Genomic DNA, 115,343 nt, shown 5'->3' on the forward strand with positions numbered 1-115,343 from the left:
CAGCGCCGATGGTACTGCGAAAGCGGGAGAGTAGGCCGCCGCCAGTTTTTATTTTATTTTTAAAAAACCTTTATCATAACGATAAAGGTTTTTTTGTTTTATACTCTATACAATACAGTACAATACAATAATGCACGCTCTTTCCGAATATCCTCAATGCGTGTACAGGAAAAGTAACTCAATAGCCTTTTACCCAATTACCTAAACTCATTAACTCAAAACAATATTATTCAAATACCGGAGATCTTTTTCTTTTTTATTTTGAAAATTATGTAACTTAGTCATATCAAATAAGATTACGAATCTAAAAATAAATAATATGAAAAAACATTTATTCCCTCTATTTTTACTGCTATTGGGTGCAAATGCTTATGCACAGCAGGATTTTTTTGCTATTACCGGAAAAGATACTCAAAGCATCACCTTCAATGATTTCCGAACAATTGATGCCGCTCAAGGAACTTCCGGAGAGAAAATTTTCACAGCTGAGTCGTCAGCAAAGGTGTTTTCGCAGACAAGAAAAGGTATGATAGCGGAAGATAAAAATTCCTACAATAATTCTCAAGCCATTACTCTGGCAGCACTTGCTTATGATTCTTCGAATAATAATCTGGTATACATGCCTATGTTTTCGTCTAATGTTTATATTTTAAACCAGCACACCAAGGAAATTACGCTGGTAGAAAATAATGTAGCTAGAGTTACATCATGCGATATTAATTCTCATATTACAAGAATGGCGACAGGGTATAACGGAAATGTGTATGCAGTCAACAATGCAGGAACTCAATTTCTGGAAATCAGCAAAAAAGGCGGACAATATGTAGTAAGTGATCTTGGAATTATTAAAGATGATTCTTCCAATGGTAAAAACTCGTTTACGGCTATGGAAACCGGTTTTGGAGGTGATATGATTGCAGATAGTGATAATAATTTCTATGTTTTCTCTGCTTCAGGAAATGTTTTTAAAGTTCTAACGAAGGATCTAAAGGCTAAATTTTTGGGAAAGATTTCCGGAATTCCGGATAACTATTCAGTAAATGGATCTGCTGTGAATGCGCAGGGGAAGGTTGTTATTGCAAGCGCAAAAGGAGGTGCTTTATATGAAGTAGATCTGGCCACTTTACAGGCTAAGCAGCTTCCGGGAGAACAGGGATTGCACATTTATGATCTTGCAAGTAAATATTTTGCCAATGACAAAGCCACTATTGCCAGTACCTTAGCTGATCTGGATATTTATCCGACAAAAGTAGATGAACATTATATCAATGTTCGCGTTAATAAAAATATAAAGGGAAATATTCAGCTGAACATTTTTGATATGTCCGGTAAGAATATAATGACCCAACATCTCAATGTGAAAGATAACTCCTCAGATCAAAGGATATATCTTAAAGGATTGTTGAGTGGCGCTTATATAGTAAATATCACTAATGACTTAGGAAAAGCAATATTCAGTAAGAAGATTCTTGTAACAAAATAATTACAATTACAATTCAGAATACAGAGGCCTTTTCAAACATTTTGAAAAGGTCTTTTAATGATTATTTGATATTCAATAAGTTTTATTTTTCGATATTAAACTGTACTTTTATAAAAAAAATATAGATGAAACTATACTTTAATGTAGGATATATTGTAAAGTCCGGAGAGAGCTTACAGCTGGTAATTGGCGAAGACGGGGCTGCAGTACATATCCATACTATGTTTTATGGTGAGAATGGTTTATGGAAATGTGAAGTTGACAACTTTTCAAAATCTATTTCTTACCAATACAGAGTTATAGATGAAAAAGGAAATGTATTAAGAGAAGAATTTGTTCCGCATCACCTTAGTTTTCCACATAATTATAAAGAGTTTGTCATTTTTGACGAATGGAATAACAAGAATTTTCCCGAGAACTACTTAAACAATAAGATCCTTTACAATAAGCTGCACGACTTTGTTCCTGAAAAAGTGACAGTTTTAAAAAGACATACCCATTTATTCAGGATAGAGGCACCTATTTATAATCCGGACTGGAGAGTAGTACTGTTTGGAAATACTGCATCTCTAGGAAGCTGGAATTATGAAAGGGTAATTCCTCTGCATCAGACAGATTTTGGAATGTGGGAAGTTTCTGTTGAAATTCCGGAAAATGAATTGATTCAGTTTAAATACTGTCTTTTTGATACAAAAGAAAACAGAGTCATTGATGTGGAAACAGGAGAAAACAGATTTACGGTAGCGAATCCGTTGCCGGATATTTTACAGATTGTTTCCAATCATTATTTCAGATTTAAAGGTTATCAGATGTATCATGATGCCGGAGTAGCGGTTCCTGTATTCTCATTGAGAAGTGAAGACGGTTTCGGAGTGGGAGAATTTTCGGACATTAAAAAACTGGCTGACTGGACGAAGGAAACCAACCTTGGAATTATCCAGATTCTTCCCATCAATGACACTACAGCCAATTATTCCTGGACAGATTCTTATCCTTATGCAGCCGTATCTGTTTATGCACTGCATCCACAATATATCTCTTTAGAACAACTTGATTATTCTTTACCGAAAGAATTAGTTGATGGATATCTGCTTGAAAAAGAGCATTTAAATACTCTCGATCTGATAGATTACGAAAAAATGATTGCGGGTAAGTGGAAGTATCTTTCTGCTGTTTTCAATGCCGAAAAGGATAAAATTTATAAAGATAAAAACTTCAAAAAATTCATCAAGGATAATGAATATTGGCTTGTTCCGTATTCAGCATTCTGTGTATTGAGGGATAAATATAAAACACCCAATTTCAACGAGTGGAAAACCCACAAAAAATATATTGCAGGAAAGATTTCACAGTTTTTTACAACAAAAAACAAGGATTATGACATCTCAATGCTGCATGCCTGGGTACAGTACCAGTTACATCTGCAATTGAAGGACGCCGTAGATTATACCCATAACCTGGGAATTTCGTTGAAGGGAGACCTTCCGATTGGGATCTACCGTTACTCTGTGGAAGCATGGACAGAACCCGAATTATTCGGAATGGACTTTCAGGCAGGAGCACCACCAGATCAGTTTACCGAACTGGGACAAAACTGGGAATTCCCTACTTACAATTGGGAAGCTATGAAAGCTGACGATTACAGATGGTGGAAAAACAGATTCAAAGCACTGGAACAGTATTTTGATGCCATGAGAATAGATCATATTCTGGGCTTCTTCAGAATATGGAGAATGCCGATTTCTGCTGTACAGGGAATTTTAGGATACTTTTATCCGGCCGTTCCCATTATTGAGGACGAATTTAAGGCATGGCAAATTCCGTTCAATTTTGACAGGTACTGCAAGCCTTTTATCAACAATCAGATTTTATGGGATTACTTTGGAGAAGATGCAGGAAAGGCTCTTGAATTGATGAACCGTAATGACAATGGAACTTATACTTTCAAGGAAGAATTTGATACTCAAAGAAAATTGGTTAATTTCTTTAAGAAAAAATCTTTCGGTCCGCTTGAGGAAAAATTAGTTGCCCTTTGTGCCAATGTTTTGTTCTTACCGGAAGAAAGAAATGGAAAAACGGTTTATCATCCAAGATTCAATGTGTACAATACAGATTCTTATAAGTATCTTCCGGAATCTCAACAGAAAAGTATCTATGAGCTCTATCACGATTATTTCTTCAGAAGACAGGATCGTCTGTGGTACGAAAAGGCGATGGAAAAACTTCCGGTTATTCTTAATGCCACCAAAATGCTGATCTGTGGAGAAGACCTGGGAATGGTTCCTGCATGTGTGCCGGTTGTAATGGATGAATTAGCCATTATTGCGCTGAAAGTACAGCGTATGCCTTCGGAGAATATTCCTTTCTATAATCCTAAAAATGCAAGCTATATGAATGTAGTGACTGCTTCTTCCCATGACAGCTCTACCTTGAGACAATGGTGGAAAGAAGATCCTGCGCTTACACAAAAATACTTCAATGAACAGTTAATACAGTATGGAAAAGCCCCTGCAGACCTTAATCCTCATCTTGCAGAGATTATCATGAAGCAGCATTTGTATAACGAATCCATGCTGGCTATCTTCCCTATCCAGGAATTTTTGGCAACAGATGCAAGCCTTACCAATCAGAAAATGGATAATGAAAGAATAAATAATCCGGCAGTATTTCCTCATTACTGGCGCTATAGAATGCACATTAATCTGGAAGAGCTGAAAATGCAGAAATCATTTAACGAAAAAATAGCTTTCTGGGTTAAAGATAGCGGTAGGATGTAAATTTAACAATTGATTATCAATACGTTGAAAATATTTTAAAAGAAGTTTGATCTTAGGATTTAACTTCTTTTTTTTATTTGTATCAAAAAGATAGAATTAAGATATTCTGCTATATATTAACCAAATAACGACTATAGAGATGAAAAAAATATTTTTGGGATTAGCTTTTGGGTTGGGCGTTTTGACGTCTGCTCAGCAGTATCCGAATAATGGTTGGGGTGATGACGGTTATTATCAGAATGGAGGAGGAGATTATTATAGTGATGAAGATGATAGAAACTATTTCCCTGATGATTATTATTACAATTATCCTCAGGATTATTATCCGAATGATTACTACCAAAGCTATTATAACGATTACAGAAACAGTATCATAAATATCGACTGGAACGGATTTTTCGTACAGAACAGATTAAACAGATGGCAGATAGACCAGATCCTGAGATTAAACAATCTGTATGCAAGTTTTACAGCATGGAACAATTTCTACCGATATAATCCGGATAGATGGTACTATGACAGGTTTTATGCAATACAAAGAATTTTAGGACCAAGAGTATTTGTTGTTTTCCAGAATAACTACTACAGAGGATCCAGTCCAATTGTATATTTCCAGAATTACAGAAGAACGTACTACGTACCAAGATATACTGTAATGCCAAGATATAGAAATATCAATATCAATGTGTACAGAGTAGACAGATCAAGGTTCCGTAGAATGGACAACCCTACTTTTGATATTGTAAGAAGAGATAACGGCGCCGGTGGAGGGTTCAGAAATACAAGAACTACAGAAAGACCGGGCAGCTTCCGTGATAATAATAGTGGTTTCAGAAACAGCAGCGGAATGAATAATGGAAGTACTGCAGGCAACGGCGGTTTCAGAAACAGCAATGGAGGCGGCTTCCGTAATAATTCTGATAATGGAGGAAACAGAGGGAACTCAGACAATAATGGAGGCTTTAGAAACAGTAATGGAGGCGGTTTCAGAGGAAATAGCGAAGTAAGAAGAGAAGCGCCCAGAAGAGAAGATAACGGCGGTTTCCGTAACAGTAACGGCGGCGGCTTCAGACAAAGATCCGAAAGTTCTGCTCCAAGACAGGAAAGCCGTGGTAATGGTGGAGGATTCAGAGGAAGTTTAGTTAAGAATTAATTTTCATATATTATATTTAAGTGGTGTGAAGGGTAGGTTTTTATAATCTGCCCTTTTTTTTGTTGTTTTTGTGATTTATTTTTATTAAAATTTAACATTATTTATGAATTTGTTAATTTAACTTGTGTTTTAATTCATAATCAAAAAGATATAAGAAAAAGAAACAATTAGAAAATAACAATTAATTAAATTTAAAAAAGATGAAAAAATTAGTTTTAGCAATAGCATTTATCGGAATAGGAAGTTTTGCAATGGCACAACAAACCAATACCACCCAACAGGACAGACAGGCAAGAGCCGTTGAGATGAAGCAGAAAATGCATCAGAAACAACAGGAGCGTTTAGATAAGATGCAAAAAGATCTTAATCTTAACCCGTCTCAGGTAGCGCAAATTAAAGCTCTTCAGGATAAAAGAAAAGAAGAAATGAAAGCTGAATTCGAAAAAAGCAAAGGAGACAGACAGGCTAAGATGCAGGAAATGCAGGCTAAAAGAGCACAAATGGATGCAGATATGAAAAAAATCCTAAGCCCTGAGCAATATGATAAATGGCAGGCTGACAGACAAGCAAAAGCAGACAGAATGAAAATGGGCATGAAAGAAAGAAGAATGATGAAAAAGCCTATGAATACAGGAAATGCTGATGTTAATTAAGCACCTTCAATTTTAGTTTTTTAATGTGTAAAGGATGGAAATTTTTCCATCCTTTTTGTATTAAATTTCTTTAAAACTTTTGATTTCGGGCATTTATTCCCTACTTTTGACTACAAATTTAATACTTATGATAAGCGAAAAAATTGCAAAATTAATTAACGAACAAATTGCCCACGAACAATATGCTGCTCAATATTATCTTTCAATGTCTGCATGGTTTTCCGGAAAAGATCTTGATGGAATTGCCAACTATTTCAGAGTACAGAGCAAAGAAGAATTAATGCATGCAGATAAAATGTTTGATTATCTGAATGATGTAGGAGGGGAAATTATCATCGGAGAAATTCCAAAACCTCCGCATGAGTTCGAAAATGCAACAGATATTTTTGAAAAAGCTTTGGCACATGAGAAAATCGTTACTAAAAGTATTTTCAATATTGTAAAGAATGCTAACGATGAGGGAGATTTTGCAACAACATCATTCCTGCAATGGTTTATCAACGAGCAGGTAGAAGAAGAAGCCAGCGCTTCTCAATATGTTACAAAAATTAAAATGGTATGTGATAATCCGTCTGCTTTGTATCTTTTTGATCAGGAATTATCTCAGAGAGTATTTACTCCGGATACCACCGCTTAACATTGAAATTTTTTCAAATATAAAACCGCTTTCCAGTATGGGAGGGCGGTTTTTATTTTACTCTAATATTACTTCATAAAGGTCCGTAATCAATGGAATTTAAATCTTTGCATAAGCTGTATATATGATTATTCCTGAAAATTAACGGGTTAAAGGGAGATTATTTCTTCCTCAGTATTTTTACCGTGAGGATGAAAACAAATGCACCTAATACAAAATTCAGAAGTAGGGATTTTACTATATTTCCGGTAGGCATATACCGCTGCCCATCTTCTGTAACCGGCGGATGCAAGCTATCAGCAATAGTATAAGTGATTACTGTAGATACTGACATGAAGATCAGGCTTACTACAAAGGAAATTAAATATATTTTCATGGTTTGTTTGCAATCAAAATGCAGAATAAAAATAATAAAACCATTTTTATTGGAAGGACTTTTATGAAAAACATTGTATTAACTTTCTGATAACCCTGTCTTTGGAGATCTATAAATAGATAATCTGAGTTTTGAGTACCCTTTTTCCAAGACGTTCGAGAATATTTTTATAACCCTGGATCTGTGCTTCATCCCTGGCTTTTTGCTCTCCGGTTTTGAAATCAACAATCATATAGCCATCATCTCCTTTTAAAATACGGTCTGGCCTGAATATATGACTTTCTCCGTTTTCAGAAATCATAATATCTTTCTCATTAATGACTTCCCATTTCTCATCAAAAAATTCCGAATACCTTCGGACAATTTCCTGCAGAGTCATCTGAATTTCATTTTTCTCTTCCAAAGTGATCTGACCTTCCAGAGCATATCCGTCCAATACCCTGATGATGTCCTTTTCAGTATTGATCTTTGATAAAAGCTCATGTACAAAAAGCCCAATTCTTACCTTTTCATTTCTTACCTGATAATTTTTTGAAGGGGTCGCAATTCTGATGGAGGTACTCTTTTCATTACTATTTTTCAGATTCTGAATATTCTGGGTTTTAAAGGATGAGCTTTTCTCTTTTGAGTACTTTTTCAGCATTTCAGGACTCACCTCATAAACGTCAAACTCATCAGCCTGCTCCGGATTTTTTGTTTGAAGAAACTCAAGAAGCTCAAGATTATTAGATGTCTTATTTGCTTTTTGAAGATAGAAAAACAGCTGTTCAACAGGTCTTGTTGTCGCTACATACTGCAGGCATAGCCTGTCAATCAGATTTTTATAAGAATTTTTAGTGTTGAAAAACAGAATTTCGTCATCATAGGCTTCAAGGTTCTTGCTAAACTGGTTGATGTTGACTGATTTTAAAGCTTCATTCTCGTTAGTCTCAAACCAATTGGTAAATTCACTGTCACGGTTCTTATTCATCATGGGAATGAAAACAATCGGGAATTCCAGCCCCTTGGATTTATGGATGGTCATGATCTGAACAGCATCAATATTTTCCGAGGCCTGAATGGTGTAAGAAGAAGCTTCTTCATCCCAGTATTTTAAAAACTCTTTTGTACTGGCGCCCGCATTCTGGGTAAAGTTGAAAAGCATTTCCAGGAAGTTCAGCAAAAAGTCTGTTTCTTTGTTTTCAACAGAAAATTCGTTGATATAATACTCAATAAAGTTATAAAGATTGAATCTTGGGAAGTTATCCTGCTGAAGCTGAAGGTAATATTTCTCTTTAATGAACTGTAGAATGTCTTCATGCCCTTCAATATCCAGAATTTCTTTCATGTGTAAAGTAAAATCCGGCATTTGAATTTTTCCCAATGTATTCAGATGGTACATCATCATGATCAGACAATGTTTATTCTTAGGATTGAGTTCCCAGCGCAGATATTCAATAACAGCCTTTAATGTATGGGATAGCTCCAATGTAAGACCCTTATCAGAAATTGTTTTAATATTGACTTCTTCGCCTTTGTAATGTACTTTTAACGCTCCGAGCTTTTGAGAATAACTGAAAATATCAAAATTTCCACGGCAGAGAATTGTAATGTCGGAAAACTTAAAACCATTATCCAGGCATTCCTGAATATCTTTCCGCATCTTTTCAGAGGTGTCCTGGTAAAATTCTTCATTTGTAAGGTTTTCTATAAGATTTACCTTTACACGTCCACTCATTTGGGATTTTGGATTCTGCTCTGCATCTGCTCCAAAAATATTCTTATGCTCTTCCAGCAGGCCTTCAGCATGATAACGGTACAGTTCATTGTTAAACTGTACAATATTTCTTGCGCTTCTCCAGTTGTCTTTTAAAACCAGAAGATCTGCTTCTTTCGGCGAAAATTCCTTTTTGTTGATAATATCCAGCATCAGTTTACTCTCGCCACCACGGAAGCGGTAAATACTCTGCTTAGGATCGCCTACCAGCGTAAACGAAGTATACTCCGTAGAAACACTATGATCTCTGAGCGGAACAAAATTCTGCCACTGAAGCTCTGAGGTATCCTGAAACTCATCGAAAAAATAGTGCTGAAACTGTGAACCTACCTTTTCATAGATAAAAGCGGAAGGCTCGTTCTTGAGGTTTTCATTAATCAGAATATTAAACTTAGAAAGAAGAACAAGATCATTTTCTTCCTCAATCTTTTGGAGCTCGTCCTGAATATCCTTATTTACCTTTAACGGAAGAAGAGCAGACAATACCTTTTCTTTCTTCTGAGTTTCTATAAACAGAAGAATAAGTTTCATTCTGTTGTCCAGAAGCTGGTCCAAAATCTCAAAGATCTCAGATTCTTTATGCTTTGATTTTGAAGAAGCTCCTTTTCTGTAATTGTTGACCACAGATTCTTCCTGAGTGGTAGGAAAGGGAAATCCGGCTCTTTTCTGCTGGTAAAAATCTATTACTTTGGTAAAGAAACCACCGATTCCGTTTTTACCCTGAGCAAAATCTTCAATATCTATATTTCTTGATTTGAATAATTCAATAGAATTGGCAGCCAGCTCAGCAGATTGCTTTTTGTTTAGAACAATCTCTTTACGCAGCGCATTTTTTATATTTTCATAATTGGCATCATCAAAACTTTTATTGCTTTTCAAATGCTCATAATGGATGTCTTTTACGAATTCTTTGGCAGAATCATAGAGGTTTTTATTGAGATTGATTCTTTCATTATTTTCCAGGCTGTAGTCTACGTAATCCATAAAAGAATTGGAGATGGTTTCATTCTCTCCAATCTGATCCAGCATTTTATCCACCGCTTCTATCAGGAACGGTTCGGCTTCAATTTCCAGATTGAAGTTTTTAGCTAACCCTAATTCATAAGAAAAACTTCTTACCAGCCTTGAATTGAAACGGTCAATAGTCCCGATATTCAATGTGGAATAGTTATGAAGAACATAATCCAGCAGTTTTTTAGATCGGTGATGAAGCTCATCAATAGTAATTTTTAAGCCCTGCTCCTCAAATGCTTTACGGATATTTCTCAGATCGGCATTTTCTGCATAGTCTTTCGAAGAAAAATTTCCCAGCCAGGATAAAATTCTTTCCTTCATCTCGTTCGCTGCCTTGTTGGTAAAAGTGAGGGCGAGAATATTCCTGATCGACTGCTGTTGATTAGGATAGCGGAGACAGATCATCAAAAGTCTCTGTACCAGGGCGTAAGTTTTCCCCGATCCGGCAGAAGCATTGATAACTGTATAAGAATTTTGCATTGTTGAAAGAGAATTGAGACTGCAAGTTAGCTAAAATTTAAAAGAAAATTTAACAATTTAATCAACCGATTTAACAGTTTTGGGGGCAAAAATTAAAAAGAAATATTAAAACACGTTAACTGTGGTTAAACTTATGGTATAAATTAAAAATAATTTTAGCTTTGCTCTATAAAAATAGCCTGTGAAACTTAAACTATTCTCTTTTTTATTCATTATTGTATGTATCCATATCCAAGCCCAGAGTTATATTTTCGGAAAGATTACTTCTGAAAATGGTACAGAAATGCAGGATGTCAATGTAATTAACATACGAACGGATGAAATTGTGGTTTCAAACAGGGATGGTCATTTTATGATTTCCGGAAGAAAGGGAGACGAGCTAAGGTTTGTAAAAGCAGGGTATGAGCGTCTGGCCCAAAAAGTTTCTGAGGCAGATACGCAGTCACCAATGAATGTAAGTCTGGTACGCCAAACCATTCTGATTCCCGAGGTAGAAGTGAAGCAGGGGCTTACCGGAAATCTGAAAATAGATTCCAAACTTTATAATAAACCTAAAAAGGTTGAAAAGCTGATCAAAGATATTGATCTGTATATTGCACAGAAATCAGATCCGAGAATATTAGCAGCAAGACCTGGAGAATTTGTACAGCCAAAAGGGCAGGGTTTTTCTATAGGCAAAGTAAAGGACAAATGGGACGATGTCGATCTGATGAAATATATAAGAGCAAGCCTTGGGGATGATTATTTCACCAATCTAAAAATAGAAAAACCACTGATAGAGCATTTTATCTATTATGTCTTTGCCGGTGGTTTTGAAAGAAAGAAAATTCTGAAATATGGGTTCTGCAGTGATGCGGACCTTAACAGATTTCAGGGTTTTGTTCTGAGAAGGATCTCTTCTTATCGTGCCCCGCAAACGCAGAAATAGATGAAAAAGTATATCAGCAAAAGTTTATTGATGATGCTTTTTTGTATCGCATCTGGAATAAAGGCACAGCAAAAAATATCAGGTAGAGTGGTCACGGGAAATGATCTGGATTTAGCTCCTGCGCTCATTGTCAATATTTCCAGTGGCAAAAGTATTTTAAGTGATATGTCCGGAAAATTTGAGATTGAAGCGAAAGAAAATGATGAGATCAGATTTGTTAAAGAGGGATATTACCGCAGTGATAAAAAAATAAACGGGGAAGATTTTAAGACTCCGCTGAATATCATTCTGAGGAGAATGGAAATTCAGATCCCTGAAGTAAAAATAAAGTACAAGCCTACAGGAAATCTTGCAAAAGATAATCAGCATTTTAATGAATCCAGAAAACTTCAGTCATTAAAGTCTGATATGGAATCATACATGAGGAGTCCTCTTAACGAGCCTTTACCTAATAATACCATATCAAAGACTTTTACCGGTCATGATTTTAATGCAGGACAGGTAAATGTGCTCGGTGTATTGGGTGCTGTATCTGGTTTGGTAAAAAAAGCCACAAAACCTAAAATTACCAAAGCCAATTATAATGAAACCCAGGATTTTTTTAAGAGAGTAAAAACTCAGATCAATCTGAGTTTCCTTACAAAATACGGAATGGACGAAGAACAGATTGATACTTTTCTTCTGTACGCCGAAAAAACGCGTGCCCTGGCAAAGAGGTTTAGAAAAGATTTTCAGATAAGTGAGATAGAATATGAACTCAAGGTAGCATTTGCAGAATATAGTAAAACAAACAGGCTGGAAGGCAACACAGAATAACGTAATAAAATTGAATTATTTTGCTAAAAATACAGAAAGATCATGGCAAGGAAAAATCATTCTTTTGCTTATGCTTCTGTGCGGTACCGCTATCTTTTCCCAGCAGACTGTGACCGGGAGAATTGTAGATGAAGCGGGGGAAGACCTGAGTAAGGTCATTGTCATCAATATGTCTACAGACAAAAAAGTATATTCTGATGCGCAGGGGATATTTTCCATTGAGGCCAGCTCCAATGATGAACTGAGATTTGTAAAAGAAGATTTCAAACGAATATCAAAAAGAGTTCTTACTAACGGAGCCAATTCACCCCTGTTTATTACACTTTATCAGATCCCGAAAGACGTGGGTGAAGTAAAGATCGTGAAAAAACTCACGGGAGATCTGGAAACAGATTCCAGGATTGTAGCCAAAGTAGATAAAGGAGAGCAGGTAAAGGCTGCAGTGGGCCTTCCGGAACCGGTAGGAAAAATGAGAGAAAAACCTGCAGAAGTGAAAAGTGTTCTTTTGCCCATACTCTTAGGAAACCTGAATGTTCAGGGAATGTATGATCTGATTAGCGGTAAAGCCAGAAGACAGAAAAGACAATATACCTATGATGACCTGCAGGAACATATTGCCTGGATTCGGGATAGGATAGATGATGAGTACTTTGTGAGAGCAGGAATTCCCGAAGACAGGGTATCAGAATTTATTCAGTTTTCGTTTTTAGCAAAGCCTCAGGTACGGACGTATGTAAAAGCAAGAAATCTTTCTGGTGTTATGCTGAGATTGGAAGAAACAGCTCCTCTTTTTATAGAACGGATGAAGCAGAATCAAAAATAGCCTTACATTTCTTTATAACTGTTAAAAAAATCTTAAAATATTGGAATAAAAGTTGATGTAGATGGTGATGTAACATCAATTCAATTCACAAATTTTATGAATAAAAACATTTTTGCAGTAGCTATTGCTGCGCTGGGTTTCGTGATCGGCCTTGGGTTTTTAGGAAATGCCATTAAAAACAGAAACAAATCTGAAAATACCATTTCTGTAACAGGGTTAGGTACCAAACAGTTTACTTCGGATCTGATCACCTGGTCCGGAAGTTTCTCTAAAAATAATGTTGATCTTAAGTCGGCTTATGATGAGCTGGCAACAGACAGAAAAGTCATCAACGACTATCTGCTGTCAAAAGGAATACAGCAGAAGGAGATTGTTTTTTCTTCTGTAGATATTCAGAAACAGTTCAGAAGCTATAATGATTCGAACGGAAATTATGTACAGGGAGAATTCTCAGGTTATAATCTCACCCAAAAAGTTTCGATTGAAAGCAAAGAGGTAGGAAAGATAGAAAACCTCTCCAGAAATATTACAGAGATTATCAATCGCGGAATTGAATTTACCTCTTCTTCACCTGCTTATTTTTATACTAAGCTGGCCACCGTAAAACAGGAAATGATTGCCAGTGCTACCAAAGATGCTAAAGAGCGTGCTGAAAAAATTGCAGAGAATTCAGGAAGCAGTTTGGGAAATTTAAAGAAAGCAACCATGGGAGTAATACAGATTACTGCGCCAAACTCCAATGAAGACTATTCGTATGGAGGAACCTTCAATACTTCTTCCAAAGAAAAAGAAGCCAGCATCACGATAAAGCTGGAATACGAGGTAAATTAATCTGCAGTATAAAAGAAAAATGCCGGAAACCAGTTTCCGGCATTTTATATATTAATGATAAATAATATCTTGAATTTCTTTTTTCACTTCTTCTATATTTTCAGGAGTATAATTGGCAAGCAGCCATAGATTCAGGGATTTTTTTCCTTCGCCATAACTTGGCTGTACGTGAGTAGTGTCTATAAGGGTAAAATTATTTCTCTGATAAAAAGAATAACGTCTTGATGCATCTTCACTCAATTCCGCAGGTTCAATCTCTAAGATAATATTCGGGTAACTTTCTGATAAGTGATGCATAATATGTGAACCCAGTTTTTTACTTCTGAACGCTTCAAAGACCTCAAAATGTTCTACAAAAACAAAAGAACTCAGCTCCCACAGAATAAGATAACCAATCGCTTCAGATTCATGAATGACAGACATGAACTTTACATGAGGATTTGAAAATAAACTTTCAAAATGTTCTTGATCTCTTTGCTCATCTACAGGAAAAGTAGTGGTGTAAGATGCATAGATTTCCTGAACTCTATCATCTCCAGCGGATGTAATTGGTAAAAATTCCATAGTTTATAAATCAAAGACGCTGGGTCTTCTGGTGATAAAAATATCTTTAATCCAAAGTGTGAATGCCAATCCCAAGTAGATCAGAAAGAAAAAACCAACAGTGGCAAAAGTAGAGTAGATAAAGAAAACTCTCAGTTTAGATACAGGAATTCCCAGCTTGGCGCCCATTCTTGTAAGTACTCCAAACCATTGTCTTTCCATTTTATGACGGATATTGCTTAGCATTTCCAGATTGTTATGTAAAAATTAAATCTAATACTGCAAGTTAAGGAATTTTTTTGATAGAGGTTTGTTTGAAGATGGATATTCATATATACTTATTGCTTTAAAAGTTTAAATCCAATACCACACGCCAGACAGTTTTTTATTTCACAATTGGTTTTGTGATGATAAATGAGACTTTGACTTTCCAATGCGCTCGTGATTTCTAACCCCAGCTTTCTCCACGCTGAAACAACGGTATTTTTCTCGGCGGAAATAGATCTGTACAGCTCAACAATTTCATCTGCAGTTTCTTCATGATGGTATCTGTGATAAGCGTATTGTAGTGGCAGTACAGTATTTAAAATAAGAAGATCTATGAAATCTCTGCTCAATATTTTTGGATGTACTTTGGAAATATTTCCGAAATTAAAATGAGAATCCCAATAGGCAGAAGCTTTTGTAGAACTGAAAACATCATAAAGCTGATCCGCCGTTTTGGCTTCCATGATCTTTGAAAATAAATTCTGGTGTTTGTATAGATCTGCCAATTGAGAAAGCCGGATTGTTGGAAAATTGGGAGGTCTTAATCTTAAAAATTTAGGACGGAATATGAGATCAGGAATCGAAAACTTTACTTTAATAAATTCAAATTCTCTTTTCCATATCTTCATAGGTTCATCCTTGGGAGTGTCCAGCCATCCTGACATTCCAAACAGTAAAGCTTCAAGCTGCAGAGGATTCTGGCGGATTTTATTAACAACGCTGAAATCTACACTTTCTGCAATCTGCCGGAAAATATGAGCGTTTACCTTCAACCCAAAAGAATAAGCAAAGCTGTGAAATAAAACGGCCTCAAAATTATTTTTATAACGAATTAAGCTTTGCTCCAGCTCCATGGATTTCTCCTCCAGTTTTTGAAAAATATTCGATTCATGAAAATTAACGGGTAATTTTTCCGGATCAAAAATATTTTCGCAGGCAATAAATCCTTCATGATGAACAAACTTTTTATATTTCAGAATGATATTTTCATCCAGATAATCCTTGAGTTCCAAAGTAGGAATGTTTTTTCCTGTAAGGTCATGAAGATCTGTGTTATGCAGAAAAACAGCATGTAAAATGATATTCTGGTAATTGGGATCTTGAGAATGATTATGGAAAATCCAGTCTGAAGAACGAATGTGCAGTTCAATATTTCCTGCGAGAAGTAATCCGTTAATTTTGATTTTAGCATCCAGAAAATCCGGGCCGGCATTGGTATTCCATTTCCCGAAATGGATAATCTCAACGGAATTCCCTTCAATATCCTTGAAGTTAAAATGTTTGAAAACTTTATAGTTCCAAAGATATTGAAGCAGTTTTTCCGTCATAAGCGTGACGATAAATATAACAGAAATATTATACTTTCGTCAGCTCCTTATTAAAATTTTCTATGGTTGTTCTATACATTTTCTCATAGATAGGAAGAATGTTTTTCAAATCAAATTTTATAGCCTGATCTTTCGCATTTTGCTTCATTTTGGCTAAAAGTTCATCATTGCTCAAGAGTTTGATGGTGTAGTTGCTCATTGCTTCCACATTTCCGATCTCAGCTAGGTATCCGGTTTCTCCCTGGATATTTACCTCAGGAATCCCTCCTGCATTGGAACTGATAACCGGAGTATAAGCTGCCATAGCTTCCAAAGCTGCCAGACCAAAACTTTCCTGCTCCGAAGGAAGAAGAAATACATCAGAAAGCTGCAAGATTTTATACAGATCATTCACCTTTCCTAGCAGACGGATTTTCGAAATAAGATCAGGATTTTCTTCCAAAAACTGATTTACCTTTTCCATATCAGGACCTTCACCAATGATGATCAGTTTGGATTTAACTTTTTTCTCTACATTCTTAAAGATCTGAAGAACTTCGTCTACCCGTTTTACGGGGCGAAGGTTAGAAACGTGGATCAGGATCTTTTCATCCGGGTTGGCAAACTGCGTTCTCTGGCACTCCGAACAGTCGTCAAATTCAGAATTATCAATAAAATTGGTAATCACCTGGATTTCTTTTTTAATATTGAAAAACTGAAGGGTATCTTTTTTCAGGCTTTCGGAAACAGAAGTAATGGCGTCCGATTGGTTAATGGAAAACTCTACAGCATGTTTATAACTTGGGTGCTGGCCTACCAGGGTGATATCAGTACCATGTAATGTAGTCACCAGAGGAATGTCATTATTGTCTTCCCGAAGCATCTGCTTTGCCGTAAAAGCTGCATATGCATAAGGAATGGCATAATGCGCATGCAGAAGATCCAGTTTATACAGATTTACAACCCTGTAGATCATCGAGCTCAATGCAATATCATAAGGCTGATACTGGAAAAGAGGGTAGGTCTGAACATTTACCCTGTGGAAGAAAATATTAGGATTGGTAATGTCTAATCTTGCCGGAAGTGCAGAACTGATGAAATGCACTTCATATCCTTTATTGGCGAGAGACATTCCTAATTCTGTTGCTACAATTCCGCTTCCTCCGTATGTTGGATAGCAAAGTATGCCTATTTTCATTAGATTATTGTTATTTTTGATGTTGTATTATTTGGTGTCGGCTGAGGTTAATGCATTGAGCTCTATCCCCATTCCCGGTTTCAGCTGATCATTAACCAGCACAGGAAGTTTGCCCCATATTTTTGTTTTTCCCTTTAGAGCATCCGCTGCTGCATTCATTGAATCATCATTGTTTTCGTAAGAAACAAGAACTGTGGAAACTTTTGAGAGGTCAATATCTTTCAATGCATAAGCACTTCCGAATACATCCAGAATGACATTTTGATTTTTGGTAAGATCAGAGAGTACTTTCTTAGATTCTGGTGAGATTTTATAAGGCTTGTAAGCTGTTGAGTTATCCTTGTGGAAACCGACAATTACTGTTGATCCGGCAGGAATGGTATTGATCTCTACGGCTTTTTTAATAATTACATTACCCAATCTATCTGCGAAAGTCTGATAAGGAGCTTCTTCAAGAGGAACGTAATAAACCTGCTTTCCTGTAAGGGGAAGTAATTTCTTTTCATCCTTTAATAAAGTCAATGCATTGGCATAAAGATTCTGTACCAAAGTAGTGTGTGAATTATTATTCAGGTCCGCATTGATATTTTCAGGATTTTTGGGAGTGTACTGAGTCAGGCCCAGGAAGTATTTGGTCAAAAGAATTTTTTTCACACTTTCTTCTACTCTGGACTGGGGAATTTCTCCTTTGTCAATAGCTTTCTGAATGAGTTTTTTACCTTCAGAAACACCTTGAGAGAAAAGCATAATATCATTCCCTGCTTTAAATGCCATAGCATCCAGTTCTCCCGGCTTATATTTATTAGCTACAGCGCCCATATTCAATGCATCGGTGATGATTAATCCTTTATAGCCCAGCTTATCTTTCAGTAATCCTGTGATGATGTTTTTAGAAACAGACGCGGGAATACCTTTTCCTGATTCTAAGCTTGGAACATATAAATGAGCCACCATTACACCACCGATTCCTTTATTTATCAGTGCTTTGAATGGTGCCAATTCTACGGTATTAAGTCTGTCCATCGGATGAGAAACCACCGGAAGGTCTAAGTGAGAGTCGGTGCTGGTATCTCCGTGTCCCGGAAAATGTTTGATGGCTGCTAAGATATTATTATCCTGAAGACCGTTGGAGTAGGATTGCGCAGAGCGGATGACATTGTCTACTTCAGATCCGAAGCTTCTGTTCCCAATGATAGGATTACTAGGGTTAGTATTGACATCCACTACAGGAGCGAAATCCCAGTTGATTCCCATTCTGTGGCAGTCATCAGCAATTTTTGCCGCCATCTGATATACCAGATTTTTATCCTGAATAGCTCCCAGCGTCATAGCCCAGGGAAATTTGTGTGCTGCTGCAATTCTCTGGTACAGTCCCCATTCTGCATCCATCCCGATCATTAAAGGAATTTTCGACTTTTGCTGAAATTCATTCACCAGAGTAATCTCTCTTCCTGCATCATCCTGCATCAGAATCAGACCGCCAATTTTATCCGCTGTAACAATATTTCTTATCTGGCTGATATACTCTTCCCCTTTATTGGTATAAAGCGCCACAATAAAAAGCTGTCCTAATTTTTCATCCTGAGAAAGACTTTTGTATGTCTTATCAACCCACTGCTGAGCCTTTTTAAGATCTTCCTCAGTAGCATTTTTAGGCTGATACTGGGCTTTCGCCTTAGGGCTTATTAATGCAGTTATAAAGAGTGAAGTATATAATAATTTCTTCATGACTTTTTGAATAAGAACAAAAATACGATTAAAAAAATGAGGAAAACAAAGTTTTTGAAATTTTTGGTATATGATTTGAATACGCATTATAAATAATAACTAAACTTTAATAAGAAATGAAAAAAATACTTCTCTTTTTATTCCTGGGTGCTGTAGGTTTTACTGCATACAGCTGTGATAATAGTGATGATGTTGTGGTACAAGGTCAGGATAATGATACGTATTCAACGGCATATGATATTATTCCGAAATTTAATAAACAAGATAGCTTTACATACCATTTTGATGATGCCTTTAAAAGTGCTTTATTAGAATCTGATGTAGTGCTTATTTATTTACAGACAGGTCTTACTACTAATGGAGCACCGATATGGAAATTACTTCCCTATACAGAATATCCAAATAACGGAGCTGATAAGGTAGAATATTCATATGACTTCAGTAAGTTTGATATTGGAATTGATGTAAGATCTACCAATGGAGTTAATTTAGATAACAATCCGGGGTATTACACAAACAAAAAATTCAGAGTTGTAATTGTTCCTGCAAAAACAGGTACTTCTAAAAATGCTGCTGCAGCAGCGGTTAATTATTCAGACTACAATAGCGTAATTAAATATTACAATATTGATGAGTCTAAGATTGCAACCAAATATTAAGAAATATCTTTTCAGTTTTTTATAATTAAAAAAGTCCCGGAAGAATATCTTCCGGGGCTTTTGATTGATATTAGTAAACCGATTTAAAAGAATACTAATTAATGTGTAGAATAGGGTACTAAAATCCGGTAATCCTGAATCTCAAATGAGTTTTTAGATAACTGTTTAAGTTCTAAAAATAAAAAAGCTCCAGAATTTCTGAAGCTTTTGTTTTATCTAGTTATCATTGTCATCCAATAGATGTCCAAAGAAGTCTTTTTTGGTTTGCAGATATCCTTTGCTTATTTCGTTAGCCGGAATCTGCAGCGGAATTCTTGAATTAAGGTGAATATTGCTGTCTACCACATATTTTACCTTTTCAGGATTGTTAGTCAGAAGATTAATATCTTGTACATCAAGCAGGTTAAGAATTTCTATGGCTACACCAAAGTTTCTGTCGTCTGCAGGAAGTCCCAGTTGAAGATTGGCCTGTACGGTATCCAAACCTTTTTCCTGCAGGGAATAAGCCTTGAGCTTGTTGATGATCCCGATGTTTCTTCCCTCCTGACGAAGGTAGATGATAATTCCACCGTTTTCATGGATATATTTCATAGCCGCATCTAACTGCTGGCCGCATTCGCATTTTTTTGAATGGAAAACTTCTCCGGTAATACATTCTGAATGGAAACGAACATTTACTGGTTGGGAGAAATCTGTATTTTCTGCAACAATGGCCATGTGAGGCATCCAGTCGTTTTCGTTTTCGGAGAAAGCTATCATTCGGAAAGTACCGTGTTCTGTAGGAACATTGGCTTCCGCCTGAATTTTAATCATTGATCGTTCAAATTGTTTTTAACTTCCTGGCAAAGTATCTTCAATAACAGAAATATTGGTTTTTAAACGAACCAGATATCTGTTGAGAACTTCATCTTCATCTCTGTCAAGATTCTGTCTTAGCTTTTGTATTTTTTTGTAAGATTTTTCAAAGCTTTTAAGGGCTCTGCTTTTTCCTGTAGAGTTATTGGCATCAATGGCATATAAATAATTCTGAAGGCTGTATTTCAGACTTGTAATCTCCTCATTGATTCCGTTGTTTTTAAACTTGGGAAAAGTAGAGACCATGTTAGAAATTTCAGAAGCGTTTATATTTTCTTTAATATTGATATTAAAATTCTTCTTTGAGCCTCTATCGGAATCAGAACCTTTGGTATCACTATAAAAATTATTTGACAACGGAGAAAGGTTAAGCTTTTCCGTTGCGCAGGAAGATGTTAATATGATAAGTACTCCAAGAAAAATTAGTCGTTTCATTTCTGCTGCCCTTTTTGATAAAGGATTGGGTTAAGACTTTCATCGTTATACATTTTCATTTGTTTGTATACTTTCATCTTAACGTTACCGTTCTCAATATCAGCAAGCAACTGATCTATAGAAGTAGACAGATCCTCTTTCTGAGTAAGCAGAACATCCAGTTTTGCCTGGCAGTTCTTTCTGTGCTCTTCAGAAGCAGATTCTCTATTCGCTTCTAACGACATATGATAAACCTTTAATGCAAGAATTGACAACCTGTCTACTGCCCAAGCGGGAGTTTCCGTATTTATTTTTGCGTCAGGTTTAGGAGTTATATTTTCAAACTTATTAAGGAACCAGCCGTCAATATATTCTACCAGATCAGTTCTTTTCTGATTGGAGGCGTCTATCGTTCTCTTCAACTGAAGAGCTTCAGCCGGATCAATATTTTCATCTCTAATAATATCTTCCAGATGCCATTGAACGGTATCAATCCAGTTCTTTGCATACAAAATCCGTTCCAAACTATCTTTTTCGAACGGGTTATTAATTAGAGTGTTAACGTCATCAGACACGTGATAGTCTTCAATAGCTTTATTGAAGACTACCCATGCAGTCTCAGTAAATTTCATTAATTCTAAGGAATTTTAGTTGCTGGAAGTATTGTTATTGTTAGAAGAAGATTTGTTTTCAGAACCTGGTTTGTCTTCCTCTTTTACCGCATCTTTAAATTCCTTGATTCCTGAACCAACTCCTCTCATTAATTCCGGAATTTTCTTTCCTCCAAAAAGTAATACTAAAAGTATTGCTACGATAAGGATATGTTGCCAAGATAAGGCAAGTATTGTTAGTGTATTCATCTCTTTAAATTTTTACAAAGGTACACTTTTTTTAATATGAAATCCAACCAAGTGGATCAACTGGTGTACTTCCGTTCCATACTTGAAAATCAAGGGTATAAACACCATCAAAATCCTGAGCAATTGTACCAATTGGGGTTCCTGATGAAACCTGCTGTCCTTTGGAAACATTTGCATTGGATAAGTTGGAATAGATGGTAAAATATCCTCCGTGTTTAATGATAACCGTTTTCGTACCGTCACTGCTTGCTACTACAGAAGAAACAGTTCCCGGGAACACGGATTTGGCACGTGTACCTGAAGGGACAGAAATTTTAATACCCGTATTGTCTTCAGATATATTTTTGAAAACCGGGTGCTGCTGTCTTCCGAAACGGTGAGTGATCTGTCCGGCTCTGTCTGCCGGGTAGCCCAGTCTTCCTCTGTTATCAGCAAAGCTGTTTCCGGTAGCTGTGGAAACTCCGTAGCTGGTCATTGCCTTAGTTTCAGCTGCTTTCTTCTCGTCTTCTTTTCTCTTGGCAAGGGCGGCTTCTGCGGCTCTTGCAGCGGTTAGTTTATCTGCAGCTTCTTTAGCTCTTGCATTGGCTTCGTCTGAAGCTTTTTTAGCGGCGACTCTTCTTGCCTCATCACGTGCATTGGCCTCTGCTTTGGCAGCATCTTCACTGCGTTTTCTTTCTTCTTCTGCTCTTCTGGCGGCCAGCTCTGCAGCTTTCTTCGCTTCAGCTTCGGCAAGTCTTCTTTCTCTTTCAAGGGCCTCTGCTCTTGCTTTGGCCTCTGCTTCAATTCTTGCTTTTTCTCTTTCAGCGGCTAGTTTTGCCAAACGGATTTTTTCTGCCTCTGCTTTTCTTCTGGCTTCTTCCTCTGCCTTGGCAATTCTTATTTCCTCTGCGATAATGGCTCTGATCTGTCCCTCCAATGCCTTAGACTGAACCTGTTTTTGTTTAAGTTCAGCAGTCAGTTTAGATTCGTTTTTCTTAAAATCAGCTACCAATTGTTCTTTTTGGGTTCTTTCAGCATTAATTGTCGCCAAATCCTTCTGTTGATTTAACAGAAGGTTTGTTTTCTCTTTTACGGAGTTTTGTTTTTGTGCGATTGTTTTCTTGATCAGGTTAGCAGCATCGGTAATTTCGGCTGCCTTTTTGTCCTGATAATCGGAATATTGTTTCAGGTATTGTACTCTGCGTATAGCTTCTCCCAGATTTTTGGCAGAAAGAATAAATGTTACTTTATTTTGTACTCCTTTATTTTTATAAGCATTTACCAAAACCTCAGCATAGTTTTTTCTTAAAACGGCCAGTTCTTTATTCTGACGGTTGATTTCCAGCTGACGTAAATAGATATCATCCTCAATGAATCTTTTTTCTTTCTGGGTGTTATTATAAACCTTTTCTCTTAAAACCAACTTTTGATTCACACTGGAGAGATAGGCTACGGAAAGTTTAGATTCACTTCTGGTTTTGGCTAAATCGGAATTTATTTGTGCAATTTGTTTTTTAAGTTCGGCATTCTGCTTCTGCAGCTGTTCTTTGGTCTGCTGTCCCTGGTGCAGTCCGAACATCAAAACACCTATTAAAAAGCTAAATTTTTTAATCATTTAATCTCAATTTTCTTATAACTGGATGGTACAGAATAAGGTGTTTCCATCCTCGAAAAGTCAAATTTCGTATTTTCCATTAGAATTTGACTAGATTTTGAGCCTTTTATAATTATTTTAACATTTTTTGGTAAACGAATTCCTTCATACTCATTCCAGTCACCATAAGAAACATCAAGCTCATCAGAAGATAAAATATCTTTCAGGTTGACGTTAAGTAAATCGTAATTGGTGTCATATTGAAGAGCAATTTTGTACTCTCTGTTTTTTTCATCCGTCGTAATTTTCTGATTGGTGTTGGAAACCATTCTGAAGCCCTGTGCATTTTGAGTCAGGGTAAATTGTCTGTCATTGATTTTTACAAAAGTTCTTCCCAACAGTATTTTTTCCAAAGACTTATAATCAATGAAATTGACATTGAGTAAATTATTAAGATAATCAAAATCAGAATCTATATAGGTCTTATTGATCTTATCCTGTCCTTTGATCCCTTCAGGAGTAGCGATACCTCTGGCAGCGTTGATGAAAAGTGCTCTCAGGTTCATCCAGACCTTTGTATTATTTTCAATATAAACAGTAGCATCCAGCGTAGGCACATAGCTTCCTGTTTCTACCCGTATTTTACTGTCTATTTTAATCTGGTCAAATTTGGGCGGAACCAGTACGTGCTCATAAAAGGTGAGCTTGTCTTTCACAGGTTCGTTCGCATCTTTCGGATTTCCGTTATCCTGATCTTTTACAGCAGTTATGCTGTCCCGTGTACGGTCTGTGTCATTTTGAGCTTTGGTACGGGTTTTACAGGATGATAATGCAAGAAGCAATAAAAGAAGCGGGATCCAATTTTTCATGTATTTATCTTTAAATTAAAAAAATACGGTGCAATATTAACGCCAAACCACACAAAAGATTTTGTGTGGCCTGATGATATTTTGTTTAAATGAAATAATTTCTATTTTTATTTAGAAAGAAAATCTAGAACGGAGTAATCTCCTAGGGAAATTTCTCTTGCAACTCCGAAATACTGTGCAGAATTACCGATCATAGAGTTGGAAAGGTTCCCATGATTGATCTTTGTATTTTCCTGAATCAAAGAGTTTTCGATATTGGAATTTACAACAGTGGTATTATTTCCCAATGAAACTCCGGGCCCTACTTTAGAATTGGAGATTTTCACATTTTCACCAATAAAGCATGGCTGAATAATGAGAGAGTTTTCAATGACCGCAGAAGCCGGATAATTCTTCATCTCTTCTCTTTCATATTCAAGAATTTTGCTGTTGGTTTCTACGGTAGCATTTTTGTTGCCGCAGTCCATCCAGTCATTTACTTTTCCAAGGGTGAATTTTGCTCCTTTAGCTCTAAGGTTTTCAAGGGCTGTTGTCAATTGATATTCGCCTCCGTTTTTAATATCATTATCCATAATGTAGTTGATCTCATCCATCAGCTTTTCTGCGCTGTTGAAGTAATAGATCCCGATAATGGCAAGATCAGAAACGAAAGTCTGCGGTTTTTCAACAAAATCTGTAATGAAACCGTAATTATCCAGCTTTACCACTCCGAAAGCAGACGGATCTTCTACGCTTTTTACCCAGATGACACCATCTGAATTCTTATCTAATTGGAAATCTGCACGGAAAAGAGTATCAGCAAATGCAATCACAACATCTCCCTGCATAGACTGCTCGGCACACTTGATGGCATGAGCGGTTCCAAGAGGATCATTCTGATAATAAATACTTCCTTTTGCTCCCAGCTTTTCAGCAATCTGAATAAGAGATTTTTCAATCTCAGGACCAAAATCTCCAATGATAAATGCTACTTCTTCAATGTTTTCTCCTGCCACTTTAGCAATATCTTCCACCAATCTCTGTACGATAGGTTTTCCTGCAATAGGAATAAGAGGTTTTGGAACTGTTAATGTATGAGGACGTAATCTGGAACCACGTCCAGCCATAGGAACAATAATTTTCATAAATTATATAAAAGATGTTTTTATTAGTTGTTTTTTATATTAAGGTTAAAGATAATAATTAAAACCTTTGTCAGGCTATGATTTATATCTTTTTACTATTTGTTTACATTAATGACAGGCTTGTTGTTAGCAAAATGAAGACCAAAGTTTAATTCTTTCTGATTCTCGATACAATCAAATCTTTTTCAGAATAAATTAAAATTCCTGTGAAGGCCAAAAATAGTAAATTACTCGTTATGATATTATAATCTAGATATTTTACTATAATGAAGCTAAAGACTCCCAGAAGAATCAGAAAAAAAGACATTTTCTTCATTCTGTAAGGAATAGGATAGTACTTCTGTCCCAGCAGATAAGAGACAATCATCATCATAATATACGCTCCGAAAGTAGCCCATGCAGACCCGATCATGCTGTGGTAATAATTTAAGGCTAAAAGATTAAATGCAATATTGATCCCTGCTCCAAGCCATGAAATAAAAGTTCCTACACCCGTTCTGTCTGTTACCTTATACCAGGTGGAAAAGTTGTAATAAATTCCGAAACAAAGATTGGCAATAACAATGATCGGGATGATATCAATGGCGATCCAATAAGACTTATTGGGGATAAAAACAGCTTTCAGCCAGGAAATATTGGCAATAATTCCCAGGGCTACAGCACAGGCAAAAAATGCAAAATATTCAGCAACTTTGGCGTAGGTTTTCTTGGCGTCTCCTTTATCCATTTGTTTAAAGAAGAAGGGCTCAATACCCATCCTGTAAGCCGTAACGAATAATGTCATCAGTACAGCGAGTTTATAGCAGCCGCCATAAGCCCCCGCCTGCTCGTCTGAAATATAATTTCTCTGAATGGATTTATCAAAGTTCTCATTCACCATAAAAGCAAGACCTGCCAGCATCAGCGGGAATGAATATTTGATCATACGTCCGAACAATGATGTTACGAACTGAAGTCTTACTTTCAATATAACAGGCAGCAGCAGTAAAAAACCCAGAGCGCTTCCTGCCAGGTTACTGAAAAACGGATAATCTACATTCTGATCAAGCCCCATGCTTCTTGATATATTTTCCGGAATCCAGAAGAATAATGCGGCTGTGAAAACTGCCTGAAAAATAGCCTGAACAACTCTTACCGCAGAATATTTAATGGGTTTATTATGAAAACGCAGCCACGCAAACGGGATTACCAATAAGTTGTCGAAAAAGGCAATTAAGGCAAACCATCTGATGTATTCCGGGTTATCATGATAACCCAGATAATCTGCAATAGGCTGATTGAGCAAATAGCACAAGGCAAGAAAAGCCGTAGAGGTTGAAAACAAAAACCAGAATGAAGTATTGAATGTTCTCTTTTCATTGCCATCTTCCGCTGAAAAGCGGAAATACGCCGTTTCAAAGCCAAAAGAAAGAATGATATTCACAAACGAAATCCACGCATAAAGCTGTGTGAAAATCGCAAAACCTTCATTGGGAATCTTATAGATCAAAAGTGGATTCAGAATGAATAAAATAATTCTGGGTGCTATGGCACCTGCTCCGTAGATGATTGTCTGTCCTAATAGTTTTTTGTACAAAGCCGAAATTTTTTTTGCAAATGTAAAACTTTAAGCATTCGTTTGACGATTTTGGAGTGAATTAAAACTTAAAATCTTAATTTTGTGGGGAAATAAATCGAAATGAAAGTTCTTATAAAAAACGTAAATATCGTTAACGAAGGAAAAGTCTTTGAAAGCGATATCCTTATAGAAAATGATTTAATCGCTACGATAGCCGCCGGTATTTCCGAAGATGCAGATCAGATCATTGATGGTTCGGGAAAGTATCTTCTTCCGGGAGTGATTGATGATCAGGTGCACTTCCGTGAGCCGGGACTTACCCATAAAGGAGATATTGAAAGTGAATCAAGAGCTGCGATTGCCGGAGGTATTACCAGTTTTATAGATCAGCCTAATACGGTTCCCAATGCTGTTACTCAGGAGCTGTTAGCAGATAAATATGAGATTGCTTCTCAAAAAGCGTATGCCAACTATGGTTTTATGATGGGAGGAACCAATGATAATCTGGAGGAGGTGTTAAAAACCAATCCCAGAAATGTTCCCGGAATCAAATTATTCTTAGGTTCATCTACAGGAAATATGCTGGTAGATAATCCTGAAACACTGGAAAATATTTTCAGCAATACTAAAATGCTGATTGCGGTTCACTGCGAAGATGAAGCTACGATCAGGGCGAATACTCAAAAGTATATGGATGAATACGGGGATGATATACCTGTAAAATTCCATCATTTGATACGAAGTGAAGAAGCATGTTGTAAATCGTCTTCCAAAGCTATTGAACTTGCGAAGAAAACGGGCGCTAGACTTCATGTTTTCCACCTTTCTACAGCAAAGGAAATGGAACTTTTCCGGAATGATATTCCTTTACAGGATAAAAAAATTACCGCTGAGGTATGTGTACATCACCTTACTTTTACGAATGAAGATTATGAAACAAGGGGAAGTCTTATCAAATGGAATCCTGCTGTAAAGACACAAAAAGATAAGGATGCACTTTGGGAAGCATTGCTGGACGACAGAATTGATGTGATTGCCACAGACCATGCGCCACATACTGCAGAAGAAAAAGATAATGTGTATACAAAATGCCCTTCGGGGGCACCATTAGTGCAGCATTCACTGGTGGTAATGCTTGAAAACTATAAAAACGATAAAATTTCCCTTGAGAAAATCGTTGAAAAGATGTGCCATAATCCGGCAATCCTTTTCAAAGTTGAAAAAAGAGGGTATGTGAGAGAAGGATATAAAGCAGATTTGGTTGTAGTAGATCTTAATGAAGACTGGACGGTTTCCAAAGATAATTTACTGTACAAATGCGGTTGGAGCCCACTGGAGGGAATGAACTTCCATTCTAAAGTTACGCATACGTTTGTGAACGGACATCTGGTGTATGACAACGGAAAAATTGCAGAAGAGAAATTCGGTGAGCGATTGCTTTTTGAAGCGAGGGATTAATAAATAGACAAATATAGTCTCACATTAGGAGATTGTTACAATAATTCAATAGGAGCGGGCTTTAGCCCGCTCTCTTTATATTCTATTTCATCTTCCAGTGGTTTCAGCCAAAACTTATTATTTTAACCCTTCGCCTTCTTACTTCTTCGCTTTACTTCCCATATAAAAAGTAAGTTTTCCACCATTCATCATCTCAGAATGTTTCAACGTAAAATTCTTAATCTCTTTTCCATTCAGAAGAACTTTCTGAACATATACGTTTTTCGGGCTTTGATTGATGGCTTCTATTTCGAAAGTTTTTCCGTTTTCCAGATTCAATACAGCGTTATCAACCGCAGGGCTTCCGATAGAATAATCTTCTGAACCGGGCGCTACAGGATAAAACCCTAATGAACTCAAAATATACCATGCGCTCATTTGTCCGGCATCATCATTTCCTCCCAGTCCGTCCGGTGCTGCTTTATACTGCATTTCCAAAATGCGTCGGATTTGAGCCTGTGCTTTCCACGGCTGCCCTGCCCAGTTATACAAATAAGCAACATGGTGGGCTGGTTCGTTACCATGAACATATCCGCCGATAATTCCTTCGCGGGTAATATCTTCAGTATCTGCAAAGAATTCATCAGGTAAATGCATGGTGAACAGCTCATCAAGTTTTGAAGCGAACTTCTTCTTGCCACCCATCAGCGTAATCAGCTCCTCCGGATTCTGCGGAACAAAGAAGCTGTAGTTCCATGAGTTTCCTTCAATGAAACCTTGTCCGTGTGTACTTAATACATCAAAATCTTTTTTGAAGCTTCCATCAGCCAGACGCGGACGCATAAATCCGATCGTTTTGTCAAAATTGTTTTTCCAGTTTTCAGATCTTTTGATAAACTGATTGTAGATTTCTGTTTTGTTCAGATGTTTTGCCAGCTGAGCAATAGCCCAGTCATCATAGGCATACTCCAAAGTATTGGAAACTGAAGTCCCGTTTTTCTCTGCCGGAATATATCCGAGATCAATGTACTGCCCAATGCCTTCGTAATTTCTCTTATTAGCAGTTTCTATGCAGGCTTTTAAGGCTTCTTCAGGATCACCGTCATAATTTCCTTTAATAATGGCATCAGCAACCACGCTTACACTGTGATAGCCACTCATGCACCAGTTGTCATTGGCGTAATGTGACCAGATTGGCAGCATTTTCATCGAAAACTGATTATAATGAGCCATCATAGATTTTACCATATCACCATTTCGCTTAGGCTGAATGATATTAAAGAAAGGATGCAATGTGCGGTAAGTGTCCCATAGAGAGAACGTTGTGTAATTGGTAAAGCCATCTGCCTTGTGAACATTCTGATCAAGACCTTTATATTCTCCATTAACATCCATATAAGTAGTAGGATTAATGAACGTATGGTACATGGCAGTGTAAAAATTCGTTTTTTCTGTATCTGAACCCTTGATGACAATTTTATTTAATTCTTTATTCCAATTGTTCTGAGCCTGAGCTTTAGCCTGATCAAAAGTAACGTTGCCCGTTTCTTTTTCCAGGTTATCCATAGCATTGGTCTGGCTGACAGGAGAAATGGCGAGCTTTACTTCAATACTTTCATTTTCATGAGTGTCAAAATCAAAAAACATTTTCAGATTCTTACCTGCGATTTCCGGGAAGTTCTGATTTTGGTCAAATTTTCTCCAAAATCCTTTGTAAACCTGCTTTTCATCATAGTTTTTCTGGCCGTAAGATTTAAAAGGTTTCGAAAATTTCATAGCGAAATAAACGGTTCTGGTTCTTGCCCAGCCGTTGGTCTGACGGTAGCCTGTAAGGGTATTTCCATTTTCTACGCGTACATAGGTCCAGACATTTTTTCCGTCATAGTTATAAATGCCGGCCATCAGATCCAGAATAATATGAGCCTGGTCAGACTTTGGAAAAGTATAGCGGTGAATTCCCACTCGCGGTGTTGCTGTAAGTTCTGCCAGAATATTGTAATCATCCAGCTTTACTTTATAATATCCGGCTTCAGCCGTTTCGTTCCGGTGTGAAAATCTGCTCCTGTAACCGCTTTCCGGATTGGAAGCCGTTCCCGGGTTCAACTGCAGTTTTCCTACGGTAGGCATCACCAGAAAATCTCCAAGGTCAGAATGCCCTGTTCCGCTGAAGTGGGTAGAGCTGAAGCCTACAATGGTTTTATCCTCATAACGGTAACCGGCGCAGTATTTATAAACCTCCCCGTTGTATTTTCCGTTCAGTTCATAAGAAACAGTATCCGTTTCAGGGCTCAGCTGAACCGCACCAAAAGGAACAGTGGCACCAGGATAAGTATGTCCCATCTTTTCGGTTCCGATGAGAGGATTGACATATTGTATTAATTTTTCGAATTTTTGAGCCTTAAACTGTGCGGCTACACATAAAAGAATTAGAAAAACAGTAGATCTGTGATGTTTCATTAATGATCATTTTCAAAGTTTAAAATTAATTAAAATCATCATTTGCGGTGGTATTTTGTAGAAATTTGAATAAGCTCTATTCTTTTTCTGAAAAACGGAAGCCTATTCCGTGCAGGTTCTCTATTAAAACATTCTGTTCTTCTGCTAATACTTTTCGTAAACGGGAGATAAATACATCAAGACTTCGTCCCATAAAATAGTCGTCATCGCCCCAGATGGCTTTCAGGATGTCCTGTCTTTTGACCACCAGGTTTTTGTGGCGGATGAAATATAAAAGAAGGTCAGATTCCCTTTGGGTGAGGGTAATGTTGTTCCCGGTTCCTGTCAGAGTATAGTTTTTAGGATCAAAATCATATTTGCCCACCTTATATTTTAGCGGAGCTGTATCTGTTTTCTTGGTGCGTTTCAGAAAAACTTCAATCTTCAGCATCAGTTCCTCAATACTGAACGGCTTTACGAGATAGTCATCTGCTCCTATTTTAAGTCCTTTGATCCGGTCTTCTTTTAAAGCCTTTGCAGAGATGAAAATAATCGGGATTTCAGAATTTTTACTGCGGATTTGCTGTGCTACATCAAATCCGTTCATGCCGGGCATCATAATATCCAGCAGACAAATATCGAAATACTGAGTGTTAAATGCTTCCAATGCTGATTCTCCGTCAGAATAACAGCTGATATCATAATAACTTTCCAGACTGTCTTCCACCAGAAAAGCGATTGTTTGGTCATCTTCGGCATATAAAATTTTAGATTTCTCCATACTTACACATAATTAGTTTGAAAACGGAAAGAAGAGTGTTGTAGTAATTCCTCTGTCTTCATTATTTTCCACAGAGATCTTCCAGTGATGCTGCTGAACTACTTTTTTTACATAAAATAGGCCCAGCCCAAAACCATTTACTTCTTCGCTTCTTTTGGTATGTACCCGGTAAAATTTTTCAAAAATATGAGGAATATTTTTAGCGGGAATGCCCATTCCGTTGTCTTTGAACTTTAAATATAAGCCTTTTGAATCTTTATGAGCAGAAATTTTGATCACAGGATTTGTTTCACAATATTTAATGGAGTTATCCAAAAGGTTGTAAATGATATTCGTAAAGTGAAATTCATCAGCCATCACGGAAGTGCTGTTTTCAATATCAATTTCAATGCTGAGGTCTTTATTCTTTTGCTCTATACTGTCTGTAATCTCCTGAATAAAAGGAAGAAGCAGAATTTTTTGAGGTTTTAATGACAATCCGGCGGCATCGTTCTTAGCAATATTCAATATTTTCTCAATATGACTGTTGAGCTTATGACTTTGATTAATAATAATGGAAGTATACGTCTGCAATTTAGAGTTTTCCTGTACCATTTCCTGCTTATTAAGCGCTTCCGAAGCTAAAAGAATTGAAGACAATGGCGTTTTAAACTCGTGGGTCATATTATTAATAAAATCACGCTGCAGCTCTGAAAATTTCTTCTGCTGGATGATGGTATAGATAGAATATACATATACCAGAAGAATGATAATGAGAGCAAATGTAAGGAGGTACCAAAATCTTAATGAACTGATCAGGTACGTTGTTTTATCCGGAAAACGGATGGAAAAGTAATAGATCAGATTTTTGTGCTTGGGAAAATTGATCACCTTATTGCCCGGGCTTTCCTGGTGGGAAGTCATATATTTTCCGTACACCATTTTATCACTGTGGCAGTTGTATAGCGCATATACGTAATCTGTATTGATCTGAAAGCGGGTAAATTCTGTTTTCAGGTAGTATTCAAGAACTACGGGATGAAATTCATTGTTGATATTCACCACATAATAGTCATTGGCAATATTCTGAACAGGGTTTTCCGTATAGGACGTTTTTCCTCCGGACAGCTTTTCGGCAACTTCCATTAAGGCAATATTAACCTTCTGGTTAAATTTTTTATCTTCAAGATTATAAGCCTGGCGGGTCCACATCAGTTGTGCTATTAAAATTCCGATAATAGCAACAAATCCCAGGGTTATGATAATATTGAGTCTTTTTATTTTCATTTCCTGAAACAATATTATCCAAAAATATCTATTTATCTTTTATCATTAACAACTTATTAACAAATGTTAGATACCGGTTAACAAGTGGTAATGATGTTCTGCTTTACATTTGTTATACCGAAATAAAATAATATTAAAATTTATACTCATGAAAAAACTAAAAATTACAGCTCTTTTGGCCGTTTTGGCATTTTCGCCTTTTTATGCGAATGTACTTTCTGCAGATGCCCCAGCTATTGTAAAAATGGTAGCGGATGCCATTAAATGGAAATCGGAATCTATAGATGTAGGAAATATTCCTCAGGGAAAACCAAAATTGATCAGATTTGAATTTACGAATACAAGTTCAAAACCAATCATTATTCAGAATGTAGCACCTTCATGTGGATGTACAACTGCAGACTATACAAAAACGCCTATCCAGCCAGGTAAAAAAGGGTTTGTAGAAGCGAGTTATAACGCAGCGGCTGTAGGTCCGTTTATGAAAACTGTAAACGTTACGACAAGTGACAGCAAAACTCCTAAAACACTTTCATTCAAAGGAGTGGTAGCTTCTTAATACATTGTTTTTTAAAATAAAAATAGCCTGGTAAAGTAATATCAGGCTATTTTCTTGCCCAATACCATCATGAATAATTATTTGCAGCATTATTTATCAGCCTATTTTAAAGGATTGCATTTCATTATTTATTATTTTTAAGAAAAAATATTTTATGAGTCTATATACACAACCTATGCTGCGCGAAGGTGCACTAAAAGATAAAGTAGCAATTGTAACAGGAGGCGGAAGCGGCCTTGGTAAAGCGATGACCAAATACTTTCTTGAACTGGGTGCCAAAGTGGTAATTACTTCCAGAAATCTGGAAAAATTACAGACAACAGCGAAGGAGCTGGAAGATGAAACAGGAGGTAAAGTACTTTGTGTGGCTTGTGATGTAAGAAACTGGGATGAGGTGGAAGCCATGAAAGAAGCAGCCCTGAAAGAATTCGGAAAAATTGATATTTTGCTCAATAATGCTGCCGGTAACTTTATTTCTCCTACAGAAAAACTGACTCATTCCGCGTTTGATTCTATTCTGGACATCGTTTTGAAAGGAACAAAAAACTGTACCCTTTCGGTAGGAAAACACTGGATAGATTCTAAAACACCGGGAACTGTTCTGAATATTGTAACAACCTACGCATGGACAGGTTCTGCTTTTGTAGTCCCATCAGCCTGTGCAAAAGCAGGGGTTCTGGCAATGACCAGATCACTGGCGGTAGAATGGGCAAAGTACGGAATCCGTTTCAATGCTATTGCTCCGGGACCATTCCCTACAAAAGGAGCCTGGGACAGACTTCTTCCGGGAGATCTTCAGGAGAAATTTGATATGAAGAAAAAAGTTCCGTTGAGAAGAGTAGGGGAACATCAGGAGCTTGCGAACCTTGCCGCTTATCTGGTTTCAGATTATTCAGCATATATGAATGGAGAAGTGGTAACTATTGATGGTGGAGAATGGCTTCAGGGAGCCGGAGAATTTAACATGCTTGAAGCAATTCCCAAAGAAATGTGGGATGCACTGGAAGCAATGATTAAAGCGAAAAAATCGAATTAAATTAAACTTATATTAAAAAAACTCCCGGATGTGTAACAAATCCGGGAGTTTTTTTACCTATGTAGTAAATATTATTTCAAATGAATTGTAAACTTCCAATCCTTGTTTCCACTGTTGCAGTACTGCTGTTTTCAGGTTCTGTATACGCACAGGAAACTCCAAAGTATGATTATGTAGAAGCTTTTAAACCGTTTTTCTATCCGCAGACAGGTACGGCAACCCGTTCTGCAAGCGGACAGCCGGGGCATGCTTATTGGCAGAATTCAGCAGATTATCATTTGAATGTCAGCCTGAATGAAGACAAAAAAGAGATTACAGGCACGGCACAAATTACCTACACCAATAACAGTCCTGATAAATTAGGCTTTCTCTGGCTGCAGCTGGATCAGAATCTTTTTGCTAAAGATTCCAGAGGAAATGCAGTAGTGCCGCTTTCCGGAAGCAGAAATGGAGCTCACGGTGAAGAATTTAATGGAGGGTATAGAATTAAATCCGTTAAACTGGATGGAAAAACAGAGGTAAAATATACCATCACCGATACAAGAATGCAGATTGACCTTCCAAAAGAACTCAAAGCGAATGGAGGGGTGGCCAAAATTGAAATTGAATATTCATTTATCTCTCCGGAATACGGCTCGGACAGAATGGGAATTCAGGATACTAAAAACGGGAAAATCTTTACCATGGCACAATGGTATCCGAGAATGTGCGTGTATGATGATGTCATGGGATGGAATACGCTTCCTTACCTTGGAGCTTCGGAGTTTTATCTGGAATATGGAAATATTACGGCCAATATCACTGTTCCGGCCAATCACTATGTGGTAGCATCCGGAGAACTTCTTAATGAAAAAGAAGTCTACAGTAAAGAAGAAATCAGCAGATGGAACCAGGCAAGAAACAGTGACAAGACAGTTATGATCCGTCCTGAATCTGAGATCGGTAAAAATAAAGCTTCCGGTACAAAAACATGGAAATTCAAAATTACGCAGGCAAGAGATTTTGCCTGGGCCTCATCAGCCGGGTTTATATTGGATGCCGCAAAAATTAATCTGCCAAGCGGAAAGAAATCCCTGGCTATTTCAGCTTATCCTGTAGAAAGTGCAGGGGAAAAAGCATGGGGAAGATCTACCGAATATACCAAGGCTGCTATAGAGCATTACTCAAAGAAATGGTATGAGTATACCTATCCGGCTGCCACCAATGTAGCAGGAAATGAAGGAGGAATGGAATATCCGGGGATCGTATTCTGCCACATGGATTCCAAAGGGGAAGACCTTTGGGGCGTTACAGACCATGAATTCGGACACAACTGGTTCCCTATGATCGTTGGATCTAATGAAAGGCTTTTCGCATGGATGGATGAAGGGTTTAATACATTCATCAACGGACTTTCAACCGAAGCTTTCAACAAAGGGGAGTATTACCGCAAGCCGAATCTGGCAAGATCAGGGACTTATCTCTTGACCGATAGTCTGGAGCCTGTAATGGTGGGACCGGACAATATGAAAGAAAGGAACATCGGAGCATTGGCTTACTATAAGCCGGGAACTGGTCTGGATGTTTTAAGAGAAGCTATTCTGGGGCCAGAGAAATTTGATAAAGCCTTCAGAACCTATATAGACCGTTGGGCATTCAAACACCCAACTCCCTGGGATTTCTTCCATACGATGGAAAACGTTTCCGGAGAAGAACTGAACTGGTTCTGGAGAGGATGGTTCTTTAACAAATGGAAAATTGATCAGGCAGTTAAAAACGTACAATATGTCAACGGAAACTTTAAAAACGGAGTTCAGATTACCGTGGAGAATATTGGACAGTTACCAATGCCTGCAACCGTTCAGCTGAAATTCAAAGATGGTACGGCACAAATCGTAAATATCCCTGTAGAAGTCTGGAAAAGAAATAAAGAATGGACATTCAAAGTAGATTCTAATAAGGAACTCGATGAGGTGAAACTGGATCCGGATTCTGTAGTGCCTGATGTGAATCTGGAAAACAACAGCAAAAAACCTGCATAGGAATATTCAATTTATTTAAATGTAACGCGAAGATTTACGATCTTAAGTTGATATAAATATACAGTACAAAGCCCGGGCTTACCATGGTAAGCCCGGGCTTTTATTTTATTGACGCAGCCAAATTTCAGGAATATTTTGTGTTTACCGGAGAAGAAACAGATAATTTAACAATATAATCATATCAATAAAGTATTTCTGTCACAGAGAAGTATTATTTTTGTCTCTTATTGATATAATAAAATATGAATTTCAGATTTTCAATGGTGTTTCTGATGCTTTTTGCATTGGGATTTTCACAGGACCTTACCGTAATGAGTTTTAATATCAGGCTGAATGTAGAGTCGGATAAAGACAATGCCTGGCCGAAAAGAAAGCAGGACGTTGCTGATTTGCTGACCTATTATCATCCGGATTACTTCGGTGTACAGGAAGCGCTGCCGGAACAGATGAAAGATATTAAAAGTAGTTTAAAGAATTATGAGTACATAGGAGTTGGAAGAGACGACGGCAAAGAAAAAGGTGAGTTTTCAGCTATTTTTTATGATAAGAACAAACTTGAAGTCGTAAAATCAGGAACATTCTGGCTGTCTGAAACTCCGGAGAAACCCTCAAAAGGATGGGATGCGGCGCTGAACAGAATCTGTACCTATGCCCTGTTTAAAGATAAAAAATCAAAAAAAGAATTCCTGGCGATGAATCTTCATTTTGATCATGTAGGCAATGTAGCAAGAGTAAAATCTTCTGAGCTGATCCTGAAAAAAATCAAAGAACTGAATCCAGGGAATCTTCCCGTAACATTAAGCGGAGACTTTAACCTGACGGATGATTCTGAACCGATTAAAATTCTTTCCCAGAATATGAAAGATACTTTCTACCATTCAGAAACCAAACATTACGGTCCCGCAGGAACTTTCACAGGTTTTAATGTAAATGAAGTTCCAAAAGAGAGAATTGATTATATTTTTACACAAGGCTTTAAGATAAAATCACACAGACACATTAATGACAGAAGAGAAAATCTTCTGTATCCGTCAGACCATTTCCCGGTGATTGTGAATCTTTCTCTGTAAAAAATCAGTGGATTGGAAAATCAACTTCAAATCCAATTCCTCTCAGGGATTGGATTTTTATTTGAGGATCACTGTTGAAATATTTACGAAGTCTGCTGATGAACACATCAAGACTTCTTCCCGTAAAGTAATCATTGGTTTCCCAAAGGTTATCCAGGATATTATCTCTTGTAATAATGCTGCGATTATGTTTCAGAAGATACAGTAGCAGCTCTTGCTCGCGTATGGTCAGCCGGTTGTTTCCGTTAGGATGTGACAACAGAAGTTTAGCCGTGTCCAGCGAAAACGCTCCTATTCTTATTTGGCTTTCTGCAGCTGAAGGAAGCGTTCTCCTGAGAATATTTTTAAGTCTTAAAACGAGTTCTTCCGGGTCACAGGGTTTCGCGATATAATCGTCTGCTCCTATTTTTAATCCGGTCAGCCGGTCTATTTTTTGATTTTTTGCTGTTAAAAATAATAACGGGAATTTACTTCTTTCTTTAAGGATCATTTTAGCCAGAGAGAACCCGTCTATGTGAGGCATCATCACATCCAGAATTCCTATCTGAAAAGGAAAATCGTCCTCAATTAAGGATACTACTTCTTCAGGATTCTGAAACCAGCTGACTTCAAAATCTTCCAATTCAAGATACTGCTTCAGAATCATTCCGAAATCAGGATCATCTTCTGCCAGAAGGATTTTAGTTTTCATAAGGAACTGATATTTTAAAAGTACTGCCTGCTTTAGGCTGACTGGAAACCTCTATTTTTCCGCTATAATTGGTGATAATTTTCTTCACGAAATAAAGTCCAAGCCCAAGCCCTTTGCTGTTGTGAATATTGTTATTCTGTATTCTGTAGAATTTTTCAAAAATGTTGTTCAGTTCTTCTGTTTCCATTCCGTGGCCGTTGTCAGAAACTTCAATTTCTAATTGCTGAGAAACGTTGTGGATATCTATTTTTACAACAGAGGACCCGTATTTCACACTGTTTTCACAAAGATTCTTAATTACCGTTTCCATCAGGTTTTTATCGAAAGGAAGGCTTTGTGAAGCTGAATTTTTGAGTTTAAAATCAGTATTCGGGTAAGTAACCGAGAGGTCCTGTATGAAAAAACTCCAGTCCGAATGCTGTATGGCAGTGATTGCATCCGGCATTTCATCCTGATGAAGTTGAAACATCAGACTTTCAAGCCGTGAAATCTGTCTGTCGATAAGCGGAAGCGTCTCGGAATTCCATTCTTTTTTTAATGCCCTGGAAGCGATTTTTAACGTAGCGATCGGAGTTTTGAACTCATGGGAAATATTATCCACAATGGTGTGGAGAACTTCTACCTGTTTTTGCTGCCGGATCAGGTTTCTGATGGTAAAAATGTAAAGCAGAAGAACGCCGGAAAGAAGAATTACACAACAAATGATCAGTAAGGTAAGTTCTTTGAAAACAATACTCTTTATATTTCTGATCTCAAAATCAGTCTGGGTTTTAACAAGGAAAGTGTCCTTTTTTTCGACTTGCCCCTTCTCGGTATCATCTCTTTTGGTGGTTGAGGTTTCCCAGCTTCCATTGCTGGCAATACGCGGATTTTTAATGATATCCGGTGTTTCAAAAATACTAATGGGTTCTGTAATTACTTTTGTACTGTCCGGAAGGTGTATAATGGAAAGATATCTGATTCTTGCCGAAATTTCATAGCCGTCCTTCTGGTAGCGGCTGTTAATATAATGGATCAGCCTTTCTCTGGCAGATTTCCTGTTTTCTATGAAATAACGGAGAAAATCCTTTTTACTGATCTCCTTATTATGATACTGTATAATGATTTTCTGGAGAGAATCATCATTTCTTTCTTTGACTTCCTGCAGGTCTTCCAGATTGTCTGTATAATTGGTAAGCCCGTCATTTACGGATCTGTAGATATCCCTCTCTTTTACCTGATAGGTTTTATACATAAAATATACCTGAATTCCCAGTAAAAGCAGGAATAGAGCGGCAAAAACCGAAATCAGAATTTTACTCTTGGCTATCATTAAAACAAAGATAAAGTTTTAACATTGTACTGAAATAGTATTTTTATCATTAACCTTTTATTAACCTGATGATTGATATGATTTTAGAAAATAAAAGGCTATATAAAAAGTTATTTATTCTTCTGGTTTTGTGATCCGGAGTGGTCATCAATGCCCATCCGCACCGTTTTATATTAGGAACGAATTCAGGTTTTCTTATGTAAAGAAAAAGGTATTAACCTATCATTAACCCACCGTTAACCGAAAATCTCTCTTTCAATACAGAATTTTGTACCCGGAGAGCAGGACAATAGTTTTGCCCCTAAGGATAAAAAATAGCCATGTATAAACTTCTTTTTTTACTGTGCTTTCCAGTTTTGTTTTTGGCCCAGAAACAAAAAACAGGAGGGACAGTGGTGAACAGCGAAAACGAAAAACTTTCATCAGTAAAGGTGGAAGTATATAATGCTCAAAATGAATTGATCAAAGAATTAAAAACGGATGATCACGGACAATTTGTACTGGAAGATATTCCACTGCAAAATATAAGGCTGGTGGTTAAAAATCTGGGATATTCTTTATTTGAGAAAAAACTGGATTTGAATGAAACGGAACCATTGAATATCGTTCTTAAAAAAGAATCTCAGGAGATCGATGAAGTGGTAATGACGAAACGAAAGCCATTGGTGAAAAGAAAGGTGGACCGTCTGGAATTTAATGTGGAAAACAGTACTATTTCTTCGCTCAATGCCTGGGAAATTTTAAAAAATACACCCGGTGTTATCATCAATAACAGCGTATTGAGTGTAAAAGGAAGTACAGGGATTCTGGTGACTATTAATGATAAAAAAGTTATGCTGACAGGGGATGAACTTAAAAATCTTCTGGAAAACACACAGGGAGATGAGGTAAAATCAGTAGAAGTGATTACCAATCCGCCTGCAAAATATGAAGCGTCTGGAAGTGCGGTCTTGAATATCGTTCTCAAAAAGAATAAAATTGAAGGCTACCGCGGTATTGTCTCATCCAAATACGTGCAGACACAATATGCGAAAGGTGTTTTCGGCCTTTCCCAATATTATAAGAAAAATAAGCTTTCCGTTATGGGAAGTTATTATAAAGGGCTCGGAACGTACTACCGGGAAGGAACAGACTATGTAAACTACCCGGAAAGTCAGACCCGGTGGGTCAGTACAATGAACAGGAAGGATAAAAACAATAACCAGAATACCCTGAATTTTAATGCGGAATATGAATTGGACAGCCTGACCAATATCAGCCTCAACTACTCAGGGTATTTTTCTCCAAAGTCCTTCGGAACCTACCATGTTCCTACGCTGATCTATAACCGGCAGGATATCGCAGAATCTGATTATACCACAATCAATGATCACCGTTCACGTTCCATCAACAATTCTGTGAGCTTTCAGATAGACCGTAAGTTCAATAAAAAAAGCAGCCTTTCCTGGATCAGTTATTTTACGGGGAATAATTCGGATAAATACCAGAATGTGATCACCTATCTGAACTTTGCAGGGCAGCCACCAAAAGAAGATAATTTTCTTACCCAGAATAAAGCGGATGTTCAGTTATATTCCACTCAGTTTGATTATCAGTGGAAAGGGGATAAACTGGAACTGGAATCCGGAACGAAATATAGTTTTGTAAAAACCGGCAGTAAACTGGATTTCTCAGATAATGAGAATGGAATTTTACAGTACCGGCCGGATAAAAGCAGCGTTTTTGATTATAAGGAACACAATTTTGCCCTGTATTCCTCTTTAGCCTACAATATCGGAAAATGGAATTTCAAAGGAGGTCTTCGTGCGGAAATGACAGACCTTGAAGGGGTGGTTTCCGAACCTTATGAACTCAATAAAAGCAGGTACTGGAAATTCTTCCCCACCTTCTATGCCCAATATACCACAGAAAATAAACAGGAGTTCGGTTTCTCTTACGGGAAAAGAATCAGCAGACCTTCTTATGCCTGGCTGAATCCTGCAAAATCTTACTACAACCTGTTTTCCTATTATCAGGGAGATCCAAAATTGAAAGCGACCATTATTCATAATCTTAATCTTACCTATTCCTGGAAAGACTGGAATCTGGATTGGTACTACAGGAAAGAAATATATCCGTCTATGGAAATCTCCTATCAGGAGCCAAGCACCAACAGCCTGATCTATTATTTTACCAATATTGAAAAAGGAGAAGCTTTTGGATTGAGCTTATACAAAAATTTTCAGGTGAAGTCCTGGTGGAATATTATCCTGTCTGAAAATCTTGAGCATAATGAAAACTATTTCAAAGGAATTGACGGAATGCTGTATAAGAATAAAGTCTGGAACTGGGTCTCAAACATCTCTACAAGCTTTACCCTTGACAAAAACAGTGATTGGAAAATGGAAATGGGACACCGTTACTATTCTCCGGGAATACAGGGAACTTTCAGAATTTCCTCTGCCTGGTCCGCATATTTTGTTATGAACAGAAAATTCCTGAATAAAAAACTGGAAGCCAGCCTTATTTTTACCGATATTTTCAGATCCACGGGGCAGAAAGTCAGTACAAAATATGCCAATCAGGATAATTATTTCCTTGATTATACCGATGCTCAGGGTATTTCATTTTCATTGAAATTCAACTTTGGAAATCAGGCTGTGAAAAATGCAAAAACCATTAAAAAAACTGCGGAACAGGATAGGCTGTAAGGTAATTAGGATAAAAAATCTGTTACAATAAAATATTATCACAAAGTAAATGATCTTTTGATGTCACATTTTCGTTAATTTTGATACCTATCTCTAAAAAGATCGCTATGAAGAAAATTTTTTCCGCAATGCTGATGGTCGTTTCTTTACTGCAATTATCTGCACAGGAACTGTATATGCCAAGGAATATCAAAAAAGCTTATGAAAAAGGTACGCGTGACATCTCCGGGGCGCCAGGTAAAAACTATTGGCAGAATAAAGGAGTGTATAATGTAGATGTGAAAGTAGATGCCAATACAAAAACGGTTTCCGGAAAAGAAACAATTGTCTATACCAATAACAGCCCGGATGCTCTTAGTGAGCTGGCTATAAGGTTTGTGAATAATCTTCATAAGCCGCAGTCGCCAAGATCAGGTTTTGTCTCCAGAGATTTTCTTTCATCCGGACTGAAGATTAAATCTTTCAGTGTAAACGGCGAAAAATATGATATCAACAGTGATGACTGGAGTACAGTTGAAAAAGTAAAATTAAACGCAGCTTTAAAACCAAAATCAAAAGCAGAAGTTAAAATAGAGTGGGAGTATCCCTTATCTGTGCAGAGCGGAAGAGAAGGGCAGATAGATCCTGAAACCTTCTATGTAGCTTATTCTTTTCCAAGAATTTCCGTGTACGATGATTATAACGGATGGGACATGCTTCAGCATTCAGACAGACAGGAATTCTACAATGATTTTAATGATTACAGTTTTGCCATCACAGCACCCAAAAATTACGTAGTCTGGGCTACCGGGGATTTCCTGAATCCGGAAGCTGTACTGCAGCCGGAATATTTAAAAAGATATAAAGCTTCCTTGAAGAGTGATAAAGTAATGCACATTGCTACAGAGCAGGAAATGAAATCAGGAAAAGTAACAAAGCAGAATAAATGGAATGTCTGGAAATTTAAAGCCAGCCATATCACAGATTTCTGTTTTGCCATGAGCAATCATTATGTGTGGGATGCCGCAAGCGTGCAGTTAAAAACAAAAAGAGCAAGCGTGCAGGCAGGATATAAAAACGGGGCAAAAGATTTTGAACATTATGTTGACTGGATGCGTTACAATCTGGAGTGGTTCTCAAAAAACTGGCCGGGTGTAGAATATCCGTATAATGTAATGACGGCCATTCAGGGATATGCGGATATGGAATATCCAATGATGATCAACGATACCAGTATTCCTGATGATCTTCAGGACGCAAGACTTACGGCAGATCATGAAATTGCCCACACTTATTTCCCTTTCTATATGGGAATTAATGAGACAAGATATGCGTTCATGGATGAAGGATGGGCCACTACGCTGGAATACCTGATAGGAATTGATGAAAACGGAGAAACTGCCGCGAAAGAATTTTATAAAAATTTCCGTGTAAAAAAATGGATCAATGACCCTTCTGCAGAACAGGATCAGCCGGTGATTACCATGAGTACACAGGTAAGCGGTGCCGGATACGGAAACAATTCTTATGTAAAGGCATCTTTATCTTATCTGGCTCTGAAAGATTATCTGGGAGATGAGCTGTTTAAAAAAGCATTGCATCATTATATGGACAACTGGAATGGAAAACATCCGGTTCCATGGGATTATTTCAATTCTATGAATACAGGTTCAGGAAAAAATCTTAACTGGTTTTTCCAGAACTGGTTTTATACCAACAATTATATTGATTTAAAAGTCGCAGGAGCTTCCCAGATGAATGATATGCTTACTGTAAATGTTGTCAATGTGGGCGGATTTGCTATTCCTTTCGATGCCGTTTTAGCCTATGAGGACGGAACTACAGAAAAGCTGCATTTCTCTCCCTCAGTCTGGGAAAAAGATCAGAAGATGGCAGATCTGGTGATTCCGATCAAGAAGAAAATAAAATCTGTACAGCTGGATGGGGATCTTTTTATGGATTATACTCCGGATGATAACCGTAAAAACTTATAAAACTAAAAAGCCTTCAGATTCTGAAGGCTTTTGTATTGTTAAAAATACGCGGTTAATCTTAAACCCAGTGTAATATAGCTGATCTTTTCCTTTGCAGTCATATTGTTAAGTTCCTGATCCAGCTCATCACTCTCCTTAATCTCGTCACTGAAATGATAACGGATGGTAGAATTGATTTGATTGTAATCCGTATAAAATGTGAGGCCTAATCCCGGATTGAATTTATAGGTCATAGAGGCTCCTGTATTCCACCGGAAAGCAGGTTTCGGCTTGTATCTGGCAATCTGAAGCTCGTGGTTTGGGGTGTCAATATCATTTCCTTTTACGAATACCTTTCCGCTGGCAGTTGCCGCATATCCTCCGGTTACCTTTAAAGTAAGCTGCCATTTATCTGATAATTCATGAGAAAAATAAGGTCCTATTCCTGCCGAGAGGAATCCGAGGGATTGTGTTTTGAGTTCATGATCCCCGAAATCCTGTCCGTCATCAAACGTTATTCTCTGAGATTTAATGGGAAAGCTGCTAAAGGATACATCTGCACCTACACCCCATTTTTTTGAAAAGAAGTAAGCACCTTCCAGTCCGCCTTCAAAGCCGATCTGTTTTTTATCATCCAGTTCAGATTCCTTCAGGAAATTGGTAGTTCCTAATGCGGTTCCCATTTTCAGCGCAAGAAAAGAAGGATAATCATTTCCCTGGATTCTGGATAATATGCTTAAATTATCTCCTTTATTCTTATAAATTTTATCAATAAAAAAGTACCCGAGCTCTGTAGAAATAATCCCAATCCCTGCTCCGGCAAGTATGTCCGGAACCCAGTGTCTGTTATTTAAGTTCCGTCCCAGTCCTGTTAGGGTGGCAGAGCCATATCCTGCAATACTGTAGGCTGGATTTACCATTCCGTATTCCTTATGCAAAAAGCTGGCATTGGTGAAAGCCATAGCAGCATGTCCAGACGGGAAAGAATTGTTTTTGGATCCATCCGGACGTTCTACCTTTGCCGTATATTTTATAGAATTGACTAAAATAGCCATGATGGCTAAACTTGTTCCGTAAGATAAAGTTGCTCTGCCGAGATTGTTTCTGCCTTTTACGCCAGCCAGCTTTAATCCGTAAACAGCGGCGGCGGGAGCATATTGAAGATAATCATCATACTTTACTTTGAAGTTGGGAAGGTACCGGTTTCTTACCTCACGGATATTCTCTTTTTCTCCCCATGTTGCAGCAGCGGCTGTAAAAAGAATAGCAGGAGCAATAGATTTTTTTACCCAGTGTTTTTTGAAAAAAGGAGTTTTAGAGTTGAATAGACAGCCGGAAGAATTGATAAGTGCAATATCTTCTTTGAGATTCCTGGCCGGGATCGTATCCTGTGTTTTAATCTGGATGGTATCCTGTGCTTTAATACAGTATAGGTGCAATAGTATTCCTGATGCTAGTGCTATTTTTTTCATCGTAGTAGTGGTGCGAAATTAAATCGTGTAAAAATATTAAAAAAATCTATCCCAAAAATTGAGATAGACTATTTTAATATTTTTATAATATTCTGAATGAGATTATTAATTATCTCAATCCCGATCTTGGTCCGGAGGCAGCCACTACAGCCTGCATTCTGGTTTTTTGATTGGCAGAGAACATCACCATAGATTTGTCATCTACATAATCCATGTAGTTCATGAACATCTGAGAACGGCTTACACCGCCACAAACTCTGTTCAGAGGATAGGTAGGATTTCCGTAGTTAGGGCCGGGAGAAACTGGAGTGTCATTAGAGTAATCTGTCTGGCATCCTGCATCAGAAGATCCCCAAAGGTGAGGAAGGTTCAGGTAGTGTCCTACTTCATGAGTCACTGTTCTTCCTAAATTGAATGGGGCAGAAGCACCTGTTTTTCCGATGTACTGATACCCGATGACAAGGCCGTCATACCATTGCCCGGCATTTTCAGGATAATAAGCATAGCCTAGTGTTCCTGCCTGTCCGTTTTCATCAAGGATGGAATTTACTACCCAGATATTCATGTTTTTATTAACATCAGTCGCATCAATACCTCCTGTGCTTGCTTTCTTCATCTCTTCCAGGTTAGACTTCCAGCCCGTTTTAGAGTTTTGCTTACGGTTGGTAGCTACCAGTTTGAAACGGATTTTTACATCCCCTGCGGCTACGGGTTGGAATGCTGAAGGAATTTTATTAATGTCAGAATTGGTTGCCCCATAGTCTGCATTCAGTACTGCAATTTGTTCTGCAATTCTTGCATCAGAAACATTTTGGGCGGAAGTGTTGTAGATAACGTTAAAAACAACAGGGATTTCTACGGTTCCGTCTGCCAGAACTTTTCCCACTTTCAGGTCATTAACAAAGTTTTGCGTGCGGGCTTCAATTTCTTCTGCTTTTAAACGGAGTGAAGGGTTTTTTTGTAACATTTGAGCTCTTAATTCTTCGGAAGGGCAGCTTCTTTTCAGGGCTCCTGCAATAGCAGGTTCCTGATCCTGAGGTATTTCATTTTGATTGGTCAGGCTGTCGGTATTACATGCCGACATAAGGCCCAGAACTAGGGCTCCAAATAGGAATTTTTTCATATCGTTATAATATAATTTGGTTGAGGATGTGAAATTATACTATTTGAAATTAATGTGCAAACAATTCGTAAAATATTTATTAAATTAATATGTTTTACTTTGTTTATGTGTTTTTAATTTAATGTTAGTGTATTTATATTGGATTTTAATTAAATTACTGTATTTTATTTTTATTTCACGATTAAGTGTGTTTTTTAATGTAAATTATTTTATTTTTTTAATCTTTTGTAGAATATTTTACTTTTAAGTCAAGGGTTGGCTTTTGTTTATGCTCAACATGGCAATATCCTGTTAATAAAAAAACCTACCTCAGATTGCGAGATAGGTTTTGAATATTCTAAAAAAATACTTTTAATAAACTCTTAATCCTGATCGTGCTCCAGAAGAAGCTACTACAGACTGCATTCTTGTTTTTTGTCCTGAAGAGAACATAAACATCGCTGCATCGTCTACGTAATCCATGTAGTTCATAAACATCACAGATCTTTGTACGCCGCTGCAGGTATTATAAAGAGGATAAGAAGGTTTGCCGTAGTTGGCTGTAGTTTGGGTAGGGGTGTCGCTTACCTGGTCATTTCCACAGTTAGCATCTCCCCAGATATGTCTCAGGTTCAGATAGTGGCCCACTTCGTGAGTGGCTGTTCTTCCGAGGTTAAATGGTGAAGAAGCACCTGTTTTTCCAAAATAAGGAGCTCCTATGACAACACCGTCATTCCATAATCCTGCGGATTCGGGAAAAGTAGCGTAGCCAAGAATTGTACGGCCCTGGCTGGTCATTTTGCCCACAATCCATATGTTTAAATAATTGGTAGGGTTAGTTGCATCAATGCCTCCTTTGGAAGCTTTCTTCATATCATCATTGGTAGACCAGCTTGTTTTAGTGGTAGATTTTCTTACGGTATTCACCAGTCTGAATTTTACTTTGGTATCACCGGAGCTTACTGATTGGAATTCGGCAGGTATTTTACTGACATCACTGTTTGTACCGGAATAGTCGGCATTCAGTACAGCTATCTGCTCAGCAATTCTTGCGTCAGAAACATTTTCCGCTGTGGTTTTGTACACAACATTCACAACAACAGGAATTTCCACAGTGCCATCTGCCAGAACTTTTCCAACTTTCAAATCATTGGCAAATTTCTCGGTATTGATTTCCAAAGCAGCAAATTTTTGTTGAAGTTCAGGGTTTTTCTTCAGTGCTTCCTGACGGATTTCTTCAGAGGCACATCCTCTTTGTACCAGTCCTGCAGAAATAGATTCATCAATGGTATTTTCACCCGGATTAGTACTGTTGTCCTGATTACATGCCGACAGTACAGTGAGCATACATGCTCCAAATAATAGTTTTTTCATATCAAAATCATTTTGGTTGAGAATGTGAAATTATATTTTTTGAAATTGATATGCAAGTGTTTTTCTTAATTATTTGATAAATTGTTAAGTTATTTCATCTTTAATTGAATTTAATTTAACGTTATTAAATAAGTGTTGTGTTTTAGTTAATTTTAAAATTGGGTATGATGTTTTTATTTATTCGCTATGTTTATATGAATTTTTTTAATTAAAACTTTTTTTTTTAGGAACACTTTTAATATTATGTTTTAATTTGCAAAACCATTTTTAATAGCAAACACAGCCAGTCCTACACGGGTTTTCAAATCCAGTTTTTCACAGAGCTGATCGCGGTAGCTTTCCACTGTTCTGGGGCTGCAGCACATTCTGTCTGCAATTTCTTTATAGCTCAGCTCAGTGACTGTATATTTAAGAAATTCTTTTTCTCTGTCTGAAATTCTTACTGTAATTTCAGATTCCGTTTCCTTGTTGAGATTAGAAAAAATAATTTTTGATGCCCAGTCCGGATAAAAGAAACCGTCGCTGTTCAGCCGGGTAAGTGCTGTTTCCAGATCTCTGGGATGAGTGTTTTTTAAAAGGTAGCCTTTGGCTCCGCTTTTTATCATTTTAATTACGCTGTTGTCATCCCCCTGCATACTGAGAGCCATAACTTTAACGCCGGGATGGTTTTTCGTAAGCCAGACCGCGGTTTCAAAACCATCCATAATAGGCATGCTTATATCTAAAAGAATGATATCGGGGATTGTATTTCCTTCTTCAAATTTTTGGATAAGATCTTTACCGTTTTCGCATACGTAGATCACTTCAAATTCGCTGAAATTACCGATAATGCTTTCCAGTGCCTTAGCAATTAATATATGATCATCAACAATTACAATAGATTTTTTCATGACTGTTTTTTTAAGATAATAGTAAGTAGGGTTCCCGCATTTTCATTGCTTTCCATATGGAATTTTGCGCCTATGATTTCCGCTCTGTTTTTCATATTGGTGAGGCCTATTCCGTTGGATTTGATCTTTGAAGTATCAAATCCTTTTCCGTCATCACGGATGGTAAGTTCCCAAAGAATATCTTCAGAAGTATTCAGGGTGATGAAAATATTTTTACATCCGGAGTGTTTTATGCTATTCTGAATAAATTCCTGAGTGATTCTCAGCAGTACATTTTTATGAACAAACCCCAGATCCAGCTGCTTGAAATTATGTTCAAAGGTTACATGGCACTTTTTAAAAGAGTTGGTATTGTCTACTTCCTCCTGTATTAAAGTTACAATTTCTTTTTGGTTGATATTGTCATCCGTCAGCGTCTTAGACAGGCTCCTAAGGTCCTGCAGAGACTGGTTGATGATCTGGGAAACCTGATCAATTCTTTCACTTGCTTCCGAGACTTTGTTTTCGTAAAGCATCTGTTGTACGTACAGGCTTACGAGGGTAAGTTTTTGGCCTATATTATCATGAAGTTCCCTCCCGATCTGCTGCATAGTAGCCTGCTGAATTTCCAATTGGGTAGATAACAGCTCTCTCTGATGAAGTTCATTTTTCCTTTCAATTTCATTCAGATGCTCTTTTTTGCGCTGTTTGTAACTTCTGATATAGATTAATACAGCAGTTACAAACATTACAAAAAGTATATTAAATAGAATAATTACAATTAAGAGCTCTGTTTTCCCCATATAAATGAACTTGCAAATAAAATATACATCACGACCCCTGACATTAGAAAATAACTAAAATAAATATTCCAAATTTCAGTATAGTCTAATAAGATGGAATAAAATGCCATAAAAGGGAGTGTTCCTATATAAGAAAGTGTTATTCCTAAATTAATATAAAACATTCTGTTTTTATTAAAGTGAAGAATATCTTGCGAATTAATTTGCTTGTAATATTCCATAACTACCAAAAGCATTAAGATGAGACATCCAAACGTGTAGTTAAAAGCAAATACAATCTTATTCCCAGAGAAATACAACTCATTAGGAATGAAGGAAAGAAAATATAAGATGGATAGCCCATAAAAAAGCTTAGGCTTTCCTAAAGATTTAGCAGCATACAACCAGTAAAAAAATATAAACTGGACAGGCATTAAGAAATAATTATAAAAATAAGCTTTAGAGAAATAAGCAAATTTTCCCCATCTGCCATATGCCTCACTAATAAAGATGAAAATTAAGAAAAATACAAAAAATTTCCAATACTCTCTTCTTATGCGATGGTAATACAAAATGCCAACAAAAGCGGCAAGTCCCTCAGCCCATAGCATACTTTTGCTTGCAAATTCTTGGAAATCTGTCATGTATTTATAAATTAATTGTTAATATAATTCACCTGCAGGATTCTTAGGAGGGGTGAGTTGCCCATTATTTTCTCCGAGGCCGGTGTCGTCACCAAAAGGACCTCCATTTCCATCAACATTGCCGGATGGAGTAAAATTGCGTGCATTTAATGCTAAATTTGAATTTTCTCCATTTGTTTTAAATGGATTAAAATCAAAATCAATAAGTTCTCCTGTTTCATTGGTTTTTTTAACGGTTGGAATCATTACTAGAGTATGTCTTCCGGCATATTCTACTGGAACAGGATGGGAGTCCATCACAGACCAGTTTTCCTGCTTGGGATAAGTTGCATAGTAAAATCTGATCCCCAGATCTTCCGCAGAAGTATCAGGATTTACTTTTGCTGCTTCTTCTTCAATCTTTGCAATGAAGTTTTTCAATTTTGGAAGGTCAAACCAAATGGAATGAGCATCCTGTATTCCTAAGGCAGTGTTGATTGCTGTTAGATGGTTTTGACGATAATTGTCAATCAGAGCCTGGATAAGATTGTTTGACATTATTCCAGGTTGTAGTGGATTGTTTGATTCAGTATTCATAGCTTAGTGTTTTACGGTAAAACTCAATTAATATGCAAATCTCGGAAAAAATATGCTAGAAAATGCATTCAATAATAGGGATTTGTACTGTTATTTTTACCGTGTTTTTACGGATTGTGTGTAAAGCATAATTTTTGAGGTTCATTCAGATCCGGATCCTATCCATAATAAAAAAGCGGAAAAAGTTTCTTTCTCCGCTTTTTTCTTTTTAAATACATGGATATTTTCTCCAATCCCTGCAAATGTAGCCTGTAGTACAGCACAGATTGGGAGGGCAGTTCATATTTTCATCACACATAATGACTGGAGCAATAAGTCCGCCATCAATTTTTTTTAAATCTTTTCTTTTGAGCTTTTTCATATTGATTTTGTTTACGTTACTGGTTCAGTAAAGATACTGTTATTTCACTTAATAATGAAAAAAACATAAAAAAATAAGTGCTGTAGATCCTTCTACAGCACTTATTCACAAAAATAATGTATATGAAAAAAACTATTTATTTTTCGGTAGGCCGGAAAACCAGTCCTGTTTCTACAAAGTAATCCAGCGTAATTCTGTCGCCGTCATTTACATTTCCTGCCAGAATTTCTTTAGACAGTTTGTTTAATACCTCCTGTTGGATTACCCTTTTCAACGGTCTTGCTCCGAAGGCAGGATCATATCCTTTATTCATCAGATAATCTACCGCATCCTGAGTGAAGGTCATAATGATGTTTCTTTTAGATAACATGTCATTGAACCCTCTCAATTGATACTGTACGATTTTTCCGATTTCTTTTTTTCTTAGAGGCTGGAAGAGTACAACTTCATCAATTCTGTTCAGGAACTCCGGACGAAGGGTCTGCTTTAACAGATCAAAAACTTCATCTTTGGTTTTATCCACAATTTCATCCTGATTTTCCTCCGTAAGATTTTCAAAATTCTCCTGAATCAGGTGAGAACCTAAATTCGAAGTCATAATGATGATTGAATTTTTAAAATTCACCACGCGGCCTTTATTATCGGTAAGACGTCCGTCATCCAGCACCTGAAGTAAGGTATTGAAAACATCTGGATGTGCTTTTTCTATCTCATCTAAAAGCACTACAGAATAAGGTCTTCTTCTTACAGCCTCAGTCAATTGTCCTCCCTCATCATATCCTACATATCCCGGAGGAGCACCTACCAGTCTGGAGACACTATGGCGTTCCTGATATTCACTCATATCAATTCTGGTCATATTGTTTTCATCATCAAATAAGAATTCAGCCAATGCTTTCGCCAGCTCGGTTTTACCCACTCCGGTTGTTCCCAGAAATAAAAATGAACCGATTGGCTTTTTATCATCACTTAATCCGGCTCTGTTTCTTCTGATAGCATCAGCAACTGCCTGAATTGCCTCATCCTGGCCAACTACTCTGTGATGCAGCTCAGATTCAAGGTTCAGCAATTTGTCTCTCTCGGACTGTAATAATTTGGTTACCGGAATACCGGTCCATTTGGCAATCACTTCAGAAATATTTTCTGCAGTAACCTCTTCTTTAATCAGCTCGTTCTGATGATTCTGCATTTCCAGCTCAACTTTGCTGAGCTCTTCTTCTTTTTCACGAAGTTTTCCGTATTGGATCTCCGCTACTTTTGCATAATCTCCGGCTCTGGAAGCTCTTTCTGCTTCAAGTTTCAGAGACTCTATGTCTTTTTTGATCTGGGTAAGATCTTCACTTTTCTGTTTTTCTTTCAGCCATTTGGCGTTGATTTCATTTCTCTGTTCAGAAATTTTAGCAATATCCTCCTTCAGATGATCAATTTTTGTCTGGTTGCCCTCCCTTGAAATAGCTGCCAGCTCAATTTCCAGCTGCATAAGCCTTCTGTCCAGAACATCCAGCTCTTCCGGTTTGGAATTGATCTCCATTCTGAGTTTTGCAGAAGCTTCATCAATAAGGTCAATCGCTTTATCCGGTAAAAAACGGTCTGAAATATATCTCTGAGACATTTCTACCGCAGCAATAATTGCCTCATCTTTGATTCTTACCTTATGGTGGGCTTCATATTTGTCTTTAATACCACGAAGGATAGAAATAGCAGATTCAGTATCCGGCTCTTCCACCATTACTTTCTGGAAACGTCTCTCCAACGCTTTGTCCTTCTCAAAATATTTTTGATATTCGTTAAGCGTAGTTGCTCCGATGGCTCTTAGCTCTCCTCTTGCTAAGGCAGGTTTTAAGATATTGGCAGCATCCATAGCTCCTTCGCCGCCTCCGGCTCCAACCAAAGTGTGGATCTCGTCAATGAAAAGAATAATCTGTCCGTCAGATTTGATCACTTCATTCACGACGGATTTTAAACGCTCTTCAAATTCACCTTTGTATTTGGCTCCGGCGATCAAAGCTCCCATATCCAATGAGAATAACGTTTTATCCATCAGGTTTTCAGGAACATCACCACTAATAATTCTGTGGGCAATTCCCTCAGCAATGGCTGTTTTACCAACACCCGGTTCCCCGATAAGGATTGGATTATTTTTAGTTCTTCTGGAAAGGATCTGTAAAACCCTTCTGATTTCCTCATCACGTCCGATTACGGGATCCAGTTTCCCTTCTGCTGCTAACTCGTTAAAGTTTTTAGCATATTTATTTAAAGACTGATAAGTTTCTTCCGAACTTGCAGAAGTGGCTTTGCTTCCTTTTCTTAATTCTTTGATAGCGCCTTCCAGCAGATTCTTCGTTACTCCCATATCTTTCAGCATTTTAGAAACTTCCGAGGTGGTTTCCAAAAGGGATAACCATAAATGCTCAATCGTTACATATTCATCACCCATTTTCTTGGCGATGTTGGGTGCATCCAGCAATACTTTATTAGCAGACTGTGAGAGATAAATGTTTCCTCCCTGTACTTTGGGAAGTTTCTCTAAATTTTCACGGTTTCGCTCTCTTACCAAATTAGCATCTGCTTCAGATTTTTTCAGCAGGAAAGGCGATATATTTTCATCCACCTGGAAAATTCCTTCAAGGAGATGTTGAGGTTCAATACTTTGGTTGCCCAGTTCCATAGCAACCTGCTGTGCTGCCTGGATGGCTTCCTGTGATTTTACGGTATATTGATTTAAGTTCATATTGTATATATTTTTGGTAATGGTTAGTTGACAGTTTAGTTGTAAAAAACATCAAGAAACTAAATTTCAAGGCTCAGTTTCTTAATGCCATCAATTATTTAATCATTTATTCGATGACTGTATCGCAAAAACTGTTCAATTATTAAATTTACAAAAAATACGGACAAATTTTCCGGATTTTGTATTTTTAACGGAAATTTAACTTGACAAATTTTCCGATTTCTTACTTATTTCTTTAAAATCCCTGAACAAAAAGTCATCACAGGAAAAATAGCGGCTCCGAAAGCTTACTGGGAAGAAGCAGATCGTTCTTTTTATCATTAAAAAACAGACAGTTTAACTCAGAATAATTACTTTTGCATTTTACCCAATGGAATTAAAGGAAAAACAGAGAAAAATATTAGACGTAGCAGTAGAACTTTTCAAGGAGAAAGGGTATATGGGGAGCTCTGTAAGAGACCTCGCTACGAAACTCAATATAAAGGCAGCATCGCTGTATGCACACATCCGCTCAAAGGAAGAAATTCTGGAATGGATTTGCTTTGGTATTGCCCAGGAGTTTTTTGATGAACTGCAGGAGGTAAAAAATACAGATATTGCCCCGAGAGAAAAACTGAACCTCTTATTGGATAAACACCTATCCGTTGTTCTTAAAAACCGTGATGTTACTCATATTTATTCTAATGAATGGAAGCACCTTGAAGAAAGGCTTCCTGAATTTGTAGAATTACGAAAAAACTACCAGCAGGAAGTTGAAGAACTGATTTCCGAGATCTACAAAGCTGAAAACTGGGAGCTGAAATCACCTTCATTTACCACAAGATTTATCCTTCATACTTTAAACAATTCCTATTTCTGGTTCAAAAGAAGCAGTGATTCTACCGATGCAATTACCAATGAAATAAGAGATAAAATTCTTTTCGGTCTGCTGGGAAACCAACATTGACAGGTCTTGGCAAAAAAAATCATTAATACATTTTACATTATACATTTTTACAAAAGAAAGCATTAAGCCTTCGCCTTGTTATTTAGAATCATTCAAAATATGACAAAAGTCATAAAAATTTTGTCAGCTAACAAAATCTTTTTAAATTTACACCTAACAAATGTTAGTTAGTTTTATGGATTTTTCAGTTGAATATCTGGAGCTGGGTCAGTTGAGACAGCTTCAATCCGACCGGTTGATCAGCCTGATCAGCTATTTGGGAGAGAAGTCGGAATTTTATAAAAAGAAATTTGATGAATTACAAATATCTCCCCAGGATATAAGGTCGATTGAAGATATCGCTAAACTTCCTATTACATACAAGCAGGATTTGAGAGATCATTATCCGTTCGGGTTATTTACTGTTCCGAAAAATGAGCTTCAGCGTATTCACTGCTCCAGTGGAACCACGGGAAAGCCTACCGTAGTGGGATATACCAAAGAAGACATTGATCTTTTCAGTGAAGTGGTGGCAAGATCTTTACAGGCAGCAGGTGCAAGACCAGGTATGCAGCTGCATAATGCTTATGGCTACGGAATTTTCACAGGAGGGTTAGGGCTTCATTATGGAGCAGAAATGCTGGGAATGAGTGTTCTTCCTATTTCGGGCGGAATGACGGCCAGACAGGTAGATCTGATTGTTGATTTTAAGCCGGAAGTAATTTGCTGTTCACCATCATATGCTTTAACAATTGCTGATGAATTTGCAAAAAGAGGAATTACTGCAGACGAAATCAGTCTTAAATATGCCGTGCTGGGTTCAGAACCATGGACAGAAATTATCAGAGGACACATTGAAGAAAGATTAGGTGTTCATGCGACCAATATCTATGGATTGAGCGAAATTATAGGACCGGGAGTTTCCATGGAAGATTTCGAGGAAAAGGGAGGAGCTTATATCTGGGAAGATCATTTTTATCCGGAGATTTTAGATCCAATTACAAAACAGCCGGTTCCTTTCGGAGAAGAAGGTGTATTGGTAATTACCACGTTAACGAAAAAGGCAATGCCGCTGTTACGATACTGGACCAATGATATTACCAGTCTTTACTATGATGAAAACGCCAAAAGAACAATGGTGAAAATGAAACCTATTGTAGGCAGAGCAGATGATATGCTGATCGTAAGAGGCGTCAATGTATATCCAAGCCAGATCGAAGATGCTTTTTCTTATGTAAAGGGAGTGGTTCCGAATTACTATCTTACGCCAGTTGAAAAAGAGCATATGTGTATCGCTTTGGATATTGATGTGGAAATAGACGATGAATTGGTGAAAACTCAGAAAATAGAAGCCAATACCGATGATTATTTTAATTTTGTCGGGAATTTTGGAAAAAATATAGAAAACGAAATAAAAAAGAGGGTAGGAATTACTACGAAGGTAAAAGTCCATGCCCAGGACAGCCTGCCAAAGTGCGAAGGTGGAAAAATTAATAGAATACTCAAAAAATAATGAATTCATTTTATAAGCTTAAAACAGTTAAAGTTCAGAAAGATACTTCCGAAGCAGTGAATGTGGCGGTAGAAATCCCTGAGGAACTGAAAGATAAATTCAGGTTCAAACAAGGGCAGTATCTGAATTTCCGAATGATGATCAACGGAAATGAAGAAAGACGTTCTTACTCTATCTGCAACGCTCCCAGCGAAAAAGGCAATACACTGGAAGTATTGGTAAAATTGCTTGAGGGCGGAAAAGTGTCAGGCTATTTCAATGAGCATCTCCATATGGATGAAGTGCTGGAAGTAATGCCTCCTATGGGTAGTTTCAACACGTCTTATCATCCCACCAACGTAAAGACTTACGTCGGCCTGGCCGCAGGAAGCGGAATTTCTCCTGTTTTATCGAATATTAAAGAAAGTCTTTATCAGGAGCCGAATTCCAATGCTTATCTGTTCTACAGTAACAGAAGCATGAATCATGTGATGAAGAAGGCCGAGATTGATAAGCTGGTGGAAACTTTTAACGGAAGATTGAAAGTTGTTTATTTGGTAAGCCGTGAGAAACATGAAGATCCCATTTTTGAAGGAAGAATTTCTCCTGAAAAATTAGATTTGCTGTTTGAAAGATATACTGATATCGATGTAAAAGAATCTACCTTTTTTATTTGCGGACCTTCGGAAATGATTAAGGGAATTGCAGATTATCTGAAGAAAGATAAAAAAGTGCCTGCTATTCAGGTTCTGTTTGAATATTTCACTGCTCCGGATGAAGAAAACACGGAGGAAATGAGTGATGAATTCAAGGCTATTGCCAATATTGAAAGTATGGTAACGGTCATCATTGATGATGATGAATATTCGTTCCACCTTAATTCTAAAAAAGAAAGTATCTTAGATAAAGCATTGAAAGATCAGCTTCCGGTTCCTTTTGCATGTAAAGGAGGCGTTTGCTGTACGTGTAAGGCGCAGGTTTTGGAAGGAGAGGTTTTCATGGAGAAAAACTATGCACTTACCGAAGAAGAAGTAGCCAGAGGCTTCGTTCTTACCTGCCAGTGTCACCCTACAACCAATGTGGTGATGCTTAATTATGATGTTTAAGACAATTTGAAAATGAGAAAATGTGCTAATTTGAAAATACCATTATCGTGTTTAAAATTTCCTAATTCTCAAATTCTCAAATTATTTAATTTTCAAATTCAAAAAAGATGGACTTAGAAAAATTTGTTCAATACGTTCACGAAGAAAATAAAGTAGAGCCAAAAGATGTAATGCCGGATGATTACAGAAAATTATTGGTTCGCCAGATTTCACAGCACGCCCATTCCGAAATTGTAGGAATGCTGCCGGAAGCCAACTGGATTTCCAGAGCCCCTTCATTGAGAAGAAAAATGGCGCTTCTGGCAAAAGTTCAGGATGAGGCCGGGCATGGTTTATATCTCTACTCTGCCACTGAAACATTAGGAGACGGAAGCATCAGAGCAGACAGGGATGCAACTTATGATGATATGCTGGAAGGAAAAGCAAAATATTCAAGTATTTTCAATTATCCAACCTTAAGTTGGGCGGACATTGGTGCGATCGGATGGTTGGTAGATGGTGCTGCGATCATGAACCAGGTAATGCTGATGGGGAACTCGTATGGCCCTTATTCAAGAGCGATGGTGAAGATCTGTAAAGAAGAATCTTTCCACCAAAGACAAGGCTATGAAATTTTGATGGCATTGTGCCGTGGTACAAAACAACAGAAAGAAATGGCTCAGGCTTCATTAAACCGTTTCTGGTGGCCAGCTCTGATGATGTTCGGACCTAATGATGACAGCTCACCCAACTCTAAAATCTCTATGAATTACAGAGTAAAAAGAGAAAGTAACGACAGTCTTCGTCAGAGATTTATTGATGTTACAGTTTCTCAGGCTGAATTCCTTGGATTAACCATTCCGGATAAAGATCTGAAATGGAATGAGGAAAGAAAACATTATGATTTCGGAGAACTTCCCTGGGATGAATTCATGGAAATCTTAAAAGGAAACGGCCCTTGCAACAAAAAACGTATCGAAACGAAACGAAAAGCGCAAAGAGAAAATTCGTGGGTAAAAGAGGCTGCGGCGGCTTTTGCAGAGAAACAAAGTGAAAAGGTAAACTAAGAAGTAATGAAAAACTCACTTCAAATTTTATTTTTCCTTATTGTTTCGATATTGAAAGGGCAAGCCGTTGATAAACTGGCCAATATTTCTTTCAAATTGGAAAATGAAAAAGAAATAAGGATATATAAAGGAAGAGGGATCTCAAACGGAGGACAGATTTTCAGAGTTTATCAGGGAAAAGATAAGAATTGGAAAGCTGAGTTGATACAATGGTTTCTTCCTGCAAAGAAAAGTGAAGATGAGTTTGAAATAATTCCAGCTAGAGTTACTAAGCTTACATCAAAAACACCTTTAGAATTGGTGTTTTTAAACATTGAAGCACTTGATATTGAATATCTTCCCAAAGAAGAACTTTTTGAATACAAGAAATCAAAAAATGAGGTGGTTTTTGACAAAGATGAAAATGATTATTTTTTAATGTCAAGGAAAATGAGTGTTTTAGATGGAAAAGACTTTTTAGTAAAATACAAATCAAATAAGAAAGAAAATGAATTTGATTATTCTAATCCTGAAAGTTATTTAAATAAATATCCGGGAATTGATGAATATGAAAGCTTCATTAAAATTTTAAAATATGTTGAAGATAATTTCAACATCCAACTAAAATAAAAAATAAAAATAGATAATGAGTCAATTAGATATGTGGGAAGTGTTTATTCAGACTAAACCGGGATTATCTCACAAACACGTTGGAATTGTACAGGCGCCAACAGCAGAAATGGCTTTGCAGAATGCAAGAGACGTTTATACAAGAAGAAAAGAAGGAACTTCTGTTTGGGTCGTTCCAAGCAAATATATTGTGACTTCAGAAGGAGTGGATAAGGAGGCTTTCTTTGATCCGGCTGATGATAAATTATATCGTCACCCAACGTTTTACGAGATTCCAAACGACGTAAAAAATATGTAATTAATAAAGACTTCAAGATGTGAGATCTTAGATACTAGACTTTTTTGTCAATCTGAAATCTAGCATCTGAAATCTGAAATCTACTAAACAATGAACCCATTATATAATTATTTATTAAAACTAGCAGACGACAGTTTCATTATGGGACAGCGTTTGTCTGCATGGTGCGGTGAAGGTCCTTACTTGGAGGAGGATATTGCATTAACGAATATTGCGTTGGATGAACTTGGTCAGGCAAATAACTTTTACGTGTACGCCTCACGAGTCATAGACAATGGAAAAAGTGAAGATGATATCGCATTTTTAAGATATGAGCACGAATACGTCAATGCACACTGGGTAGAGCTTCCCAATGAAGATTATGCACAGACTATTCTGAAAGTATACGTATTGTCTGTATATCAAAAACTGATGTATGAAGCTCTGTCAAATTCTTCTAATGAAGAACTGGCCGCTATTGCTCAAAAATCACTGAAAGAAGTAAGATACCATTATACTCACGCTGCATCATGGATGAAAATCTTTGCACAGGGAACAGAAGAAAGCAAATCCCGTTTGGTGAAAGCTATTGAAAATATCTGGGAATATACAAAAGGTCTTTTTGCTAAAACAGAAGGAGAGGACGATCTTGTTGCTTTGAATATAGCTCCAAACGCAGAAGCTCTTTACGAAGAGTTCCTTGCTATTACGAAGAAAGATTTTGCAGATTTCGGGTTGGAATATCCAGAAAACCCTTTCATGCAGCCAAAATCAAGAACAGGATATCATACAGAATATTTCGGATTTATTCTTTGTGAGCTTCAGTATATGCAAAGAGCGTATCCTGGGTGTACGTGGTAGTAAATTATGAAGAAATTGCTTCTGGGAATATTGGTTTTTTTTCTTGCGGCCTATGTGATATTATGTATTGGGCTTTATTTCTATCAGGAGAAAATTATTTTTTATCCGGAAAAGTTACCCGAAAATTACAAGTTTACATTTGATGGTGATTTTGAAGAAGTACCCATTAAAATGCAGGATGGAAAGCATTTGAGTTCTGTTTTATTCAAAGCTCAAAATCCAAAAGGAGTCATCTTTTATCTTCATGGAAACGGAGGATCAATAAAAAGCTGGGGAGCAGTAGCTCAGCTCTATCGGAGTATGAATTATGATACTTTGATACTTGATTACCGAGGTTACGGAAAAAGCGAAGATAAAATTAATAATAAAAATCAGATCTTTTCGGATGTTGAAAATGCTTACAAAGAGCTTTTGAAAAGATATCCGGAAAACAGAATTATTATTTTAGGATATTCTGTAGGAACGGGATTAGCTGCAAAATTAGCATCCATGCATAATGCAGGATTATTGATTTTACAGGCACCTTATTACAGTATGGAAGATGAAATGAATCAGAAATTTTCATTCCTTCCGAAGTTTTTACTGAAATATAATTTTGAAACGGGTGAATATTTAAAAACCGTTAAGTCACCAGTCGTTATTTTTCACGGTGATAAAGATGAGGTTATTAACTATAAAGCCTCTTTAAAACTTAAAAATAACTTTAAAAAAGGTGATCGTCTGATTCTATTAAAAGATCAGTATCACAACGGAATAACAGATAATTTGGATTATCAGAATGCAATGAAAGTAATTCTTGATTCTGATAAAAAATAAGATATGAATCAGCTTTTAGATTTATTAAAAACAATTCCCGATCCGGAAATTCCGGTGATTGATATTGTGGAATTAGGAATTGTAAGAGATGCACAGGTCACAGGGGAAAATACCTGTGAAGTGATCATTACTCCTACTTATTCTGCATGTCCTGCCATGTTTACCATTGAGGAGGACATTATCAAAATGATGAAAGAAAACGGATGGGATGCGAAAGTGGTAACCAAGATGTTTCCGATCTGGACAACAGACTGGTTGACGGATGAAGCGAGGGAAAAACTCCGTGCTTACGGAATTACCCCGCCCGAAAAAGGAGCAGATGAACTCCACATCGGGAAACCGAAAAAATGTCCACGCTGCGGTTCTGAGCATACTAAGCAGATCAGCAGATTCGGATCTACTTTGTGTAAGGCATCTTATCAGTGTTTAGACTGCCTGGAGCCGTTTGATTATTTTAAATGTCATTGATGAGGTATTCATCAATCAGCAACAAATTTTACGGCTATGCAAAGCATAACGATGGAATTGTTAGAATGTTAAATTATTAGACGCTTACCTTAATTTATATTGTTAAATTAGTGCGTTGTTAAATAATAAATTAATAAAAACTATGTATACACAACTTGATATTGAAACGCATTTTGACGGGAAGCTTAAAATCGCCTATCTGAATCAACCTGAAACTATGAACGCCCTTACCAAGCCGGCTTTATCAGATCTTAGAGATTTTGTTAAAGAATGCAGCGAAGACGAAACGGTAAGATGTGTGGCCATTTCCGGAAGAGGAAGAGCATTCTGCTCAGGTCAGAATCTGGATGAAGCTTTTGTGGTAGGTCAGGAACACCATGATCATGACATCATCAGAAAAATTGTGGTAGACTATTATAACCCTTTGGTAATGGAGGTTACCCGTTGCAAAAAACCGGTTATTGCATTAGTAAACGGTCCTGCAGTAGGAGCTGGAGCAATGCTGGCTTTAATCTCTGATTTCGTTTTAGCCAATGAAAAAGCCTATTTTGCTCAGGCGTTTTCAAATATCGGTTTGATTCCAGATACAGGAGGAACATACTTCTTACCGAAACTTTTAGGCAGACAATTGGCCAATTATTTAGCATTTACAGGTAAAAAATTATCTGCAGAGGAATCTAAAGCTCATGGTCTTGTAGCTGAAGTTTTCACAGAAGAAGAATTCGTTCCAAAATCTATGGAAATTCTTGAAAGAATGGCAAACATGCCAACAGCAGCCCTTAAGCTTACGAAAAAAGCTTTTGCCAGTTCTTATAATAACACCTTGAAAGAACAGCTTGAGTTGGAAGGCGATCTTCAGCAGGAAGCAGCAGGTACAGAAGACTTCATTGAAGGAGTAAATGCCTTTTTACAGAAAAGAAAACCTAATTATAAAGGAAAATAATTAATTTGAAAATGAGTTAATTTGAGAATTTGAAAATGAGAAATGACAAAGAAAATATTATTGTAAATAAGACTTTTGATTTTGCACTCAATATTATTGAATTTTCAGAAGATTTATACGAAGCGAAAAAAATTCCTTTGGCAAGTCAAATTTTTAAATCGGGAACTTCGATTGGAGCAAATGTTAGAGAAGCTCAAAACGCAGAAAGTAAAGCAGATTTTATTCATAAATTAAAAATTGCAGCTAAAGAAGCTGATGAAACAGAATATTGGCTTTTGCTATGCTTAAAATCCCCATATTTGAAATCTCCAAACGAAAAATTAATGTCTGATTTAAAAGAAATTCTATTAATTCTGTCTAAAATTATTTCAAGCTCAAAATTAAAATAATTTTCAAATTAACTCATTTTCAAATTTTCAAATTTAAAATATGAATGTAGGAATTATCGGTGCCGGAACCATGGGAATCGGCATTGCACAAGTAGCCGCAACGAACGGATGCAAAGTCTGGGTATATGACGCCAATGCAAAGCAAGTGGAAACGGCAACGGTAGGTCTGGAAAAAACATTAACCAAATTGGTTGACAAACAAAAAATTTCGGCGGAGAAAATGACTGAAATTTTGGCTAATATTTCCATTGCTACAGAATTGAAGGATTTCAAAGATTGTGAACTCGTCATTGAAGCCATCATAGAAAATAAAGAGATCAAAACCAAAGTGTTTACAGAGCTTGAAAACTATGTTTCTGAAAGTTGTGTTCTCAGTTCCAATACCTCATCAATTTCTATCACCTCTCTGGGTGCAGAACTCAGGAAACCGGAGCGTTTCATCGGAATTCACTTCTTCAATCCGGCTCCGTTAATGCCTTTAGTAGAAGTTATTCCGTCCTTATTAACAGAAAAAACATTGGCAGAAAAAATCTACAACCTCATGAAAGAATGGGGAAAGACTCCTGTTATTGCCAAAGATATTCCAGGATTCATTGTGAATAGAATCGCCAGACCTTATTATGGAGAAGGCCTGAGAATTGTTGAAGAAAACATCGCCACACCGGAACAGGTGGATGAAGCCATGAAAACATTGGGTAACTTCAAAATGGGTCCCTTCGAGTTAATGGATCTTATCGGAGTAGATGTCAACTTTGCCGTAACCACCACTGTATACAAAGATTATTTCTACGATCCCAAATACAAACCCTCTTTATTGCAGCAAAGAATGTCTGAAGCCAAACTTCACGGCAGAAAAACAGGAAAAGGTTTCTACGATTACAGCGAAGGAGCAGAAAAACCTGTTGCTCAGAAAGATGATGCCTTATACCAGCAGATATTTTTAAGAATCATCTCAATGTTGATCAACGAAGCTGTTGAAGCCAAAAGATTAGGGGTTGCCAATGATGAAGATATCGAGCTGGCCATGCAGAAAGGAGTCAACTATCCAAAAGGATTATTAGGCTGGGGGAAAGAAATCGGGTATGCAAAAATCTCCGAAACCCTTCAGAACCTTTACGAAGAATATCAGGAAGAAAGATACAGACAAAGTCCTTTACTTCGTAAAATGAATTAGATAATTTGAAAATATACCAATTTGAAAATTGATTATCACCGATTTTCATTTTCAAATTCTCAAATTTATTTGATTCTCAAATTAATAGTATGAATATAGATGAATTCAGAGCAGAGCTGGAAACCAGGCTTTTAATTGAAAAACAGTATTTAACTCAGGAAGCTTCCTCAGTTGATGAGCAGGAAAGACTTGAGTTACTGGGAAAGTTTAATGAAAAATATAAAGAGCTGATCAAAAGATTAGCCAGTGAAAACGGAATTGATTTAAACGAATCCTATCCCTCTGAAAATTCATCAGATTCAGAAAAGCTTTCATACGGACAAATCATTCTGGGAAAGACCATGAATGTCTACGACAGGTTATCTGATGAGCTGTATGAAGAAATAACAAACATATAATTAATAGAAATGAATCCAAGACAAGTAGCAGATTATATGTTCAATCAGGATGAGTTTTCCCAGTGGATGAATATCAAAATGATTGAAGTAAAAGAAAATTACTGTGTAATAGAAATGCCAATTAAGAAGGAGATGCTGAATGGGCTTAAAACCGTTCATGGCGGGGTTACCTTTGCATTTGCAGACTCTGCGCTCGCATTTTCTTCCAACAATACCGGGTATGCGGCTGTAGCATTGAACTGTATCATCAATTTTACCAAAGCAGGAAAAGAAGGTGATGTTTTCAGAGCAGAAAGTGTTCTGGTTAATGATACAAGGAAAACAGCGGTTTATGACATTCAGATTACCAATCAGAATAAGGAGCTGATCGCAAAATTTGTAGGAACAGTCTACAAAATCGGAAAAAAAGTAACAGAATTATAAAGAATTTGAAAATTTGAGAATTAGGTAATTTGAAAACTATTGTACTCCATAAATTCTTTATTTACCTGAAATTTTCAAATTCTCAAATTGACTCATTTTCAAATTAAAATTATGAACAACGTATATATCATAGACTACGTAAGAACTCCCATTTCAAAACTGCAGGGAGGATTATCAGAAGTTAGAGCAGATGATTTGGCAGCTATCGTGATCAAAGAAGTAGTTTCAAGAAATCCTCAGGTTCCTGTGGAAGAAATTGAAGACGTTATTTTCGGTTGTGCCAATCAGGCGGGAGAAGATAACAGGAATGTTGCAAGAATGGCGCTGTTACTGGCGGGTCTTCCTTATAAAATAGGAGGTGAGACAGTCAACAGATTGTGTGCTTCAGGGATGTCTGCTGTAGCCAATGCATTCCGTTCTATTGCTGCCGGAGAAGGAGAAATTTATATTGCAGGAGGAGTAGAGCATATGACACGTTCTCCTTATGTGATGTCAAAACCAGGCGCAGCTTTTGGAAGAGACAGCCAGATGTTTGATACTACTTTCGGATGGCGTTTCATCAATCCTAAAATGAAAGAAATGTATGGGGTAGACGGTATGGGAGAAACGGCAGAAAACTTAGCGGATATCCACAAGATCAACAGGGAAGATCAGGATAAATTCGCCCTTTGGTCTCAGCAGAAAGCAGCCAAAGCTCAGCAGAGCGGCAGATTGGCAGAAGAAATCGTAAAAGTCGAAATTCCTCAGAGAAAAGGAGACCCGATTGTTTTTGAAAAAGATGAATTCATCAAACCAGCCTCTTCAATGGAAGGATTGGCAAAACTTCGTCCCGCTTTCAGAAAAGAGGGGACAGTAACTGCCGGAAACGCTTCAGGAATGAATGACGGGGCTGCTGCTTTGATTCTGGCGAGTGAAGAAGCCGTTAAAAAATATGGTTTAAAGCCTAAAGCAAAAATCCTGGGATCTTCTGTTGCAGGTGTAGAACCAAGAATCATGGGAATAGGACCTGTAGAAGCAACTCAGAAATTATTAAAGAGACTGAATCTTTCTCTTGAAGATATGGATATCATTGAATTAAACGAAGCATTTGCAGCTCAGGCACTGGCAGTAACCAGAAGCTTAGGTTTAAAAGATGATGACGCAAGAATCAACCCGAACGGTGGTGCTATTGCTATTGGCCATCCACTGGGAGTTTCCGGAGCAAGAATTGTAGGGTCTGCAGCCATAGAACTTCAGAAGCAGGATAAAAAATATGCATTGTGTACCCTTTGTATCGGGGTCGGACAGGGATACGCAATGGTTATTGAACGAGTTTAATTTGAAAATGTGCTGATTTGAGAATTTGAAAATAATATTTCACCCATTTTTAATTTTAAATTAGCACATCATTTTTAACATTTTGCCTTTTCTGAGTGAACATCTTTGCACACGGAAATAGGCAGGAGAATTTTCAAAAACATGGGGAACCTTATGGTAAAAATAATTTTCAAATTCATTCATTCTCAAATTTTCAAATTAAAATTATGAACATCTATTCATACCACGGGATTCGTCCCATTATAAAACCTTCTGCTTACATTCATCCGCAGGCTGTAGTGATCGGGAATGTAGAAATAGGAGAAGAAGTATACATTGGTCCTAATGCGGTCATCCGTGGGGACTGGGGAAAAATTATCATTAAAGACGGAGCCAATGTGCAGGAAAACTGTACCCTCCACGTTTTCCCCAATATAGAAACCATATTGGAAGAATCAGCACACATCGGACACGGCGCGATTATTCATTCCGGACATATCGGAAAAAACTGTCTGATCGGAATGAATGCTGTGGTAATGGACAAAGCCTATATAGGTGACGAAAGCATTGTAGGAGCACTGGCTTTTGTACCAGCCAATTTCAGATGTGAACCAAGAAAACTGGTGGTAGGAAGCCCTGCAAAAGTGATCCGTGATGTATCTGATGAAATGATTCACTGGAAAACAGAAGGAACAAAGTTATATCAGGAGCTGGCAAGGGAAGGAAAAGAAGCTATTCTGCCTTGTGAACCTTTTACAGAATATGTTCAGCAGATCCCAACCAAAATTGTGGATTACAGCATCTGGGATGATATAAAATAAGGGGATGACGGAAAATCTGTCAATTTAAATGAATTTGAATATAATTTTAAAATTTTGAATAACTGCTAATAATCAAACCTAACAGATTTTTAAAGCCCGTTAGGTTTAATAAATTAAATATGATTAAAAAAATTGCACTTGCATGCAGCATAATGTTGGCGGTAGGATGTACACTAACAGCACAGACCGTTGCTACAAAACCGCTTACAATAGGAGAAGTGAGGACCATTAAGTCCAAAACATTAAATGAAGACAGAACACTGAATATTTATCTTCCACAGGGATACGATAAAGCAAAGTCATATCCGGTGATTTATTTATTGGATGGAAGTATGAATGAAGATTTTATTCACGTGACGGGATTAGTACAATTCTTTAATCAGATGTATTCCATGCCGGAAACCATTGTGGTGGGGGTAGCGAATGTAGACAGAAAAAGGGACTTTACTTTTCATACGGATTTAAAAGATTTGCAGAAAGACTATCCTACAACGGGACATTCTGATAAGTTCATTGAATTCATGGAAAAAGAATTAAAACCTTACGTAGAAAGTCAGTTTAAAACGACAGACAAATATCTTTTCGGTCAGTCTTTGGGAGGGCTTTTAGCAACAGAAATTCTTTTGAAAAAACCGGAAATGTTCAATAACTATTTTATCATCAGTCCAAGTTTATGGTGGGATGATGAAAGCCTTTTAAAACAGGCACCTCAATTACTTTCAAAATCACCGGACACCAAAAAGTTTGTCTATGTTTCTGTAGGAAAAGGAGAGCATCCGGTAATGGTAAAAGATGCTGAAGCTTTTTACGATGTTTTGAAAAAAGCAGGAAAGAAAAACTGGACACTGGAGTATAAAATGATGGAAACAGATAACCACGCAACCATTCTTCACAGAAGTTTATATGAAGGATTAGTGAAAATGTTTCCCTATCAGGAGCCGAAATAAATAAGTTCCCGTTGATTAGCATTCTGAAAAAATATTGGATCGTTTTATTAATTCTGATAATCATGATGAATGCTCTCGGGCTCAATCTGGTAAAAGAGTCAACAGGAATTTCAGATGCCTTGGAACATGCTGAATCAGATGAGGTAATTGCTGATCTAAAGCAGAAAGACGATTTATATACATTGTTTATTGAAATGGTCATCATTTTAGACGGTTGGTTAGCACTTTTTATTCCTTATTTGATTATTGGAAACATTATAAACAAGATTAATCTAAGAAAAAAGTAAAAAACTATATGGAAAAGTTAAAAAACTATATCTACGGACAATGGGTGGAAGGTACCGGAAGCGGAATTCCTTTATTCAATGCCGTTACAGGAGAACAGGTAGCTGTTTCCGATACAGAAGGGCTTAATTTTGAACAGGCTCTTGACTACGGTAGAACCGTAGGATATAAAAACCTTTCTTCTATGACTTTCTACGACCGTGGTGAAATGCTCAAAAAAGTAGCGCTTTACCTGTTGGAAAGAAAGAAAAAATACTACGAATTATCTTACAAAACAGGCGCTACCCACGTTGATTCATGGGTGGATATTGAGGGAGGCTTCGGAACTTTCTTTACCTATTCAGGGTTAGCAAAAAGAATGCTTCCCAATACCTCATTCTGGGTAGATGGAGACACTCAGAAAATTTCTGCTAACGGAACTTTCCTGGGAACTCATATCTTAACACCTAGTGAAGGAGTTTCTGTACAGATCAACGCCTACAACTTTCCCGTATGGGGAATGCTGGAAAAACTTTCTACATCACTATTAGCGGGTGTCCCTTCCATTGTAAAACCATCTCCGTTTGGATCTTATCTTACCAATGCGGTATTTCAGGATATGATTGAAAGTGGAATATTACCTGAAGGAGCCGTTCAGTTGGTATGCGGAGAGCCTGGCAATATTTTAGATTATGTTCAGGATGGAGACTCTGTTTTATTTACAGGTTCTGCACACACAGGCAGAAAATTAAAATCTCTACCTTCTATCGCAGGAAATGCAGTCCGTTTTAATATGGAAGCTGATTCTCTGAACTGTTCTATTCTTGGACTGGAAGCAAAACCGGGAACTCCGGAATTTGACTTGTTCATTAAAGAAGTCCGTAACGAAATGACCACGAAAGCAGGACAGAAATGTACAGCAATCAGAAGAATTATCGTTCCGGAGCATTTAATCGGTGACGTTCAGAATGCTTTGTCTAAAGCTTTGGATCAAACGAAAATAGGAAACCCATTAAGCAGAGAAACCAAAATGGGATCTTTGGTGGGAAGACAGCAGTATGAAGAGGTTCTGAGAAAAGTAAATATTCTAAAGTCAGAAACAGAACTGGTTTATGACGGAAAGCACGAGCTGGTAGATGCCAACTACGAAAACGGAGCCTTTATGAGCCCGAAATTATTCCTGAATGACAAGCCTTTCGAAAAAAATATCTCTCACGACGTAGAAGCTTTCGGGCCGGTGTCTACATTAATGCCGTATAAAGATGCTGAAGAAGCAGCTGCACTGGCAAAAAGAGGAAAAGGAAGTCTCGTAGGATCTATTGTTTCTCATGACGAGAATTTTATTGCAGAAACCTCGTGGAAAATGGCTTCCCAACACGGAAGAATCTTTGTATTGAACAGAGATAATGCTAAGGAAAGTACAGGTCATGGTTCACCACTTCCAACGTTGATGCACGGAGGACCCGGTAGAGCAGGCGGAGGGGAAGAAATGGGCGGACTGAGCGGTCTTCATTTCTTCTTGCAGAAAACAGCCATTCAGGGATCACCAGATGTACTGAAAGCAATTACTAAAATTTATCAGCAGGGAGCAGAGAAAAAATTCTCAGACAAACATCCTTTCCAGAAATATTTTGAAGAAATAGAAGTAGGAGACTCGTTGGAAACAGCAGGAAGAACGGTTACTGATGCAGATATCGTCAACTTCTCCAATGTTTCCTGGGATCATTTCTATGCCCATACAGATGCCACAAGTCTGTCAGGTACCATCTTCGATAAAACCGTTGCTCACGGATATTTTATTCTTTCAGCGGCAGCGGGATTATTTGTTTCAGGTAAAAAAGGACCTGTTATTGCAAACTACGGACTGGAAGACTGCAGCTTCTTCAAACCTGTATACGCCGGAGATACCATCACTGTTTATTTAACAGCAAAAGAAAAAATCAACAGAGGCGTAAAAGGAAGAAATATTCCTTCCGGTGTTGTAAAATGGCTGGTTGAAGTAGTAAATCAAAGGGATGAGATCGTTTGCGTAGCAACAATCTTAACCTTGGTAGCAAAACAATCTCCTTTTATCGACCTGAACGTAAAAAATGTTCAGAAAATGCTGAATGGCTTAACGGAAAGTACCCCTGCTCTTTGGGGAAAAATGACTCCACAGCAGATGATAGAACATCTTGAAAAGGCTTTATTGGTGAGCTTTGGTGAGCCTGAGGCAGAAAAGTGTTTCACTCCCGAAGAACATCTTGAAAAATGGCAGGATTCTCTTTATAACCACAGAGCAATGCCCAAAGAATTTACAGCTCCTTTCCTTCCTAAGGATGGCTCCCTTCCGGAACCGGCACACAAAAATCTGGAAGCGGCAAAACAATCATTCATGGATAACCTGAAGAAATTTGTGATCTATTACAAAGAAAATCCACAGGCAGAACACATGAACTACGTTTTCGGAAAACTGAATAAAGAAATGTGGGAGCTGATGCATAAAAAGCATTTTACCCACCATTTCCAGCAGTTTGGATTGATTTAATTCGGCTACATATAAAGAAAAATCCCTTTCATACATTGAGAGGGATTTTTTCTGGACAGCTATCCTTGCGGCTTATTTAAAACTTGGCAAGGATATATTTTAAAATGATTAATTTTAATACTTAAAAGACTTCATGAGTACAACCTTTGCAGACCACATCATCGAATTTAATAAAAATCTCAGTTATAATGGAAAGCTTCCCGAAGGTTTTGAAGTCCTGAATCCCTATCTGGATAATGCTGAAACATTAACGGTAATGCAGAAGTTTTATCATAAATACTATAGCGATTCATCCAAAAGAAAATTTATAATCGGAATTAATCCAAGCCGTCATGGCGCTGGGGTAACCGGAGTTCCTTTTACCGATACAAAAAGACTTGAAAGTGTGTGTGGAATAAAAATGGAGTCTGCATATACCCATGAAGTATCGTCTGTTTTTATGTATGATATGATTGAAGTATATGGAGGTGCAGATCTTTTTTATAAAGATGTTTATATCAATTCTCCATTTCCGCTGGCTATCGTCAGAAAGACAAAAAACGGATGGCTGAATGCTAATTACTATGATGACAAAAATCTTTTTGAAGCGGTGAAAGATTTTATGATCGAATCTCTGAAAAAACACATCAGCCTTAATCTTGATCGATCAGAAGTTTTCGTTCTCGGGAAAAAAAATGCCGACTTTATTTCAAAATTAAACAGAGAGGCAAAACTTTTTGATAAGATGACGGTTCTGGAACATCCACGATACATCCAGCAATATAAATCCAAAGAAAAACAGCTTTATATAGACAAATATATTATAGCATTAAAAAAATAGAATATTGGAGATAAGTATTAAATTGTGCTTATGAATGTTTTCCCTAAAAACACAACTTTTAAATACAACTGGCGAACATACCAGAAGAGAATTTTAGACAATATAGATAATTACCTGCATGATAATCACCTCCATATTTCTGCTCCTCCTGGTTCTGGAAAAACTGTTCTTGGATTGGAAATAATGCTGAGACTTGGTAAGCCAACGTTGATTGTTGCTCCCACATTAGCAATCAAGAACCAATGGATTCAGAGGTTTTGTGAACTTTTTCTAAATATGGAAACTGCTCCTGGGTGGATATCTTCTGATATTAAAAATCCTGGTATTATTACTGTGACAACTTATCAGGGAATTCATTCTGCTTCTGGAGCCGATGAAGAAGTTGAAGATCAAATAAAAAAATCTTCAAAAGTGTCAGTTGCGGAAATCATCAAAAAATTAGCGAAACAAAAAGTTGGTACACTCATTTTGGATGAAGCACATCATTTGAAAAATGCATGGTGGAGAAGCTTGATGGAATTGAAAGATACGATCAATCCTACTGTTGTTGCTCTTACTGCAACGCCACCCTTTGATGTTTCCGGCTCAGATTGGCAAAAATATATTCAGCTAAATGGACCTATCGATGTTGAAATTTCTGTCCCTGAACTTATGATTGAAGGAGATCTTTGTCCTCATCAGGATTTGGTTTACTTTACTTCACCTTCAAAAGAGGAGGAGAAAAAGATTGAATACCATCACCGCCAAGCCACTATATTTTTTGAGGAAATTAAAAGCGATAATAGATTACTTGAAGCAATTGAACAGCATCCGGTATATCTCAATCCCGCTTTTCATTTAGAATGGATTTATGAAAATATATCATCTTATACATCCGGGCTTGTTTATCTTCATTTCAGAGGTAAGGAGATTTTGGATATTCATTTCAATATCATTGGGGATCAGCAAAAATTTGTTCCCGAGTTTGATTTCTTTTGGATGGAGGAACTTCTTGATTTTTACCTGATAATGGATGAGATTAATTTTAAAAAGTATGAAGAGCATCGGACAGATCTTGTAAACAGACTCAGAAGAGCAGGATTTCTTGAGCAAAGGACGGTAAGCTTTTATAATAATAAAAATTTGAATCATATTCTTAACTCAAGTATTGGAAAGCTTCAAGGCATCAAGGAAATTGTAGATTTCGAATTTTCGATTCTTAAAGATGATCTTAGAATGGTAATTCTTACTGACTTTATCAAAAAAGAGTATTTGATTGATAAGGATCATAATGTATTAAGTTTAGATAAAATAGGAGCAGTACCCATATTTGAAAAACTAAGAAGAGAAAATGGACAAAATAAAAAAATAGGCATTCTTACAGGCAGTCTGGTTATTATTCCAGTTAGTGCAAAAAATATATTTGAGCAATTTTGTATTAAAAAGAGTTTATTTGAGGTGTCTTTTTCTTCTCTTTATTATGATGAGAACTATTTGGTCATTAGTCTGACTGAAAAAATAAAGCATGACGTTGTACATATTATTACGGAGATTTTTCAGTCAGGGGAAATTCATATTTTAATTGGGACAAAATCTTTGCTGGGAGAAGGTTGGGATGCTCCTAAAATGAATAGTCTTGTGCTGGCAAGTTTTATAAGCTCTTTTGTACTCTCCAATCAGATGAGAGGAAGAGTTATCAGAACAGATAAAGATAATATAAACAAAACTGGAAATATATGGCATTTGATATGTTTTGATTGTCATGATCATAACGGAGGACAAGACTTTATCAATATGAGGAAAAGATTTAAAACTTTTGTAGGAATCTCGTATAAATCTGCTCCTACCATTGAAAATAATTTTGAACGATTAAATGTTAAAAGCTTAGAAAGTAAAGAAGAATTATTAGAAGTTAATCAAAAATTCTTTGCATGGGCAAAAGATAGAACTTCTCTTATTGAGCGATGGGCGGTTGCTCTTGGCAAGGGAAATATTCTTGTGGAAGAAATAGAAGTTCCTTCAATGAATATGACGGGCATGGAGAAATTGAAAATGGATTATCTTGCTAAAATGAGTGGTAATTTCGCTAAGATAATAGGATCTACCATACTTTTATTCTGGCAAGATCTCCTGCTGGGGCTTCTCCGAAATATTGATGAAATTAATTATATAAAAAGCTTTTCAATACTGGTATCTTTATTAGGCATTGCAGGTCTTATTGTATATGGTGGAAAACTATATAGATCTACAAAACAATATTTAAGATATAAAGATATTGGAAGGCAGTTGAGCTCCCTTGCAGAAGTGGTTTTATACGGCTTGATTCATGAAAAGGTAATCCGCACCCCCATTGATAAACTTAAAATAGTAAGTACGTCGGATAAAAATAAAAATGCCTTTTGTTACTTAAGCGGCGGCAGCCAATATGAAAATACCCATTTTATACAAACTTTACAGGAATTAGTATCGCAGATAGATAATCCAAGATATCTTCTGAAACAAAAAAGAAGCTTATTTTTTTTAAAAAAGATATGTATTATCCAATACCTGATATTTTCGCAAGAAATAAGAGAAGTTCAGAGTTCTTTAAAAAGCTATGGGATAAAATGATTGGGAGATCTGAATTGATTTTTACAAGAACAGTTGAGGGACGAGGAATTTTATTAAAATTGAGATTTCAGTCTTTATTACATAGAAATACAGGAATAGAACACCTAAGTAAATGGACCCGATAAAATGACGAAATCCCTTCCTGAAAAGGGATTTGTCATTCATGAATTAGAATCTTTTATAGAGAATGTGGAACTTATGCAGGATTAGTTTTTAATTACTTTAGCAGATTCCGTTGCTGTTTTAATGATATAAACGCCTTTTGGAAGCTCTGAAATACTGATTTCATTATTTCCTTTCTGGGTTTGTACCGTTTTCAGCGTTTTACCCTCCAGACTGTAGATTTTAGCCTCACCCGCTTTTTCAGTAGTGATAGAAATTGGTCCGTTGGTTGGATTAGGATAAACAGTCAGGTCTTTTTTAATGCTTTTTGCTTCAGAAGTTCCCAATACCAGATTGCTGTCTTTCACCCACGTGAAAGCGTCAAGAGCTACATATCTGAATGATCCGCCAACGGTTAACTGCAATTGATCAATAACGATATTGGAATAATTCTGACCATTTAAGTTGGTAAGGTCAATCAGGGTATATCCGTTTGTAGATCCTAAAGATGTTGCAAAACCGGTAGTTTTTGTTTGGGTAAATTTTGTTACTCCGCTTAGTTTACCGGTTATTGTAAGGGTTCCGCTCACATTCAGGTCCAGATTCAATGCTGAAAGATACATCCAGAACCTGTTTACTTTAAACAAATTGGAAGTGGTCTTAATACTGAACGAAGCAGGAGATTGTGTGTCGTTGGAATTATCAATGTACCTGTTATCATTTGATGTTCCGCTCCAGCCTGTTCCCGGGAAATTTCCCTGAATATCAAAAACGCTTACATGCGAAATGATATTGAATATTACACCATTGTCCGTGAAGCTTGTGCTTCCATTTGATTCCGTTTCAAATTGCTCTGTACTCGTCTGCCCGAATGAAAAAATTGAAATGAGCAGACTACAGATGGTTAAAAAAGTAGTGCTTTTCATGATTTTGGTTTTAAATGTTAGGTTGTATCAATATTAGCTTCTTGGAGGGTAAATACCTTCCACACAGATAATATAATTGAGTCCAAGATAAGGAGGCATGTTATTCACCGGTAAATTTTGCCCTACGTAAGAAATACTTTGTGCATTAATTGCAGTATCAGGATTCGCATTATCTACAAAGCTGGTAACAACATTGAAATCTCTTCCTACCTGGTTTCCTGAAATAGCAATAGATGTCGTAGCACTTGGAGTTGAAGAATTAGCATTTTTATTAGCTACTTTTAATTGAAATCCCGCTCCAATGCTTGGCATATTAGAGGCTAAAAGAGTGTTTTGTGTAGTACCTGCCACTACTCCCAAAGGATAAAATTCGTTGGCATTTACATTTCCGGCTCCTAATGCCATACGCCCCTTTAAATTAGGTAAAGCGAAAGTTGTAATACCGTCTCCGCCGTATGTTGTTCCTAAAATTGAGAATAAAGCAGAATTTCTTGAAATAGCTAGTAAGCTTCCGTCACAAAACATCCAGCCTCTGGGTGCGAAATTTCCTGCAAATAATTTTACGATTCCAATGTACTCGTCCATGATAATAAGGTTTTTTTAGTTTTAAATTTTCTTACTCTCTTATAGGCTTTTCAGATACCACCTTTTTGTTATGAATTCTTAGACCAAAGGAACGATTAATGAGAATGGGGTACTAGAGTAGAAAATACCAAATTGCAGACTCCGTATTTCTACGTAAAGAATCTCTTGTTGGGGAATATTTTAAAGGAAAAATCTTCTTTAAGTTTCTCTGAAAGAGCGGTATTTCGTATTTTTGTAAGAATCCAATAAAAATAAAATGAGCGAATTTGTAGCATCAGAAATTAAAAATAATATTGCCGAAATTACTTTCGGAACTCCAAAAAGCAACTCCCTTCCCGGGGCAATTCTGGAGAAGCTGGCAGAAACAATCCTTAACGAAGGAGCAAAAGGTGAAGTAAAAGCTATTTTGGTGAAAAGCGAAGGAGAAAAAGCATTCTGCGCAGGAGCAAGCTTTGATGAGCTTTTAGCGATTGAAGAGCTGGAAGCTTCCACGCAGTTTTTCGGTGGCTTTGCTAAAGTTTTAAATGCCATGAGAAACTGTGGGAAAATTGTAGTTGTAAGAGTTCAGGGAAAAACAACAGGAGGGGGAGTAGGAATTGCCTGCGGAGCTGACTATTGTTTTGCTACCAAAGATTCCGCTTTAGCGCTTACAGAGATTAATCTCGGAATAGGACCTTTTGTAATAGGGCCTTATGTAGAAAGAAAAATAGGAAAGTCACAATTCTCTGCAATGGCTATTGATGCAGACTTCCGATCTGCCGAATGGGCAGAGCAGCACAATATTTACCACTCCGTTTCAGAGACTATTCAGGAAATGGATGAGAAACTGGAACAATTTTTACAGACGCTGGCTTCGAGAAGCAGCGATGCTTTAGCCTTAATTAAAAAGGTTTCATGGGAAGGCACAGATCATTTTAACGAACTAATGCCTGCCAGAATCCATATGAGTGCAAGTCTTATTCTTGAAGATTCTGCCAAGAAAAATATTGAATCTATAAAAGAAAAGCTGAGAGCAAAATAATATTCATTTTAAAGAACAAAATTTTATTCTAAAGAGCCATCCGGGGAACAGCTGTTTCTCCGGTTTTTTTATGCTTTTTGGCTGTATAAAACCCTGCCGGCAATAATTTTCAATGTTTGAATTGATTTATTTTAACTTTTTTACCTATAATCATGTGTTTATATTAATTAAATATGCTTTTATATTAAATATTTATACTTTTTTAACTGTTTTTATAATATTTGATACTATTTAAAAATCTTATTTAACTCAATTTTAACATATTTTTTTAACGAATAGTATTTAATTGGTTAAAATTTTTAATCAATTGGATTTAATTAATTAAAATGCGTGTTTTGTTGTAATTTTAATAGTTTTTATTACATATATTTGCATTCATACTGTTAAAATATGTTAAATATGAAAATGAAATTAATGTTGAGCACTGCTGTGCTGTTCTTCGTAGGAGGACATCTGGTGGAGGCTCAAAAGACAAAACGTGACACCATACCACAGGATACTAAGATTGACGAAATCGTTGTTGTAGCGTATGGAAGCCAGAAAAGAGAAACAATGGTAGGTTCCAATACCGAAGTAAAAGCCAAACAATTTGCAGACCGCCCGATAACGAGTATCGGACAAGCTTTAGACGGAGCCAGTGCTGGTGTTAAGGTGAGTACCGGAACGGGACAGCCTGGAAGTTCACCAAGTATCCAAATCCGTGGGATTGGTTCTTATGGTATTTCAACTTCACCATTGTATGTGGTGGATGGAACTATATACACCGGATCTCTGGCAGCGATTAATCCTAATGATATTGCATCATTTAATATTCTGAAAGATGCTGCTTCTACCTCATTGTACGGTTCTGCAGCAGCTAATGGTGTGGTTTTGATTACTACAAAATCCGGTAGAAAAGGAAAAGATGCCTTTAACTTCAGTATGAGTACCGGAGCCGTTGGGAGATCTATTCCTGAATATGACAGAGTAAATGTTTATCAGTATTATCCTCTTGTTTGGGAATCAATTAGAAATGGCAGAATGACCTCGGTGCCTGGTACAACAATGGCTGATGCTAATGCATATGCTACAGCGCAGTTAATATCAGGAGTTCTGAAAACCAATGTTTTTAATGTGCCCGATAATCAATTGGTGGTTAACGGAGTTTTAAACCCTGATGCAAAACTCAAATATACAGATTTAGATTGGCAGAAACCTTTGATGAATACAGGTTTCAGACAGAATTATGAGCTGAATTACAGTGGAGGAAGCAATACCACAACTTATTTTTCTTCAGTAGGTTATACCAATGAAACCGGATATCTTATCAAATCAGATTTTGAGAGATTTACCGCAAGATTGAAAGTAGATTCACAGGTAAAAAGCTGGTTAAAATTGGGAACAAGTATCAGTGGAGTCTCTTCAAACGGGAATAATTCCGTAGATGGAGCTGATAATAATTCTGCATATATCAACCCATACAGATGGACCAGAACAATGGGGCCTATTTACAGCCCTTATGCTCATGATCCTACTACATTTGCAACCCTTTACGATAAAGCAGGAAACATTGTTTATGATGCAGGCAGTGCCAGGGGAGCTGATGCTGCGGCGGGAAGAAACGTAATTCAGGAAACACTTTTAAATAAAGATCTTTCTAAAAACTATTATATCATATCAAGAGCCTATGCTGAAATCAAGGTAGATCCTTACCTTACTTTATCCACAAATGCAGGATATGATATCAGAAATAACAGAAGGAGCACTTACGGGAATAAAATTATAGGAGATGCCGCTCCAGGCGGATCAGCTGAGAAATACAGCTTTACGGAGCAGACCTTTACATGGAACCAACTCCTGAATTATAAGAGAAAATTTGGTGAGCATAATTTTGAATTCCTTTTAGGACATGAAAATTATAAGTATATGTACGAATACCTGTATGGGTATAAAAAAGGTCAGATTGTAGATGATAATGATGAACTGGTGAACTTTGTAACACCTTCTTCTTTAACCTCACGTACAGATAATTACAGAAAAGAAGGGGTTTTTTCACGACTGAATTATGATTATAAATCCAAATACTTACTCTCAGGATCTATCCGCTGGGATGGCTCGTCAAGATTTGATAAAGATGTAAGATGGGATTCATTCTGGTCTCTTGGTGCCGGTTGGAGATTGAAAGGCGAGGAGTTTCTGAGTAATTCTAATCTCATCAGTGAATTAAAACTGAGAGGTTCTTACGGAGAAGTTGGAAACGATGGTACAAATAGTTATTATATGTACAAGAGTACGTACACCTTAGGATATAATAATGCGCAGGAGCCTGGAATCTTATTTGGATTTTTGGCAGATCCTACAATTACCTGGGAGGCCAACAAACAAACGGATGTAGGTATTGATTTTGGATTTCTGAATAACAGAATTACAGGATCGGTAGAATATTATAACAGAGTGACTGAAGACTTGATTTTCCCAGTTCCTCTTCCGGTTTCTGCAGGTGTTCCGGATAATACGATCAGTAGAAATGTGGGAACAATGTATAACCGCGGATTCGAATTCAGTATTAATGCAGATGTTATTAAAACCCAAAACTTCACTTGGAATATCAATGCGAACGCATCTACACTTAAGAACCAGATCACAGAACTTTCTAATGGCATAACGGAAATTATCAATGGAACCAAGAAGATTTCTGTAGGACATTCAATATATGATTATTGGTTGAGACAATGGTATGGGGTAGATCCTGCAGATGGATCTCCTTTATTCCTGGCAGCAGACGCTTATGCTAATACAACAGCGGCAGATATCAGAACTGTGAATGGGCAAAAGGTGACCACTAACTTTAATAAAGCTAAATATGACTATTCGGGAACAGCAATTCCGGACCTGTTCGGAAGCTTTGGAACATCCATTACGTATAAACAATGGTCTTTATCTGCATTGTTTACCTATCAGTTAGGCGGAAAAACATACGATTCTAACTATGCCGCCTTGATGTCAAGCTACTCACAGGGTGGAGCTTTAAGTACAGATATTCTGGACAGATGGACCACTCCGGGGCAGATTACTGACGTTCCTGCATTGAATTCATCAACATACACAAGCTCAAATGCCGGAAACTCTTCAAGATGGCTGGTGAGTTCGGATTTCCTTACCTTTAGACAGGCAACATTAAGTTACAGTTTCAGTCCTGAAACCTTATCCCAGCTTGGAGTGTCCGGATTAAGAATTCTGGTTTCCGGGGAGAATATATGGAGTAAAACGGCAAGAAAAGGACTGGAGCCATCACAGGCTTTTAACGGTACCGCATCAAACAGATATACTCCGGCGAGAGTAGTGACTATTGGATTTAATGTATCTTTTTAAACAACTAATTATGAGAAATATCGCAAAACAATATATAAAATGGGCTGTTGTTCTTTCAGTCCTTACAGGAATGACTTCATGTCAGAGTGATTATCTGGAGACCGATCCTACCACTGCGGCTTCGGAAGAAGCAGCGTATTCAAGTGCCTCCAACCTTATGGCCATTGTCAATGGAATGCACAGAGATATGTATTACAGACAGAATGATAGCCAGGGGCAGAATGGTCAGGGCGGAATCATGATTATGATGGATGCTTTAGGCGATGATCTTGTTTTTCCATCTACAGGAAATAACTGGTATATCTCAACGGTAAGATGGCAGGATCAGGTAAATGAGAGCGGATCAAATGACTTTTATCCTTATCAGTTTTATTATGCATTGATCAGAAATGCAAATCTCGTTATAGCTAATGGACCTTCAGTTCCTGCTCCTACAGCAGCGGATGCTGCTACGATTAAAACAGCCATCGGTGAAGCTTACGCATTCAGAGCATTCTGTTATTATATGCTGGTTCAGATCTATGGTAAAAGATATGTACCTGGAACAAACAATACCCAGCTTGGTGTTCCCATCAGATTGGTTGCTAATGAAATTCCTTTGGCAAGAAATACGGTTGAGGAAGTATACACCCAGATCAATAACGATCTTAATGAAGCTGCAACAAGGCTTGCCGGAGTTACCAGAGCTACAAAATCGCACTTCAATGACAAAGTGGTTTTAGGATTAAAAGCAAGAATCGCATTAACGCAGGGGAATTATGCAGCCGCAGCCGCAGCCGCTCAGTCTGCCCGTGCAGGATTTGCTCTTATGGATAATGCGACCTATACTGCCGGCTTTAATAATCTGGCAGGGGTAGGAGAATGGATGTGGGGAGCTACCATTATAGCAGATCAGGGAGATACGTTTTCCAACTTTGGAGCGTATATGTCCAGAAACTTTAACTCTACCAATATTCGTCAGGCTCCAAAAGCCATTAACAGCAAATTATTCCTGTTATTCCCATCTACAGATGTAAGAACAAAGAATTTTGATCCAACAGGAGCGCATACTTCACTTGCTCTACCTTCAACGTATGCTAAATTCCCTTATACAGGGCAAAAATTCCTTGCTGCAAGCCAGGCAGACAGTAGAGTAGATGTTCCTTATATGAGATCTGCAGAAATGTATCTTATTGAAGCAGAAGCGTTGGCAAGATCAGGAGACGAAGCTGGTTCAAAAGCAGTATTCAATGTATTTGCAAAGAACAGAAACCCTTCTTATGCCGGAGCTACTACAACAGGAGCGGCTTACATTACAGAAATTCTTAACAGCAGAAGACTGGAATTCTGGGGCGAAGGCTTTAGATTCCTGGATCTGAAGAGACTGAATCAGGGGCTGGACAGAACGGGAGCTAACCATTCTTCTGTAGTAACCAATAACGTGATGACAGTTGCGAACACAGATCTACGTTGGGAATTCCTTATCCCAAGATCTGAAATCAATGCAAACCCACTCATTGTTCAGAATCCTCTATAAAACAACACGTACAGATTTTAATATATGATAGAGAACCCGGCTGCTGGCAGGGTTCTCTTTTTATTTCTGTAAGCAGGCGATGAGGTTCAGCAGAAAATATCTGAAATTTTAAAATAAATAATTGGCAGTTTGAAAATAAATTATAACTTTGTAATTCAAAGTTCTTTTTATGGATTCAAAAAACTATCACGAAGACTTATCCCACATCCGTTCTATGATGGAACGCTCTTCCAGATTTATTTCTCTAAGCGGCTTGTCCGGAGTTGTTGCGGGCTTAGCGGCAATTATTGGAGCGGTGTATGTATATTTTGTTTTTCAAAGAGAAGGAATCAGCTATTTTGATGGGGACCGGAATATTCTGGGACCAGCCTTGGTTAAAGAACTTGTCGTGATCGGAATTACTATTCTGGCTGTTGCTGTTCTTAGCGGGTATATTTTTACCGCCCATAAAAGTAAAAAGAAAGGTTTGAAGATCTGGGATGCTACAACAAAGCGACTTTTGATTACCTTTGCAGTGCCTTTAATCGCAGGAGGAATCTTCTGCCTGGCACTCCTTTATCATCATCTTTTTGTTTTCATTGCTCCGGCTACCCTTATTTTTTACGGATTGGCTCTGGTAGCTGCAGAACGATATACCTTAACCGATGTAAAGTATTTGGGATATCTTGAAATTGTTTTAGGACTTATTTCTTTATTCTTTTTAGGATGGGGATTGCTGTTTTGGGCAGTTGGCTTCGGAGTTTTGCATATTGTATACGGATTGATCATGCATAAGAAGTACAGGTAATAGATCGCATGTGATTTTGCTGGCAGAATCAGAAGAATAAGCGTACCAATAGCTTTTAGCACTGGTCGCTGAATTAATAATATAAAGTAAAATGATCAACATCAATCAGCTCAATAAAGAATTCGAAAGCCGGGTAAGACTGGGAATTATGTCCGTTCTTATGGTCAACGACTGGGTTGATTTTTCTGAAATGAAAAACCTGCTCGAAATTACAGACGGAAATCTGGCCAGCCACAGCAACGCACTGGAAAAAGCAGGATATATAGAAGTGAAAAAAGAATTCGTAGGGAAAAAACCTAAAACCTCTTACCGTGTTACACAAAACGGAAGACAGGCATTTACGGAACATTTGGATGCACTTGAAAAGCTGTTGGGACGGTAGTCCTATATTTTTTTGAAAATTAACTTTGAATTGCAAAGTACTTTATAATTTAAATCTAATAAAATGATGACACAAAAACAAAAAACACTTATCATTTATGCCCTTCCGCTGGCATTACTCAGTATTCCATTGGTTGGAAATCTCATTTCAAACGAAGTGAACTGGTCCGCATCAGATTTTCTGATTGCAGGAGTCTTGCTTTTTACAACAGCTTTTCTCGTCAATCTGGTTAGAAACGGAATAAAGAAACAGAGTCAGAAAGTCTTGTTTACTATTTTCATTTTACTGGCTCTCGCATTAATCTGGCTCGAACTGGCAGTAGGGATTTTCGGAAGCCCATTTGCGGGAAGCTAAAATTAAGTTTGCTATTAATTCTAAAATAATAATGATGAAAGATTCGGAAATAATAAATCTAGGCAAGACTGTATTCGGAATATTTTTTTCAGTGGGAACTCTCTGCCTCTTAGGAGCACTTATTACAAAAGACGACTGGTTTGCCGGAGCAGGCTATTTGTTAATCATTTTTGGAGTGCCGGTTAACTTATTATGCATACTTGGACTTTTGATATACAGTGCTATCAATACATCAAAATTCAAAGAATGTATGATAGGCATACTCATTTTGACAGCCAACATTCCTATTGCATTCACTTACACTATTATAGGTCTTAATTCTCTGCAATAAATAAATACAATATGAAAAAAATACGCGTTCAGTTTCTGCTGTTTGTGTACGATAAAACACAAAAATTATACAGAAAATATTTCAAAAAGAAAAAAAGACAGTGGCAGTTCAATGAAAAACAGCTGTTAGAGTTTCAGGAAGATTCTTTAGGCCGAAAGCTCGGAGAATTTTACAGGAAACACGGTTTTACCATGATTCCTAAAATGGAAAACCATGATGTTCACCACCTGATTACCGGCTGCGGAACCAACTTCGAAGATGAAATTGCCATGCAGTACCTGCTCCTCGGAAATGGTAAGCTCAATGCACACCTTTTGGCAGCAATCGTATTAGGAACCATTATTCTTCCGGAATATGTGAAAATTTATATCAAGGCTTATAAAAAGGGACAAAATATGAGAGCGTTTCATCATTGGGATTTTGAAGGGCTGTTATGGCAGAATTATGAACATGTGAAAAACTTTATTCAACAGAAAGAAACAGTAGTTCTTCATTAAAATTAACTGTGATGGGAAAATTAAAATTCAGTCCGCTGGGAGAAAAAACATTTCTAATCTCGTTTTTGCTGGGCACCTCTTTGCTGCTTTTATTTTGGATCACAAGAGCTGAATTTCTGGTCATATTCGGGTTTTATTATGTGGTTATAGCCGCTGTAGCGAATCTGCTGATCACTTTATATGAACTGATGGAATACTTGAGTGATGTTTCCGAAAAGAAAAGAAACGGAAATTCTGTACTTCTTCTCTTACTCAATATTCCTATTGCGTTAATTTATCTCATCATATACTTTGAATTTCTATCAAATCTTTCAATCCTTTCAAATTTTTAAATATTAAATAATTAACCTCATGAAAACACATCATTATATATTCATCACAGCCCTTCTCTTTGTTATAGTCTTTTATGATCAGGAGATAGGGCTGAATCTTGGAATTCTGGGGATAGTTTATGCTATATTAACGCTCTTTAGAACACCGGAAAAAAATAAAACAGGAAGCTTGTATATTCTTTTTGGAACAAGTATCCTTTCCAGTATCGCATTTGCATGGTTTGGAGATTTTACATCCTTTATTGCAGTAGTAAGTTCATTGCTTTTATTAGGATATAAATCCAAAAACAGAAGGCTGAAAATTCTTTTTTTAATTCCGGTTTTTATTGTGAACTGCTGTACGTCCTTCTGTCGTTTTTTCAGTTTTGATGAATGGCTGCCGAAGAAAAATGTATCAGGATTATGGCAAAAAACGTTGGCTTTTATTTTGATTCCGTTGGTGCTGGTTTCAGTTTTCTTTGGAATTTATTCTGCTGGAAGTAATCATTTTGCAGCCCTTTTCACAGATTATGAGCTGGATCTTAATCTGTGGCAGGTATTCTGTCTCTCCGTTTTAGGATTTTTTATTGCCTTTAATTACTGGAACTATGCCGTAGAAAAACTCATTTATAAAAACAATCACCTTCTGGATAATGAGTTTAGCAGAGATTCCAGTATTCCAAAAGCAACCTATTCCTTTCTTGATCTGGATGCAGAAAGAATGAGCGGAGTTATCTCTTTTGTCTTACTGAATATATTACTGATATTCTTTATTATTACGTACAACTATGAACAATTTTATGAAGCGGTAAAAACACCGGTTCAGCTTTCTGAAGAAACCCATGAAAGAGTAAATGCCGTTATCTTATCTATTGTGATGGCCATTCTGGTTATCATGTTCTACTTCAAATCCGGATTTAATTTTGATCCGAAAGCAAGGTTATTGAAAATTTTAGCTAAATTCTGGATTTTCCTGAATGCTGTTCTGGTAATTTCCGCTGCCCTGAAAAACTACGAGTATATCGTGAATTATGCATTTACGTATAAAAGACTGGGCGTTTTTGCATTCCTGCTTTTATCATTAGTTGGTTTAACGCTTACTTTTATTAAAATTCAGAAACAGAAAAGAAACATTTTCCTGGTCAATACCATGATCTGGTATGTTTACGGAACCATTCTTGTCTGCAGCTATATCAATTGGGGCGGTTTTATTACTTCTCAGAACATGAAACGAAAGGATTTTGCAGTCAATTATCATTTAACCTCTGTCAATTTCAGTGAAAAAGCACTCCTGAAATATGCCGGCCAAAAAAATGATCAGAAACTTAAAAAAATACTGCAGGATAAAGTGAAAAATGAAACATCCAAAACATTCCTGTCTAAGATTATATATTATCACACCATAAAGTAAAAGACCATGAAAAACTGTATTGAATCATCAAGGTGTAAAATTACGATTGTATTGATACTGATGACCCTGTTCTGTTTCAGTCTCTCAGCATTCAGATATTATATCAGCGATACGAAAGTGTTTTTGTTTCTCAACTGGAACCTTTTCCTGGCATGGATTCCTCTGTTGCTGAGTTCTTTTATCCGGGTTTTTCATATCAAAAGTAAAATTTCCCTAGTCTTCATTATCATAGTATGGATCTTGTTCTTTCCCAATTCTCCCTATATTCTGACGGATCTCTTTCATCTCAGAGCAAGAAATGCCGTCCCGATCTGGTATGACCTTATTGTCATTCTTTCTTATGCATGGACAGGGCTTATCTGTGGTTTTATAAGCCTTCATGATATAGAAAAACGACTTTCTGACTTTGGTAAAAATAATAGAATGAATGTAGTAATCGTGCTTTTCCTTTTTATAAGCAGCTTTGGCGTTTATCTGGGCAGGTTCCTAAGGTGGAACAGCTGGGATGTGCTTAATAATCCTTTTGGCCTGTTCTCCGATATTGTACTACGGCTGATCTATCCCATGGAATATACCAAAACATGGGGCGTTACGGTGTTGATGGGACTGATGCTCAACTTTATGTACTTCACATTCAAATGGGCGGGTGTAAATGAAGAAAAAGAATTGCAGCCACAAAACAAATCCTTGAATGAATTGGAACAATTTTAGCATTTAAATGAGCTCAGCACCCTAAAAATTGATCCACGCTTAAAATTAATATTATGAAAAAAAGCTTATTATTAATTCCATTGATTATCGTTTCATGTAAAAAAGAACCCGCTGTTACAGCCGTTCAGGACAAGGATTCATCCATCGTAACAGAAATGCCGGATTCTGTAGTGAAACCGGATTCTGCAGTACTCAGAAAAAAAGATTCCATTATTAATAATGCTCCGGCCACGAAAGAAGTTTTGCGTAACGGGGTCATGAGAAATGAAAAAGATGGCCAGATCATAAGAACGGTAGATGCAACCCAGCTTCCGCTTACCATTGGAGAAGCGTTTACAAAAGATGATCAGGAACTTGTTTTGAAACTAACCCATTACGACCGGCCGAATATCAAAGCAAAAATTTCCACAAAAGAAAAAGACTTCAACATCCGTTTCAATCAGATTAAAGTTCCAAACGGTGATTATGACGGGCCTTTCGGAAGAGAAATCACTTATGATACTCCGGGAAAAGGAGAAGTTTGGCTAATCATCGGGAAAAGCAATATGGCATCCGGAAATACCAAAGGAAGTTTCACCGTGAGTATAGAATAAAGCCAGAGCAATTTGGTATAATTTCTGCAAACTAAACCTTGAAGTTTAAAATTTAATATTATGAAAAATATAGTTCTAACAGCAATGGCCGCTTCAGCTGTACTGGTAAGTTGCGGAACTGTACAGTCGCTGGTTCAGAATACATTTCCATACACAACGAATGTTTTGGTGTCTACCGGTGTTCCAGCAGATAAAGAAGTATCTTCCACCGCAACAGCTACCAACGTACAGACATGGTTCGGAGGAAATAACAATGCGAAAATTAAAGATGTAAGGATTTCAGATGCGAAAATTTCTGTAGCATCACCATCAGGAGGAAATCTGAGCGCATTTAAAACTATTAAAATATATGTTTCATCGAATGGAACAGGAGAAAGACTGATTGCATCACGCTCCAATATATCTACCAATTCTTCCAGCCTGAATCTGGATCTGAATGACACAGGATATCTGGATGAGATTGTAAAAAGTACAGGATTAACCGTGAGAACGGTTTACGAACTGAAGAATCAGACCTCTTCTGATATGAACATCAAAGTAGCGCTTAATTTTAATAGCGTTCCTGCCAGCTAAACAAATAAAATAGATCATAAAAACCCTCTTTCATACAGTGAAAGAGGGTTTAATGTGAAGTAAAATGATATAATTTAAAAATCTTTTTGAATTATAGTTTTGTCAGTTTTTCAACAACTCTTCTCTGGCCTTCATTGATATTGATAATATACTGTCCCGTTGGAAGCTGTGAAATATCAATTTTTTCACCAGATAAAACCGAATTTTTCAGAACTGTACGCCCCTGTAGATTTATAATTTCCACATCCAGTTTTTTATTTTCATTACTTTGAATAGCTATAGAGCTGCTGGATGGATTAGGATATATTTTTACCTCTAATGCTGATAAAGTCTTAACAGGCGCTGCAAACCTGCTTTCCAGTTGAAGGATCGCATTCTTCACATTAGGAAGAGGTCCTATTTTCTGGCCCGTTACAGTTCCTCCCTGTGGAATTCCCGTAGAAATTAAAAGATTCTTCATTGCTGCAGGTGTTAAATATTGCCCTGTTGTCTGACGATAAAAAGACTGGATCAGAATAGCGGCAGATGATACTACCGGAGTAGCAGAACTGGTACCGCTGAAATAATTATAAGTTCTGTTGTTGTCATTATCATATTTTGCATAAGATCCATAACCTGCTGCCATAACACTGCTTCCCCAACCCTGAACATCTACTCTGTTTCCAAAAGTACTGAAGCTTAATTTGGAATGGGTCGTATTTGGAGATCCGGCTCCTACAATGATAGCGCCACTGTTTCCCCGTGAAAGATACGAGGCGTAAAAAGGATCATCCAGATTCTGATTTCCATTACCTGCTGCCGCAATGATAATGATTCCTGAATCGGTAGCGGCTTTTGTAAGATCCCAGATTACCTTATCATACTCTGCCGGACAATATTGGCCGTCTTTGCCGCCAGTCTGCATTTCGTATAAAATAATATCGCCGGCCTGAGAGGCATTGATAGATCTGCTCACCGCAGAAGCTCTGTTATACCCTACAGTTGTCCATTCCATATATCCCTTGATTTCAGAAGTATTGTATGCCGCTCCTGTAAGCCCGATATTATCTTTTACAGAACCTAAAATACTTACCACTGCAGTACCATGATCACGGTAATTGTTGTTAGCCAGTCCGGCATTTGGAGAATAGCCGGGCTCCAACTGTATTGAATTTTGATTGGAAAGCATTTCATGGGTTTTATAAAAACCATATTCTACATCACGAACCCGTACGTTTTGACCCGTAATTCCTCTTGACCATGCATATTTTGCATTGATTCCCGGATTGTCATTCAGGTAAGTTTGCAGACTTTCTAAATCAGGGGTTGCCACAAAGGCATTCACCAAAGGAGGTTCAATTGGATCAGCACTCATTACCGAGACATATTCTATTTCCGGAAATCTCTCCAGAGTATGAATGATCTTTTCTGCAGCTGCGGGATTTTGAAGTGGTAAATCAGCTTTGTAAATTCTTTTCAGCTTTTCCACAGATTCTGCCGAATTGCCGATTGCTTTGCTGCTTCTGGCCATTTCTTCCAGCTTACTGTCTGTAAAATCAAGATCATACTTGAACGAAATTTGATTTTCTCTCGAAAATCTTTCCAGATCAGCATTTCTGCTGAAAGCCGTTTTTTCTGAATTAATGCCTTTTGAAAAACATACATAAATAACAGAATTTTGATCATTAGCCATTTTAGCCTGGTTATCCTGACCAAAAGACAAGGAAGAACAGAACGCAAATAATGCGAGAAGGTTGATTTTTGTTTTCATACTATTTTGTTAAATGGTTGTGAATCAGTTTTGATTTACATCAAAAATAATAATAAAATGAAAACAAATCACATTTTTGTGAATTTATTATTTGATTTTTTTTTCTTGCCCTTCTGCATCGCGAATCTCATCGCTTAAAATGATCAACTTCACTTTTTTTTACAACGTGGGAGGTTTTTAGGATAGTGTCTTAAGAATAACATATTTTATACATATTAATCAAAAAAATACGCTCCAATTTATTGAAACGTATTGTGTTAAGCTTATATTTATTTCCAGTATTCAGCTTTTGGTGATAGAGTCCATCACGATTGTCACGGGGCCGTCATTAATCAGGGAAACCTTCATATCTGCCCCGAAAATTCCGCTTTCTGTTTTAAGTCCGGATTTAGCAATTTCTTCCTTAAAATAATCAAAAAGAGGAACAGCTTTATCTGGTTTTGCTGCTTTGATGAAAGAAGGGCGGTTGCCTTTTTTGTAATCAGCAATTAATGTAAATTGGCTGATGCAGAGGATTTCCCCTGCAATATCCTTCACAGAAAGATTAAGCTTATCCTCTTCATCTCCAAAGATCCGCAGGTTGAGAACCTTCTGTACTAGCCAGTCCGCATCCGTTTTTTCATCATTTTCATCCACGCCTGCCAGCAGCATTAATCCTTTTCCGATTTTGCCCACAATTTTTCCATCTACTTTTACGCTGGCCTCAGAGACTCTTTGTATTACGATCTTCATCTTGTATTTTTAGTAATAGACATTTAAAGTTTTGCTTGGAACATCATAGCTGTAAGGATAAGTTTTAGGTGGAAGCGAAGTTTTAGCTCCTGCTTCAGGCTGCCCCGTACTCAGGATCCATCTTGTATTATCCTGTGGACAGATGATCGCAATATTATCCTTTACCTCAAGAGTAGTATTGTTATCAGGGCACAGGTGAGGCGCATTCCGGTCATATACCTTAAATCCGTTGGCCGTTCGTACGATAATCAGCCCTCTTGTTCCGGACTGCTGTTCGTTGACATAAATCCAGCCGTTGACATTGTTCAAAGCATAGTATGCGGGCAGGTTCAAATTAAGTGTTACGTTGATGGGGCTAATGGGGAAACAGTTCACCGTATCTTCTCTACTTCCGCAAGAGTTTATGGTTAAAATACTGATAATCAATAAAATGAAAATAGATAAGATTGAAAAAGTTTTTTTCATTTCAATTTAAATTTTTATATATTTGTAAAAATTAAACGATTACAACACGAAAACATTGTCCGGCAAATGTCGGATTATTTTTTTATACTAAAACTAAATTTCGAAAATTATGGCAAGCTATGTAACTAAAGAGGGCCTAGAGAAAATGAAAGCTGAGCTGGAACAGTTGGAAACTATTGAGAGACCAAAAATTACTCAGCAGATCGCTGAAGCTAGAGACAAAGGAGATTTGTCTGAAAATGCAGAATACGATGCAGCTAAAGAGGCTCAGGGAATGCTTGAAATGAGAATTTCCAAGCTGAAAGACGTAATCTCTACTTCTAAAATTATAGACGAAAGCCAATTAGATACTTCAAAAGTTTCCATCCTGACAACAGTGAAACTTAAAAATACTGCTACCAAGCAAGAGCAGGTATTTACATTGGTACCGGATAACGAAAGCGACCTGAAGACAGGTAAAATCTCTGTGAACACGCCTATCGCAAAAGGCCTGTTAGGTAAAGCTGTTGGCGAAACTGCTGAAATTACTTTACCGAACGGAAACAAACTGTCTTTTGAAGTATTAGACATCTCTTTATAGTCTGATACCTGTTTTATTTCTAACTTCTGATATCTAAACTAACTTCTATATAAAATGAGCACTATATTCACAAAAATCATCAATGGTGAGATCCCTTCTTATAAAATTGCAGAAGACGAAAACTTTATTGCATTCTTAGACGCAATGCCATTGGTGAAAGGACATACATTAGTAGTACCGAAAAAAGAAGTGGATTTGATTTTTGATCTTGAAAGTGAAGAATACAAAAACCTTTGGGGATTTGCCCAGGAGGTAGCCAAGAAGATCAAAACTGCAATTCCATGTGTAAGAGTGGGAGTAGCGGTGGTAGGGCTTGAAGTTCCTCATGCTCACATCCATCTGATTCCTTTAAACAAGATGGAAGACATGAATTTCAGAAATGAAAGATTAAAATTAACGAACGAAGAATATACAGAGATTCAACACTCAATTATTAATTCTTAACAATCAGAAAATCGTAAAAAAGTAATTTTTTACGATTTTCTTTAACATATACATATATATTATACCATATGAATTCTAACCAATGTTCTTTCTGCGGAAGAAAAAGAAATGAAGTACAGATGCTGATTTCCGGGCAGAATGGTTTTATTTGTGAAAATTGTATAGAGCAGGCACATGCTATTGTAAAAGACGGGGCATCCAAAACGGAATATTCGCCTGCAGACAGTATGGAAGAGCTTAAAAAGCCTAAGGAGATTAAGGAATTTCTTGATCAGTATGTGATTGGGCAGGACCAGGCTAAAAAACAGCTTTCCATTGCCGTATATAATCACTATAAAAGATTACTCCACGCTCAGGACGAAAACAGGGAAGTGGAGCTTGAAAAATCTAATATTATTATGATAGGAGAAACAGGTACCGGTAAAACCCTCCTGGCAAAAACTATCGCAAGAGAGCTGAATGTTCCTTTCTGTATTGTAGACGCTACTATTTTAACCGAAGCGGGATATGTGGGAGAAGATGTGGAGAGCATTCTGTCCAGACTTCTGATGGTGGCAGATTATGATGTGGAAAAAGCAGAAAAAGGAATTGTTTTCATTGATGAGATTGATAAAATTGCCAGAAAATCTGATAATCCAAGTATTACAAGAGACGTTTCCGGAGAAGGTGTACAGCAGGGGTTACTGAAACTGCTGGAAGGAAGCATCGTAAACGTACCGCCACAGGGAGGAAGAAAGCATCCTGATCAGAAGTATATTCAGGTAAATACTCAGAATATATTATTCATTGCCGGCGGAGCTTTTGACGGAATCAAAGAGATCATCGAAAGAAGACTCAATAAGCAGGCGATCGGTTTCAGCTCTGAAAAAATCAATAAAACAGACGAAGACGAGTATATATTAACAAATATTAATGCAATAGATCTTCGTACTTTCGGATTAATTCCGGAACTTTTAGGAAGATTTCCGATCATCACTTACCTTGATAAACTCACGAAAGAAACCTTGGTAAGAATTATGAAAGAACCCAAAAATTCAATTGTGAATCAATTTGTGGAACTTTTCAAAATGGATGGCACAGATTTGGTAATTACGGATGGGGCAATCGAGAGAATTGTAGAGGAAACTATTGAGAAAGGATTAGGTGCAAGAGGCCTTCGTGGTACTACCGAAAAAGTTCTAGAAGACTATATGTTTTCAATAGGGGAGGACAAGGAGATCATATTGACAGAAGATAATGTTTTGATTAATAGGTAAAAATATTTTTTTTTTTGAAAAAAAATAATACCTTTGCAGTTAAAGATTGTATTAACACACAAATAATTTATACAATGAGAAAAAGTTTATTTGCTATAGGTCTTTTAGCAATTAGTTATTCTGTTCAGGCGCAGATATTATGTCATGTTGACACTAATGCTAATATGTATGTGAGCGAAGGCACCCTAGTTTATAGCGGTGGAGGTGTACAAACAAAAGCGAATGGTATTTTGGATGTACACGGAAATATTATGGTTGTAGGATCTGGTACAGATGCCTTTAAAACAATTGATGCTGCCGGTGCGGATAAAACCGATGGCGGAAATATTATTTTAAGGCTTAATACTCCTGGTTCCTTTGCTACTTCTACGTATGGTCAGTTGTTCATCGATGGAATTTCCCAATCCAATATTACAGGTATTGTAACTAAAGAATACAGAACACCAAGTAATGGTAGTGGTAATTATTTCCAGCAGGTGGCTTTGCCTTTCTCTGGTAAGGCATTAAGTTCTTTATCTACTGAAGTAGGTAAAACTTTCAATACCGGAAGATACAGTAACCCAATCTTACAATGGGATAACGCTAATGCGGTTTCGAAGCATTTTACAAGTCTTGCAACTACCACTTCAGATCCTTCAGGATACTACATGCTAAAGGTTACCAATAATGACTGGAACCCAAGTGCTCCTGCAGGTGCAGCAACTGTCTTTAATATCAACGGGAAGCCAAATGCAGCTTTTGCAGCTCCTGTGACATTGCAAAATGCAGGAAAGTCTAATTTAGGAACATCTAATGTGGTCTTCGGAACAAATGGTAACGGGGTAAACCAATACAACGAGAAGTACAATACTTATCTTGATGACAGTTTTGAGTTTACTACCAGCCCATGGGCTGGAACATTTGGGCAAAACTGGTATCAGTTCGGAAACCCTTTCCTTACCAATTTAGATTTATCCAATATCGGATATACTGAAAGCCTTACAGGATCTGACGGAAATGCGGTGAAGAATATCTGGGGTATTGAGTATAACCCAGGTACAGTTGTTACGCTTCCAAGTGGTTCTACTTACGCTACAGGTGCTCAGGTAGTTACTTTCACACCTTCAGGTGACGGATATGCTCTGGCAGCCGGAGACGTCGATAAGGTAGTTATCAAACCGATGCAGTCATTTAAAATTAAGCTGAGAGACAATACAGCTCAGACTTTAGATTTTAATACTTTAAGAAGATTTAAGTCTACAGCTAGAGCAGCAGGAACCAATTATAATGTAAACGCTGCTAAGATGGCTAATGGTAAAACGGCAAGCAACACCGTAAAACAGCTTGGAGTAATTGGTCTGGATGCTAATGGAAAAGAGATTGGAAGAACATATTATGTTGTTTCTCCTAGTTTCACAACAGGACACCAGATTTCAGCAGCAACTTCAATTCAGTCTTCAGCAGGTTCCGGTCTTATGGGAACATCTGAAGAAGCATTGAACGGAGGATATGACAATAATTATAAAGACAGCTATTGGTTGTATATCAATGAGGCTAATGAAGATAACTTCCAGGGTAAAAATGTCAAATTAAGAAACTTCTATGATCAAGTGAAGTCTTATAAATTTGAGATCAGAGAAAATACTGAATTAATTCCAAATGGTGCACACCAGTTGTCTTCGGGAATCGGTTTCTACTATAAAGCAGAAAATGGTAATCTGATTGAAGCTAAGCAGGGAGATACTGTTCCTGTAACGAACATGGAAGCTAATTTATATTATGGAGAACCAAGTAATCTTACTTTGGCAACAGATAAGACTACTCCTAAAACTTCTAATACACTAGTGGTTTATAATCCGGCAGTTTCAAACTACATTGTTAGATTTGATCCGAACTGGAAAAAAGCAGACATTCAAGTTTATGATATGAGCGGTAAACTGGTAATCTCTAAAAAAGCGGTTGAAACAACAAGAGATTTTGTAATCGAGCTAGATGGCTCAGTTAAAAATTCATATGTTGTAAAAATCGTTTCTGATAAAGGAGAGACTGTTAACACTAAAATCTTAAAATAAGCCACATGAAGACTATTAATAAACTAGCACTGGTATTTTTCCTATTTGTTGTATCTTTAGCATATGCTGATATGCCGCAACCTGCCATCCCGGGAGGAGGAGGTAACGGAGGAAATGGTACGGGACAACCTGCTTCACCCATTGATATGTATGTATATGTACTTGGAATTGTAGCAATTGGATTTATTGTTTACTTTACAAAAAAGTACAAAACCGTAAAAGCATAAAATTTTATTAAAATAATATTAAACTCTCTGATTAGTCAGAGAGTTTTTTTATTTTTACTTTATGAAAAAGATTTATACGCTATCTGCAGTTGTAGCTGCATTTGCTCTGCAGGCCCAGTTTACCATTACCATTCAGACGCCGGCAGATTTTAAAGATCAGGACGCAATTCTATATACACTAAACGGGTCGAAAGATATTATTGTTACCAAAGAAAAAAGTAAGAATAATACATGGACTTTTAAATATCCCGGCAATTATATGGGAATGATGAAAGTTTATTTCCCTGGCTCGAATAATACAGTAAGTTTTATTTCAGAAAATAAAAATGTCAGCTTTAAACTGGATATCCAGAATAATAAGGTGAAAGATGTTACTTATCTGGATGAAGCCAACAGTCTGATGAGCAAGCAGCAGGAAGGTTCACAAAAAAAAGAACTTATTTTGCCAGCACTCTCTCAGATTAAAGAATATTATAAAGATAACACAGACTTTGGAAAAGCTTTGAAAACAGAAATTGAGAGACTTTCTGGTACTTCAGGCTCGATTGATGCTGCTCAGCATCCTTTCATTGCTTATTATAATACGAACTACAGCAAATTTATTTCTAATTCACCGGATTCAACCAAAAAAGTGGATCAGGAAGAAATTATCAACTTTCTGGATAAGTCTGGAGATATGTTGGAAAGTTCGTCATTATTAAGGCCGGTATTGGTAGCGTATCTGAACTCTGGGGGTAATACCAATGTAACAAAATCTGTTGATACGTTATTAGATCGTTTAAAAGTAGAGACTCCAAGAGGACAAACTGTATTGTCTGAGCTTATTGATATTTTTGATGTTTACCAAATGGATGAATATAAAACTAAATATCTTGGACTTGCCAAAAATCTTAAATGTACCATTACTGACAGACTTGCGTCTACCTTAAAGTCTAATGCCAACATTGAAATGGGCGCGGCTTTTCCTAATTATAAATTCCAGTCGCCTGTAAATACTACAGCGAAATCCTTATATGATGTTAAGGCAGATAAGAAGGTTGTGGTATTCTGGTCTTCCACATGCTCACATTGCGAAAGTGAATTGCCAAAGCTTCTCGAGAAATACAATGATTTCAAATCAAAAAATATTCAGATTGTAGGCTTGTCTTTAGATGTAGACAAAGATTCGTATACAAAAAAAATTGCTGCGTTTCCTTGGATCAATGACTCCGAATTAAGAGGATGGAACAGTAGTTATACCGATACTTACAATATTCATGCAACACCTACATATTTTATTTTGGATGCTAACAATAAGATTATCAGCAAACCAGACCATGTTGGCGATGTTTTGGAATATTTTAAGGTAAAATAATTTTGGAGGTAAAGAAATATTTTCTATATTTGCACCACCAAAACGGCGAGGTAGCTCAGTTGGTTAGAGCGCAGGATTCATAACCCTGAGGTCACGGGTTCAATTCCCGTCTTCGCTACAACAGACCGCAATCATTGATGTAATGATTGCGGTTTTTCTTTTTACATAAATCCACAGCTCAATCTTTTATTTCTGTCAATTATGAACTTTCACCAGAGAATTAAGGGATGATTCTGTCTCTTCATTTATTTCTACCATTTTATTATACCATAACAGATCCGGATCTGTATTATCCGCAGAATGCCTTTTTAACAGGCTATTTTTGTAAGATCTGAATGAATACCTATCTGAGCGTTGAAAAGCCTTTAATAGAAGGTTAAATGGAGTTGTGAGAATATAATTTCTGCTGAAAAAGAGAATCTCAATCAAAATTCTCAGAATACAATATGAAAAAACCGCTTTACAGTCTGTAAAACGGCTTTTAATTCTTTGTTTATTGATTTTTTAGACCTGATATCCCAGTAACTTTCTAATCTGGTAGAAGAATCTTTCAATCAGTCGGAGATCCTGTGTTACAATTTCTGCGCTTCCTCTCAGTTCTTTATCAAAAGTGAGTGTTTTGTTGTAGCTTGTCTTCAGACCTTTAGGCAAAATTACATCTACATAATAATTTCCCTTATCGTCAGGTATCAGAGAAATATTCTGTACTTTTCCCTCAATGATACCATATTCCTGGAATCTGTAATTATCCAGCTTGATCAGTACTTTCTCTCCCGGAATAATCTTCCCTGAGTTGGTGGTAGGTACAGACATTCTTCCTACCAGCTGTTCTTTGTTTTTTGGAAGAATGGAAAGGATAGGCTCACCTACTTTTACAAACTGATTTTCGCCAAAAAACTGCTGGAAGCTGGCCACACCATCTGTAGATGATATAACAAGATAATTGAGTTCCCACTGCTTCAGAGATTTTCTTAATTGCTCAAGAAGCTGTAAAGTTTGTGAAGAGTAGGTAATTCTGTCTTTTTCGGTATTAATAGCAGTTCCGCTTTTCGTTTTATTGAGATTGGAAATCCCTTCATCCATCTGAGAAATGGAAATTTTAAGATTTTCCAGGTTTTGCTGAGCCTGAAGATATTTAATTTTTTCATTCTCAAGTTCCATGGCGGAAATAACCCCCTGGTTGAAGAGTTCCTGAGATCTGTTAAAATTTTTCTTAGTAAGATCATACTTGATAGACTCTAAGTTTTTCTGTTGTTTTAGAGTCGCTATTCTTACTTTATACTCAGAAATACTCTGATTGGCTGCCAGGTTTTCCGGAGCATAAGGCTGCAGCCTTGTAAAAAGAGCTTCATCCTGAAATGCTTTTGCAAAGCTGTTGTATTCTCCCTGGAGTTCTCCCAATTTGAATCTTGAAGCCTGAGCAATAGGGAAGGTGTATAATTTATCAGGAGTAATGGAATCTATTAATGTTTTCAGCTCAAGAATATCTTTATAGTTGGCAGCAGACTGCATCACCATAAGTACATCATTCTTTTTAACTTCCTGATGGTCTTTTATGAATATTTTTTCAATTTTGGAACTTGTTCTTGCCTCTATTTTTTCCGGAGGATTTTGGGAAGTCACAATAATTGGAGCCGGTACAAATTCCGGATATTTTATAATGTAACTCATCACGAGAATCAGCAGGAGGATAACGAATATGATCGTATTTCCCCAGCGGATCATCCAATGGGGCGGCTGGGTCAAAATATCCTGTACGCTTTCTGAGCGGAGTTCAATATTGTCTAAAACGTCTTCTTTCATTGTTATGTAGTAAAATTTCCCCCAATATTTCAGGGGGAATATAATTTAATTAAATGGACAGTTGCCATCATACCATTCAGGTGCTGAAGTGTCCGAATCTGGTGGGCACTCAAAATGTTTTATACGACATGGTACCCAACTGCCAAGACACCAGGATCCACAACAATTGTTGCCAGGTAAAACTACCCCTCCGCTGACAAGTGTCAAATCTTTTCTCGAAAGTTTTTTTAGATTTTTCATAATGATTATTAGTTTTTTAGTTTTCCTACTCTATAAGCTTTTCGGTTTCCGCTATATGTTGATTAGCTGCCTAATTCAAGCTGATTTCTTACCAATCTGTAATATTCTCCTCTTAAATCTACCAGCTCGGCGTGGCTTCCTTCTTCTACCACTCTTCCATGATCCAGTACAATGATTTTATCAGCATGTCTTACTGTGGAAAGTCTGTGGGCAATAACCACGGCTGTTTTACCTTTAAAGAACTGCTCAAGGTTTTCCATAATCACTTTTTCATTATTGGCATCCAATGCAGAGGTAGCTTCATCAAATAAAATGTATTCCGGAGATTTGTAAACAGCCCTTGCGATGAAAAGCCTCTGCTTCTGGCCGCCGCTGACTCCCACTCCTTCGTTACCTATTTTGGTATTGTAGCTTAACGGTAGACCTTCAATAAAATCCTTGATATTGGCAATTTCTACAGCACGTCTCAGTTTTTGCTTGTCAATATGATCTTCTCCTACTGCAATATTATTGGCAATGGTATCATTGAATACATATCCTTCCTGCATCACGACTCCACAATGATCTCTCCAGTATCTTGGAGAAATATTTTTCATATTGGTATTTCCGATTCTGATTTCGCCCTGATCCGGATCATAAAACTTCATCAGCAGTTTCAGGAGTGTTGTTTTACCACTTCCACTGGCTCCTACAATTGCCGTCGTCTGCTGGTAAGGAATTGTGAGGCTCAGGTTTTCAAAAACAGGAACATCTGAACCAATATATCTGAATGACATGTCTTTGATTTCGATATCTCTCTTCGGAACATCTGTTACATATTGTTCATTTTTGTCTTCTTCGTCATCTTTATCATGAATTTCACCCAATCTTTCAAGGGAAATTTTAGCATCCTGCGTCTGCTTGATGAAATCAATAAGCTGAAGAAGCGGGCTGTTAAGCTGTCCAATAATATACTGAACGGAAAGCATCATTCCTAAAGTAAGATTCCCGCTCAAGACAAGTTTTGCAGAAAGGAAACTTACAAGAATGTCCTTCATCTGATTGATAAAGTTACCTCCTACAGACTGCCATTGCTCTAGTGACAGGGATTTGATTCTTATTTTAAACAGTTTTACCTGAAGAAATTCCCAGTCCCATCTTTTCTGTTTTTCGGCATTGTGCATTTTGATTTCCTGCATCCCGTTGATAAGCTCAATCACCTTGCTCTGCTCCTGAGATACCTGTGAGAATCTTTTATAGTCCAGCTCTTTTCTCTTTTTCAGAAAGAAGCTGATCCAGCCGATATACAATACTGCGCCCACAAGATAAACAAGGAATAGTCTGTAATCGTAGAACAGTAATACAATGCTGAAAATGATAAGATTTACCAGAGAGAACAGTGTATTTAATGATGAGCTGGTAAGAAGCTGTTCAATTCTGTGGTGGTCATTAATTCTCTGCATGATATCTCCTGTCATTCTCGTATCAAAGAAGCTTATCGGGAGTCTCATCAGCTTGATAAAGAAATCTGAGATAATGGAAATATTGATCCTTGCTGAAAGATGAAGAAGAATCCAGCTTCGTATGGTTTCGATTCCCATTCTTCCCAGAAATAACATGATCTGCGCAAGTAAAACAACATAGATGAAATTAATATCCTGATTCTGGATCCCGACGTCTACAATACTTTGAGTAAGAAACGGAAAAATCAGTGACAGTAAGCTTCCTCCTAAAAGTCCTACCGCAAGCTGAATCACCAGTGATTTATACTTAAGGAGATATTTGGAAAGAAAAGTAAAGCTGGCTTTACTTTCTTCAGCATCAAACTCAGTCTGAAAAAAGGAAGGTGTTGTTTCAAGAATCAGCACAATTCCTTCTTCTGTATTTTCGTTGGCGTTTTCACCAATCCAGGACTTGATAAATTCTTCCCTCGTATAAGTAATCAATCCATAACTGGGATCTGAAATATATACTTTATTGTTTTTATCAATTTTATAGACCACAACAAAATGGTTTTTGTTCCAGTGTGCAACGCACGGAAAAGGAACCTCTTCTGCAAGAGTATTGAAGTCAATTTGGACTCCCATTGAACGGAATCCCAGGTTTTCTGCGGCGTCGCTCAGGCCAAGAAGGCTGCTTCCTTCACGGGTGGTTTCGGAGAGGTTACGAATCTGCTGCAGGGATATACTTTTACCGTAATACTTACTGACGATCCTAAGACATGTAGGGCCGCAATCTTTAGTGTCTGGCTGCTTATAAAATGGAAATTTTTTTTTCAAAACTACTACTCATTATAAAATGTCGTCAACGGATGACGACATTTTTACTTTAATTCAATTATAATTCAATGCAAATGAAACTGGAAATAGCTCCATTTATCACTGTTTTTCTGCTCTTCCGCATCTTTTCAGATGGTTATTTTGTTTTTCCTAAGATAGGGAAATTTTTGAATAGGTGGGATTTATTTATTAAATCTCATCATCCTCTATTAATTCATCAATAAAGAATAAGATATCCTCACGATCATACTTGTCTGGGAACTGATATCCGTTGATAATAAAGATGGGTGTAAAGCTTAGCCCGGCATTGCTGTTTTCTTTAGACATTTCTATCAATGGATTCAGATTTTCTGACGTAACGTTTCCTCCGGAAAGAGCATTGATCTTGCTTTCGTCTTTAGTTTCAAACCATTCTTCTACTGCATGTAAAAATTCTTTTTCAGGTTTGTGATGGTAAATATGAGTTAAGTCTGAAATAAGCTGTGTGTATTTTTCAGGAGCTCTGTCCGGAGTGTAATTGAATCTCATTTGTAAAGAAATGGTATCCGGATATTTTTCCAGTAAACCCTCTGCCAGTTTGTGAGCATCTTTACAGAATCCGCAATAGGGGTTGGAAACTATAGAAATGCGGAGTTTAGCATCTCTTTTTCCTACTGCAAAAGTTTCTGTATCCTGAAATTCAATTTTTGGATTCTGCTCCATCTGGTTTTTGAAAAGCTCATAGTTTCTCTTGAATCTAAGATTTTTTGCATTCGATTTCTGAAGAGCCTCTTTCTGTTCAAGTAATGTGTTGAAATACATAACTGCTGAAAAAACAAGTGCCCAAAGGATAATAGTAAGCAGAAGTGTTCCGATGCTGAAAGACAGGTTTAGGAAAAATAAGCTGCTGATCACTAACTGTGCTGCAAGGATTGAAATAATCAAAAGACATACTCTGCAGAATGTTTTTTCTACAAAAGCCTGAATATAAAGGGAATATCCTATGGCCAGCACAGAAACAAAAGTGAATCCTTTTACAATATAGGCTGTGGCTGGTAAGAAAAGTCCCAATACTGCAAGTCCTGTGAAATAAATCAGGGAAAAATCTGCAAATTTTAACCCTAAAATACTGGTTTTATCCTGCTTGATAATTTTATCACATGAGTTGACAGTTTGGCTCGCCGCAGTACCGCCGCCGCCACAGATACTACCGATGACGGTAGAAGTGTTCCCGAATTTCTGATTAAAGATTTCCAGGGAAATATAAACTCCGGCTAAAGACAGCAAATTGAAGATCGCTTCATACACAGTCTGGCTTATCAGCGAATACGCAAGAACAGCTGCAAAAATGATATACAGAACCGGTTTGAAATTGAATGCCAGTTTATGCTCTGCATTTTCTGTTTTTTCAAACAGGAGTACAAAATCTGTTGAGTTTTTATAAAGCTCTTCTTTACCAAAGGTTTTTGCTTTTTCTGAATATACTGAATAATTGGTTCCTGACTTTTTTACAAGGGAGAATGAGTTTTCAACAATGGCAATAAATTCTTCCGGAAGTTCGTCCCAATATTCTTTGTCAAGTTCATAAGCATCATTTTTTACGCCCATAAAGTTTAGTGTGTCACTGAAAGCCAGTGCAGATGGGTAATTGGGATGAGAGTTGAACTGGAAAATGAATTCCTGTTTATCGAGTTTGAGATGGTTGATTAGTTTGTCAAAAATCATATTAATATTTTTATCTAAAATACACAGATGTTTTAAATATACAAAAAATTTTTTCTTTTATTAGTGAGATATAAGCGATGTATGATAGATTTGAATTGACTTTCAATATTTTATTTTATATAATTGAGATTTGAAAGTATATTGTAAAGTGCGTGGCTGGGGGAGAAATCTGTTCCTTTTTTAAAGCGGGTATGCTCTTATCAGCAATTAACTGACGGAACTGGATGTAATATTGTTTTTGAAGAGGTATCATCTTAACTTTTAAGAGATGAATTCAACTGTAATTTTTGAAAAAAAAATCTTTAAAATTTTGAGCTCTGAATTGTAGAAATATCTCTTAAAATCCGGCAGATAACTCCAATTTTGAAAACAGAAAAATTTGAAAAAAATAGAATATTATCTATTTAAACAAATGTTTAATTTTGTAAATATTTAATAGCTTATAGGTGGTTTAAACAATATTTTTACATTAAATAAGGGTATTGATTGTGATTTGTCAAGTTGAGATCTGAACTCAAAAAAACATAAAAAATCATAAAGTTTTCTTAAAGTTTTAAAAAAGAGTTGAAATGTTTTTGTATTTATAAAATATGTCGTACTTTTACATCGCCTTGAATGAGGGAACAAGTCAAGGTAATAAATTTTTTTTCATCATTTGTGTTTTTAGAATCGTATCGCCTGATACGATTCTTTTTTTATGTTTTTTCGTAATTTAATAGAAGATCAATAAAGTAAGAATACGTTACAGAGCCTTCCTGCTGATTACTTTTAAGGAAAAGATTATTGGTTAATCCAAAAAAGTCATCCAGCCATCCCTGATGACGTAAAGCGAAACTTTTCTCATAAGCACGATCTCTTTTCATGGCAGGAGAATATTGATGAAGAATATTCTTTACAAACTCAGGATCTTCTTCTACAATAAACCTTAAAAGACTTTTCAGAGTAAAAAACTCAGTACTGTATCTCAACTCCGCATTCCGCGAATGAATACCTGTCAAATAGCCAATAAAATTAGCTTCCTGTTCTCTGGCAAAGCCCAATTGATGAGAACTTTCATGAGCTGTAGTAAACGGGATAAATGTATGGGGAAGTTCAGCGTTATACTGGGCTTCTGCAGTAAAGGGATTGTAATAGCCCAGAATTCCGGTAAAGTTCATCACATTTTTGAATAGACTGGGCTTAATGTCTAGAATCTGAGTCGCTTTTTTACCCGAAATAGAAGAAGGCAGCTTGGTCTGCTGATCGAGAATTTCCTGTTGTATAGAGGTAAGATTGGTCACTATAAATATTCCGTTCCTGTCTTCCTGTACAGACTGTCGGGTTACCTTACATTTTTCAAGATAGGCAAGAGCAAGTCTTTTGGCTTTTTCCATATCCGGTTCTTTCTGGCTCTTAAGTTTTTTGATGATAGGGTTCTGAAAATAGAGCATGCCCCAAAAAATCTGATAAATACAATAAAAGACAGTAAAGATGATCATAATTCTGATTAATGAGCGATTTCTTCTTTCTTTCCTGAATAAGTTGATAACATCATACAAAAGGAATGCTCCCAGTATGCTGTACATGAGATCTCCCACCGAAAACGGAACCCAGCTGAAAAGCATCTGATGGAGTTCTTTTTGAAATTCAAAGAAGCGCTCAAAAAAAGAAATCATCATTTCCGATTTTGAGAAGATATAGAATAAAAGAAATTGGGCAAGTAATACACCTGCCCAAAATCTTTTCTTTTTATATATTGTTTTTGTTGTATTAATGACCACTGCCTTTAGATATTTTATCAAGATCGATGCCCTGAGCTTTTAGAATCCCAGTTACACGGATCGCATAGAATGCAAGATACGCAAAACAAATAACCCCTACGATATAGCTGAAATGAATATTGGTAATATCTGCAATATACCCCTGTATAAAACTTACAATACCTCCACCCATAATCATCATAATAAGATACCCGGAACCCTGGTTGGTGTGCTTTCCAAGTCCGTTGATTGCTAGTGCAAAAATACATGGCCATAAAGTAGAGCAGAAAAGTCCTACACTGGTAAATGCATACACAGATACCATTCCCGTAGTACACATACCTATCAGTAAAGCTGTAATCCCTGCCAGAGAGAAGATCAAGAGCATTCTTGCCGGGTTTCCTTTGCTTAAAATATCACAGATAATCATCGCAATAATGATGAATCCATATACATAAAAAGGAGACAGATCATGTTTGGCAATTGCATTTACAAGTAAGAATACGCCGAAAGCAAGGTAAGGAGCCAGGAATCTTAAAATCTTTTTGAAGCCTGCATTCACATCAAATGCTTCTATAGCTCCTGTCCAACGGCCTATCATTAATGAAGCCCAGTACAAAGAAATATAAGGTGCTACCTCTTTGGTTTCAAATCCTAAATTCTTTTCCATATAGGCAGGAAGGTTGCTCGCTGTGGATACTTCCACTCCTACATACACGAAGATTGCGATCATACCCATTACCAATTGAGGATACTGGAAAGCTGAAGTTCTGTGTTCTCCAGGAATTTTGTCATCCGTATTCTCTGTGTTGGTGGGAGTTATAGCCGGAAGAGAAGAAAATTTAAGCATTAAAGCGACAAGCGCGAAAGCCGCTCCTAAAATAAGATAAGGCACTTTTACGCTTTCTATGCTCGCTTCTGTATTACCTGCGCTGGCAGAACCAAAAATAGCAAATGCAACAATAAGCGGTCCTATGGTAGTTCCTAAATTGTTAATACCTCCAGCCATTGTTAACCTTTGAGATCCTGTTTCTGTAGGACCTACCTCAATGGCCAGGGGGTTAGCTACAATCTGCTGAAGAGAGAAGCCTAAACCTACAATAAATAATCCGGAGATCATTAATGGGAAAGAGTGCATATTAGCGGCCGGGTAAAACAATAAAGTTCCCAATGCGGAAATAAGAAGTCCCACAATAAGACCGTTTTTGTACCCGATTTTATTGATCAAATCCTGTTTAAGGCTTTTTGATACAAGCATATAAATTAAAGAACCTACAGTATACGCTACATAAAAGCAGATCTGTACAAGCATGCTTTCTGTCTGGGATAGATTGAAGGCTTTTTGAAAAACAGGGATCAGAATATCATTACTGGCTGCTACGAATCCCCAAAAGAAGAATACAGTAACCAACGGAATGAATTGGGCCCAATTGGTTTGTTTAGAATAATTTGACATATTTATTATAGATTTCACAAACAAATATAACTATTTCCTTTCAACGGAATACCTGATTAAGGTTTTTTTTATTGTCTCATAAGCCTCTGCCTTTAAGTCTTTTGGCGAATCTGTAGGCTCAATGATTCCATTGAAATACACCTTTACTCTTCCGGGATAACCTTTTGAGTTCTCAAATGGGAACATTTCCTTAAGTCCCACAAAGGTATAAACAGCTATTGGAGAATGATGCTTCGAAGACAGCATAAATGCACCGTCCTTAAAATCATCAAGGATTATAGAAGTGTCATCCGGAACACCGCCCTCAGGAAAAATGGCAATACTGTTGCCTTCCTCCATCTTCTCTGCGCATCTTCGGTAGACATCTGCACGGCTTTTTGCACTTGCTCTGTCTACCATTACACATATCCTTTTATATATGGTTCCGAAAATAGGAATTTTCACCAGTTCTTTTTTGCCTACAAAACAGATCGGGTGATCCGGAAAAAGAATGCAGACCAGCATAATGTCCATAATGGACGTATGATTGGAAATAAATACATAAGGAATGTTTTTATCTTTCTTCTGTTCCGAAAGCTTAATCAGATCATACCGGAAGCCCATTCCGTAAAACATTCCGTAGCACCAGAGCCTGACCAGTTTATAGCCATACTTATAATGCTTTTTGTTGAAGGATAAAATATAGACCGGAATCCCAATGCATACTGTCAGAAAAAATGCCAACAGAAGCAGCCAAAATCTCCAGAGATAATTTAAAATTTTTGTCACAGCTTAACCGTTAAAAATTACTTTCTTCTTTATTGAATAATTAAGAATGGAAACCAGCACGATTGCCGCAATTTTGCTGATCATTTCCGGGCTCAAGGTATAAAAAATTAAATTGATATTGTCTTTAAATACAAAACTGTAAAATACCTGGAAGAAACCTAAGCTGAGCAGAGTAGAAAAGAAAGATACCACCATAAAATAAGCAAATTCCTTTCTCTTGGAATGTTTTCCTCTTTCAAACACAAACCATATGCTCAGAAAGTAGTTGGTAATAATCCCGCAGCTGGTAGAAAAAATATTGCTTAAGGGATAATGCACACCATAGAAGTTAGTCTCCCTTGCAAACAAATGAGGAAGGTAGGTGCTGAAAACCTTAAAGCTGCCAATTTCTACAATAGCGCTTAGCCCTCCTGCAATGATGAAGAACAAAACCTGTTTCTGACGTATGAGTATTTCTTTCATTAATTGAATATAAAAATTTGTTCATCCTGTGTAAATAATGGAATAATTGCGGTGTGAAAAGGCAAATGCATTATTATAGTATCTGCTTCTAATAATTGTTTTAAAAATATTAATATCAGCAGAGCTTCACAATATGATTGTGCAAATTTATAACTATATGTTAAACACTGAAAAAAGTTGTTAAAATATTTTTTTTAATAAAAATTATTTCTAATTTTAATATTCAGAATGATGTAATAAAGACCTGATAATAAATTCATTTTCAACTCCTTGTGTTGATGGTTTTTTCTATCTTGTAGTGCACGATTAAGAGCATATACTCCAACATTTTATGGCCAATTATTAATAATATTTGTATGAAAAGTCAAAACAAATACAGAAAATTCCAGCTTCAACAGAAAAATATTGAGGCTCTTGAGAAAGAAAATTCCCGCTTCAAAAGAGTGTATTCTGAATATGAAAATATGTCAAACGAATTGTGGAATCTTGAAAACTCCAAAGGAGAACCAGTGCCGGATGATTTTATCAATGCAATGGTACTACAGACTTCTTATTTAGAAGATGAAATAGAAGATTGGTTAATACAATTCAACGAAAAAAAAACACAGATTAAACATTAATGATTTTAGACAGCTTCCAGATTGTTTTAAATGCTAATTGAAGATAAATTCCTAATTTAGCACTCTTAAATTAAATTCTAAAATATGGTTGCTATTGTAGATAGTGGTTCTACTAAATCGGATTGGGTAATACTTGATGACTTTAAAAAGGTTTTTCTGAAAACTGAAACAATCGGTTTCAATCCGAATTTTATCAACAGAGAACTTATCGTTCCGGAGATACAGAAAAATAGCAATCTAATGTCCGTAAAAAATTCAATTACAAGAGTCTTTTTTTATGGTTCCGGATGTGGAGTGAAAAAAAATTGTGAAACCATTGAAGAAGAATTGAAGAAAGTTTTTTTGAAAGCAGAATTTATAGTGAAGGAAGATCTGATGGCTGCAGCTTATGCAGCATACAGCGGAAAGCCTGCTATCGTGTGCATTCTAGGCACAGGATCAAATTCTTGTTATTTTGACGGTGAAAATCTGAAGATAGAATTACCTTCACTGGGATTTCTCATTGGGGATGAAGGGAGTGGCAGTGCTATTGGAAAGCAGCTGGTAAGAAGATATTTCATGAAAAAACTGCCTTCAGACCTTAAAACCGAATTTGAAGCAGATTATCAGCTTACCATAGAAGATGCATTGCAAAATATGTATCATAACCCAAGACCCAATGCCTATCTGGCAAACTTTACCAAATTTGTGATCGAAAGAAAAGATCATCCTTACTTCAGGGATATGGTTTTTGAAGAAATGAAAAATTTCTTTGAATACCAGGTACTCCCTTATGAAGAATCAAAAGATGCTGAAATTAATTTTATCGGCTCTATTGCTTATTATTATGAAAATGTACTGCGGTCAGTAGCTGCAGAATTTAATTTAAATGTGGGACATGTAGTTCAGAAACCAATTGAAAGCTTAGTAGATTACCACATTAAATATATACTTTAACAAAAAACAAAATTTTATGTCAAGTAACAACAATCGTGACGAAAGGAACTTTAGCCAGGCAGCGCTAGATTATCATAAAGCAGAACCCAAAGGAAAAATTGAAGTGATCCCATCCAAGCCTCACTCTTCTCAGAGAGACCTGTCACTGGCTTATTCACCGGGGGTAGCTGTTCCTTGTATGGAAATTCATGATAAACCTGAAACTGTATACGATTATACAGGAAAAGGAAACCTGGTAGCTGTAATTTCTAACGGTACAGCCGTACTTGGACTGGGAGATATCGGTGCAGAAGCTTCAAAGCCGGTAATGGAGGGAAAAGGGCTTTTATTTAAAATCTTTGCAGATATCAACGTTTTTGATATTGAGATTGATGAAAAAGATCCCGATAAATTTATTGAAATTGTAAAAGGTATTGCTCCCACTTTCGGAGGGATTAACCTGGAAGATATTAAAGCTCCCGAAGCTTTTTATATAGAACAAAGACTGAAAGAGGAATTGAATATTCCTTTAATGCACGACGACCAGCACGGAACAGCCATTATTTCAGCAGCAGCATTGATCAACTCTCTGCAGATTGCCAATAAAGATATTGATAAAGTGAAAATGGTAGTCAATGGAGCAGGTGCGGCAGCTATTGCATGTACAAAGCTTTACATATCATTAGGACTGAAAAAAGAAAACGTCCTGATGTGTGACAGTAAAGGGGTTATTAACCATAAAAGAGAAAACCTTACTCCTGAAAAATTAGATTTCATCGTTGAGACAGATATTGAAACATTGGAAGACGCGGTAAAAGGATCTGATGTTTTTGTAGGATTATCGAAAGGAAATGTAATGACTCCGGAAATGCTTTTAAGCATGAACGAGAACCCTATCGTATTCGCTTTAGCCAATCCAGATCCGGAAATTGCTTACGATCTTGCCCTTGAAACCCGTAAAGATGTGATTATGGCAACGGGAAGAAGTGACTATCCTAATCAGGTAAACAACGTATTGGGATTCCCTTATATTTTCCGTGGTGCATTAGATGTACAGGCTACAGGAATTAACGAAGAAATGAAGCTTGCTGCGGTACACGCTATTGCTGACCTGGCAAAAGAACCGGTACCGGAAGCTGTAATTTTAGCATACAACGTTCAGAACCTTCAGTTCGGAAGAGAATATTTTATTCCAAAACCATTTGACAACAGGCTGATCACAAAAGTATCAAGCGCTGTGGCAAAGGCGGCTATTGAAAGCGGGGTTGCAAGAAAAACCATTACGGATTTTGAAGAATATGAGCACCAGCTTTTAGACAGAATGGGTAGAGATGAAAGATTGGTAAGAATGATGCAGAGCCGTGCAAAATCCAATCCGAAAAGAATTACCCTTGGAAATGCTGAAGAATACAACGTATTAAAAGCGGCGCAAATTCTGTACGAAGAAGGAATTGCTTACCCAAGCCTTTTAGGAGACAAAAAATATATCAAGGAGCAGATGGAGCGTTACGGAATTACGCTGGATGTTCCAATTATTGATCCAAGTGATGACGATCAGAAAGAAAACAGAAAAAAATACAGAGAAACCCTTTGGAAACTTCGCCAGAGAAAAGGCATGAACGAGTACAAAGCGAAAAGATATGTACGCCAGAGAGACTATTTCGGGCCGCTTATGCTGAGACATGGAGATACTGACGGGCTTATCGTAGGCTTCTCGAAAAACTATACTTCAGTGCTGCGCCCTGTTCTTGAAGTGATTGAAAAAGATAAAGGAGTAGACAAAGTTGCGGCAATGATGATGATCCTTTCTGAAAAGAAACCTATTTTCTTCGCAGATACTTCCATCAATCAGAATCCTACTGCAGAAGACCTTGTAAATATTGCTAAAATGGCAGAATTTACAGTGAAATCTTTCGCTATTGAACCACGAATTGCAATGCTTGGATTCGAAAACTTTGCTGCCATATCTGAAACATCTAAAAAAGTAGCAAAAGCAGTAAGCATCCTTCATGAAAAATTCCCTAAAATGGTTGTGGATGGTGAAATTCAGCCGGATTTTGCAATGAATGCAGATCACCTGAGCGATTATCCGTTCTCCAAATTAGGAACAACACCTGCCAATACATTCATCTTCCCTAATCTGGAAAGTGCCAATCTTTCTTACAAAATTCTGAGAGGAATGAAAGTAGCACAGGTGATCGGACCTATCTTAATGGGATTAAAGCAGCCGGTACACGTACTTCAGATGCGTTCCAGCGTAGATGAAATTGTAAACCTCGCTACCATTGCTGTTCTTGATGCCCAGAGAAGAGAAAAGAAATAAACCGGATGGGTTTTCCTGTCAATAAACAGCGCTGTAATAGTGTTGAAATAATAAAAGACTCCAAATTTTGGAGTCTTTTGCTTTTATGTTAATTCATTGAATTCTCAAATGAAATTTAAGTTAAAAATCATTCGCACATGAAATGAAAACATTAATTAGTTTAAATTGCTATATTTGGGAGTTTTAAAAATTAATAATGATATTTTCTTTACAAGGCAACGTCCAAGAACTTACGCCTACCTACGCAGTTATCAATGTTCAAGGAGTTGGTTACTACGTGGGAATCAGTTTGATGACCTCACAGACGCTGGTTTTGAATCAGCAGACCTTTTTATTTATCCAGCAGATCATCCGGGAAGATGCTCATCTTCTCTTTGGATTTAACACACGTTCAGAAAAAGAAATGTTCAATCTGTTAATAAGTGTTAATGGAGTAGGGGCGGTATCAGCACTTATATTGTTGTCCACATTGAGCCTTGATGAAATTGCTTCTGCAATCCTTTCCGGAAACAGTGCTTTAATTCAAAAGGCAAAAGGAATCGGGGCCAAAACCGCCGAAAGAATCATCGTGGATCTCAAAGATAAAGTACAGAAATACAGTGATCCAAACGCGAACATTTCTGTAATAGTGGATAATAAAATCAAGGAAGAATCGTTATCTGCATTAGAAGTTTTAGGCATTCCTAAACGAGCAAGTGAGAAGATTGCAGATAGAATCATAAAACAAAATCCAAACATCTCGGTAGAAGAATTGGTAAAACAAATCTTAAAAAACATTTAACATTTGGTGGCGAATATTAAGCATCTTAACATATTTTTGTTCCTGTCGTTCCTGTTGATGTCTGTCAGTGCTTTTGCACAGGCGCAGAGAGATACGGCGATCATAAGAAAACAATATGAAGTGGCCGACCCTACGCGGTACGAAGCCTATTACGACATAAAAACCGGGATGTACTATGTATATCCGAAAATCGGAAATACCATTACGGGTCCGCCTACAGCAATGTCTCCGGAAGAGTATAAGCAATATATGCTTGCTACCCAGACTAAAGCTTACTACAAGGAAAAATCTGACAAATACAATCTTCTTTTCAGAAGAGACAAATCAGATGCAAGGAGAAGAGGACTTATTCCTTCGGTAATGATCAATAATAAACTTTTTGAGACGATCTTCGGGGGTAATAAAATTGAAATCATTCCTTCAGGGTATGCATCTCTGGATTTTGCCGGTCTTTACCAGAAAATAGACAACCCAATGATTCTGCCGCAAAACAGAACCAGTTTTACCTTTGATATTGATCAGAGAATCCAGTTGGGATTATTGGGTAAAGTAGGGGAAAACCTTCAGTTGAAAGCCAATTATGATACCCAGAGTGGTTTTGCTTTCGAAAACAGGATGAATCTCGTCTGGCAGGCGAAAGGAAGCTGGAAAGATCTTCAGAGCAAAGGCCTTGGAAATGTAGACAAGCCCAACGAAGGGGGAGAAGATAAAATCATCAAACGAGTAGAATTCGGTAACGTAAACATGCCGCTTTCCACCAGTCTTATCCGTGGTTCGCAGTCGCTTTTTGGGGTGAAAACAGAATTTCAGCTGGGAAAAACATTCGGAACAGTAGTCCTTTCCCAGCAACAGGGAGAGGCTCGTAATATTGTAGTACAGGGGGGTGGTGTTATGAATAACTTTAAAGTGAATGCTATTGACTATGAAGAGAACCAGCACTTCTTTTTAGGACATTATTTCCTGAACAAATATGATGATGCTTTAATTAACTATCCGCAAATCAATTCCACCATTAATATTACCAGATTGGAAGTTTGGGTATTGGATCAGGGAAATAGTAACCTGGCTTATCAGAAAAGTATCATCGGTATTAGAGACCTTGGAGAAGGTCCCGGAGGGATTACTTTACCGGATAACTCCCTGAACGGTTTATATGATGCAGTTTCATCGGTAGCAGGAACCAGAGAAGCAGGAAAAAACTACGGTACTATTTTCCAGGGACAGGTCCTTCCGGGAGATCCTACTCCTTATGATAACGGAGAACAATTTATATACAATACAAAGGCAAGAAAACTTAATGCTAATGAATATATCTTTCAGCCGCAGCTTGGGTATATTTCATTAAATCAAAAACTGAATGATCAGCAGCTCTTAGCTGTTTCATACTCTTATACCGTTAACGGAAGCAATAAAGTATATAAAGTAGGAGAATTTTCGGAAGAAAGTCCAGTGCTGATTACTAAAGTATTGAGAGTAAATAATAAAGTGAATACACAATCTCCTATGTGGCCTCTTATGATGAAGAACATCTATTCAATAGATGCCGGACAGGTCGCTCAGGACGGATTTATTCTTAATATTTACTATAGAGACCAAAAGACTGGAGGTAAAGTAAACTATCTTCCAGATACCCCAGTAAAGGATATTAACTTATTGAAGCTGATGAATTGGGACCGTCTTAATATGAATAACGATATTCAAAATAATAAAGATGGTAGTAAAGGAGACGGTATTTTCGATTTTGTTCCAGGAACAACCATTAGGCCGGAAACAGGAAGAGTAATTTTTACAAAAGTACAGCCTTTTGGTAATTATATGCAGAGTTTGGTAGGAAACGATCCCAAATATGTTCTTCATGATTTGTATGACAAGCAAAAACTTCCAAATCAGTCACCTCTGCCTCAATGGTACACAATTGAGGGACGATATAAAGGAACGCAGGGGCAGGGTATATCTTTAGGAGCAGTAAACGTTCCTCAGGGGTCAGTAAAAGTGGCCGCCAATGGCGTTCAGCTTACGGAAGGAGTAGATTATACAGTAGATTATATGCTTGGGACCGTTACAATCATTAATGAAAATGTAAAACAGTCCGGGCAGGCCATCAATATCTCTTTAGAAAACCAGCTGACCTTTAACACCCAAAGAAAAAGATTCTTAGGATTAAACTTAGAAAGAAGATTCAGCGAAAACTTTATCTTAGGAGGAACAGTTATCAATTATTCAGAGTCTCCGCTTACCCAGAAAGTAAACTTCGGACAAGAAGCGGTGAACAACACCATGGCAGGAATCAACCTGATGTACAATAATCAGGCTCCTTACCTTACCCGGTTTGCCAATAAAATTCCAATGGTAAAAACTGAAGCACCATCCAACTTAAACTTTAAGATGGAAGCGGCCTATTTGTTACCGGGACTTAATAAAGGCACAAACAACCAGTCCTATATTGACGATTTTGAACAAACCACCTCTAAAATCTCATTAAAAGAGCCGGCTGCCTGGAGTTTAGCTTCAAAGCCGGAAAAAAATACATTGCCGCCATTTAATACAGTACCTGGTAACGATGATATAACCAGCGGATATGGAAGAGGATTATTAACGTGGTATAACATTGACCCTAGATTCTGGGGTGTTGGTGGAAAAGCTCCGGCAGGAATCACACCTCAGTCCGTATCTAATCACGCTTCAAGAAGAGTACAGTATTCGGAGATTTACAATAACAGAGATTTCGTAGCAGGTGAGCAAACTTTTACAAACACGTTTGATATCTCTTATTTCCCTAAAGAAAAGGGACCTTACAACGTAAACCCATCAACCGAGCAGGCGCAAAGCAGATGGGCGGGGATTATGAGATCTATCAGTGTACCGAACTTTGTTACTTCAAACATTGAATACGTAGAATTCTGGATGATGGATCCTTATGCAGACGGCAAAACGCTGGGAACAGATCCAAAACTTTTACTTCATTTAGGTAACGTTTCAGAAGATGTTCTTAAGGATGGAAAAATGCAGTATGAAAACGGCCTGCCAACTCCGGGTACGCCATCATCTACTACCAATTCAAACTGGGGGGTACAGCCAAAGCAGCCTCCAATTTTGTACGCATTCTCTACAGAAGGAGATGAAAGAAGAGTACAGGATGCCGGATACGATGGTCTTACCTCTGATCAGGAGGCTATGAGATTCGGAAATACATTTGTAAATCCGGTAACCAATATTGCTGACCCTGCAGTAGATGACTTCGTGTTTTATCTGTCTGATAAATTTACAGGTAGCCAGGCTGCTTCACTGGTGGAACGATACAAATATTTCAGAAACCCTGAAGGAAATTCAGAAGCGAACTCGCTGAACGTTGCTTCACAAACTCCGGATGCCGAAGATATCAATAAAGATTATAACCTTGATCAAATTGAAAATTATAACCAGTATGTAATCAAGCTGGATCAGCAAAGTTTAGTTCTGGGACCAGATAATAATATTGTAGATGTTAAAACGGTAAAAGCAACATTCCAGAATGGGCAGACTTCAGATGTTAAATGGTATCTTTTCAGAATTCCTGTTTCTAAATATGATAAGCAAGAAGGAACGCATGAGGATGCCGTATTGAATAATGTAAGATTTGCAAGGCTTATGCTTGCTGGATTTGATCAGACATCTACTTTAAGATTCGGAACCATGGATCTTGTAAGATCAGATTGGAGAAAGTATCCTAGAAACTTAGCACTTTATAGTTCAACAAATGCAGATCCGTCAACAGATGAAGGAAGTGTGGATGTGGATACATCCGATTTAGATATTGGAAGTGTAAATATTGAAGAGAATGCATTAAATCAGCCTCCGTATGTTTTACCTCCAGGTATTGACAGACAAGTATTGAGTGGAAATGCTGGAGCTCAAAGACAAAATGAAGCCTCTCTATATTTAAAGGCTAA

At 37.2% G+C, this 115,343-nt stretch carries 102 protein-coding genes and 1 tRNA gene (1 of these 103 running past the window's edge); 62 read left to right on the forward strand and 41 right to left on the reverse strand.

Features of this window, described 5'->3' with window-relative positions; translation table 11 throughout:
• The first annotated feature begins 319 nt into the window (after positions 1 to 319).
• From BLW74_RS20525 to BLW74_RS20545, 5 genes are all read left to right on the forward strand, one after another.
• On the forward strand, positions 320 to 1,483 hold the full coding sequence (locus BLW74_RS20525) for a T9SS type A sorting domain-containing protein (protein ID WP_089696194.1): 1,164 nt from the start codon (positions 320 to 322) through the stop codon (positions 1,481 to 1,483).
• Positions 1,484 to 1,608: 125 nt separating this feature from the next.
• Positions 1,609 to 4,260, forward strand: coding sequence for a 4-alpha-glucanotransferase (locus tag BLW74_RS20530; RefSeq protein WP_089696197.1), 2,652 nt, complete (start codon positions 1,609 to 1,611; stop codon positions 4,258 to 4,260).
• A 139-nt stretch (positions 4,261 to 4,399) separates the two neighbouring features.
• Positions 4,400 to 5,413: a hypothetical protein gene (locus BLW74_RS20535; RefSeq protein WP_089696200.1), complete on the forward strand. Its 1,014-nt coding sequence runs from the start codon at positions 4,400 to 4,402 to the stop codon at positions 5,411 to 5,413.
• Positions 5,414 to 5,613: 200 nt separating this feature from the next.
• Entirely contained in the window at positions 5,614 to 6,066 is a 453-nt protein-coding gene (locus BLW74_RS20540) for a hypothetical protein (RefSeq protein WP_089696203.1), read from the forward strand.
• A gap of 127 nt (positions 6,067 to 6,193) precedes the next feature.
• Positions 6,194 to 6,703, forward strand: a complete 510-nt coding sequence (locus BLW74_RS20545) for a ferritin (protein ID WP_089696206.1) — start codon at positions 6,194 to 6,196, stop codon at positions 6,701 to 6,703.
• A 160-nt stretch (positions 6,704 to 6,863) separates the two neighbouring features.
• On the opposite strand, the gene BLW74_RS20550 is transcribed toward BLW74_RS20545, so the two are convergent.
• Together BLW74_RS20550 and BLW74_RS20555 are read right to left on the reverse strand one after the other, a co-directional pair.
• Positions 6,864 to 7,079: a hypothetical protein gene (locus BLW74_RS20550; RefSeq protein ID WP_089696209.1), complete on the reverse strand. Its 216-nt coding sequence runs from the start codon at positions 7,077 to 7,079 to the stop codon at positions 6,864 to 6,866.
• Positions 7,080 to 7,188: 109 nt separating this feature from the next.
• Entirely contained in the window at positions 7,189 to 10,329 is a 3,141-nt protein-coding gene (locus tag BLW74_RS20555; RefSeq protein WP_089696212.1) for a UvrD-helicase domain-containing protein, read from the reverse strand.
• 181 nt (positions 10,330 to 10,510) lie between these two features.
• Here BLW74_RS20555 and BLW74_RS20560 point away from each other — a divergent pair, with 181 nt between their 5' ends.
• The 4 genes from BLW74_RS20560 to BLW74_RS20575 all read left to right on the forward strand — a co-directional run bounded on the left by BLW74_RS20560 (position 10,511) and on the right by BLW74_RS20575 (position 13,727).
• Entirely contained in the window at positions 10,511 to 11,257 is a 747-nt protein-coding gene (locus BLW74_RS20560) for a hypothetical protein (protein WP_089696215.1), read from the forward strand.
• Complete coding sequence (locus BLW74_RS20565) at positions 11,258 to 12,073, forward strand: hypothetical protein (protein ID WP_089696218.1); 816 nt, start codon at positions 11,258 to 11,260, stop codon at positions 12,071 to 12,073.
• Positions 12,027 to 12,896, forward strand: coding sequence for a carboxypeptidase-like regulatory domain-containing protein (locus BLW74_RS20570; RefSeq protein ID WP_228424994.1), 870 nt, complete (start codon positions 12,027 to 12,029; stop codon positions 12,894 to 12,896). Before BLW74_RS20565 ends, BLW74_RS20570 begins: the two co-directional genes overlap by 47 nt.
• Before the next feature lie 96 nt (positions 12,897 to 12,992).
• The gene (locus BLW74_RS20575; RefSeq protein WP_062672285.1) at positions 12,993 to 13,727 is read left to right on the forward strand and encodes an SIMPL domain-containing protein; all 735 of its coding nucleotides are present in this window, start codon (positions 12,993 to 12,995) and stop codon (positions 13,725 to 13,727) included.
• 51 nt (positions 13,728 to 13,778) lie between these two features.
• Here BLW74_RS20575 and BLW74_RS20580 read toward each other — a convergent pair whose 3' ends face one another.
• The 5 genes from BLW74_RS20580 to BLW74_RS20600 form a co-directional block, all read right to left on the reverse strand.
• Entirely contained in the window at positions 13,779 to 14,291 is a 513-nt protein-coding gene (locus BLW74_RS20580) for a GNAT family N-acetyltransferase (protein ID WP_089696222.1), read from the reverse strand.
• 3 nt (positions 14,292 to 14,294) lie between these two features.
• On the reverse strand, positions 14,295 to 14,516 hold the full coding sequence (locus BLW74_RS20585; RefSeq protein WP_089696225.1) for a PspC family transcriptional regulator: 222 nt from the start codon (positions 14,514 to 14,516) through the stop codon (positions 14,295 to 14,297).
• 92 nt (positions 14,517 to 14,608) lie between these two features.
• Positions 14,609 to 15,865, reverse strand: coding sequence for a DUF2851 family protein (locus BLW74_RS20590; RefSeq protein WP_089696228.1), 1,257 nt, complete (start codon positions 15,863 to 15,865; stop codon positions 14,609 to 14,611).
• Positions 15,866 to 15,893: 28 nt separating this feature from the next.
• Entirely contained in the window at positions 15,894 to 17,042 is a 1,149-nt protein-coding gene (bshA, locus tag BLW74_RS20595; RefSeq protein ID WP_089696231.1) for an N-acetyl-alpha-D-glucosaminyl L-malate synthase BshA, read from the reverse strand.
• A gap of 27 nt (positions 17,043 to 17,069) precedes the next feature.
• Entirely contained in the window at positions 17,070 to 18,770 is a 1,701-nt protein-coding gene (locus tag BLW74_RS20600) for a glycoside hydrolase family 3 protein (protein ID WP_089696235.1), read from the reverse strand.
• A 116-nt stretch (positions 18,771 to 18,886) separates the two neighbouring features.
• On the opposite strand from BLW74_RS20600, the gene BLW74_RS20605 reads away from it, so the two are divergent.
• Positions 18,887 to 19,429 carry a hypothetical protein gene (locus BLW74_RS20605; RefSeq protein ID WP_089696238.1) on the forward strand — a complete coding sequence of 181 codons (543 nt, stop codon included), beginning with the start codon at positions 18,887 to 18,889 and terminating at the stop codon, positions 19,427 to 19,429.
• 216 nt (positions 19,430 to 19,645) lie between these two features.
• Here the strand turns inward: BLW74_RS20605 and ribA are convergent, their stop codons facing one another.
• The 8 genes from ribA to BLW74_RS20645 all read right to left on the reverse strand — a co-directional run bounded on the left by ribA (position 19,646) and on the right by BLW74_RS20645 (position 26,700).
• A complete protein-coding gene (gene ribA / locus BLW74_RS20610; protein WP_089696242.1) occupies positions 19,646 to 20,242 on the reverse strand; it encodes a GTP cyclohydrolase II in 597 nt (198 codons plus the stop codon).
• An 18-nt stretch (positions 20,243 to 20,260) separates the two neighbouring features.
• A complete protein-coding gene (locus BLW74_RS20615; RefSeq protein WP_089696246.1) occupies positions 20,261 to 20,719 on the reverse strand; it encodes a hypothetical protein in 459 nt (152 codons plus the stop codon).
• The gene (locus BLW74_RS20620; protein ID WP_089696249.1) at positions 20,716 to 21,330 is read right to left on the reverse strand and encodes a DUF4254 domain-containing protein; all 615 of its coding nucleotides are present in this window, start codon (positions 21,328 to 21,330) and stop codon (positions 20,716 to 20,718) included. Before BLW74_RS20620 ends, BLW74_RS20615 begins: the two co-directional genes overlap by 4 nt.
• A gap of 15 nt (positions 21,331 to 21,345) precedes the next feature.
• Positions 21,346 to 21,558, reverse strand: coding sequence for a twin-arginine translocase TatA/TatE family subunit (locus BLW74_RS20625; protein WP_089696252.1), 213 nt, complete (start codon positions 21,556 to 21,558; stop codon positions 21,346 to 21,348).
• Between the two features lie 31 nt (positions 21,559 to 21,589).
• On the reverse strand, positions 21,590 to 23,152 hold the full coding sequence (locus BLW74_RS20630; RefSeq protein ID WP_089696256.1) for a peptidoglycan DD-metalloendopeptidase family protein: 1,563 nt from the start codon (positions 23,150 to 23,152) through the stop codon (positions 21,590 to 21,592).
• Positions 23,149 to 24,000, reverse strand: a complete 852-nt coding sequence (locus BLW74_RS20635; protein WP_089696259.1) for a lipoprotein insertase outer membrane protein LolB1 — start codon at positions 23,998 to 24,000, stop codon at positions 23,149 to 23,151. The genes BLW74_RS20630 and BLW74_RS20635 overlap by 4 nt, the downstream gene beginning before the upstream one ends.
• A 107-nt stretch (positions 24,001 to 24,107) precedes the next feature.
• A complete protein-coding gene (locus BLW74_RS20640) occupies positions 24,108 to 25,124 on the reverse strand; it encodes a sugar phosphate nucleotidyltransferase (RefSeq protein ID WP_089696262.1) in 1,017 nt (338 codons plus the stop codon).
• Positions 25,125 to 25,272: 148 nt separating this feature from the next.
• Complete coding sequence (locus tag BLW74_RS20645; RefSeq protein ID WP_089696265.1) at positions 25,273 to 26,700, reverse strand: oligosaccharide flippase family protein; 1,428 nt, start codon at positions 26,698 to 26,700, stop codon at positions 25,273 to 25,275.
• A gap of 102 nt (positions 26,701 to 26,802) precedes the next feature.
• Here BLW74_RS20645 and BLW74_RS20650 point away from each other — a divergent pair, with 102 nt between their 5' ends.
• The gene (locus BLW74_RS20650) at positions 26,803 to 28,140 is read left to right on the forward strand and encodes a dihydroorotase (protein ID WP_089696268.1); all 1,338 of its coding nucleotides are present in this window, start codon (positions 26,803 to 26,805) and stop codon (positions 28,138 to 28,140) included.
• Between the two features lie 138 nt (positions 28,141 to 28,278).
• Here BLW74_RS20650 and BLW74_RS20655 read toward each other — a convergent pair whose 3' ends face one another.
• The 3 genes from BLW74_RS20655 to BLW74_RS20665 form a co-directional block, all read right to left on the reverse strand.
• Positions 28,279 to 30,576, reverse strand: coding sequence for a GH92 family glycosyl hydrolase (locus BLW74_RS20655; protein WP_089696271.1), 2,298 nt, complete (start codon positions 30,574 to 30,576; stop codon positions 28,279 to 28,281).
• Positions 30,577 to 30,652: 76 nt separating this feature from the next.
• Entirely contained in the window at positions 30,653 to 31,336 is a 684-nt protein-coding gene (locus BLW74_RS20660; protein WP_089696274.1) for a response regulator transcription factor, read from the reverse strand.
• 12 nt (positions 31,337 to 31,348) lie between these two features.
• Positions 31,349 to 32,602 carry a sensor histidine kinase gene (locus BLW74_RS20665; protein ID WP_089696278.1) on the reverse strand — a complete coding sequence of 418 codons (1,254 nt, stop codon included), beginning with the start codon at positions 32,600 to 32,602 and terminating at the stop codon, positions 31,349 to 31,351.
• 148 nt (positions 32,603 to 32,750) lie between these two features.
• Here BLW74_RS20665 and BLW74_RS20670 point away from each other — a divergent pair, with 148 nt between their 5' ends.
• From BLW74_RS20670 to BLW74_RS20685, 4 genes are all read left to right on the forward strand, one after another.
• Positions 32,751 to 33,161, forward strand: a complete 411-nt coding sequence (locus BLW74_RS20670) for a DUF1573 domain-containing protein (RefSeq protein WP_089696281.1) — start codon at positions 32,751 to 32,753, stop codon at positions 33,159 to 33,161.
• A 154-nt stretch (positions 33,162 to 33,315) separates the two neighbouring features.
• Positions 33,316 to 34,197, forward strand: a complete 882-nt coding sequence (locus BLW74_RS20675; RefSeq protein ID WP_089696284.1) for an SDR family oxidoreductase — start codon at positions 33,316 to 33,318, stop codon at positions 34,195 to 34,197.
• 80 nt (positions 34,198 to 34,277) lie between these two features.
• A complete protein-coding gene (locus tag BLW74_RS20680; protein ID WP_089696289.1) occupies positions 34,278 to 36,218 on the forward strand; it encodes a M1 family metallopeptidase in 1,941 nt (646 codons plus the stop codon).
• Between the two features lie 242 nt (positions 36,219 to 36,460).
• Entirely contained in the window at positions 36,461 to 37,288 is an 828-nt protein-coding gene (locus BLW74_RS20685; protein ID WP_167358483.1) for an endonuclease/exonuclease/phosphatase family protein, read from the forward strand.
• 4 nt (positions 37,289 to 37,292) lie between these two features.
• On the opposite strand, the gene BLW74_RS20690 is transcribed toward BLW74_RS20685, so the two are convergent.
• On the reverse strand, positions 37,293 to 37,979 hold the full coding sequence (locus BLW74_RS20690) for a response regulator transcription factor (RefSeq protein WP_089696292.1): 687 nt from the start codon (positions 37,977 to 37,979) through the stop codon (positions 37,293 to 37,295).
• The gene (locus BLW74_RS20695) at positions 37,969 to 39,291 is read right to left on the reverse strand and encodes a sensor histidine kinase (RefSeq protein ID WP_089696295.1); all 1,323 of its coding nucleotides are present in this window, start codon (positions 39,289 to 39,291) and stop codon (positions 37,969 to 37,971) included. Before BLW74_RS20695 ends, BLW74_RS20690 begins: the two co-directional genes overlap by 11 nt.
• Before the next feature lie 320 nt (positions 39,292 to 39,611).
• Between BLW74_RS20695 and BLW74_RS20700 the strand changes: the two genes are divergently transcribed.
• Both BLW74_RS20700 and BLW74_RS20705 read left to right on the forward strand, forming a co-directional pair.
• Positions 39,612 to 41,981 carry an outer membrane beta-barrel family protein gene (locus tag BLW74_RS20700; protein WP_089696298.1) on the forward strand — a complete coding sequence of 790 codons (2,370 nt, stop codon included), beginning with the start codon at positions 39,612 to 39,614 and terminating at the stop codon, positions 41,979 to 41,981.
• Between the two features lie 107 nt (positions 41,982 to 42,088).
• Positions 42,089 to 43,954 carry a M1 family metallopeptidase gene (locus BLW74_RS20705; protein ID WP_089696301.1) on the forward strand — a complete coding sequence of 622 codons (1,866 nt, stop codon included), beginning with the start codon at positions 42,089 to 42,091 and terminating at the stop codon, positions 43,952 to 43,954.
• A gap of 38 nt (positions 43,955 to 43,992) precedes the next feature.
• Here BLW74_RS20705 and BLW74_RS20710 read toward each other — a convergent pair whose 3' ends face one another.
• The 9 genes from BLW74_RS20710 to clpB form a co-directional block, all read right to left on the reverse strand.
• Positions 43,993 to 45,405: a phosphatase PAP2 family protein gene (locus tag BLW74_RS20710; RefSeq protein WP_089696304.1), complete on the reverse strand. Its 1,413-nt coding sequence runs from the start codon at positions 45,403 to 45,405 to the stop codon at positions 43,993 to 43,995.
• 109 nt (positions 45,406 to 45,514) lie between these two features.
• Positions 45,515 to 46,528 carry a zinc metalloprotease gene (locus BLW74_RS20715; RefSeq protein ID WP_089696306.1) on the reverse strand — a complete coding sequence of 338 codons (1,014 nt, stop codon included), beginning with the start codon at positions 46,526 to 46,528 and terminating at the stop codon, positions 45,515 to 45,517.
• Between the two features lie 351 nt (positions 46,529 to 46,879).
• Positions 46,880 to 47,881, reverse strand: a complete 1,002-nt coding sequence (locus BLW74_RS20720; RefSeq protein ID WP_089696310.1) for a zinc metalloprotease — start codon at positions 47,879 to 47,881, stop codon at positions 46,880 to 46,882.
• A 248-nt stretch (positions 47,882 to 48,129) separates the two neighbouring features.
• Complete coding sequence (locus BLW74_RS20725) at positions 48,130 to 48,771, reverse strand: response regulator transcription factor (RefSeq protein WP_089696313.1); 642 nt, start codon at positions 48,769 to 48,771, stop codon at positions 48,130 to 48,132.
• The gene (locus tag BLW74_RS20730) at positions 48,768 to 49,499 is read right to left on the reverse strand and encodes a sensor histidine kinase (protein WP_228424995.1); all 732 of its coding nucleotides are present in this window, start codon (positions 49,497 to 49,499) and stop codon (positions 48,768 to 48,770) included. The genes BLW74_RS20725 and BLW74_RS20730 overlap by 4 nt, the downstream gene beginning before the upstream one ends.
• Positions 49,500 to 49,531: 32 nt before the next feature.
• Positions 49,532 to 50,176, reverse strand: a complete 645-nt coding sequence (locus tag BLW74_RS20735; protein WP_089696320.1) for a hypothetical protein — start codon at positions 50,174 to 50,176, stop codon at positions 49,532 to 49,534.
• Between the two features lie 18 nt (positions 50,177 to 50,194).
• The gene (locus tag BLW74_RS20740) at positions 50,195 to 50,752 is read right to left on the reverse strand and encodes a hypothetical protein (protein WP_089696324.1); all 558 of its coding nucleotides are present in this window, start codon (positions 50,750 to 50,752) and stop codon (positions 50,195 to 50,197) included.
• A 208-nt stretch (positions 50,753 to 50,960) separates the two neighbouring features.
• A complete protein-coding gene (locus BLW74_RS22575; RefSeq protein ID WP_167358484.1) occupies positions 50,961 to 51,113 on the reverse strand; it encodes a hypothetical protein in 153 nt (50 codons plus the stop codon).
• A gap of 136 nt (positions 51,114 to 51,249) precedes the next feature.
• Positions 51,250 to 53,844: an ATP-dependent chaperone ClpB gene (clpB, locus tag BLW74_RS20745; protein WP_089696327.1), complete on the reverse strand. Its 2,595-nt coding sequence runs from the start codon at positions 53,842 to 53,844 to the stop codon at positions 51,250 to 51,252.
• A 370-nt stretch (positions 53,845 to 54,214) separates the two neighbouring features.
• On the opposite strand from clpB, the gene BLW74_RS20750 reads away from it, so the two are divergent.
• The 21 genes from BLW74_RS20750 to BLW74_RS20850 all read left to right on the forward strand — a co-directional run bounded on the left by BLW74_RS20750 (position 54,215) and on the right by BLW74_RS20850 (position 74,035).
• Entirely contained in the window at positions 54,215 to 54,790 is a 576-nt protein-coding gene (locus BLW74_RS20750; protein ID WP_089696330.1) for a TetR/AcrR family transcriptional regulator, read from the forward strand.
• Positions 54,791 to 54,965: 175 nt separating this feature from the next.
• Positions 54,966 to 56,282 carry a phenylacetate--CoA ligase family protein gene (locus tag BLW74_RS20755; RefSeq protein ID WP_089696333.1) on the forward strand — a complete coding sequence of 439 codons (1,317 nt, stop codon included), beginning with the start codon at positions 54,966 to 54,968 and terminating at the stop codon, positions 56,280 to 56,282.
• Positions 56,282 to 57,367, forward strand: a complete 1,086-nt coding sequence (locus BLW74_RS20760) for a 2Fe-2S iron-sulfur cluster-binding protein (RefSeq protein ID WP_089696337.1) — start codon at positions 56,282 to 56,284, stop codon at positions 57,365 to 57,367. The genes BLW74_RS20755 and BLW74_RS20760 overlap by 1 nt, the downstream gene beginning before the upstream one ends.
• Positions 57,368 to 57,474: 107 nt before the next feature.
• Positions 57,475 to 58,413, forward strand: a complete 939-nt coding sequence (gene paaA, locus BLW74_RS20765; RefSeq protein ID WP_089696339.1) for a 1,2-phenylacetyl-CoA epoxidase subunit PaaA — start codon at positions 57,475 to 57,477, stop codon at positions 58,411 to 58,413.
• Positions 58,414 to 58,419: 6 nt separating this feature from the next.
• Positions 58,420 to 59,022 (forward strand): hypothetical protein, encoded by a 603-nt coding sequence (locus BLW74_RS20770; protein ID WP_089696344.1) that lies wholly within the window; start codon positions 58,420 to 58,422, stop codon positions 59,020 to 59,022.
• A gap of 16 nt (positions 59,023 to 59,038) precedes the next feature.
• Positions 59,039 to 59,320 carry a 1,2-phenylacetyl-CoA epoxidase subunit PaaB gene (gene paaB / locus BLW74_RS20775; protein ID WP_062672207.1) on the forward strand — a complete coding sequence of 94 codons (282 nt, stop codon included), beginning with the start codon at positions 59,039 to 59,041 and terminating at the stop codon, positions 59,318 to 59,320.
• A 90-nt stretch (positions 59,321 to 59,410) separates the two neighbouring features.
• Complete coding sequence (paaC, locus tag BLW74_RS20780) at positions 59,411 to 60,160, forward strand: 1,2-phenylacetyl-CoA epoxidase subunit PaaC (protein ID WP_089696347.1); 750 nt, start codon at positions 59,411 to 59,413, stop codon at positions 60,158 to 60,160.
• Between the two features lie 6 nt (positions 60,161 to 60,166).
• Positions 60,167 to 60,976 (forward strand): alpha/beta hydrolase, encoded by an 810-nt coding sequence (locus BLW74_RS20785; protein WP_089696350.1) that lies wholly within the window; start codon positions 60,167 to 60,169, stop codon positions 60,974 to 60,976.
• Between the two features lie 3 nt (positions 60,977 to 60,979).
• Positions 60,980 to 61,444 carry a 1,2-phenylacetyl-CoA epoxidase subunit PaaD gene (paaD, locus tag BLW74_RS20790; protein WP_089696353.1) on the forward strand — a complete coding sequence of 155 codons (465 nt, stop codon included), beginning with the start codon at positions 60,980 to 60,982 and terminating at the stop codon, positions 61,442 to 61,444.
• A 142-nt stretch (positions 61,445 to 61,586) separates the two neighbouring features.
• On the forward strand, positions 61,587 to 62,387 hold the full coding sequence (locus BLW74_RS20795; RefSeq protein ID WP_089696356.1) for an enoyl-CoA hydratase/isomerase family protein: 801 nt from the start codon (positions 61,587 to 61,589) through the stop codon (positions 62,385 to 62,387).
• A 35-nt stretch (positions 62,388 to 62,422) separates the two neighbouring features.
• Positions 62,423 to 62,776: a four helix bundle protein gene (locus BLW74_RS20800; RefSeq protein ID WP_089696359.1), complete on the forward strand. Its 354-nt coding sequence runs from the start codon at positions 62,423 to 62,425 to the stop codon at positions 62,774 to 62,776.
• 40 nt (positions 62,777 to 62,816) lie between these two features.
• A complete protein-coding gene (locus BLW74_RS20805; protein WP_089696362.1) occupies positions 62,817 to 63,950 on the forward strand; it encodes a 3-hydroxyacyl-CoA dehydrogenase NAD-binding domain-containing protein in 1,134 nt (377 codons plus the stop codon).
• A gap of 89 nt (positions 63,951 to 64,039) precedes the next feature.
• Positions 64,040 to 64,348: a hypothetical protein gene (locus tag BLW74_RS20810; RefSeq protein WP_089696365.1), complete on the forward strand. Its 309-nt coding sequence runs from the start codon at positions 64,040 to 64,042 to the stop codon at positions 64,346 to 64,348.
• 9 nt (positions 64,349 to 64,357) lie between these two features.
• Positions 64,358 to 64,771: a PaaI family thioesterase gene (locus BLW74_RS20815; protein ID WP_089696368.1), complete on the forward strand. Its 414-nt coding sequence runs from the start codon at positions 64,358 to 64,360 to the stop codon at positions 64,769 to 64,771.
• Positions 64,772 to 64,882: 111 nt separating this feature from the next.
• Entirely contained in the window at positions 64,883 to 66,088 is a 1,206-nt protein-coding gene (gene pcaF, locus BLW74_RS20820) for a 3-oxoadipyl-CoA thiolase (protein WP_089696373.1), read from the forward strand.
• A gap of 206 nt (positions 66,089 to 66,294) precedes the next feature.
• Positions 66,295 to 66,888, forward strand: a complete 594-nt coding sequence (locus BLW74_RS20825; RefSeq protein WP_089696523.1) for an acyltransferase — start codon at positions 66,295 to 66,297, stop codon at positions 66,886 to 66,888.
• Positions 66,889 to 67,007: 119 nt separating this feature from the next.
• A complete protein-coding gene (locus tag BLW74_RS20830; RefSeq protein WP_089696376.1) occupies positions 67,008 to 67,835 on the forward strand; it encodes an alpha/beta hydrolase in 828 nt (275 codons plus the stop codon).
• A gap of 62 nt (positions 67,836 to 67,897) precedes the next feature.
• Positions 67,898 to 68,122 (forward strand): hypothetical protein, encoded by a 225-nt coding sequence (locus BLW74_RS20835; RefSeq protein WP_089696379.1) that lies wholly within the window; start codon positions 67,898 to 67,900, stop codon positions 68,120 to 68,122.
• 8 nt (positions 68,123 to 68,130) lie between these two features.
• Positions 68,131 to 70,626, forward strand: a complete 2,496-nt coding sequence (paaZ, locus tag BLW74_RS20840; RefSeq protein ID WP_089696382.1) for a phenylacetic acid degradation bifunctional protein PaaZ — start codon at positions 68,131 to 68,133, stop codon at positions 70,624 to 70,626.
• A gap of 133 nt (positions 70,627 to 70,759) precedes the next feature.
• Positions 70,760 to 71,446: an SMUG2 DNA glycosylase family protein gene (locus BLW74_RS20845; protein ID WP_089696384.1), complete on the forward strand. Its 687-nt coding sequence runs from the start codon at positions 70,760 to 70,762 to the stop codon at positions 71,444 to 71,446.
• Between the two features lie 30 nt (positions 71,447 to 71,476).
• Positions 71,477 to 74,035 carry a DEAD/DEAH box helicase family protein gene (locus tag BLW74_RS20850; protein WP_089696386.1) on the forward strand — a complete coding sequence of 853 codons (2,559 nt, stop codon included), beginning with the start codon at positions 71,477 to 71,479 and terminating at the stop codon, positions 74,033 to 74,035.
• A 206-nt stretch (positions 74,036 to 74,241) separates the two neighbouring features.
• Here the strand turns inward: BLW74_RS20850 and BLW74_RS20855 are convergent, their stop codons facing one another.
• Entirely contained in the window at positions 74,242 to 75,063 is an 822-nt protein-coding gene (locus BLW74_RS20855; RefSeq protein WP_089696389.1) for a T9SS type A sorting domain-containing protein, read from the reverse strand.
• Positions 75,064 to 75,096: 33 nt separating this feature from the next.
• Positions 75,097 to 75,648: a phage tail protein gene (locus BLW74_RS20860; protein ID WP_089696392.1), complete on the reverse strand. Its 552-nt coding sequence runs from the start codon at positions 75,646 to 75,648 to the stop codon at positions 75,097 to 75,099.
• A 256-nt stretch (positions 75,649 to 75,904) separates the two neighbouring features.
• Here BLW74_RS20860 and BLW74_RS20865 point away from each other — a divergent pair, with 256 nt between their 5' ends.
• The 12 genes from BLW74_RS20865 to BLW74_RS20925 all read left to right on the forward strand — a co-directional run bounded on the left by BLW74_RS20865 (position 75,905) and on the right by BLW74_RS20925 (position 87,486).
• Entirely contained in the window at positions 75,905 to 76,669 is a 765-nt protein-coding gene (locus tag BLW74_RS20865; protein WP_089696396.1) for an enoyl-CoA hydratase/isomerase family protein, read from the forward strand.
• 399 nt (positions 76,670 to 77,068) lie between these two features.
• A complete protein-coding gene (locus BLW74_RS20870; protein ID WP_228424996.1) occupies positions 77,069 to 80,020 on the forward strand; it encodes a SusC/RagA family TonB-linked outer membrane protein in 2,952 nt (983 codons plus the stop codon).
• Between the two features lie 10 nt (positions 80,021 to 80,030).
• Positions 80,031 to 81,536, forward strand: a complete 1,506-nt coding sequence (locus tag BLW74_RS20875) for a RagB/SusD family nutrient uptake outer membrane protein (RefSeq protein ID WP_089696402.1) — start codon at positions 80,031 to 80,033, stop codon at positions 81,534 to 81,536.
• A 169-nt stretch (positions 81,537 to 81,705) separates the two neighbouring features.
• The gene (locus tag BLW74_RS20880; protein ID WP_089696405.1) at positions 81,706 to 82,323 is read left to right on the forward strand and encodes a hypothetical protein; all 618 of its coding nucleotides are present in this window, start codon (positions 81,706 to 81,708) and stop codon (positions 82,321 to 82,323) included.
• 91 nt (positions 82,324 to 82,414) lie between these two features.
• Positions 82,415 to 82,705 (forward strand): winged helix-turn-helix domain-containing protein, encoded by a 291-nt coding sequence (locus BLW74_RS20885; RefSeq protein WP_089696408.1) that lies wholly within the window; start codon positions 82,415 to 82,417, stop codon positions 82,703 to 82,705.
• 63 nt (positions 82,706 to 82,768) lie between these two features.
• Positions 82,769 to 83,059, forward strand: coding sequence for a hypothetical protein (locus tag BLW74_RS20890; protein ID WP_089696411.1), 291 nt, complete (start codon positions 82,769 to 82,771; stop codon positions 83,057 to 83,059).
• Positions 83,060 to 83,401: 342 nt separating this feature from the next.
• Complete coding sequence (locus tag BLW74_RS20900; protein ID WP_089696416.1) at positions 83,402 to 83,887, forward strand: Coq4 family protein; 486 nt, start codon at positions 83,402 to 83,404, stop codon at positions 83,885 to 83,887.
• A gap of 11 nt (positions 83,888 to 83,898) precedes the next feature.
• On the forward strand, positions 83,899 to 84,219 hold the full coding sequence (locus tag BLW74_RS20905) for a hypothetical protein (RefSeq protein ID WP_089696419.1): 321 nt from the start codon (positions 83,899 to 83,901) through the stop codon (positions 84,217 to 84,219).
• Positions 84,220 to 84,238: 19 nt separating this feature from the next.
• Positions 84,239 to 85,609, forward strand: coding sequence for a DUF4153 domain-containing protein (locus BLW74_RS20910; protein ID WP_089696422.1), 1,371 nt, complete (start codon positions 84,239 to 84,241; stop codon positions 85,607 to 85,609).
• Between the two features lie 6 nt (positions 85,610 to 85,615).
• Positions 85,616 to 86,320: a DUF1361 domain-containing protein gene (locus tag BLW74_RS20915; RefSeq protein WP_089696425.1), complete on the forward strand. Its 705-nt coding sequence runs from the start codon at positions 85,616 to 85,618 to the stop codon at positions 86,318 to 86,320.
• A 53-nt stretch (positions 86,321 to 86,373) separates the two neighbouring features.
• On the forward strand, positions 86,374 to 86,913 hold the full coding sequence (locus BLW74_RS20920) for a hypothetical protein (RefSeq protein ID WP_089696428.1): 540 nt from the start codon (positions 86,374 to 86,376) through the stop codon (positions 86,911 to 86,913).
• 60 nt (positions 86,914 to 86,973) lie between these two features.
• A complete protein-coding gene (locus tag BLW74_RS20925; RefSeq protein WP_089696431.1) occupies positions 86,974 to 87,486 on the forward strand; it encodes a hypothetical protein in 513 nt (170 codons plus the stop codon).
• 91 nt (positions 87,487 to 87,577) lie between these two features.
• On the opposite strand, the gene BLW74_RS20930 is transcribed toward BLW74_RS20925, so the two are convergent.
• The 3 genes from BLW74_RS20930 to BLW74_RS20940 all read right to left on the reverse strand — a co-directional run bounded on the left by BLW74_RS20930 (position 87,578) and on the right by BLW74_RS20940 (position 90,433).
• Positions 87,578 to 89,236, reverse strand: a complete 1,659-nt coding sequence (locus BLW74_RS20930) for a S8/S53 family peptidase (protein WP_089696434.1) — start codon at positions 89,234 to 89,236, stop codon at positions 87,578 to 87,580.
• A gap of 282 nt (positions 89,237 to 89,518) precedes the next feature.
• Positions 89,519 to 89,968 (reverse strand): D-aminoacyl-tRNA deacylase, encoded by a 450-nt coding sequence (dtd, locus tag BLW74_RS20935; RefSeq protein WP_089696437.1) that lies wholly within the window; start codon positions 89,966 to 89,968, stop codon positions 89,519 to 89,521.
• Between the two features lie 9 nt (positions 89,969 to 89,977).
• Complete coding sequence (locus BLW74_RS20940; RefSeq protein ID WP_089696440.1) at positions 89,978 to 90,433, reverse strand: hypothetical protein; 456 nt, start codon at positions 90,431 to 90,433, stop codon at positions 89,978 to 89,980.
• A 109-nt stretch (positions 90,434 to 90,542) separates the two neighbouring features.
• On the opposite strand from BLW74_RS20940, the gene greA reads away from it, so the two are divergent.
• The 7 genes from greA (at position 90,543) to BLW74_RS20975 (ending at position 96,463) form a co-directional block, all read left to right on the forward strand.
• Positions 90,543 to 91,013, forward strand: a complete 471-nt coding sequence (gene greA, locus BLW74_RS20945; RefSeq protein WP_089696443.1) for a transcription elongation factor GreA — start codon at positions 90,543 to 90,545, stop codon at positions 91,011 to 91,013.
• A gap of 54 nt (positions 91,014 to 91,067) precedes the next feature.
• A complete protein-coding gene (locus tag BLW74_RS20950) occupies positions 91,068 to 91,457 on the forward strand; it encodes an HIT family protein (RefSeq protein ID WP_089696445.1) in 390 nt (129 codons plus the stop codon).
• A 68-nt stretch (positions 91,458 to 91,525) separates the two neighbouring features.
• Positions 91,526 to 92,713, forward strand: coding sequence for an ATP-dependent Clp protease ATP-binding subunit ClpX (gene clpX, locus BLW74_RS20955; RefSeq protein WP_089696448.1), 1,188 nt, complete (start codon positions 91,526 to 91,528; stop codon positions 92,711 to 92,713).
• 74 nt (positions 92,714 to 92,787) lie between these two features.
• Positions 92,788 to 94,764 carry a T9SS type A sorting domain-containing protein gene (locus tag BLW74_RS20960; protein ID WP_089696451.1) on the forward strand — a complete coding sequence of 659 codons (1,977 nt, stop codon included), beginning with the start codon at positions 92,788 to 92,790 and terminating at the stop codon, positions 94,762 to 94,764.
• Between the two features lie 5 nt (positions 94,765 to 94,769).
• Positions 94,770 to 94,991: a signal peptidase gene (locus tag BLW74_RS20965; protein ID WP_089696455.1), complete on the forward strand. Its 222-nt coding sequence runs from the start codon at positions 94,770 to 94,772 to the stop codon at positions 94,989 to 94,991.
• 61 nt (positions 94,992 to 95,052) lie between these two features.
• Positions 95,053 to 96,345, forward strand: coding sequence for a TlpA family protein disulfide reductase (locus BLW74_RS20970; RefSeq protein ID WP_089696458.1), 1,293 nt, complete (start codon positions 95,053 to 95,055; stop codon positions 96,343 to 96,345).
• Between the two features lie 44 nt (positions 96,346 to 96,389).
• A tRNA-Met gene (locus BLW74_RS20975) sits at positions 96,390 to 96,463 on the forward strand.
• A 386-nt stretch (positions 96,464 to 96,849) separates the two neighbouring features.
• On the opposite strand, the gene BLW74_RS20985 is transcribed toward BLW74_RS20975, so the two are convergent.
• The 7 genes from BLW74_RS20985 to BLW74_RS21015 all read right to left on the reverse strand — a co-directional run bounded on the left by BLW74_RS20985 (position 96,850) and on the right by BLW74_RS21015 (position 106,775).
• Entirely contained in the window at positions 96,850 to 98,148 is a 1,299-nt protein-coding gene (locus BLW74_RS20985) for an HlyD family secretion protein (protein WP_089696465.1), read from the reverse strand.
• Between the two features lie 302 nt (positions 98,149 to 98,450).
• Positions 98,451 to 100,646 (reverse strand): peptidase domain-containing ABC transporter, encoded by a 2,196-nt coding sequence (locus tag BLW74_RS20990; RefSeq protein ID WP_089696469.1) that lies wholly within the window; start codon positions 100,644 to 100,646, stop codon positions 98,451 to 98,453.
• A gap of 189 nt (positions 100,647 to 100,835) precedes the next feature.
• Positions 100,836 to 102,350, reverse strand: coding sequence for a vitamin K epoxide reductase family protein (locus BLW74_RS20995; protein WP_089696471.1), 1,515 nt, complete (start codon positions 102,348 to 102,350; stop codon positions 100,836 to 100,838).
• 695 nt (positions 102,351 to 103,045) lie between these two features.
• Positions 103,046 to 104,008: a DUF3810 domain-containing protein gene (locus BLW74_RS21000; protein ID WP_228424997.1), complete on the reverse strand. Its 963-nt coding sequence runs from the start codon at positions 104,006 to 104,008 to the stop codon at positions 103,046 to 103,048.
• Positions 104,009 to 104,099: 91 nt separating this feature from the next.
• Positions 104,100 to 105,545, reverse strand: a complete 1,446-nt coding sequence (locus BLW74_RS21005; RefSeq protein ID WP_089696478.1) for an MFS transporter — start codon at positions 105,543 to 105,545, stop codon at positions 104,100 to 104,102.
• A 30-nt stretch (positions 105,546 to 105,575) separates the two neighbouring features.
• Positions 105,576 to 106,313, reverse strand: a complete 738-nt coding sequence (locus BLW74_RS21010; protein ID WP_089696481.1) for a lysophospholipid acyltransferase family protein — start codon at positions 106,311 to 106,313, stop codon at positions 105,576 to 105,578.
• A gap of 3 nt (positions 106,314 to 106,316) precedes the next feature.
• On the reverse strand, positions 106,317 to 106,775 hold the full coding sequence (locus tag BLW74_RS21015; protein WP_089696485.1) for a GtrA family protein: 459 nt from the start codon (positions 106,773 to 106,775) through the stop codon (positions 106,317 to 106,319).
• Between the two features lie 356 nt (positions 106,776 to 107,131).
• Between BLW74_RS21015 and BLW74_RS21020 the strand changes: the two genes are divergently transcribed.
• The 5 genes from BLW74_RS21020 to sov form a co-directional block, all read left to right on the forward strand.
• Positions 107,132 to 107,395: a hypothetical protein gene (locus BLW74_RS21020; protein WP_089696488.1), complete on the forward strand. Its 264-nt coding sequence runs from the start codon at positions 107,132 to 107,134 to the stop codon at positions 107,393 to 107,395.
• A gap of 84 nt (positions 107,396 to 107,479) precedes the next feature.
• On the forward strand, positions 107,480 to 108,331 hold the full coding sequence (locus tag BLW74_RS21025) for a BadF/BadG/BcrA/BcrD ATPase family protein (RefSeq protein ID WP_089696491.1): 852 nt from the start codon (positions 107,480 to 107,482) through the stop codon (positions 108,329 to 108,331).
• Positions 108,332 to 108,347: 16 nt separating this feature from the next.
• The gene (locus BLW74_RS21030; RefSeq protein ID WP_089696495.1) at positions 108,348 to 110,633 is read left to right on the forward strand and encodes an NADP-dependent malic enzyme; all 2,286 of its coding nucleotides are present in this window, start codon (positions 108,348 to 108,350) and stop codon (positions 110,631 to 110,633) included.
• A gap of 196 nt (positions 110,634 to 110,829) precedes the next feature.
• Positions 110,830 to 111,414: a Holliday junction branch migration protein RuvA gene (gene ruvA, locus BLW74_RS21035; protein WP_089696499.1), complete on the forward strand. Its 585-nt coding sequence runs from the start codon at positions 110,830 to 110,832 to the stop codon at positions 111,412 to 111,414.
• 57 nt (positions 111,415 to 111,471) lie between these two features.
• Positions 111,472 to 115,343, forward strand: partial view of a T9SS outer membrane translocon Sov/SprA gene (gene sov, locus BLW74_RS21040; RefSeq protein ID WP_089696502.1) — the 5' portion only. The gene runs 3,184 nt beyond the window's last position; the window shows 3,872 of its 7,056 coding nt (coding positions 1-3,872); it begins with the start codon at positions 111,472 to 111,474; its stop codon lies beyond the right edge, outside the window.

Source organism: Chryseobacterium culicis, assembly GCF_900108365.1.
Taxonomy (GTDB): domain Bacteria; phylum Bacteroidota; class Bacteroidia; order Flavobacteriales; family Weeksellaceae; genus Chryseobacterium; species Chryseobacterium culicis.

What these genes read in the sequence shown, in the direction of transcription:
- dtd (WP_089696437.1), bottom strand. Translation starts at nt 89,968, where the DNA reads ATGAAGATCGTAATACAAAGAGTCTCTGAGGCCAGCGTAAAAGTAGAT.
- BLW74_RS20750 (WP_089696330.1), top strand. Translation starts at nt 54,215, where the DNA reads ATGGAATTAAAGGAAAAACAGAGAAAAATATTAGACGTAGCAGTAGAA.
- BLW74_RS20660 (WP_089696274.1), bottom strand. Translation starts at nt 31,336, where the DNA reads ATGGAGAAATCTAAAATTTTATATGCCGAAGATGACCAAACAATCGCT.
- BLW74_RS20670 (WP_089696281.1), top strand. Translation starts at nt 32,751, where the DNA reads ATGAAAAAACTAAAAATTACAGCTCTTTTGGCCGTTTTGGCATTTTCG.
- BLW74_RS20580 (WP_089696222.1), bottom strand. Translation starts at nt 14,291, where the DNA reads ATGGAATTTTTACCAATTACATCCGCTGGAGATGATAGAGTTCAGGAA.
- BLW74_RS21000 (WP_228424997.1), bottom strand. Translation starts at nt 104,008, where the DNA reads ATGATGATTTCTTTTTTTGAGCGCTTCTTTGAATTTCAAAAAGAACTC.
- BLW74_RS20715 (WP_089696306.1), bottom strand. Translation starts at nt 46,528, where the DNA reads ATGAAAAAATTCCTATTTGGAGCCCTAGTTCTGGGCCTTATGTCGGCA.
- BLW74_RS20970 (WP_089696458.1), top strand. Translation starts at nt 95,053, where the DNA reads ATGAAAAAGATTTATACGCTATCTGCAGTTGTAGCTGCATTTGCTCTG.
- BLW74_RS20695 (WP_089696295.1), bottom strand. Translation starts at nt 39,291, where the DNA reads ATGATAGCCAAGAGTAAAATTCTGATTTCGGTTTTTGCCGCTCTATTC.
- BLW74_RS20925 (WP_089696431.1), top strand. Translation starts at nt 86,974, where the DNA reads ATGAAAAATATAGTTCTAACAGCAATGGCCGCTTCAGCTGTACTGGTA.
- bshA (WP_089696231.1), bottom strand. Translation starts at nt 17,042, where the DNA reads ATGAAAATAGGCATACTTTGCTATCCAACATACGGAGGAAGCGGAATT.
- BLW74_RS20565 (WP_089696218.1), top strand. Translation starts at nt 11,258, where the DNA reads ATGAAAAAGTATATCAGCAAAAGTTTATTGATGATGCTTTTTTGTATC.
- BLW74_RS20830 (WP_089696376.1), top strand. Translation starts at nt 67,008, where the DNA reads ATGATTAAAAAAATTGCACTTGCATGCAGCATAATGTTGGCGGTAGGA.
- BLW74_RS20855 (WP_089696389.1), bottom strand. Translation starts at nt 75,063, where the DNA reads ATGAAAAGCACTACTTTTTTAACCATCTGTAGTCTGCTCATTTCAATT.
- BLW74_RS20985 (WP_089696465.1), bottom strand. Translation starts at nt 98,148, where the DNA reads ATGAAAGAAGACGTTTTAGACAATATTGAACTCCGCTCAGAAAGCGTA.
- BLW74_RS20795 (WP_089696356.1), top strand. Translation starts at nt 61,587, where the DNA reads ATGTATACACAACTTGATATTGAAACGCATTTTGACGGGAAGCTTAAA.
- BLW74_RS20875 (WP_089696402.1), top strand. Translation starts at nt 80,031, where the DNA reads ATGAGAAATATCGCAAAACAATATATAAAATGGGCTGTTGTTCTTTCA.
- BLW74_RS20680 (WP_089696289.1), top strand. Translation starts at nt 34,278, where the DNA reads ATGAATTGTAAACTTCCAATCCTTGTTTCCACTGTTGCAGTACTGCTG.
- BLW74_RS20700 (WP_089696298.1), top strand. Translation starts at nt 39,612, where the DNA reads ATGTATAAACTTCTTTTTTTACTGTGCTTTCCAGTTTTGTTTTTGGCC.
- BLW74_RS20845 (WP_089696384.1), top strand. Translation starts at nt 70,760, where the DNA reads ATGAGTACAACCTTTGCAGACCACATCATCGAATTTAATAAAAATCTC.
- BLW74_RS20960 (WP_089696451.1), top strand. Translation starts at nt 92,788, where the DNA reads ATGAGAAAAAGTTTATTTGCTATAGGTCTTTTAGCAATTAGTTATTCT.
- BLW74_RS20725 (WP_089696313.1), bottom strand. Translation starts at nt 48,771, where the DNA reads ATGAAAAAATCTATTGTAATTGTTGATGATCATATATTAATTGCTAAG.
- BLW74_RS20585 (WP_089696225.1), bottom strand. Translation starts at nt 14,516, where the DNA reads ATGCTAAGCAATATCCGTCATAAAATGGAAAGACAATGGTTTGGAGTA.
- BLW74_RS20995 (WP_089696471.1), bottom strand. Translation starts at nt 102,350, where the DNA reads ATGATTTTTGACAAACTAATCAACCATCTCAAACTCGATAAACAGGAA.
- BLW74_RS20685 (WP_167358483.1), top strand. Translation starts at nt 36,461, where the DNA reads ATGAATTTCAGATTTTCAATGGTGTTTCTGATGCTTTTTGCATTGGGA.
- BLW74_RS20730 (WP_228424995.1), bottom strand. Translation starts at nt 49,499, where the DNA reads ATGTTTGTAACTGCTGTATTAATCTATATCAGAAGTTACAAACAGCGC.
- BLW74_RS20900 (WP_089696416.1), top strand. Translation starts at nt 83,402, where the DNA reads ATGAAAAAAATACGCGTTCAGTTTCTGCTGTTTGTGTACGATAAAACA.
- BLW74_RS20880 (WP_089696405.1), top strand. Translation starts at nt 81,706, where the DNA reads ATGGATTCAAAAAACTATCACGAAGACTTATCCCACATCCGTTCTATG.
- BLW74_RS20625 (WP_089696252.1), bottom strand. Translation starts at nt 21,558, where the DNA reads ATGAATACACTAACAATACTTGCCTTATCTTGGCAACATATCCTTATC.
- BLW74_RS20835 (WP_089696379.1), top strand. Translation starts at nt 67,898, where the DNA reads ATGATGAATGCTCTCGGGCTCAATCTGGTAAAAGAGTCAACAGGAATT.
- BLW74_RS21030 (WP_089696495.1), top strand. Translation starts at nt 108,348, where the DNA reads ATGTCAAGTAACAACAATCGTGACGAAAGGAACTTTAGCCAGGCAGCG.
- BLW74_RS20870 (WP_228424996.1), top strand. Translation starts at nt 77,069, where the DNA reads ATGAAAATGAAATTAATGTTGAGCACTGCTGTGCTGTTCTTCGTAGGA.
- BLW74_RS20930 (WP_089696434.1), bottom strand. Translation starts at nt 89,236, where the DNA reads ATGAAAACAAAAATCAACCTTCTCGCATTATTTGCGTTCTGTTCTTCC.
- BLW74_RS20910 (WP_089696422.1), top strand. Translation starts at nt 84,239, where the DNA reads ATGAAAACACATCATTATATATTCATCACAGCCCTTCTCTTTGTTATA.
- BLW74_RS20800 (WP_089696359.1), top strand. Translation starts at nt 62,423, where the DNA reads ATGAGAAATGACAAAGAAAATATTATTGTAAATAAGACTTTTGATTTT.
- paaA (WP_089696339.1), top strand. Translation starts at nt 57,475, where the DNA reads ATGGACTTAGAAAAATTTGTTCAATACGTTCACGAAGAAAATAAAGTA.
- BLW74_RS20770 (WP_089696344.1), top strand. Translation starts at nt 58,420, where the DNA reads ATGAAAAACTCACTTCAAATTTTATTTTTCCTTATTGTTTCGATATTG.
- BLW74_RS20650 (WP_089696268.1), top strand. Translation starts at nt 26,803, where the DNA reads ATGAAAGTTCTTATAAAAAACGTAAATATCGTTAACGAAGGAAAAGTC.
- BLW74_RS20810 (WP_089696365.1), top strand. Translation starts at nt 64,040, where the DNA reads ATGAATATAGATGAATTCAGAGCAGAGCTGGAAACCAGGCTTTTAATT.
- clpX (WP_089696448.1), top strand. Translation starts at nt 91,526, where the DNA reads ATGAATTCTAACCAATGTTCTTTCTGCGGAAGAAAAAGAAATGAAGTA.
- ribA (WP_089696242.1), bottom strand. Translation starts at nt 20,242, where the DNA reads ATGATTAAAATTCAGGCGGAAGCCAATGTTCCTACAGAACACGGTACT.
- BLW74_RS20605 (WP_089696238.1), top strand. Translation starts at nt 18,887, where the DNA reads ATGAAAAAAATACTTCTCTTTTTATTCCTGGGTGCTGTAGGTTTTACT.
- BLW74_RS20825 (WP_089696523.1), top strand. Translation starts at nt 66,295, where the DNA reads ATGAACATCTATTCATACCACGGGATTCGTCCCATTATAAAACCTTCT.
- BLW74_RS21005 (WP_089696478.1), bottom strand. Translation starts at nt 105,545, where the DNA reads ATGTCAAATTATTCTAAACAAACCAATTGGGCCCAATTCATTCCGTTG.
- BLW74_RS20630 (WP_089696256.1), bottom strand. Translation starts at nt 23,152, where the DNA reads ATGATTAAAAAATTTAGCTTTTTAATAGGTGTTTTGATGTTCGGACTG.
- pcaF (WP_089696373.1), top strand. Translation starts at nt 64,883, where the DNA reads ATGAACAACGTATATATCATAGACTACGTAAGAACTCCCATTTCAAAA.
- BLW74_RS20940 (WP_089696440.1), bottom strand. Translation starts at nt 90,433, where the DNA reads ATGAAAAAAACTTTTTCAATCTTATCTATTTTCATTTTATTGATTATC.
- BLW74_RS20815 (WP_089696368.1), top strand. Translation starts at nt 64,358, where the DNA reads ATGAATCCAAGACAAGTAGCAGATTATATGTTCAATCAGGATGAGTTT.
- BLW74_RS20785 (WP_089696350.1), top strand. Translation starts at nt 60,167, where the DNA reads ATGAAGAAATTGCTTCTGGGAATATTGGTTTTTTTTCTTGCGGCCTAT.
- BLW74_RS20890 (WP_089696411.1), top strand. Translation starts at nt 82,769, where the DNA reads ATGATGACACAAAAACAAAAAACACTTATCATTTATGCCCTTCCGCTG.
- BLW74_RS20965 (WP_089696455.1), top strand. Translation starts at nt 94,770, where the DNA reads ATGAAGACTATTAATAAACTAGCACTGGTATTTTTCCTATTTGTTGTA.
- paaD (WP_089696353.1), top strand. Translation starts at nt 60,980, where the DNA reads ATGAATCAGCTTTTAGATTTATTAAAAACAATTCCCGATCCGGAAATT.
- BLW74_RS20760 (WP_089696337.1), top strand. Translation starts at nt 56,282, where the DNA reads ATGAATTCATTTTATAAGCTTAAAACAGTTAAAGTTCAGAAAGATACT.
- BLW74_RS20615 (WP_089696246.1), bottom strand. Translation starts at nt 20,719, where the DNA reads ATGAAACGACTAATTTTTCTTGGAGTACTTATCATATTAACATCTTCC.
- BLW74_RS20555 (WP_089696212.1), bottom strand. Translation starts at nt 10,329, where the DNA reads ATGCAAAATTCTTATACAGTTATCAATGCTTCTGCCGGATCGGGGAAA.
- BLW74_RS21020 (WP_089696488.1), top strand. Translation starts at nt 107,132, where the DNA reads ATGAAAAGTCAAAACAAATACAGAAAATTCCAGCTTCAACAGAAAAAT.
- BLW74_RS20690 (WP_089696292.1), bottom strand. Translation starts at nt 37,979, where the DNA reads ATGAAAACTAAAATCCTTCTGGCAGAAGATGATCCTGATTTCGGAATG.
- BLW74_RS20640 (WP_089696262.1), bottom strand. Translation starts at nt 25,124, where the DNA reads ATGAAAATTATTGTTCCTATGGCTGGACGTGGTTCCAGATTACGTCCT.
- BLW74_RS20710 (WP_089696304.1), bottom strand. Translation starts at nt 45,405, where the DNA reads ATGAAAAAAATAGCACTAGCATCAGGAATACTATTGCACCTATACTGT.
- BLW74_RS20805 (WP_089696362.1), top strand. Translation starts at nt 62,817, where the DNA reads ATGAATGTAGGAATTATCGGTGCCGGAACCATGGGAATCGGCATTGCA.
- BLW74_RS20575 (WP_062672285.1), top strand. Translation starts at nt 12,993, where the DNA reads ATGAATAAAAACATTTTTGCAGTAGCTATTGCTGCGCTGGGTTTCGTG.
- BLW74_RS20950 (WP_089696445.1), top strand. Translation starts at nt 91,068, where the DNA reads ATGAGCACTATATTCACAAAAATCATCAATGGTGAGATCCCTTCTTAT.
- BLW74_RS21025 (WP_089696491.1), top strand. Translation starts at nt 107,480, where the DNA reads ATGGTTGCTATTGTAGATAGTGGTTCTACTAAATCGGATTGGGTAATA.
- BLW74_RS20860 (WP_089696392.1), bottom strand. Translation starts at nt 75,648, where the DNA reads ATGGACGAGTACATTGGAATCGTAAAATTATTTGCAGGAAATTTCGCA.
- BLW74_RS20720 (WP_089696310.1), bottom strand. Translation starts at nt 47,881, where the DNA reads ATGAAAAAACTATTATTTGGAGCATGTATGCTCACTGTACTGTCGGCA.
- ruvA (WP_089696499.1), top strand. Translation starts at nt 110,830, where the DNA reads ATGATATTTTCTTTACAAGGCAACGTCCAAGAACTTACGCCTACCTAC.
- BLW74_RS20540 (WP_089696203.1), top strand. Translation starts at nt 5,614, where the DNA reads ATGAAAAAATTAGTTTTAGCAATAGCATTTATCGGAATAGGAAGTTTT.
- BLW74_RS22575 (WP_167358484.1), bottom strand. Translation starts at nt 51,113, where the DNA reads ATGAAAAAGCTCAAAAGAAAAGATTTAAAAAAAATTGATGGCGGACTT.
- BLW74_RS20620 (WP_089696249.1), bottom strand. Translation starts at nt 21,330, where the DNA reads ATGAAATTTACTGAGACTGCATGGGTAGTCTTCAATAAAGCTATTGAA.
- BLW74_RS20865 (WP_089696396.1), top strand. Translation starts at nt 75,905, where the DNA reads ATGAGCGAATTTGTAGCATCAGAAATTAAAAATAATATTGCCGAAATT.
- BLW74_RS20675 (WP_089696284.1), top strand. Translation starts at nt 33,316, where the DNA reads ATGAGTCTATATACACAACCTATGCTGCGCGAAGGTGCACTAAAAGAT.
- BLW74_RS20665 (WP_089696278.1), bottom strand. Translation starts at nt 32,602, where the DNA reads ATGAAAATAAAAAGACTCAATATTATCATAACCCTGGGATTTGTTGCT.
- paaB (WP_062672207.1), top strand. Translation starts at nt 59,039, where the DNA reads ATGAGTCAATTAGATATGTGGGAAGTGTTTATTCAGACTAAACCGGGA.
- BLW74_RS20635 (WP_089696259.1), bottom strand. Translation starts at nt 24,000, where the DNA reads ATGAAAAATTGGATCCCGCTTCTTTTATTGCTTCTTGCATTATCATCC.
- BLW74_RS20530 (WP_089696197.1), top strand. Translation starts at nt 1,609, where the DNA reads ATGAAACTATACTTTAATGTAGGATATATTGTAAAGTCCGGAGAGAGC.
- BLW74_RS20545 (WP_089696206.1), top strand. Translation starts at nt 6,194, where the DNA reads ATGATAAGCGAAAAAATTGCAAAATTAATTAACGAACAAATTGCCCAC.
- BLW74_RS20600 (WP_089696235.1), bottom strand. Translation starts at nt 18,770, where the DNA reads ATGAAGAAATTATTATATACTTCACTCTTTATAACTGCATTAATAAGC.
- paaC (WP_089696347.1), top strand. Translation starts at nt 59,411, where the DNA reads ATGAACCCATTATATAATTATTTATTAAAACTAGCAGACGACAGTTTC.
- BLW74_RS20550 (WP_089696209.1), bottom strand. Translation starts at nt 7,079, where the DNA reads ATGAAAATATATTTAATTTCCTTTGTAGTAAGCCTGATCTTCATGTCA.
- BLW74_RS20915 (WP_089696425.1), top strand. Translation starts at nt 85,616, where the DNA reads ATGAAAAACTGTATTGAATCATCAAGGTGTAAAATTACGATTGTATTG.
- BLW74_RS20740 (WP_089696324.1), bottom strand. Translation starts at nt 50,752, where the DNA reads ATGAATACTGAATCAAACAATCCACTACAACCTGGAATAATGTCAAAC.
- BLW74_RS21015 (WP_089696485.1), bottom strand. Translation starts at nt 106,775, where the DNA reads ATGAAAGAAATACTCATACGTCAGAAACAGGTTTTGTTCTTCATCATT.
- BLW74_RS20705 (WP_089696301.1), top strand. Translation starts at nt 42,089, where the DNA reads ATGAAGAAAATTTTTTCCGCAATGCTGATGGTCGTTTCTTTACTGCAA.
- clpB (WP_089696327.1), bottom strand. Translation starts at nt 53,844, where the DNA reads ATGAACTTAAATCAATATACCGTAAAATCACAGGAAGCCATCCAGGCA.
- BLW74_RS20885 (WP_089696408.1), top strand. Translation starts at nt 82,415, where the DNA reads ATGATCAACATCAATCAGCTCAATAAAGAATTCGAAAGCCGGGTAAGA.
- greA (WP_089696443.1), top strand. Translation starts at nt 90,543, where the DNA reads ATGGCAAGCTATGTAACTAAAGAGGGCCTAGAGAAAATGAAAGCTGAG.
- BLW74_RS20535 (WP_089696200.1), top strand. Translation starts at nt 4,400, where the DNA reads ATGAAAAAAATATTTTTGGGATTAGCTTTTGGGTTGGGCGTTTTGACG.
- BLW74_RS20590 (WP_089696228.1), bottom strand. Translation starts at nt 15,865, where the DNA reads ATGACGGAAAAACTGCTTCAATATCTTTGGAACTATAAAGTTTTCAAA.
- BLW74_RS20850 (WP_089696386.1), top strand. Translation starts at nt 71,477, where the DNA reads ATGAATGTTTTCCCTAAAAACACAACTTTTAAATACAACTGGCGAACA.
- paaZ (WP_089696382.1), top strand. Translation starts at nt 68,131, where the DNA reads ATGGAAAAGTTAAAAAACTATATCTACGGACAATGGGTGGAAGGTACC.
- BLW74_RS20755 (WP_089696333.1), top strand. Translation starts at nt 54,966, where the DNA reads ATGGATTTTTCAGTTGAATATCTGGAGCTGGGTCAGTTGAGACAGCTT.
- BLW74_RS20920 (WP_089696428.1), top strand. Translation starts at nt 86,374, where the DNA reads ATGAAAAAAAGCTTATTATTAATTCCATTGATTATCGTTTCATGTAAA.
- BLW74_RS20525 (WP_089696194.1), top strand. Translation starts at nt 320, where the DNA reads ATGAAAAAACATTTATTCCCTCTATTTTTACTGCTATTGGGTGCAAAT.
- BLW74_RS20655 (WP_089696271.1), bottom strand. Translation starts at nt 30,576, where the DNA reads ATGAAACATCACAGATCTACTGTTTTTCTAATTCTTTTATGTGTAGCC.
- BLW74_RS20735 (WP_089696320.1), bottom strand. Translation starts at nt 50,176, where the DNA reads ATGACAGATTTCCAAGAATTTGCAAGCAAAAGTATGCTATGGGCTGAG.
- BLW74_RS20905 (WP_089696419.1), top strand. Translation starts at nt 83,899, where the DNA reads ATGGGAAAATTAAAATTCAGTCCGCTGGGAGAAAAAACATTTCTAATC.